This window comes from Streptomyces sp. NPDC053076, from assembly GCF_044546845.1.
Taxonomy (GTDB): domain Bacteria; phylum Actinomycetota; class Actinomycetes; order Streptomycetales; family Streptomycetaceae; genus Streptomyces.
Window position 1 is genome coordinate 171,831 of sequence record NZ_JBITZL010000010.1, and the last position, 83,993, is coordinate 255,823.

Below are 83,993 nucleotides of genomic sequence, written 5' to 3' on the forward strand. Positions count from 1 at the left end.
CGCCGCATCTCAACAGCAAGTTCGCGGCTGGGCGTGATCCAATGCTCAGCACAGGGACAAGGCCGCGCGGAACGTTGCCCTGCTCGTCACTGCCCCGGACATGCCCCGATGAACGCTGCAACGGGCACGGGGTGCCGCTCAGCGCGGCATCACGTGCTCAGCCCGGCTCTCAGGTCGTCGGCCCGTGCTGCCAGCCCCGCATTTTGCCGAGCAGGCGCGCGCCCTCTCGCTTGACGAACTTCATGGCCGCCACCGGATGAGGGCAGGCATGGCAGCGTGGTCAGTGCCTTCCATGGTCACGATGACTTCCCTGCCCGTCACCGTTCCGAGCCAGGTCACGAAGGCGCGGACGGGAGCGAAGGTCGCCTTGTCAACCACGTCGGAGGGATCGAAGGTGTACTCGATCTCTTCAATGTCGAAGAAATAGCAGGTGAACCACACGCCGTCGATGTCGATGGCCAGACTCGCCGATTCCTCCGGGTCCTGCTCAAGTCGGGACCATACGACAGAGGCGTCCAAGGCGCCGCTCTCCGTGGTACCAGAGAGCGTCCATGTAAGGACATGAGTTCCCGGGACCACACGCAGCCCGTCGAACATGCGCCGCCAGTCGTCGATCGTGGTGTCGAGGACACAGACGTCCCGCAGCGCCCCGTCTGCGACGAAGTCCTCTGCTCGGTACGCCGGTTCGGTCTCGTGCTGCCCCGCCATCACAGGAATCCTTCGAAAGTGAGCTGGCCCCCACGCCAACTCCAGCGGGCGCCCCAGCCTCCGGGGACCCTGAAGTCGCGGGTGACGCCGCCGTATTGAGCCGACGCCGAGGTGTTGACCTTCTCAACCACATTCGGGTCGGTAAGTATGTCCTGGATCATCTCATTGGCGATCTCGGTTCGCTCACTATTGGTGAGTTTGCCGAAATTGTACATATCGACATGGGCTTGTCCCCGTTTGGCTAGATTGCCCGGGCTTGGGTCACCGTGTTTCTGCAGTGCCCTGCCGGCCGGCGACAGTTGGCCCTTCTTGATGGTGGTGGCCGCCTGGGACAAGTCATCGAGGCCATAGTTGCAGGGGGAGAGGCCGAGGGGGTCGATCCAGGTGAGCGGGGTGCGCACGTAGCCGTGGTGATTGTCCGCCGGCACCAGCCCCAACGGATCCGCGCTGATGTAGCGAGCTGTCCCGGGGTCGTAGTAGCGGTGCAGGTTGTAGTGCAGTCCGGTCTCGTCGTCGGCGTACTGCCCCGGGAAGCGCAACGGGCAAACGACGGGCCCGGCGCCGTCGTCCGGGGCAGGGAAGCACGTGCCCCACAGGGTGGTGCGGCGCTGCCAGAGCAGGTCTCCGGACGCGGACACCAGTTCCATGGGGGTACCGACGGGGTCGGTGACCACGGCGTGGAAGCGAGCGGTGCGCTCGGGGTTGATCTCCTCGGCCAGCCGCGCCAGGAACGACGCATTCGACTGCGGGGCCGACGGCTCGTGGTCGGTCTGGGCCACTGGGCGGGGGGTGCCCGGCTTGTAGTCCCAGGTCAGCACTCGACCGTCCGCTGTGATCTGCTCGGCCAGGAGGGTGTCGTCCCAGCTGAACTCCGTGCGGTCGCACTCCGAGCCGTCCTTGGCCACCCGGTGCTTGGAGATGCGCCGGCCCAGCGGGTCGTAGACGTAGTACCACCGGTCGCCATCCGGTGTGACCACCTCCGTCAAGCGATCCTCGGCGGTCCAGACGTAAGTCCACGTACGGCTCTGGCCGTTCAAAAGCCGACGGGTTCTGCGGACCAGGCGGCCCTGCGCGTCGTGCTCGTACGCGGTTCCGTTCACCGAGCGGACGAGAGTGCCGTCGAACTCGCGCTCGCCGGGCGCGTCATGGGTGGGCGCAGTGGCGTCCACCAAGTTGCCCGCGACATCGTAGGCGTAGGTCTCGGTCCAGCCGTGGGCACGCACTCCGGTGACACGCCCCATGCCGTCGAGGTTGAAGCGGCGGGTACCCGAGGTCAGCTCCCGGATCTCCGTCAGGTAACCGTCGGCGCGGTGTGTGTAGGTACGGTGCTGAAGGAGGCGGTCCACGCCGTCCGCCGCCGGGCCGAAGGTCAGGCTCTGCCCGGTGAGCAGGTTCCGCGGACTCCAGCTCTGGGTCAGCTTCACCTTCGTACCGACGCGGCGCTCCGTCTCGCGGCCTGCGAGATCGTGAGTGAAGTGCACTTCGCCCACGGGCGAGCGCAGGATGAGCGGGCGGCCCGCCGGATCGTACGTCCATTCCGATACCAGCCCAGACGGCGTCACCCGGCGGATACGGCGGCCGAGAGCGTCGTACGCATTCCTGGTCGTTCGGCCGTTCACCGTCTCCGACAGGACGCGGCCCAAGCTGTCCCGCTCCAGTACGACCTCGGCGTCGGCGTTGGCCGCGTGCGCGAGACCGCCGTCGGGACCGTATGCGAACGTCGCGACGGTGTCCGATCCAGACCGCCGCTCCACCACCCGCCCCACTGCGTCCCGCGTGAGGTGCAGGTTCTCCCCGGCGCCGTTGGTACAAGAGGCCAACTGGCCTGCCGCGTCATGGACGTATGTCAGCGTGCAGCCGTTGAAGTCCGTCTCGGCCACGAGGCGGCCGGCCTCGTCGTAGGTGTACGACCAGGTGCGCCCCTGCGGGTTGGTGACGCCGGTCAGGCGGAGCTCGGTGTCGTAGGCAAACTCGTACCGGGCGCCGTCCGGGTCGGTCCGTGTAGTGGGGACGTCGAATGGGCCAGGAGTGTGGTGCGTTGTGTTACCCGCGGCGTCGGTATGGCTGAGGAGGTTGGCCTCGGCGTCCCAGGTCCAGGACTCGCTTGTGCCATCCGGGTATCGGCGCCATGCCTGTTTACCCTCGGCGGTCCAGCCGAGTCGGGTGGTGTGGCCCAACGGGTCGGTCACCTCGACGATCCGGCCGAAGGGGTCCCGGCGGATCGTAGTGGTGTGGCCCAGCTCGTCGGTCGTCCCGACGGGAAGGCCGGCCGGGTCGTACGCGATCGTGCGGGTGTGGCCGAGGGCGTCGGTGATCGCCGTCGGCCGGCCCGCCGTGTCGTACGTGTACCGGGTCTCGGCCCCCGTGGGGTCGACGGTGGTGAGGAGGTTGCCCCGCTCGTCATAGGTGTGCCGCCAGACCGCCCCGCCCGGCTCGATCACCTCGGTCGGCTGCCCGAATGAGTTGCAGGCGGCCCGCGCGACCGATCCATCCGGCAGGGTGAGTTCCGTCAGGTTGCCTGAGGCGTCGTAGGCGTACCGGGTCGTGCGTCCCAGTGGGTCGGTGACGGCGACAGGCCGGGCTCCGCATTCATCCCATTCGGTGCGGGTGACGTGCCCGAGCGGGTCGATCTCCTCGACCACTTGGCCGTCGGTGTTGTACCGGTGGACGGAGATATGGCCCTGGGAGTCGGTGTAGGTCGTCGTGCGGGTGGTGTCGTCGTAGGCGAGAGTGCCGGAGAGGATGCCGTCGACGCCCTCGGTGCGGACCACCCGGCCGCGCTCGTCGTAGACGTAACCGAACCAGGTTCCGTTCCGGTCGGTCCAGCGGGTGACGCGGCCCTCGGAGTCGTAGGTGAAGCGCAGGGGCTCGCCGCTGGAGTTGATGACCTCGGTGAGGTTGCCGACGGTGTCGTAGCCGTAGCGCATGACGACCGTGCCCTCCTCGGGCGCGGTGCCAGGGCGGTAGCGGGAGGGTGGTTCGTCCAGCAGGCGCAGGGCGGTGATGCGCGGGCCCTCGGTGTCGACGGCGACGTAATAGCCGCCCGAGTGGCGGATACCGACCGGGATGCCTTCGTCGTCGCGTTCGACGTCGATGCGGTTGCCGTTGCGGTCGCTCCAGGAGTCCAGCGCCAGGTGGAACACGCCGAAGGAGGGGGAGGGCACGGGGGCGGCGAAGGTGCGCCTCACGCCGGTGGCCGGGTCGGTGACCGTCATCGCGCCGTCCGGTTTGCCGTCCCACTCCAAAGGCCAGCGCGGGCCCTTCACCGGCATCGTGGGCACGCCCGCCTCCGGTACCGGGTAGACCAGGCGCATGCCGTCCGAGGCGGCGAAGACGACTCCCTCACCGTCGATCTGGAGGCACTCGTCCAGGGTGGAGATCCAGGTCGGGCCGAAACAGACCCCGCCCCGGTAGGAGGACAGGTGGGTGCGCGTGAACTGCAGCGGGAGGCTGCCGGGCAGGGTCAGGTCCGTCTGGGTCATCAGCATGGCGCCGGTCGCCACGTCGATCGGCTCGCCCACGCACGGGGTGCGTTCGGCGTTGCGGGCCGCCGGGCCCAGCTCCACCAGGTCGGGCCGCAGCGAGGGCGGGCGCAGCAGCAGCGGGGTGGTGTCGGCGAGTCCGCCCTCCATGCTCGCCTTCAGCACGCCGCCGCCCGCCCCGAGCGCGCCGCCGAAGATCATGCCGTCCTTGGCGGCCTGGTTGACCTCGTCCAGGCTGAAGCCGTTCTGGAGACCGGTGGCGATCTTCAGCGGCTGGGCCACGGCGAGGTCCACGGCGACCGACTCGACCCCGCCGAACGCGGCGGCGACCAGCGTGCCGCCGGCGATCTCGGCCACCGTCGTGGTGACGGCGACGCCCATCGTGGCGCCGAACTCGATGACCGCGTCCGCCGCCGCGACAGCCGCCCCGGAGGCGAGGCCCGCGGTGAAGAAGGCCAGCGTCACCCCGCCCGCGATCACGGCGGCGTCGATACCGATCTGCGTCCAGAGCTTGTTGATCGCGTCGTCGATGGCGTCGGCGAACTTCTCCAGCGCCTTGGCCATCTCCCGCGACGACTTGGCGAGATCGCTCAGCCAGCCGCCGTCCTGGTCCTTGGCATAGCGGCCCCAGAATTTCTCGAACGCCTCGATCGACTCACCGGTGTTGTTGTGGATGATCGACGACGCGCTGCGGTGCACCGGAGCGCGGACGTCGTCCACCGAGTCGGCGAAGGCACGCCAGGCCTTCGCCGCGTCCCGCAGCTTGCCGGAGTCCGCCTCGGGCCACCACAAGCCCAGCTTCAGAAGAATGTGGCGGGCCGTGTCCTCAACGCTCACCGGCACCGTCGCTCTGCTTGTCGCTCTTCACTTGCGTGAACATCCCGGCGATGAGCTGGTCGTTGTCCACGTGCCCGTCCGACAGGTCCACCATGGCCTCGTGAATGCTCGTCAGACCGAGCACCAGAATGCCCGCTGCGCTCTCGATCTTCTTCTGCTGCGGCTTGTAGGCACCTCCGAACTCGTCACCCTGCTCGTCGTGGCCCCAGGGCTCACCCAGGCCGTCCAGCGTCTGGATCAACGTGGTCAGCGCCTTGCTCAGATCGATGGCGCCCTGATGGAAGGCCGGTGCTGCCGCCTTGATGTCGGCGGTCTTGATGTCCAGTACCTTGCCGGGCACCTTGCCATCGCCCATCCGTGAACTCCCCCGTTGGCAGTCGCGGTTTCCAACCATAGGGCAGACGGGTAATGGAAGTTTCATGTCGACAGCCTGCGCGCGTAATGGTGCCCGTCGAGTGTTCGTCTCCGAATCCTTCTGTTGGTTGGCTGTGATGGTGTTCCCAGGAGCGGGTGGGTGATCGCCTCGTTCACCGGGGAGATGACCAAGGGGGCCGCGGCGATGCGGTTCAGCGCCTCCGCCGGCACTCGGGGTCGAACGGATGGCGCGTAGGCGTACGGGGCCCTTCGGGCGCACGCCCCGGGAGCCATCTGGGAGCCAACTCCCCGAATCCCTTCCAGGCCCCGCGACACCAACCGAGCCCACCCCTCCGACCTGCGGAAACGCGATCGATGCTGGCGGGCTCGCCAACCGAACCTCATTCGGGAGCAAGCGGTCCATAGGCAAAGTGCAGTTCCGTGGCGCAGAGCAGCCGTCTACCGCCATGCTGGACTAATCGTGCCGCCGCGCTCATCAGGGGGAGGCCAGCGTGGAGTGGTGGGCAGCGTGCTTATGGGGGCTCGCGGGGGCCGCTGCGGTCGAGGCTCTGGAGCTATACCGCTCGATTCAGCGTGTGAAGGGCTTCCCGTGGAGGATGCCTAACGAGGTTCCGTTGGCCCCGTATCTAGTCGCCCTGGTCATACGGAACGCTCTGGGCGCCGGCCTAGCCGCAGCTTTCGGAAGCTCAGATCAGGTCGCGGGACCCCTGGGAGCTCTCGCGGTCGGTGTGGCTGCCCCGAGGCTAGTCGAGCAACTCGTACGTCTGGGGCTTTCTCATCCGGTCGTCGAACCTGTACCAAGCCAAGCCGTACCGGATCCCCCAACGCCAGGGGACCCAAGCTCAGCATCTGCTAGCTCCACTGCGCAGCCCGCGCCCCAGATCGAAGGAGAGGCCGGTGTCGTCTAAGACCTTCCTTCGTCAAGTGCTTACCGCGCTTGCTCGCGAGACCGACGCCTTTCGCCCTGACACGCACGGGGTGCGTCCACATGACTCCATCGCCCAAGTCTCCGCTGCGCTTGCTCGCGTTCCAATCGCAATCCTTCCCGTTCCACCACCAACCCATGACGTCGGTGGAACGCCATCTCAGGACACCAAACCGTCCGCTCGCTCGCTGGGCTTTGCCAACTCCTCGAGCAGGCAGGGCACTGCCCACGCGGGCCCCGCCACCAGGCGCACGATGACCTCCTTCAGCCCCGCCGACGAGGAGAGGCACCGGGGCGTACACCGGATAAAGGGCGCGGCAACGGGACTGCTCCTCCTTGTCACGCTCGTGTACGTTCTCGCCCAATGGGCGGGCAACTCCGGCGCGGGCCCCTGGTCCGGATATGTCGCGGCGGCTGCCGAGGCCGGCATGATCGGCGCGCTCGCGGGCTGGTTCGCGGTCACCGCGCTCTTCCGTCACCCCCTTGGCTTGCCCATCCCGCACACCGCCATCATCCCGACGAAGAGGGACCAGCTGGGCGTGTCGCTCGGCGAGTTCATCGGCGAGAACTTCCTGTCCCAGGACGTCATAAGACAGCGGCTACGCACGGTCGGCATCAGCAGCCGGCTCGGTACCTGGCTGGCCGAGCCTGAGCACGCGGAGCGGGTGACGGCGGAACTGGCCACCGCGCTCAGGGGCGCCCTGACCGTACTGAGCGACCCCACAGTGCAGGCCATTACAGGCCAGGCGATCACCCAGCGTGCCGACACGCATGAAATCGGCCCCGGCATCGGAAAGGTGCTGGAGAGGGTCGTGGCCGACGGCGGTCACAAATGGGTGGTCGACCTGGTGGTTTCCCGCGCCCACGACTGGCTGGTGCTGCACCGCGGCGCCGTGATGGTCGCCGCCGAGGGCGGTAGGCCCGGTTGGACCCCACGTTTCGTGGACAAGAAGGTCGGCGAGCGCGTCTATAAGGAACTGCTGCGCTTCTGCGCCGAGATGCGTGACATGCCCTCCCACCCCGCGCGTGATGCCCTCGACCGCTTCCTCACAGACTTCGCCTCCGACCTGCACTCCGACATGGACACCCGGGCCCAGGTGGAGCGACTCAAGAGCGAGGTGCTGCGCTGCGGCGAGGTGCAGGACCTGATCGCTTCCGCTTGGGTCGCCGCACGGCACATGACTGTGGCAGCAGCCAGGGATGAGCGCAGCGAGCTACGACTGCGGGTTCGTGCCTCCCTGCTCTCCCTCGGCGCCCGGATGGCGAGCGAGACGATGCTCCGGAACAAGGTCGACAGCTGGGTCGAGAGCACGGCCGTCCACATCGTGACCACCTACCGCAACGAGATCACCTCCCTGATCACCGAGACCGTCGCTGGCTGGGACGCCAAGCACACTACTCGCAAGATCGAGGCCCATATCGGCCGCGACCTGCAGTTCATCCGGATCAACGGCACGGTGATGGGCTCGTTGGCCGGGTTGCTGATCTACACCGTGTCACGGGCTCTGGGCAGGTGAGGAGCGGCTTCGCGCGGGCACCCCGACCGGGCATCAACAAGTGCCGCCGTGGAAGCGTCCTTGGCTGCAGTGCGCCTCAGACCGGCACGGTCACCATCTCCGATCCCCGCCAGTCTCAATCGTCTGTCATGGTCACGCGGGCACTGGACGTCAATGATCGGCCTCGGACGGTGTGGGTCTCGAAAACCGTCGTCAGCGGGTGGCATGTGAGATGCATCGGCACTCGGACAGGGTGTGATCCATGGCCCAGCCACGTCTGGCCTGGGAAAGAATCGACTCGTGAGGCGCGATATCTGGGGGCCAAACAGGGGTCCAAACGCTGCAGCCGCGCAAGGACGGTCCCGGACGGCACTGGACTGCCCGGGAAACGAACCAGCAGGTCAGTGCCCCCTAGCCAAGGTCACAAAGATGTTTGATCGCGTTCGGGACGAAGAGGTCGTGGGTTCAGATCCCGCCACCCCGACAGTGGAATACCAGGTCAGGCCCGGTGCTGAGGGATCAGCACCGGGTCTGATCTGCTGTGCGGTCTCCTTTTGGGGCGCTTGGGGAGCCGCTCCGGGGAGTGGCTCTCCAACGGCTCCCAGTGCGTGGCGTCTGTCTTCGGTGGCCCCTCGCCCTAGGTCGGACGCCGCTCCCCCCGGGGTGAAGCCGGCCTGAGAGCGTGCCGTGAACCCCACGCCCGTCATCAGCGAAAGCCGCGACGGCACTGATCACCGCGAGTGCAGGACGCGGAAGCCGGACGACTCCGCCCCTGCTCAGGGCCAACACCTCTCCCGATCGTCGCTGGCGCGGTGACGGCCGTTCTCAGCTTGCGTCCGTCCACACCGCCCGCAGGTCCCCGCAGTGGACGGTGATCGTTGCGTCGGTGAGTGCGATCTCGTGTCGGCAACCGCCGTTCTCGGCGGGAAGGATCTCGTCGAGGAGCACGGTGTCGACGCTCATCCAGTCGATGGAGTGCTCGTAGGTGATGGCGAAGTGCGTCACGCCCGAGTAGCTGATGCGCAGGCCGGCGTCGTGCTTGAACCGGTTGGGCGCGAAGTCCAGCACCAGCCCGCCGCTCTTGTCGATGGCGAGGTGGACCCCGGCCAGTGCCAGATCCTTCACGCAGCGGGTGGCGCCCGCGATGTCGTAGTGGCCCGGGTCGGTGGCGAAGGACCGGGCGCCCGGGGGCAGGTCGGCGCGCAGACGCGGCAGCTCGGCCAGATAGGCGCTCGGGTCCACGTAGAACCCGCCATCGTCCCAGACGGCCGTGACGTACTTCATTGGCAACCTTCCGCGGGGAATGGGCCGGCGCCGGGAATCTCTCCGGGGCCGGGCGTAGCGTGAAACCAGCATCGTCTTGGTCCGGAAAACCCGTCGAGTCTGTCGGGCGCTGAGACGAAAGGTCACTCATGCCTCGATCCATGCGCGCGCTCGTAGCCGGAAGGATGGGCGAGCCCACCGATGTCCTGCGGCTGGAATCCCGGCCTGTTCCCACGCCGGGAGCCGGTCAGGCGTTGATCCGTGTGAAGGCGACTCCGGTCCACGCCAGTGATCTGCACGTGCTGCGCGGCCGGTACGGTTTCTCCCCCCGGTTTCCCGCTGTCGGGGGTCACATGGAATGCGTGGGCCGCATCGAGGCCCTGGGTCCGGATACCGAGGGACTGAAGATCGGCGAGCGTGTGGTGGTCGCTGCCGTACCGGCGGTGCCCGGGCCCGAGGTGGCCGGAACCTGGCAGGAATACCTCGTCGCCGACACACGAAGGCTCCTGCCGGTCCCCGACCGTCTGAGCGACTCCAGCGCCTGTCAACTCGCCGTCAACCCCTTGACCGCGCTGCTCCTCGTGACTCGCGAGCTCGACGTACAGCCGGGTGAATGGTTGTTGCAGACGGCCGCGGGCTCCACCGTCGGCCGGCTCGTCATCCAGCTGTCCAGGCATCTGGGTATTCGCACGATCAATGTCGTCCGGCGACGTGGTGCCGTCGAGGAGATCAAGGCGTTCGGTGGTGACGAGGTCATCTGCACCGAGGACGAGGACCTGGTGCAGCGTGTGGCTGAGACAGCAGGGCCGGCCGGTGTGCGCAAGGCCGTCGACTGTGTCGCGGGCCCCGTGGGCGCCCAGGTGTCCCAGGCGCTGGCTCCGGGGGGAGAGCTCGTGGTCTACGGCGCGCTCTCCACCCATCGGCAGACCGATCCGGCAGCGCTGACGATCCCGCTGCAAGCACGCTCGGTGATCTACGAGACCAAAGTGGTCCGCGGCTTCTGGCTGAACCGCTGGTTCGGCACCGCCTCACCCGAGGATGCGCTGCACGCGCTGTCCCAGGTCCGCGGTCTCGTGGCTGACGGAGTGCTGAGCATCCCCCAGGGCCGGCCGTTCCCGCTCGAACGCTTCGCCGAAGCCATCGCGCTCGCCGAGACACCCGCACATGACGCCAAGCCACTCTTCGTCTTCGAGGACGGCCGGGACGAAGACGACCGGTAGGAAGCGGCCCTGCCTGCGCCGGCAGCGGTGCATGCGCGCTGGGGGGGCAGCGTTCCCCGGGGCAGCGTTCCCCGGGGCAGCGTTTCCGGGGCAGCGTTTCCCCTGCGGGGCCCTTCGCCGACGCCGTGGCGCGGGGGGACCGGCTGACGGGTACCCGGCGGCGCGTCGGCTCCAGGGCCGGCGGGAGCTGATGGACGGGTAGTACCCCCGGACCGCTGACCGCGGCTGTCACGCCGCTGACAGGGGCGCCGGCCGCTGCCAGTGGTCTGTCAGTGGCCTGCCAGCGCGCCCCGGCACTGTCTTCCTCATCGAGCAGCGAGAACCGCGTGAGCGGGCGAGCGAAGAGATGGGGAGGGCACAGATGTCGTACGCCATCCGGGCCGAGGGTCTGGTCAAACGCTACGGGGACATGGTCGCGCTGGACGGCGTCGACCTGGAGGCGCCGGCCGGCAAGGTGATCGGCGTGCTCGGGCCGAACGGGGCGGGCAAGACCACCACCGTACGGATCCTGTCGACGCTGATGCGGCCGGACGCCGGCAGGGCCACGGTCGGCGGCCATGACGTGGTGCGCGACCCGGTGCGGGTGCGCCGGCTCATCGGTCTCACCGGGCAGTACGCGTCGGTCGACGAAGGTCTGTCCGGCCCCGAGAACCTGGTCCTGCTGGGGCGGCTGCTCGATCTGTCGAAGCGGGACGCGAAGGCGCGGGCCGCCGAGCTCCTGGAGCAGTTCTCGCTCACCGAGGCGGCGAACCGGCCGATCAGCACCTTCTCCGGTGGGATGCGCCGCCGCCTCGACCTGGCGGCGAGTCTGGTCGGCCGGCCGCAGGTGCTCTACCTGGACGAGCCGACCACCGGCCTCGACCCGCACGCCCGCGGCGAGGTGTGGGACGTGGTCCGGCGCCTGGTCGACGACGGTTCCACGGTGCTGCTGACCACGCAGTACCTGGAGGAGGCGGACCAGCTCGCCGACAGCATCACGGTGTTCGACCGCGGCCGGGTGGTCGCCGAGGGCCGCCCCGGCGAGCTGAAGCGCCGGGTCGGCGGCCAGATCCTCCTGGTCCGTCCGTCGCTGCCGCAGGACGTGCCCCGGGTGACCGCGATGCTGACCGAGCTCACCGGCACCGCTCCCGCCCAGGACGGTACGAACGGGCTGCTGACCGTGCCCGCCGACGACCCGCTGCTGGTGTCCGCCCTGGCCCGCCGCCTGGCCGCGGACGGCATCGGCACCGACGAGATGGGACTGCGCCTGCCCAGCCTCGACGAGGTCTTCCTGGCCCTGACCGGGCGCCCCACCACCGACGACAAGCAGAACGACGCCCGGCAGAACGACGACAAGCAGAACGACGACAAGCAGAACGACGACGCCTTCGCTGAGAGGAGCGCGGCATGAGCGCTCAGACCATCACCCCCGCCCGCACCGCCGGCCAGGCCGCCGCCCCCTTGCGCATCGGCGCGGCCCGGACCGTACGGCACAGCCTCGCCCTCGCCGGGCGCGGTGTCACCAAGTTCCTCAAGTCACCGCTTCAGCTCACCGATGTGGTGCTGACGCCCATCATCTCCCTGCTGATGTTCGTCTACCTCTTCGGCGGTGCCATCTCCGGCGGCCACGACCACGCGTACCTGCAGATGGTCACGCCAGGGGTCATGGTGATGACCGTCTTCCAGGCGAGCATAGGCATCGGCGTCTCACTCAACGCCGATGCGAGCACCGGGATCTTCGACCGGTTCCGATCGATGCCGATCGCCCGCTCGGGTCCGCTCATCGGCGCCGTCCTCGCCGATTTCGTACGCTACGTGATCTGTCTCGGCACCCTGCTGGTCCTCGCCCTGATCATGGGATACCGGATCGGCACGAACCCGCTGTTCACGCTCGCCGCGCTGGTGCTGCTCATCGGTTTCGCGCTGAGCTTCTCCTGGCTGTCGGTGTACATGGGCATGCTGGCCAAGACCCCTGGATCCGTGCAGGGCCTGATGACGGTCGTGGTGCTGCCGCTGACCTTCGCCAGCAACGTCTTCGTACCGGACCAGACCATGCCGGGCTGGCTCAAGACCTGGTCGGACGTCAACCCGGTCAGCCTGATGGCCGACACCGTGCGCGGTCTGCTCAACGGCGGCGCGATCGCGAACCCGCTGCTCGGCAGCCTCGGCTGGATGGCCGGCATGGTCGCGGTCTTCTTCCCGCTGGCGATGCGCGCCTACCGCAAGAACATCGGGTGATCCACCCCTCAGCCATGGGCAAGGGCGCTTCGACGCGACGCGGACACCGGCCGGCCGACTTCCTCGGCCAGCCGGTGCAGCGCGTCCGGTCGCGCCAGCGCGGCGCCCTCGTCGAACGCCGCGCGGTACTCCTGCTCGCCGAGCCGCCCGATCAGCCGCTCGGCGAGTTCGCGCAGCTCCGGCTCACCCGCGTCGAACGCGCCCCGCATCACCTGGCTCATGCCGAGCGAGCGAGCCGCACCACCCGGATCACCCTCCAGGGCGAGCAGCCCGCCGAGCAGCTCCGCCACCCAGGCGAGACCCGCTCCGGCGCCCTGGGCCAGCAGCCCGCCGGCCGCCTCGGGCAGCAGAGCCCGCGCCCCCGCGGCGTCACCCGCGGCGAGCCGGTTCTCCATCCGGGTGGAGACGATCAGGTCCCGGGCCAGCCCCTCGGGGAGGGACCGGCCGCGGACGAACGACTCCAGCTCGTCGAGCACCCGGTCGGCGCCCGCCAGATCGCCTTCCCTGCGGTGCAGATTGGCCATGCCCGCCACGATGTTGGCCTCCAGACGGCGGTGCCCCCGCTCCCGGGCCTGCCCCTGGGCCCACTCCAGGTCGCGCCGCGCCCCGGCCAGGTCGCCGCTGCGCCGCCGCTCGCGGGCCAGACGGACCCGGCCGAGGTCAAGGTAGTCGTCGGTGCCGAGCTCCGAGCTGAGCGCGACGACCCGTTCGAAGGTGGCGATGGCGCGCGCGTACTCGCCGCGCAGCGAGTGGTCGCGACCGACCGGGAGCAGGCTCATCACCAGGCCCCACCGGTCGCCCACCTCCTCGAAGCCGCGCAGCGCCGCCAGCCGGGAGACCTCGCCGGTGCGCAGATCGCCCTGCTCGGTGAGGACGAAGTCGTACGCGAGGTGGGCACTGGCCCGCACCCAGGGGTCGGGCGACCGGAGCGAGCGTGCGAGACGCTCTTCCGGTGACTCCGACTCGACGTCCGCAACGGCGAGTTGGGAGATGCGCAGGAACAGCCCGGCCGGGTGGAACTCGCGGGCACCCGCCGAGTCCACGTCCGCGATCAGCGACCGCGCCCGGGCCGGCGCGTCCCCCAGGGCACGCAACTCCACCAGTGCGGAGTCGAGTTGTGAACTCATACCGCGCACGCCCCAGTACCAGGACAGTGCCCCGACGAACCGGGCGGCCAGGTCCCCGTCCCCGGCGTCCACGGCCGACCGCAGCGCGTGCGTCAGGTTGGGGTGCTCGGCGTCGAACACCGCGATCGCGTCGAGCTGCCGGCCGGTACGCAACCGCGGTTCGTGTTCCTCCGCGAGGGCGAGGAAGTACCGTGCGAACGGGCCTGCGACATCGTCCCCGGAGGCTTCGAGGCGGGTGACGGCGTAGGCGCGCACGGTCTCCAGCATTCCGTACCGCGGCTCGCCGTCACCCGTGTCCGAGGAGTCGACCAGCGACTTCTCGATGAGTCCGTCGAGGGTGTAGAGGATGTCGTCGGCGGGGAGTGCCGCGTCCGCGCAGACCGCTTCGAGGGCGGCGAGTGTCGCCCCGCCGGGGAACGCGGACAGGCGGCGTACGAGGACGCGTTCGGGCTCGTCGAGCAGGTCCCAGCTCCACTCGACGACCGCGAGCAGCGTGCGCTGGCGCGGCAGGGCGGTGCGGCTGCCCGAGGTCAGCAGCCGGAACCGGTCGTCGAGGCGGCGGGCTATCTGGCCCACGCCCATCGAGCGCAGCTTGGCTGCGGCCAGCTCCAGGGCGAGTGGCAGCCCGTCGAGCCGCCGGCAGATCTCTACCACGGCGCCGACCGTGGCGTGGTCGAGCGTGAATCCCGGCCGGACGCTCGCGGCCCGGTCGACGAACAGCCGCACCGCGGCCGACCGTGCGGCCTCGGCGGGATCCGGAGCGCCGGCCGGCACATCGAGCGGGCCGAGATGGCACAGCACCTCGCCGTCGACGGCGAGCGCCTCCCTGCTGCTGGTGAGGATCCTCAACTGCGGCAGCCGCTGGAGCAGTTGCCCGGCGAATGCGGCGGCGGCGTCGACGAGGTGCTCGCAGTTGTCGAGGACGAGGAGGGCGTCCCCGATGTCGAGCAGCTCCGCCAGCCTGTCCACCGGGGTGGCTCCCTGGGTGCGCCCGGCGTCGTAGAGGGCGCCGTCCGTGGAGCCGACCGCGCCGAGTACGGCGTCGGCCAGCTGGCCGGGCGCCCCCACCCCGGCGAGCGGCACGAACCAGACACGGCCACGCTCCTGGGCCCGGTCCCGGCCGACGGCTTCGAGGGAGAGCCGGGTCTTGCCGGCGCCGCCCGGGCCGACGATGGTGACCAGCCGGGACGCGGCCATCAGCGCGGCCAGCTGGGAGAGTTCGCGCTCACGGCCGACGAAGCTGGTCAGCCGGGGCGGCATCCGGTTCACCGCCGTCTGCGACCGGGCCGCCGTCGGACGTGGCAACTCCCCGCGCAGGAGGGCGAGATGGGCCTCCCGGAGTCCGGCCGACGGATCGACGCCCAGTTCGTCGGCGAGCCGCTCGCGGATCTCCTCGTACGCCGCGAGGGCGTCCGACTGGCGGCCCGCCGCCCACAGGGCCCGCATCCGCAGTTCGGCCAGGCGCTCGCTCAGCGGGCTGGCGGCTGCCGCCGTGCTCAGGTCGGGGAGGATCTCCGTGTGCCGGCCCAGACGCAGCTCGGCCTCGAAGAGGTCCTGAGCCGCCGCGGCCCGCAGATCGTCGAGGCGGGTGACGACAGCGGCGGCGAAGGGCGCCTCCCGTACGTCGGCGAGCGCCTCGCCCTGCCACAGCCCCAGCGCCTCGCGCAACACGACCGCCGCCTGGTCGTGATCGCCGTCCGCACACTGTCTGCGGCCCTCGGCGGCCAGCTGCTCGAACCGGGCGGCGTCGACCTCGATCCCCTCGTCCGCGGTGAGCCGATAGCCCCCGGCGGCGGACTCCACACGGGCCGCCCCGCCCAGCGCCCTGCGCAACCGGGACACCAGGGATTGCAGCGCGTTGCCCGCCTCGGCCGGTGGGCCCTCCCCCCACAGGCCGTCGACCAGCGCGCCCACGGACACCGGGCGCCCGGCCTCCAGGGCGAGCCGGGCACACAGCATGCGCAGCCGGGCCCCCGGGACGGAGACCGACGGCACACCGTCCGCGCCATCCCCGTGTCCCCGCACCTGGACAGGGCCCAGCAGAACTATGCGCACGGCGCTCCCCCAATGATCAACCGACGACGCGACACAGCATCCAGCACGGGCCGTGCCCGGTAAAGGCCGAAGGGACGAACGGCAGGAGGGCCGACAGCAGGGGGGCCGACAGCAGGGGGGCCGACAGCAGGGGGGCCGACAGCAGGAGGCGGAAGGAGGCGGAAGGAAGTAAGGAGGGAGGGAAGAAGGCAGCGGCGGGAGGCGGCAGCTGACCGGGGCGGCCCTGCCGGGACACCGACGATGAACCGGGCGACCTTGACCGGGACACCGACGATTAGCCGGACGACCTTGACCGGGACACCGACAGTGAGCCGGACGACCTTGACCGGGACGCCGCTGACGGGCGTGGTGAGCGGGAGGCGGCCAGCCGCCGGAAAGGTGCTGCGAACGGACGTTCAGGCTGTTTGAACGGGGCCGTCCGGGGTCAGATGGACGACGTTCCGAGGAGGATCAGATGTCCGTGCCCCGCCCGTCCGCAGCCCCTCGCGTCCTGGTCGGCGTGAGTGGCTCCCCGGGCAGTCTCACCGCCCTGGCCCGGGCCGCCGAGGAGGCCCGGTGCCGCGGAGCGGAGCTGTGGCCGGTGCTGGCGTGGGAGCCGCCCGGCGGGGATCTCGCCGCGTGCAGGTCCCCGGTCGCCTCCGCCATGGTCGGCGAGTGGGAGGAGGTGGCGCGGGCGCGGCTGCTCACGTCGCTGTGTGCCGTGTTCGGCGGTACCGACACCGGATTGCCGGGAGGGGTCCTCCTGGTCCGGGGCGCCCCCGGACCGGCTCTGGTGCGGACCGCCGACCGGGACGACGACCTGCTCGTGCTCGGTGCCGGGGCGCGTGGCCGGCTGCGCCGGGCGCTGTGGCCGTCGGTCGGCCGCTACTGCCTCGCCCACGCCGGCTGTCCCGTGCTCGCGGTGCCGCCGTCCCCGCTGCGTGCCGCGCTGGCCACCCTGCACCGCCGGAACGCCCTGCGGCTGCGCCTGGACACGCGGCTCCTGGCGCGTGAGTCGGGGACCGCGCCGCCCGACACCTCGGGCCGTCCGCCCACCGTACGGCGAAGGCCGTGGTGAGCGCATCGTCGGCGGCCCCCACGGCTTTGACGGGTCCCTTACGGCCCCGGCGAGAACGGCGGGCCCGAGGTGCCGGCCGACGCCGCCCGGTGAGGACAGCGGGCCCGCGGTGCCGGCCGTGAGGACCGCGGCCCGGGATGTCAGCCGGTGCCGGACAGGGTTGACGTACTCAGGCGGGGGCGAGTACGTGGCCGGGTTCGGGGCGTCGGTCGGCAGGGATCTAGGCTTTCCCCTGGAGGAGATTCGCTTCGTCCGTGCGGTCTGTTGAATCATGAAGGAAGCCCCGTTGAACTTCTGGTCGATCTATCAGCACGGCTTCGCACGCGTCGCCGCGTGCACGGGCCACACCGTCATCGCCGACCCGCATGCCAACGCCGAGGCGGTCCTGCGCCAGGCGCGCCGGTGCGCGGACGAGGGCGTCGCCGTCGCCGTCTTCCCCGAGCTGGGCCTGTGCGGCTACTCCATCGAGGACCTGCTGCTCCAGGACGCGCTGCTCGACCAGGTCGAGACCGCGCTGCGGACGGTCGTGGCCGGCTCGGCCGACCTGCTGCCGGTGCTGGTCGTCGGCGCCCCGCTGCGCCACCGCCACCGGATCTACAACTGCGCGGTGATCGTGCACCGGGGCCGCGTCCTCGGTGTCGTACCGAAGTCGTATCCGCCGAACTACCGGGAGTTCTACGAGCGCCGGCAGATCGCCGACGGCCACGACGAGCGGGGCGGGACCATCCGGGTCGCGGGCACGGAGGTGCCGTTCGGCGTGGACCTGCTGTTCGCGGCCGAGGACGTGCCCGGGCTCGTGCTGCACACCGAGATCTGTGAGGACATGTGGGTGCCGGTGCCGCCGAGCGCGGAGGCCGCACTCGCCGGGGCGACCGTGCTGATCAACCTCTCCGGCAGCCCGATCACGGTCGGCCGCGCCGAGGACCGCAAGCTGCTGTGCCGCTCGGCGTCCTCCCGCTGCCTGGCCGCGTACGTCTACGCGGCGGCCGGACTGGGCGAGTCCACCACGGACCTGTCCTGGGACGGACAGACCATGATCTACGAGAACGGGGTGTTGCTGGCCGAGAGCGACCGCTTCCCGCTCGGTGACCAGTACGCGGTCGCCGACGTCGATCTGGACCTGCTGCGGCAGGAGCGGCACCGGATGGGCACCTTCGACGACAACCGCCGGGCGCACGGGGCGCGTACCGGCGACTTCCGGACGGTCTCCTTCGAGCTGGACCCGCCCCTCACCGACCTCGGGCTGCGGCGGCGCGTCGAGCGGTTCCCGTTCGTGCCCGCCGACCCCGAGCGGCTCGCCCTCGACTGCTACGAGGCGTACAACATCCAGGTCGCCGGGCTCCAGCAGCGGCTGGCCGCGATCGGCGGCCCCAAGGTCGTCATCGGCGTGTCCGGCGGTCTGGACTCCACGCACGCGCTGATCGTCGCCGCCCGGGCGATGGACCGCGCGGGCCGGCCACGCAGCGACATCCTGGCCTTCACCCTGCCGGGCTTCGCCACCAGCGACCACACCAAGGACAACGCCCACAAGCTGATGCGCGCCCTCGGCGTCACGGCCGCCGAACTGGACATCACGCCGACCGCCCGGCTCATGCTCAAGGAGATCGACCACCCGTTCGCCTCCGGCGAGCCGGTCTACGACGTCACCTTCGAGAACGTGCAGGCCGGCCTGCGCACCGATTACCTGTTCCGGCTCGCCAACCAGCGCGGCGGCATCGTCCTCGGCACCGGCGACCTCTCCGAGCTGGCGCTCGGCTGGTCCACGTACGGCGTCGGCGACCAGATGAGCCACTACAACGTCAACTCCGGCGTGCCCAAGACGCTGATCCAGCACCTGATCCGCTGGGTCATCAGCAGCGAGCAGTTCGACGAGGAGACCGGCAAGATCCTGGCCGCGATCCTGGACACCGAGATCAGCCCCGAACTGGTCCCGGGCGAGGAGATGCAGTCCACCGAGTCGAAGATCGGCCCGTACGCGCTGCACGACTTCACCCTCTTCCACGTGCTGCGCTACGGCTTCCGGCCGTCGAAGATCGCCTTCCTGGCCTGGCACGCCTGGCACGACCCGCGGGCCGGGGCCTGGCCGCCCGGCTTCCCCGAGGCCGACCGGGGCTCGTACGACCTGGCCGAGATCCGGCACTGGCTGGAGGTGTTCTGCCGCCGCTTCTTCGCCTTCTCGCAGTTCAAGCGCTCGGCCATGCCGAACGGGCCCAAGGTCTCGGCCGGCGGCTCCCTCTCCCCGCGCAGCGACTGGCGTGCCCCGTCCGACGGCAACGCCGAGGCGTGGCTCAAGGACCTCGGCCGCTTCGACCTGCCGGAGACACAGACCCGGGCGTAGGCGCCCGGTACGGCAGGCCCGCGCTCGGCGCGCTCAGTTGTTCCAGGTCTCGTCGTACGGGTCGTGCGGCACCGGAACCGGCCTCGCGGAGGTGACCTTCAGGTACGGGACCGGGCCGTTGTTGACCGGGTCGCGGGTCAGACCGGGCGCGTAACCGCCCGTCACCTCCAGCCAGGCGTCCGGCCGGAGGACCGGCGGCAGCTGCCCGGTCAGCGCGATCTTCACCGGCTGGGCGTCCGCGGCACAGCAGTTGAGTGCCATGCGGACCAGGTAGGGCGTGCCCGAGTGGTCCAGGGCGAGGAAGCCGGTGACCCGGACGGGCCGGCCGTGCAGGGAGCGGCCGTGGCCGTAGGCCGCGCGGGAGGCGTAGTCGACGACGGAGAGCGGGACCGGGTCGCCGGCGGGCAACGGGCCGTAGCCGTACGGCTTCTGCAGGGCCGTACCGGAGCGCAGGGCGCTGTACGAGCCGAGGGCCGGCGGCGCGACCAGGATGAGGGCGAGGAGCGGCAGCAACAGCAGCCAGGAGACGCGGGGTTCGGGGTGCGCATGCCCCTGGGCCCCGCCCCGCCGACCGCGCCGGCGCTCGTACCAGACCGTCGCCAGGGCCGCCGCGATCAGCACAGCGCCCGATACCAGCAGCAGCGGGCGCAGCCCCGCCTTCACATAGCGCAGGGCGAGATCGGTGGCACCGGCGTGCAGCAGGGCGGCGCCGAGCAGGAACAGGACGGCCGCCTGCGCGTGACGGTTCACAGCAGCACCGCCCCGGTCAGCACGGCACCCAGGGCGGCCAGCGCGAAGGTGGCGGGCGCGAACCGGAGCGCGAAGCCGCGGCCGAAGGTACCGGCCTGCATCGCGAACAGCTTGAGGTCGATCATCGGGCCCACCACCAGGAACACCAGCTTGGCCGTCGGGGAGAACTGGGTGAGGGAGGCCGCGACGAACGCGTCCGCCTCCGAGCAGATGGACAGCAGGACCGCCAGCACGGCGAGGGCGAGCACCGAGACCACGGGAATGCCCGCCGCCGTGCCCAGCCAGCCCGCCGGGACCGCCGCCTTCAGCGTCGCCGCGGCCGCCGCGCCGAGCACCAGGAAACCACCGGCGTGCATGACGTCGTGCCGGACCGAGCCCCAGAACGCCTCCCCCTTGCCTGCGGCCTCGTGCGCGCCGTGGACCGGCGGGCGCAGCCAGTCCGTACGGCCCAGCCGCTGCCACAGCCAGCCCATCGCACAGGCCACCAGCAGGCTCGCCAGGAACCGGGCCAGGACCATCTCCGGGTGCCCGGGGAAGGCGATCGCGGTGGCGGTCAGCACCACCGGGTTGATCGCGGGCGCGGAGAGCAGGAAGGCGAGGGCGGCGGCCGGGGGCACGCCCCGGCGGACCAGCGCGCCCGCCACCGGAACCGACGCGCACTCGCAGCCCGGCAGCACCGCGCCCGCGAACCCCGCCACCGGCACGGCCAGGGCGGGCCGGCGCGGCAGGGCGCGCGCGAAGAAGGACGCCGGGACGAACACCGCGATCGCCGCCGACAGCAGCACCCCGAGCACCAGGAAAGGCAGCGCCTGCACGGTCACCGCCACGAACACCGTCATCCAGCTCTGCATGGCCGGGGAACCGAGCAGCCCGCGGATCGGGGACTGGGCGAGCACCGCCGACATCAGGGTGAGCGTCAGCACCAGCGGGGAGCTGAGCCGCCTGCCCGCACGGCCGGGCGGGGACTCGGGACGTCGTACGTCCGCACCCGGCGGTGCGTCTTCGGTGATGGCCACGGCTGGTTACCTCCGGCTGCTGCTCTCCCTCCCCCTCCGTACGCGGGCCCCGGCACGGGTGTTCAGCCATTGCTGGAACCACGCGACTCCTTGGGCCACTCTTTTCCCTTGTGGCGAGCGTTCCGTATCAAGGGGGGCCGGGGTCCCCGCAGGCGCACATGGTGGTGTGCGGTGACGACGGACTCGCGCACCGGCTGGCCGCCGAGCTGCGCGGGGTCCACGGCGAACAGGTCACCCTCGTCGTACCGCCGAACGGCCGCACCGCCCGGCCCCCCGTGGTCGGACGGGCCCGGGCCGCCTCGGCGGCACTGTTCGACCGCGTGGTCAGCGCCGCGGTGGGCTCCGTCGGCCGGACCGGCATGGCCGGGGCGCCCTCCGGAGTTGCGGACGGCCAACGCGACGACATCGAGGGAACGTTGGAGGCCACCGAACCGACCGAGGCGGTGCTCGCCGAGGCCGGGGTGGCACGGGCCACCGCCCTGGCCCTCGTGTACGACGACGACGAGACCAACATCCGGGCCGCGCTGACCGCCCGCCGGCTCAACCCCCGGCTGCGGCTCGTGCTGCGGCTCTACAACCGGCGGTTGGGCCAGCACATCGAGGAACTCCTCGACCAGGCCGCCACGCTGGCCGCCGGGGACGAGGAGGACGGGCCTGGCACCGGCACCGAGACCTCCACGACCGTGCTGTCCGACGCCGACACGGCCGCGCCCGCGCTGGCCGCCACCGCCGTCGCCGGCACCAGCAAGGTCGTCCAGACCGACGGCCTGCTGCTGCGGGCCGTGGAACGGCCGCTGTCCGCGGACGGGCCCGGCACCGGCGGGCTGTGCACCCTCGCCCTGCTGTCGGGCGGCGATCCGGACGGCGGCGGGGAACAGCAGCCGCGGCTGCTGCCCGACGACGAGGAGGTACGGCAGGCCGCCGGACGGCACGCCGTGGTCCTGGAACAGGTCTCCTCCGCGGCCGGTACGCGGTCCGCCGCGCCCAGCCGCCGGATGACCGGCGTCATGCCGCTCGCCTCCCTCTTCTCCCGGCGGCTGCGCTGGTCCCTGGCCGGCCTGGCCGGCTGCGTGGTCGGCCTCGCCGTCGCCCTGTGGCTGGTGACCGGCATCCACCCGCTGCGCGCCTTCTACGTCACCCTCCTCGACCTCTTCGCGATCGACGACCCGGCTCTCGGGGCATCGCCCGGCCGGCAGCTCCTGCAACTCCTCTCCGCGCTCCTCGGATTGCTGCTCCTGCCGGTGCTGCTGGCCGCCGCCCTGGAGGCGTACGGCACCTTCCGCACCGCCTCCGGCCTGCGCAGGCCGCCACGGGGTCTGAGCGGGCATGTGGTGCTGCTCGGACTGGGCAAGATCGGCACCCGCGTGCTGACCCGGCTGCGGGAGCTGAACATCCCCGTGGTGTGCGTCGAGTCCGACCCGGAGGCCCGGGGTCTCGCCACCGCCCGCCGGCTGCGGGTGCCGGTGGTGCTCGGGGACGTCACCCAGGAAGGTGTCCTGGAGGCCGCCCAGATCCACCGGGCCCGCACGCTGCTCGCGGTGACCAGCGCGGACACCACCAACCTGGAGGCCGTGCTGTACGCGCGGACCGTACGGCCCGATCTGCGCGTGGTGCTGCGGCTGTACGACGACGACTTCGCCACCGCCGTGTACCGCACCCTCCGGGCCGCGTACCCGCACGCGCTGACCCGGAGCCGGAGCGTCACCCACCTGGCCGCGCCCGCGTTCGCCGGGGCGATGCTGGGACGGCAGGTACTGGGGGCGGTCGCCGTGGAGCGCAGGGTGCTGTTGTTCGCCGCGGTCGACGTGGACAGGCATCCCCAGCTGGAGGGGCGGACCGTGGGGGAGGCGTTCCGGGCCGGGGCCTGGCGGGTTCTGGCGCTGGAGGGGCGGACCGACACCCCTGCCGACCATGTGCTGTCGAGAGGGGACAGGGTTGTCGTCGCCGCTACTCGCAGGGGGCTCGCGGAGTTGCGGTGAGCCCCCAGGGAGCTCCGCCCCCTGACCCCCCCGCCCCGCCCACGCACCCGGCTCGGTCAGCTCAAAGGCCACCCGCGAAGGCACCCGGCTCGGGCGGCTGGGAGGGCCGCCCGGGGAGGCAGTCGGCCCGGGTGGCCGGGAGGGCGGGCCGGAGTCAGTGGGTTCGGCCGGCTGGGAGGGTGGGGTGGAGAGGCAGGTGCCGTTCTGCGAAGTCCAGTTCCAGTCTCACCTGCTTGATCCGCTCCTCCACCACCAGTGAGCCGTGCCCCGCGTCGTACCGGTACACCTCGTGGACCGCGCCCCGGGCCTCCAGTCTCTTGACGTAGTTGTCGATCTGGCGGATCGGGCAGCGCGGGTCGTTGACGCCCGCCGAGATGTAGACCGGCGCCTTGACCCGGTCGACGTACGTCAGCGGGGAGGACGCCTCGAAGCGCTCCGGGACCTCCTCCGGGGTGCCGCCCAGCAGGGTGCGGTCCATGGCCTTCAGCGCCTCCATCTCGTCGTGGTACGCGGTGACGTAGTCCGCGACCGGCACCACCGCGATGCCCAGCGCCCAGGCGTCCGGCTGGGTGCCGACGCCGAGCAGGGTGAGGTACCCGCCCCAGGAGGCGCCCGTGAGGATCAGGCGGGCCGGGTCGGCGAGTCCGGAGGAGACCGCCCAGTCGCGCACCGCGGCCACGTCCTCCAGCTCGATCAGCCCCACCCGGTGCTTGAGGGCGTCGGTCCAGGCGCGCCCGTAACCGGTGGAGCCGCGGTAGTTGACGCGGACCACCGCGTAGCCGTGGTCGACCCAGGCGGACGGGCCCGCCGCGAAGGAGTCGCTGTCGTGCCACGTCGGGCCGCCATGCAGGTCGAAGACGGTGGGGAGGGGGCCCGTGGCGCCCGCCGGCTTCTGGATCAGAGCGTGGATGCGACCGCCGGGGCCCTCCACCCAGACGTCCTCCACCGGCACCGAGGGCGGGCACGTCATGCCCGGAGGATCCAGCACCACACCGCCGGTCGTGGAACGCACCACCGGGGGCTCGGCGGCCGACGACCACAGGTACTCCACGCTGCCGTCGGGGCGGGCCGTCGCGCCGGACACCGTGCCCGGCGGGGTGGGGACGCGGGTCCGCTCACCGGCCGCCAGGTCGTACCGGAACAGCTCGCTGCGGCCCTCGAAGCTGTGGGCGATGAGCAGGGCCGAGCCGTCCGGACACCACTCGGCGCTGACGTCACCCGGCAGGTCCAGGGCCAGATCCTTCTCCTCGCCGGTCGCCAGGTCCCACACCAGCGGCTCCCAGCGGCCCCGGCGCTGGTGCCCGATGAGCAGCCGGGTGTCGCCGTCGACCGGAGCGAAGCCCAGCACCTCCAGGCCCAGCTCCTCGGTGCCGCCCTTGGTGTCGTCCAGCTCGGCGACCGTCGTGCCGTCCGGGCGGAGCACGCGCAGGGCGGCGTGCATGGCGTCGCCGTGCTCGGTGTGCTCGACGGCGATCAGGGAGCCGTCGTGCGAGAGGTCACCGACGCCCGCCGACTCGCGGTGCCGGTAGATCTCCACCGGGTCCGCGCCCGCACGCGCCAGGTGGATGGTCGTGCCGTCCTCGTCCGTGGAGCGGCCGACGACCGCCGTGCGGCCGTCGCGCGACAGGGCGAGACCGGCCGGATAGGACGGGGCGAGACCGGGCACGGCCGGCTCGTCCGCGCCGCCCGCGAAGGGCTGGCGGCGCCAGATCCCGAACTCGTCCCCGTCCTTGTCGTCGAACCACCAGATCCACGCGCCGTCCGGGGAGAGCACGCCGTCCGTCGTGCCGTTCGGCCGGTCCGTCGCCTGCCGCTGCTCGCCCGTCGCGCGGTCCCAGGCGTACAGCTCGTACGTCCCCGTCGCGTTCGACACGAACAGGGAGCGGTCCGGCGCGTCCTCCGCCCAGTCGGGCAGCGACACCCGCGGCGCCCGGAAGCGCTTCTCCCAGTTCGGCATGTCCGATGTGTCCGGCATCCTGCTCTCACTCATGGCCCCAGTCATGCGCCCATATTGCCTGGCCGCGCCGGCAATCGGGGTGCCGCTGTACGCAGGCTGTGGATAACTTCCGGATCACCGGGTTCCCGCACGAGCACGACGTGTCGTTCTTCCCGCGCTCCGCGCACTTCGAGGTGCGCGACGGCCACCACCGCTCACCGGGGGACCATCCGCGCGTCCCGCTGACCTGCCAGCGCCCGGTGAGCACGGCGGGCAAGGACTGACCCGCGGCCGATCCGCCGGTGCGGGCGCCGTACCGTGGAGGGCGTGTACCGCTTTCTGCTGACACCCCGCTGGTGGGGCATCAACGTCTTCGTGCTGCTCGCCATCCCGTTCTGCATCTTCATGGGGTCATGGCAGCTGAGCCGGTTCGAGGGCCGGGTGCAGGACCATCGTGCCGCGAGCGAGCAGGCCGCGTCCGGTCAGGACGAGGCCGCGCGTCCACTGCGGAGCATGCTGCCCGTCGACAAGAACACCTCGGGGCGGCGGGTCACCGCCAGCGGGCGGTACGGCGAGCAGCTGCTCGTGCCCGGACGGGAGCTGGACGGCAAGCGCGGCTTCTACGTCCTCACCCTGCTGCGCACCGACTCCGGCAAGGCGCTGCCCGTGGTGCGCGGCTGGCTGCCGGGTACGGCCGACTCCGCCAGGGCTCCCGCCGCACCGACCGGTGAGGTCACCGTCACCGGCGCGCTGCAGGCGTCCGAGACGCCGGGGGACAACGGGGTCAGCGCCGCGGGCGGGCTGCCCGCCGGACAGACGGCGGCGATCAGCTCGGCGTCACTGGTCAACCTGGTGCCGTACCGGCTGTACGACGCGTGGGTGACGCTGGACAAGGGCGACGCCGGGATGAAGGCCGTACCCGCGAGTGCGCCGGAGGGTTCGGGGCTGGACCTGAAGGCGTTCCAGAACCTCGGCTACACCGGGGAGTGGTTCGTGTTCGCGGGCTTCGTGGTGTTCATGTGGTTCCGGCTGCTGCGCCGGGAGGTGGAGTTCCAGCGGGACGCCGCGCTGGGCCTGGTGCCGGAGGGCTCGGAACAGACACCGGTCCCGAGCGGCTGACCCCGCACCGGCAGCATCCCGGAAAGGGCCGCGCCCGGTCGGCCGTACCCCCGCGGAGCGCTACACCCCCGCCAGCACCCCGGTGTAGTAGACCGTCCCCGCGCATGCCCCCGGTACCACCGCCGTCGCCGCCGGGGCGCCGCCCTGGGCCGTGTGGGTGACCGCGATGCTGCCGTCGGCCGTGCCGTCCTCGGTGACCAGCTGGGTCGTGGTGCCCGCCGCGCCGGTGGTGTCGGCCGTACCGCCGGAGTCACTCGCTTCCTGGGTCGGCGTCGGGTCCGGCGAAGGGGCGCCCGTGCCGGTGTCGCCCGTGCTGCCGCCGCCGGTGGTGGGACAGGTCTCCGAGGGCACGAAGGCGAACCTCTCCTCGTACGCCGCGCCGGGCTGGAGGACCAGCGTGGAGACCTCGAGGGACGGGTCGGGCAGGGAGGCCGCCGCGTCCCCGGCCACGTGCCGGACGGCGGTGACCTTGGACTGGTCGGCGGCGCCCTGGGCCGTGGGCGTGACACTGCCCGGGCCGCCGACCGTGCAGGCCGCCTCGGAGATGTTGGTGACGCGGAAGCTGCCGTAGACGACCCCCGCGGAGTCGGGGGCGTTCACGGTGCCGGTGGCGGAGCCCAGCTCGATCGCCGTGCACAGCGGGGCACCCGCGGCCAGGGTCGCGGAGGGGTTGACGCTGCCGGGGGCGGTGCCGCTGTGGCCGCCCTTGTCGATCTTCTCGTCGTGCTTGCCGGGATCCTTGCCGGGCGGGACCGTCGCACCCCCGGGGTCCTGCCGGCCGCCCTTGTCGGTGCCCTGGTCCTTGGTCTGGCCGGTGCCGCCCTGCGCCTCGGAGGACTGGCCGGCCATCGCGGTGTTGGGGTCGGTACCGCCGGCCTGGGAGACATGCACGAGGGCGGGGATCGCGGTGCCGATGAACAGGGCCGCCGCGGCCATGCCGACCACCGCCTGCCGCTTGCGGGCACGGCGCGCGGGAACGGCCCGGCGCAGATGCTCCAGCGTGCCGGAGCGCGGTTCGATGCCGTCTACCGCCGAGTGCAGCAGGCTGCGCAGACCCAGCTCGTCCGAGCCGAGTCCGTCGATACCCGGGCCGAGCGCCTCAGGGCCCTTGTCGTCGGGGCCGTGGTTCACAGTTCCGTTCCCAGCGTGCGATTGCGTGTGCTCTTGCCCGTGACGCCCCGTCGGCTCGTGCCGGGCGCGGGACGGGCGACGTTCAGGGGAGTGGTGCTCAGGGGAGTGACCGTCATGGGAATCGCCCCCTTCGGCGTTGCCGCTCATACCGTCTGCTCCATGGCCACCCGCAGCGCGGCGATGCCCCGCGAGCCGTACGCCTTCACCGAGCCCAGGGATATGCCGAGCGTCTCGGCGACCTGAGCCTCGGTCATGTCCGCGAAGTAGCGCAGCACGAGGACCTCGCGCTGGCGGCGCTGCAGGCCCTTCATCGCCTTGATGAGGTCCCGGCGTTCCAGCTGGTCGTAGGCGCCCTCTTCCGCGCTCGCCATGTCGGGCATCGGCTTGGAGAGCAGCTTCAGGCCGAGGATGCGCCGACGCAGCGTGGACCGGGAGAGGTTGACGACCGTCTGCCGCAGGTAGGCGAGGGTCTTCTCGGGGTCACGGACGCGCTTGCGGGCCGAGTGGACGCGGATGAACGCCTCCTGGACGACGTCCTCGCAGGAGGCGGTGTCGTCGAGGAGGAGCGCGGCGAGACCGAGCAACGAGCGGTAGTGCGCCCGGTAGGTCTCGGTGAGGTGGTCGACGGTGGTCCCGACGGCCTCGGTCGCCACGGCACCCGCGGGTTCCTCGACGCCGTCGCGCTGACTGGGTATGCGGGCGGGCCGCGCTGCGGGCATGGGCGCGATCACCGGCATGCCGCCGGCCGTGCGGGGCCGGAGCCCTGCGCGGGGCCGCAGTGCCGTGCCGCCACGGGCCACACTGAGTTCGAGTACCTCTGCCACGCCAGTTGGACACGCTTCCCCCCTTGAGGGTTGTACGTGCCGGACGTCACATGTGCGACGATCGACGGTGCCTCAAGTGCCGACATGCGCCCCGCTCTTCCCTTATGTCCCATTTGAACGGGCGTCCCCACGCCCCGATCACGGCGTCCCCACGCCAGGATCATCACGTCCCCAGGTCCCGCAAGGGTGACCGCAAAGACGCTCCCCGCCCTCCGTACGGTTGCGGAAGGCGGGGAGTGAAATCCTCTGCTGCCAAGAGGGACGGTTCAAGTGGTGTGGACCATGCTCCCGGCCACACTTCTTACACGGATCCTACAAAGCCGTCATGTGCGGCCGGGCGGCTCCGCCGTCTCCGCCGCGATCAGTTCGGCGATCTGGGCGCAGTTCAGCGCGGCGCCCTTGCGCAGGTTGTCGCCGCACACGAAGAGTTCGAGCGCGGTCGGGTCGTCCAGCGTCCGGCGCAGGCGGCCGACCCAGGTCGGATCGGTGCCCACCACGTCGGCGGGGGTGGGGAATTCGCCGGCGGCCGGATCGTCGCAGAGCACCACGCCCGGCGCGGTGGCGAGGATCTCGCGGGCGCCGTCGACGCCCACCTCGCGCTGGAAGCGGGCGTGGACGGTCAGCGAGTGCGTGGTGACCACCGGAACTTGCACGCAGGTCACGGCGACCGGCAGCTTCGGCAGGCCGAGGATCTTCCGGGACTCGTCGCGGACCTTCATCTCCTCCGACGACCAGCCGTCCTCCCTGAGCGACCCGGCCCACGGCACGACGTTGAGCGCGACCGGCTCCGGGAACGGCCCGGTGTCGTCCCCGACGGCCCGCCGTACGTCCCCGGGCTTGGTGCCCAGCTCGGTCCCGGCCACCAGCGACAGCTGGGCCCGGAGCGTCTCCACACCGGCCTGTCCGGCCCCGCTCACCGCCTGGTACGACGACACCACCAGCTCACGCAGGCCGAACTCGGCGTGCAGCGCGCCCAGGGCGACGATCATCGTCATGGTCGTGCAGTTGGGGCTGGCGACGATCCCGCGCGGACGGGACCGTATCGCGTGCGGATTGACCTCGGGCACGACGAGCGGCACGTCCGGGTCCATCCGGAAGGCAGCGGAGTGGTCGACGACGACCGCGCCGCTCGCGGCGGCGACCGGCGCCCACTCGGCGGCGACCTCGTCCGGGACGTCGAACAGCGCGATGTCGACCCCGGCGAAGGCGTCCTCCGTCAGGGCCACCACCTCGACCTCCTCCCCGCGTACGGCCAGCTTGCGGCCGGCCGAGCGGGGAGAGGCGATCAGACGGATCTCACCCCAGATGTCCGCGCGCTGGGACAGGATCTGGAGCATGACCGTGCCGACGGCCCCGGTCGCTCCCACGACCGCGAGCGTCGGCTTGCCGGTCGGTGCCATCAGCGGCCCGTGCCTCCGTAGACGACGGCCTCGTCGGTGTCGGAGTCGAGCCCGAAGGCGGTGTGCACGGCGCGGACGGCCTCCGGCACGTCGTCCTTGCGGGTCACGACCGAGATCCGGATCTCGGAGGTCGAGATCAGCTCGATGTTCACGCCCGCGTCGCTCAGCGCCTCGAAGAAGGCGGCCGTGACCCCCGGGTTGGTCTTCATGCCGGCGCCGACCAGGGAGATCTTGCCGATCTGGTCGTCGTAGCGCAGCGAGTCGAAGCCGATGCCCGGCTTGTTGCGCTCCAGCGCGTCGATGGCCTTGCGGCCCTCGGTCTTCGGCAGCGTGAAGGAGATGTCCGTCAAACCCGTGGAGGCGGCGGACACGTTCTGCACGACCATGTCGATGTTGATCTCGGCATCGGCGATGGTCCGGAAGATCGCGGCGGCCTCACCCGGCTTGTCCGGCACACCGACGACCGTGACCTTGGCCTCGGAGGTGTCGTGCGCGACACCGGAGATGATGGCCTGCTCCACCTTCTGGTCCCCAATCGGCTCACTGCTGACCCACGTGCCCTGAAGTCCGCTGAAGCTGGACCGGACGTGGATCGGGATGTTGTAGCGGCGGGCGTACTCCACACAGCGGTGGAGCAGCACCTTGGAGCCGGAGGCGGCGAGCTCCAGCATGTCCTCGAAGGAGATCCAGTCGATCTTCTTCGCCTTCTTCACCACGCGCGGGTCGGCGGTGAACACGCCGTCGACGTCGGTGTAGATCTCGCAGACCTCGGCGTCGAGGGCGGCGGCCAGGGCCACGGCCGTCGTGTCGGACCCGCCGCGCCCCAGCGTGGTGATGTCCTTCTTGTCCTGGCTGACGCCCTGGAACCCGGCGACGATCGCGATGTTGCCCCGGTCCAGGGACTCCCGGATCCGGCCCGGCGTGACGTCGATGATCCGGGCTTTGTTGTGGACCGAGTCGGTGATGACGCCTGCCTGGCTGCCGGTGAACGACTGGGCCTCGTGGCCCAGGTTTTTGATCGCCATCGCCAGCAGAGCCATGGAGATACGCTCTCCGGCGGTCAGCAGCATGTCGAACTCCCGACCGGCAGGCATCGGAGAAACCTGCTCGGCGAGATCGATCAGCTCGTCCGTCGTGTCGCCCATCGCGGAAACGACGACGACAACTTGGTTGCCGTTCTTCTTCGCTTCCACGATCCGCTTGGCGACGCGCTTGATGCCCTCGGCATCGGCTACGGAGGAGCCTCCGTACTTCTGCACGACAAGGCCCACGTGCGCTCCTCGCTCGGTTCGTTTATGTCGGCTCAGTCTATCGAGCGTCCGAATTCCACCACCCTGCTCCCGCATGGTGAGACATCGGACGCCCGCGTCCGGCACCTGCCCAGCCTTCGGCGGACCACGCGACAAAGTGCCCCGGCTCACACCAGGCGGAGCCCGGTGCTCACACCAGGCGGAGCCCGGTGCTACTCCCCGCGCCGGATGCCCAGCGGAGCGCCGATCTCCTGCGCCATCACCCGGCCCGCCTCGAACTCCAGGGTCTCGTCCCCGATGTCCGCCTGATCGGTGTCCAGACCGTCCAGCTCCTCCAGGGGCTGGTTCAGGCGGACGTGGATGAGGACGGACTGGAGGGCGCGCAGCACCGCGGAGGCCGTCGAGCCCCAGTTGGAGAAGTAGGAGAACTGCCACCACCACAGCGCCTCGGTGGTGCGGCCCGCGCGGTAGTGCACCATGCCGTGCCGGAGGTCGGTGATGATGTCGGCGAGGTCGTCGGAGATCCGGGCCGGCACGGGGGCCTTGCGCGGCTCGTACGGGTCGAAGACCTCGGAGTAGACGTCGACGGGTTCCAGCAGCCGGGCGAAGTTCTCGCGCAGCCCGTCCACGTCCGGCTCGGGGCCCGGGTCGGGCTCGTAGCGATCGTCGGGGACGATGTCCTCGTGGGCACCCAGCCGGCCGCCGGCCAGCAGGAGCTGGGAGACCTCCAGGAGGAGGAAGGGGACCGTCGATCCGGGTTCGTCGCCCCTCGCCACCTCCGTGACGGCCACCAGGAAGCTCTCGACCTGGTCCGCGATCTGGACCACGAAATCGTCCGGATTCTGCGTCGAGTCGTGCAGCGTGGCGTCAGACATCTAGCAGTCGTCTCCCCTCGAAGGCGCGGCCGAGGGTCACCTCGTCCGCGTATTCCAGGTCGCCACCCACCGGGAGGCCGCTGGCCAGGCGGGTGACCTTCAGGCCCATGGGCTTGATCATGCGAGCGAGGTACGTCGCCGTCGCCTCGCCTTCCAGATTCGGGTCCGTGGCCAGGATCAGTTCCGTGACCGTCCCGTCGGCCAACCGCGCGAGAAGTTCTCGTATACGCAGGTCGTCGGGTCCGACACCCTCGATCGGGCTGATCGCGCCGCCGAGCACGTGATAGCGGCCCCGGAACTCGCGGGTGCGCTCGATCGCCACGACGTCCTTCGGCTCCTCCACCACACAGATGACGGAGGCATCGCGGCGCGGGTCGCGGCAGATGCCGCACAGCTCCTCCTGCGCGACGTTGCCGCAGGTGGCACAGAAGCGGACCTTCGCCTTCACTTCCAGGAGGGCCTGCGCGAGCCGCTTCACGTCAGTCGGCTCGGCCTGAAGGATGTGGAAGGCGATCCGCTGCGCGCTCTTGGGACCGACGCCGGGCAGCCGTCCCAGCTCGTCGATGAGGTCCTGGACCACGCCTTCGTACAACGGACTGCCTTTCCTGGAGACCTGTCGGTACGTACCGTAGTCGGCGCCCGGCTCCGCGTGGAAGCCGGAGGCGTCAGAACGGCAGGCCGGGGATCCCGCTGCCGCCGCCCAGCCCCTGGGCCAGCGGGCCGAGCTTCTGCTGCTGGAGCGTCTGCGCGTTCTCGTTGGCCGCCTGTACGGCTGCCACGATCAGGTCGGCGAGGGTCTCGGTGTCCTCCGGGTCCACCGCCTCGGGGTCGATCTTCAGCGCGCGCAGCTCACCGGCACCGGTGACGGTGGCCTGCACCAGACCGCCGCCGGCGTGCCCGTCGACCTCCGTGTTCGCCAGTTCCTCCTGCGCCCGCTGCAGGTCCTGCTGCATCTTCTGCGCCTGCTGGAGCAACTGCTGCATGTTGGGCTGGCCACCGGGGATCACGATCAGCTCCTCGCCGTCTTCCGCGTCGTCGTCTCCGACGTTTTCTCCGTCGTCACTGAGCCTACGTGGTCCACGCGGTCACTGCCCCGCCACTCTTTCGAGTGAGAACGACGGCAGTCGTATTCCTGATCAAGGCCCTCTTCCGAGCGGAAAAGTCGGGAAAGCTCCCTCTGTGCCACCCGTTGGGCGGTAGGAAGGTGACCGCGCGTCGGCATGGAATGTCACGCAACGTGACCGGTCGTGAGCAGTAGGGAGTGCCGGGTGGGTCAGCCGGAGATGCAGCCCGAGGGTCCGCCTCAGGACGGGCGGGGCGAGGGTGCGGCCGGGCTGCGGCCTGCCGATCTGACCGGACGCGCCTTCCCGCTCGGAGACTGGGGCGAGCCCGCCGAGCGACTGGACGAGCTGTACCGATGGGTGGAGCGCCGGGCGCTGGAGACCGCCGCCTGGTATCTGCGGGACCGCCTCTGGAAGCGGCGCGGGGCGCGCGTGCTGCGGGTCGGGGCGGCGTCCGGAGCCGTGGCCGGGGCGGCACTGCCCCTGCTGGACCTCACCGGTGCGGCCGGCGGGGTGGCGCCCTTGGGCTGTCTGGCGCTGCTGCTCGGGGTCACCTGCGTCGGCATCGACCGCTATTTCGGGGTCACCTCCGGCTGGATAAGGGACGTGGCCACCGCGCAGGCGGTGCAGCGGCGGCTTCAGGTGTTGCAGTTCGACTGGGCGTCGGAGAGCGTGCGGGAGGTGCTGGGACCGGCGGAGGGCACGGCGAGCGAGGCGGCCGAGCGGTGCCTGTCGGTACTGCGGCGCTTCTCGGAGGACATCACGGAGCTGGTGCGCACGGAGACGACCGACTGGATGGTGGAGTTCCGCACGGGTTCGGCACCGCTGGGCATCCAGACGGCGGTGGCGTCGGTGCCACGGCAGGAGGCGGGCGGTCCGGGGGGCCGTTTCCCGCTGCCGCCGGCGAACGGGAGCCGCCCGAACATGCCCCGGCAAAGGCCACCGGAGCCGCGCTAGGAACCGGCGGTGCCGCGACGGCCGCCGGCACCAGCGCGTGGGCTCGCCGGAGCCGGACGGCGGCCCCCGATGCCCGGCACCGCGGTCCCGATGGCGACGGCGTTCTCCGTGCTCAGCCACTGAATGTGGGTGCCCCGCCGCCACTCCCCGCAGTCGGATGACGGGAGTCACGGCACGCGCGCGGACGGACCCCGGCGGGACCCGTCCGCGGCCGTTCGCTTGCCGTTCAACCAGCCCGACGATGACGGGAGTCGGTCACCGCCCCGGTCACCTCCTGCTGTACGTCAAGCTCTCCCCGCCGTTCGCCTTCGCCCGCTTCAGCCGCCCGTCCGGCAGCAGGGTGACCTCGGTGGCCTCGCCCGGGGTGCAGGAGGAGGCGGGTTCACCGGTGGTCACGGTGGAGGGGCCGATCTTCAGCGGCCCGTCACCGCTGGGCTGTTCGGCGAGCTCCGCCTCGAACACACAGTGGTACGAGCCACCGCCCTCGGTCGGCCCGTCCGCGACCAGCGTCAGGACGCTGTCCCCCACCTCGCCCTGCCGGATGGTCAGTTCGCGGGCGTTGGATCCGCCCGCGTTGTCGATGGTCGTCCGCCAGGTGCCCAGATAGGCGTCCGGTACCGCTCCGGCGCCGGTGGTGGAGGCGGACGGGGACGGCGCCGAGCCGGTCGGCGTGGGCTCGCCGGAGCCGGACGGCGGCCCGGAGACGGCGGTGGGCGCCGGACCGCCCTTGCCCGCGCCCTTGTCGTCGGTGCCGCTGCCGTTCTTCATCAGCGCGTACACGGAGCCGCCCGCGCCCAGCGCCACGACCAGCGCGATCACCACGAGCAGCACGGTGGACCGGTCACCGCGCCGCTCCGGCTCCGCCGGCATCCCCACGCCCGGCGGGCCGTACGGCGGCGTGGAACCGAGCCCGCCGCCATAGGGGTTGTACGTCTGCGGCCCCGCTCCCCAGCCCCCGACACCGGCCTGCTGCGGATACGCGTAGGCGGCGGCATGTGAGGGCTGCGCTTGCTGCGGAGAGGAGTGCTGATGCGACTGGGAGAACTGCGGGGACTGCTGTGGGGCTTGAGAGAAGGGGGGCTGGTGCGGGACCTGAGAGAAGGGGGGCTGCTGTGGAGGCGGAGAGAAGTGCGGGGGCTGCTGTGCAGGTCGCGCGTGCTGCTGAGAGGGCTGCTGATAAGGCTGCGGGAGCTGGGAAGGCTGCTGTGGGAGCTGCGGAAGCTGCTGGGGATGCGGTGTCCCGTACGCCTGCCCCGGACCGGCCCCGAGCCGGGGAGGCGCCGGGGGCATGCTGGGCGGCGGAGGCTGAGCGGAAGCGACGGTGGGCAGACGATCGACCCCCACCGACCCCCCGTCGGAAACAGCGGTGTGTTCAGGGGACACACCGTCACCACGGGAAGAGCCCCCACCGCCGACACCCTGACCATCACCGACACCACCGGCCGGCGAACCGCCCCCGGCACCACCTGAGAACGCCCCAGCCTCAACGAAGGGCGCCCCGACCCCGGCACCACCGAAGGGCGCCCTGGCTCCGGCTCCGGCTCCGGCACCACCGGACGGCACCCCGGCTCCGGCTCCGGCTCCGGCACCACCGGACGGCACCCCGGCTCCGGCTCCGGCTCCGGCACCACCGGACGGCACTCCCCCGGCACCACCGGACGGCACTCCCGCCAGGGCACCACCGGACGGCACTCCCGCCAGGGCACCACCCGCATCCGCCGACGGCGCTTGCCCCCCACTGGGGCCACCCGCACCCGACGACGATGGCGGCACGGGCGGTGCGGGTGGGAAACCCTCCCCGGACGCACCCGCACCCGACGAATCCACCGCACCGTCCCCCGCCACGTCAGCACCAACACCGCCACCGGCACCCGCACCGGCACCCGACGCCCCGCCACCGGCACCGGCACCGGCCCCCGACGCCCCGGCCCCCGCACCCCGCTCCGGATTCTCCACCTCCAGCAGCTGCACGGCATGCCGCCCCAACTGCGCGACCAGCGAACTCGGCAGCCACGGATCCCGGGACCGCCCCCCGACCACGGTGTCCTCCACCCCGGTCCGTTCCAGGATCACGTCCAGCGAGGGCCGTGCTCCCGGATCCTTGCGCAGACAATGCCGCACCAGGTCGGCGATCCCCTCCGGCACCCCCGTCAGATTTGGCTCCTCCTGGGCGATCCGGAACATCAGCGCGTGCGCCCCGCTGTTGGCGGCCCCGAACGGCAGCGCCCCGGTCGCCGCATAGGCGAGCACGGACCCGAGGCAGAACACGTCACACGCCGGCGTGATCCGGTCCCCCCGCACCTGCTCGGGCGCCATGAACCCGGGCGACCCGACGAGCGACCCGGTCCGTGTGAGCCCTTCCCCGCCGCCGGTCGCCGTCTCCAGTGCCCGCGCGATCCCGAAGTCGATCACGCGCGGCCCGTCGATGGTCACCAGCACGTTGGACGGCTTGAGATCCCGGTGCACGATCCCGGCCGCGTGGATGTCCTTCAGCGCCTGCGCGAGCCCCGCCGCCAGGATCCGTACCGACCGCTCGGGCAGCGCCCCGTGATCATGCCCGACGACCTGTTGCAGGCTCGGCCCGGCCACGTACCCGGTCGCCACCCACGGCACGGCCGCCTCGGTGTCGGCGTCCAGCACGGGCGCGGTCCAGTGCCCGCCGACCCGGCGCGCGGCCTGCACCTCCTGCCGGAAGCGTGCCCGGAACTCCTCCTGCTCGGCCAGTTCCTCGCGGACGAGTTTCACGGCGACGGTGCGCCCCCGGTCCGACCGGGCCAGGTACACATGCCCCATGCCACCCGCGCCGAGCCGCGCCAGCAGCCGGTAGGCACCGATCTTCCCCCAGCCTCCGGCCGGGAGTGCCCTTTGATCCCCCGGTCCCAGCTTCTCCATCCCCGCGCCGCCTTCCCCCCATAGTTCCGCAACGACCGACAATAGTGCGCCGGTACGGCGGCGGCCCCGGACCGCTGTCTACGGTTCCGTAACAGGCTCGCCCAGGTCGTCGGCGCCGCCGCACGAGCGGGCTCCCGCCCGCGGCCGTGGACAACCTGTCGCGGATTGCCCCCGTCCAGGGAACAAGACGCCGATGTCGCTTCCGCATCGCGGACATTTACCCTCGCGGGCATGACCCCTCAGCCCAGCCCCGAAGCCGGCGCCGCAGTGAAGGCCGCGGACCGTGCACACGTGTTCCACTCCTGGTCCGCCCAGGACCTCATCGACCCGCTCGCCGTCGCCGGCGCCGAGGGGTCGTACTTCTGGGACTACGACGGCACGCGGTACCTGGACTTCACCAGCGGGCTCGTCTATACGAACATCGGCTACCAGCACCCCAAGGTCGTCGCGGCGATCCAGGAGCAGGCCGCGAAGATGACGACCTTCGCGCCCGCGTTCGCGATCGAGGCGCGCTCGGAGGCGGCCCGGCTGATCGCCGAGCGGACCCCCGGCGACCTGGACAAGATCTTCTTCACCAACGGCGGCGCGGACGCCGTCGAGCACGCGGTGCGCATGGCCCGGCTGCACACGGGCCGCCCGAAGGTGCTCTCGGCGTACCGCTCGTACCACGGCGGTACCCAGCAGGCGATCAACCTCACCGGCGACCCGCGCCGCTGGGCCTCCGACAGCGGCGGCGCCGGAGTCGTCCGCTTCTGGGCGCCGTTCCTCTACCGCTCGCGCTTCTACGCCGAGACCGAGGAGCAGGAGTGCGCCCGGGCGCTGGAGCACCTGGAGACGACGATCGCCTTCGAGGGCCCGGCGACGATCGCCGCGATCATCCTGGAGACCGTCCCCGGCACCGCCGGGATCATGGTGCCGCCGCCCGGCTACCTGGCCGGCGTGCGTGAGCTGTGCGACAAGTACGGCATCGTCTTCGTCCTGGACGAGGTGATGGCCGGCTTCGGCCGGACCGGCGAGTGGTTCGCGGCCGACCTGTTCGGCGTGGTCCCCGACCTGATGACCTTCGCCAAGGGCGTGAACTCGGGGTACGTCCCGCTCGGTGGTGTCGCGATCTCCGGGAAGATCGCGGAGACCTTCGGCAAGCGCCCGTACCCCGGCGGCCTGACGTACTCCGGCCACCCGCTGGCCTGCGCCGCCGCCGTCGCCACGCTCGAGGTGATGGCGCAGGAGGGCGTGGTCGAGAACGCCAGGCGGCTGGGCGAGACGGTCGTCGGCCCCGGCCTCGCCGAGCTGGCCGAGCGGCACCCGAGTGTGGGCGAGGTGCGCGGTGTCGGCATGTTCTGGGCGCTGGACCTGGTGAAGAACCGGGAGACCCGGGAGCCGCTGGTGCCGTACAACGCGGCCGGCGAGGCCAACGCCCCCATGGCCGCGTTCGCGGCTGCCGCCAAGAAGCACGGCGTGTGGCCCTTCGTGAACATGAACCGCACGCACGTCGTCCCGCCGTGCAACGTCACCGAGTCCGAGCTGAAGGAGGGCCTGGCCGCGCTCGACGCCGCGCTGACCGTGGCGGACGAGTACACCGTGTGACGACCCCCGCGCGGGGTGACGCGGTGTGACCGAACCATGGCTGCCGCCGGGCCCGTCCGAACGCGTAAGGTGACGTGCTCGTAAGCAAGAGGGACCCGCGTAGATCGCGAGTCTGTACGAGTACGTCACCCGGACGTGTGAAGAGAGGCACCGATCATGCCCGGCAATGGCACCGTGACGCGCAGCACCCTGCGCCAGCAGATCGCGGACGCGCTCCGTGACGAGGTGCTCGCGGGGCGACTGCGCCCGGGCCGGGCGTTCACCGTCAAGGAGATCGCCGACCAGTACGGCGTCTCCGCCACCCCCGTCCGCGAAGCCCTGGTCGACCTGTCCGCCCAGGGCATCCTGGAGGCCGACCAGCACCGCGGCTTCCGCGTGCCCGAGTACTCGGTCACCGACTACCGGAACATGATCGAGGCCCGCAGCCTGGTCACCGACGGCATGTTCCAGGCCCTCTCCGCCGGCCACCCCGCCTTCCGGACCCCGCCGGAGGACCCGCGCACGGCCGCGGCCCTGGCCACCGTGCGCCGCCGCGGCGAGGAGGCCCAGCGGGCCGCGACCGCCGGCGACCTCACCGTTCTCGTCGGCTACGACCTCCGGTTCTGGCGCGAGTTGAGCGCCCTGTTCGGCAACCCCTACCTCGGCGACTTCCTGCACCGCCTGCGCGTGCAGTCCTGGGTCTGCGCGGTGCAGTACCTGCTGCGCCTGCCCGACCTGCGCGGCCGGCTGTGGGCCGGGCACACCGAGTTGGTCGACGCGCTGGGCCGGCGTGAGGCCGAGACCGCCCGTACGCTCGTCGCCGCCTCCAACGCCCACTCGCTGGCACTGCTGGAACACCTGACCAACGGGTAGATGACCGGTACGGCCCGTACGGGGGGAGCCGCCCCACGGACGTACCGACTACCCTGCCCTGACCACCTGCTGCCGTGCGTGACCGCGCGCCCGCCGATGCGAGGAGCCCTCTTTTGGCCTGTGACCTGTGGCTGGTACCGCTCGTGGACGTGTTGTGCCACACCCCGGACAATCCCTTCGCCGAGGAACTCGCGCAGTACAACAAGGCGCTGGCCGAGGCCGGCCTGCCGCCGGTGCCGGTGTATCAGTACATGCCGGGCCTGTCCGGCGACGTCGCCCCGGTCGCCGGCTTCGACTACGACGCCCTGCACTTCCTGCGCCGGGCGTACCTGCTCCAGGTCTGCGGGCTGCCGGTGACGCCGGTGGACGAGTTGGGCGGCGACTACGAGCAACTCCTGGAGATGTTCGAGTCCACCGCCCAGCAGTCCCACCTGGTCTGGCACTACGACCACGCGGGCGCGTACGTCCCCGTGGACTTCCCGCACCCGCTGTCGAACGACGAACTCCTCGCGGGCGGCGGCCCGTTGGGATCCGCGCAGACGCTGCTCAGGGAACTCCAGTACGTCGCTGCGACCATCGGCATCGACCCGGCGAACCCGCCGGCGGCCCCGACCCCGCCGGCGGCCCCCACCGAACTGGAGGAGCCGGCCGTCCCGGCCCCCTACGACCCCAGCCCCTTCGCCCGCGAGCGCCACGTCTGGCTGGGCCTGCACGCGGCGGCGACCCGCTCCCTGGCCCAGGGATCGATGATCGTCTTCAGCTGAGGGCCGGGGTAGCGCGTGCGGAAAGGGCGGAGAGTGGGGATGCCGGCCGAGGTGCTCAGGTCGTGAGCCCCGCCGGGACCCGGAGGAGCGGGCGGTCCTACGGCGGCCCGGGAACGCCCTCGGCTCAGTCGGCCTGCGGCAGGGGCCAGCCCAGCTGCATGAACAGCCCCAGCCGGTCGCTCACCGCGCGGATCTCCGTGATCTTCCCGTCGGCCAGGGTGAAGATCCAGATCGCCTCGATCTCGAAGGACCGGCCGGTCGGCTCGGGCATGCGCGGATGCGCCGCGCTGTGCACACCCCGCTGGGTCACCCGGGCCACGACCCGGTCCCCTTCCCCGATCAGCTCGTCCACCTGCACGGTGAGCGGAGCAAGCGCCTCCGCCTGCTGGCGCAGCCCCTCGAAGGCCGCCCCCGGCTCGTCCGCCTCACCGTGGATGATCTTGTTGTGGTCCACCACGTCGGCCGCCATGAACCGGGGCAGATCCGCCGGCCGGTTCTCACTCACAGCCTCGAAGAAGCCCTGAACGACCTTCTTGGCCTCGTCTGTTCCGCTCATCCCGGCTCTCCCCCTGTGCTGTCGGACATCGCTCGCGGCACTGTAGACGACGGGCGTGGGTGGCCGCACGGTCGACGGTCCTGCTCCCGGCACGGCGCGACGAACAGGCGCTGCCCGGCACCCCGGGGGGCTCCAGGCGGTGGGTGACAGCGGATCGGCGCCGGACCATGCCGTCGAGCAGCGACTGGAGGCCGCTACGGCCGCAGGTCGGGTATGCGGCCGATGAGATGGATCACCGGGGGCCACAGCACCCCGCTCGCCATCAGCAGGGACGGGCCGAGGTGCACCGGGCACACGAGCAGGGGCGGTTTGTCGTGCCGCGTCACCTCGAAGACGGCCGGGTCGCGGCAGTCCGTGCCGCCGGCCTGGTGGCCCTCACCGCCGTACGGTCCCCGGCATGGCGCGTTCCGGTGGTCGCTCATGTACCGATTGTCACCGGGCAGGACACGATGACGCCCGCCGATCATGCCCGGGGGCCGATCGACGGGCGCTTCGGTGAGGTGCCTACAGGAACGAGTTGATCTCGATCGTCTCGTCCCGGCCCGGGCCCACGCCGATCGCGGAGATCGGGGCGCCGGACATCTCCTCCAGCGCCTTGACGTAGTTCTGGGCGTTCTTCGGGAGGTCGGAGAAGGACTTGGCCTTCGTGATGTCCTCCGACCAGCCAGGCAGGGTCTCGTAGACCGGCTTCGCGTGGTGGAAGTCGGTCTGGGAGTACGGCAGCTCCTCGACGCGCTTGCCGTCGATCTCGTACGCCACGCAGACCGGGATCTGCTCCCAGCCGGTCAGCACGTCCAGCTTGGTGAGGAAGAAGTCGGTCAGGCCGTTGACGCGGGTCGCGTAGCGGGCGATGACCGCGTCGAACCAGCCGCAGCGGCGGTCACGGCCGGTGGTCACGCCCCGCTCGCCGCCGATGCGGCGCAGTGCCTCGCCGTCCTCGTCGAAGAGCTCCGTCGGGAACGGACCGGCGCCGACCCGGGTCGTGTACGCCTTGAGGATGCCGATGACCCGGCTGATCTTCGTCGGACCCACGCCGGCGCCGGTGCACGCGCCGCCCGCGGTGGGGTTCGAGGAGGTCACGAAGGGGTACGTGCCGTGGTCGATGTCCAGCAGCGTGCCCTGGCCACCCTCGAACAGGACGACCTTGTTCTCCTCCAGGGCCTGGTTGAGGACCAGGACCGTGTCGGCGACGTACGGCTTGATCTGCTCGGCGTAGCCCAGCAGCTCCTCGACCACCTGGTCCACGGCGATCGCGCGCCGGTTGTACAGCTTGGTGAGGATCTGGTTCTTGGCGTCGAGCGCCGCCTCGACCTTCTGGGTCAGGATCGACTCGTCGTAGAGGTCCTGGACCCGGATGCCCACGCGGTTGATCTTGTCCGCGTAGGTCGGGCCGATGCCGCGGCCGGTCGTGCCGATCTTGCGCTTGCCGAGGAAGCGTTCCGTCACCTTGTCGACCGTCACGTTGTACGGCGTGATGACGTGCGCGTTACCGCTGATCAGGAGCTTGGACGTGTCGACGCCACGCTCGTTCAGACCGCTCAGCTCGGAGAGCAGGACCGACGGGTCGACGACGACGCCGTTACCGATGACCGGCGTGCAACTGGGAGACAGGATTCCGGAAGGGAGAAGGTGAAGGGCGTACTTCTGATCGCCCACGACCACCGTGTGGCCGGCGTTGTTACCGCCTTGGTAACGGACCACATAGTCGACGGAGCCACCGAGTAGGTCCGTCGCCTTTCCCTTGCCTTCGTCACCCCACTGAGCACCGAGCAGCACAAGTGCGGGCACGCGCGTACACCCCTTCCGGGCGGGGCATGTCCAAGGTCGGGGGCGTGGGCGTAAGGTTCACCGCCGCGTACCACCGCGACCGTCGTCGGTCGCACAACCGTCGGACCGGATGCCCCGGAATAGACGAAGCCCCTGGCGCAATAGCGCAAGGGGCTCTTGCACAAAGATGCTACCCGAGGAAGCGAGGCAGGACCGAGGTGGCGACTTTCGCGACGTCCGATCAGCTGCTGGTGATCATCGATCCGGGGGCCCGGCAGGCGGACGGAGAGTCCGTACGAATCGCGAAAGACGTGCTCAGCGCGGGTGCGGCGGCCAAACTGTGTCTGCCGGAGGGACCGGAGGAGTTCGCCCGCGCACTGGGCCGGAGGGGATCCCGGCGGCCGGTCGTGGTCGGCGACGGCCGGGCCCTGGCCCGCGCGGTCACCCTGCTGCACCGGCAGCGGGAGCTGTCCGGATGCGCGCTGTCGGTGGTACCGGTGGGGGACACCGCGCTCGCCGAGTCGCTCGGGGTGCCCAGAGGCACGGTGGCGGCGGCGCGGGCGGTCCTGGACGGCGTCGAGCGGCGCCTGGACCTCCTGGTCGACGACAGCGACGGCGTGGTGCTGGGCGCGCTGGGCATCCCGCCGGCGCCGGTGCGGGCGGCTGCCGCCGAGCCGCTGCCGCTCGCCTCGGGCCGGCCCTGGTACCGCTCCCTGGTCCGCACCCTGGCGCCCCGGCCCGCCCGGCTGTCCGCCGTGCCGTCCCCCTGCGCGGCCCGGGTGCGGGTGGAGGTCGACGGGGAGACGGTGGTCGACCTGGACCAGCCGGTGGAGGCGGTGTCGGTGGCGCCGGGCACGCACGGGGCGGCTTCGGTGGAGGTACGGCCGCTGTCGGTGGGCGCGGCGGCGACGCCCCTGCTGGCCTCCGGCCGCACGGTGACGGTCACCGGGGCGGACTTCCGCTACCGGGCGGACGCGACCGTGTCGGGACCGGTGCGCAGACGGACGTGGCGGGTGGCGGAGGGGGCCTGGGGGCTCGTCCTGCCCGCCGACCGGTGATCCGCCCGGCCCCCCTAAAGGTCTGGTGACAAATATTTAACCGCGCCGACCCCTTCCCGTGCACACCCTTCGTCCACCATCCTGCTCCATCAGTACGCATGGACCGGACACGGAGGGGGCCACCCGATGGCTGTGGACGAGGGCGTCGCCCCGGCGACCGAGAGCGGCGACGACACAACGCTCCACCGGCTGAAACCCAACGCCGTCGGGCTGCTGGGCGTGGTGTTCATGGCCGTGGCCACGGCCGCGCCGATCACCGCCATGACCGGCAACGTGCCCTTCATGGTGGCGTCCGGCAACGGCGTCGGGGCACCCGCGAGCTATCTCGTCGCAATGGTCGTCCTGGCAATCTTTTCCGTGGGTTTCACGTCGATGGCGAAGCACATCACGTCCACGGGCGCCTTCTACGGATTTATTTCGTACGGCCTCGGCCGCACCGTCGGTCTCGCCTCAGGTCTGCTCGCGACCTTCGCGTACGTCGTCTTCGAACCGGCCCTGATCGGCATCTTCTCCACCTTCGCCACCACCACCCTCAAGGACCAGACGGGCCTGCACGTGCCCTGGTGGGCCTTCGCCGTCCTGATGCTGGCGATCAACGCCACCGGCACCTGGTTCGGCGTCAGCGTGGCCGAGAAGCTGCTGGTGGTGCTGCTGGCGACCGAGGTCACCGTGCTGGCGGCCATGGCCGTGTCCGTCGCGCTCCACGGGGGCGGGCCGCACGGCTTCACCTTCGCCCCGGTCGACCCGGTCAACGCCTTCAAGGGCACGTCCGCCGGACTCGGACTCTTCTTCGCGTTCTGGTCCTGGGTCGGCTTCGAGTCGACCGCGATGTACGGCGAGGAGTCCCGCGACCCGAAGAAGATCATCCCGAAGGCGACGATGATCAGCGTGCTCGGCGTCGGCGTCTTCTACGTCCTCGTCTCCTGGATGGCCATCACCGGCAACGGCGAGGCGGAGGCCGTGAAGGCCGCGTCCTCCGCCAACCCGCTCGCCATGTTCTTCCACCCCACCGAGCGCTACGTCGGCCACTGGGCGGTCGACGTCATGCAGTGGCTGATGATCACCGGCTCGCTGGCCTGCGGCATGGCCTTCCACAACTGTGCCGCCCGCTACCTGTACGCCCTGGGCCGGGAGGGCGTCCTGCCGTCGCTCCGGCGCACCGTCGGGCGGACCCACGCCCGGCACGGCTCCCCGCACATCGCCGGCCTGGTGCAGACAGCCGTCAGCGCGGTGCTGATCGGCGCCTTCTGGGCCGCGGGCAAGGATCCCTACACCGGTACGTACGTCCTGCTCGCGATCCTCGGCACCATGGCGATCCTCGTCGTCCAGGCCGTGTGCTCCTTCGCGGTGCTGGCGTACTTCCGCTCCCACCACCCCGAGAGCCGGCACTGGTTCCGCACCTTCACCGCGCCGCTCGTCGGCGGCATCGCGATGCTCGCGGTCGTCGTGCTGCTGGTGTCCAACATGGGTGTGGCGGCCGGGCCGGAGTCGGGGTCGCTGGTGCTGAAGGCGACCCCGTGGCTGGTGGCGCTGGTCGCGGCCACCGGCGTCGGTTGTGCCCAGTACCTCAAGCGCCGTGCGCCCGAGCGGTACGCGCTGCTGGGGCGGACGGTGCTGGAGGAGACCAAGGAGCGGTGAGCCTCCGCTCGGCCGGCAGCGCGATGCGCTGAACGCCGTCGTCTGGCAGCCGCACCGCCGTGGCCGGTCGCGCAGTCCCCCGCGCCCCTCCGGGGGCGCGGATCACCGCACTTCGACGCTCAGCCCCGCCAACCCCCGGATCACGAAGTTCGGCTTCCGCTCCGGCTCCGCCGCCAGGGCCAGGGTGGGAGCCTGCCGGAGGAGGGCCGTCATCGAGGCGGCCAGCTCGATACGGGCCAGCGGGGCGCCGATGCAGTAGTGGATGCCCGCGCTGAAGGAGATGTGCGGGTTGTCGGCGCGGGCGAGGTCCAGGCGGCCGGGTTCGGCGAAGACGTCCGGATCACGGTTGGCGGAGCCGAAGAGCATGGCGATCTCCGCGCCCCGGGGGATGGTGGCGCCGTCGATCTCGATGTCGTCCAGGACCCAGCGTTCGAAGAGTTGCAGCGGGGTGTCGTAGCGCATCAGCTCCTCGATCGCGGACGGGACCAGAAAGTGGTCGGCGCGCAGGGCGGCGAGCGGACCGGGGTTGCGGAACAGCGCGTACCAGCCGTTGACCGTGGCGTTGACCGTCGCCTCGTGACCGGCGTTGAGCAGCAGGACGGCAGTGGAGATCATCTCCTGCTCGGTGAGGCGGTCGTCCTCGTCGTGCGCCGCGATCAGCCCGGAGATCAGGTCCTCGGCCGGCTCCTTGCGGCGGGCCGCGATCAGCTCGCGCAGGTACTCCGAGAACTCCACCGACGCCCGCACCGCACGCGCCGCCGTCTCCTCGGACGGGTTCAGCTCGTACATCCCGCAGATGTCCGCCGACCAGGGCCGCAGCTGCGCCCGGTCCGCCTCGGGGATGCCCAGCATCTCGGCGATCACGGCCACCGGCAGCGGCTCCGCCACGTCCCTGAGCAGGTCCCCGCCGCCGTTGTGGACGAGGCCGGCGACCAGCTCGCTCGCCAGCCCGTGCACATACGGCTTGAGCCGTTCCACCGTGCGCGGGGTGAACGCCTTCGACACCAGACGCCGGATACGGGTGTGGTCCGGCGGTTCCAGGTCGAGCATCCCGTGGTCGTTGAGGATGTGGAACGGCTCGTGCTCCGGCGGGGGCGCACCCCGGCCGAAGTCCTCGTGCGTGAACCGGTGCTGGTAGGTGCGGCCCAGACGCCGGTCCCGCAGCAGCGCCGAGACGTCCGCGTGGTGCGGGACCAGCCACTGATCGGTCGGCTCGTACCGGATCACCCGTCCGCGCGCCCGCAGCTCGGCGTAGGCGGGATACGGGTCCGCGAGGAACTCCGGGTCCCAGGGGTCGAAAGCGAGATCGATGGGGCCTGCCATGCGGGGACGCTAGCGCGCCGGACCGACGTCTGAACAGGGGTACCGGACGCCGGCCGCCGCACCGCTCAGATCCCGTCCGCCACCAGGACGTGGCCGTGGTGGCGAGGGCGGCCCGCCCCCACCGGCGGCGGTGTGATCTCGAAGTCCAGCCTGGATCCTTCTTCCGCTCGCCGCCGGCGGAACAGGCTCGGCCTGTCGCCGCCCCTGGCCCTCGGTCCGGTCGGCGAGTTCGGGCCCGGCCACCACCATGCCGAGCCGTCAGCCCGGTGTCACCAGGCGGGCCTCGTAGGCGAAGACCGCTGCCTGGGTGCGGTCGCGCAGGCCCAGTTTCACCAGGACCCGGCTCACATGGGTTTTGATCGTCGACTCCGCCACCACCAGGCGTCCGGCGATCTCCGCGTTGGACAGGCCCTGCGCGATGAGGATCAGTACCTCCGTCTCGCGTTCCGTCAGTTCTCCGTACGCCGCCTGGGCCGCCGGCATCAGGCGGGGCGTGTCCGCCAGCCGGGAGAACTCCGTGATCAGGCGTTTGGTGACCGAGGGAGCGAGGAGGGCCTCGCCCGCCGCCACCACCCGGACCCCGTCGGCCAGTTGACGGGCCGAGGCGTCCTTGAGGAGGAAGCCGGACGCTCCCGCGCGCAGGGCCTGATAGACGTACTCGTCCAGGTCGAACGTGGTCAGTACCAGCACCTTCGCCGTCCCGTCCGCGGCGACGATCTCCCGGGTCGCCTCGATGCCGTTCAGCTCCGGCATGCGGATGTCCATCAGGACGACGTCCGGGGCCAGTTCCCGCACCCGCTCGACCGCCTGCCGGCCGTTGACGGCCTCGCCGACGACCTCGATGCCCGGCATCGCATTCAGCAGCACCGAGAAGCCCTCGCGGACCATCATCTGGTCGTCCGCGATCAGTACGCGGATCGTCATGCCCGGTCCTCGATCGCCGCGGCCGCCGGCACCGGCAGGAACACCGTCACCTCATAGCCCCCTCCGGCCGTCGGAGCCGCCGTCATCTCGCCGTTCAGCATCGAGACGCGCTCCCGCATACCCGTGATGCCGTGCCCGGCGCCGGGCGACGCCTTCACCAGGTGCGGGGCCGGCGGGGGGCCGTTGACCACGCGCAGGCCCAGGCCGCCGAGGACGTAGCCGATCTCGACTCGGGCGCTCGCGCCGGGAGCGTGCCGCAGGCTGTTGCTCAGCGCCTCCTGCACGATCCGGTACGCCGACAGCTCCACCCCCGGTGGCAGCTCCCGCACCGCGCCGGTCACCACCTTCTCCGCCTCCAGGCCGGCCTCGCGCACGTTGGCGAGCAGGCCGTCCAGATCGGCCAGGGTGGGCTGCGGGGCGTCCGGGGCCTCGTAGTCCTCCGCGCGGACCACCCCGAGGACCCGGCGCAGCTCGGTCAGGGCCGCCACCGCGTTCTCCCGGATGGTGGCGAACGCCTTCTCCAGCTCCGGCGGCGGATTGTCCACCCGGTACGGTGCGGCCTCCGCCTGGATCGCGACCACCGACATGTGGTGGGCGACCACATCGTGCAGCTCACGGGCGATGGTCGTGCGCTCCTCCAGCAGGGTGCGCCGTGAACGCTCGTGCTCGGTCACCGTCTGCTGGGCGGTCACCTCCTGACGGGCTTCCCGGCGGGTGTGCCGGACGGTGACGGCCAGCAGTATCAGCGCGGAGAGGATGACCATCGGGGCCACATTGTCGCCGTAGTGGCCGTCACCGAAGACGCTCACGCACCACATGCCGTACAGCGTGGTCAGCAGCCACATCCAGGCCGCGGTGCGCGGGCGGGTGCGTATCGCCACGACCGTGAGCACCACCAGGTGGGAGACGAAGCTGCCCGGCAGCCACGGCCAGGTGTCCCAGGCGTCAGCGACCGCCGAGGTCACCGCGGTGGCCGCGAGCGACAGCCAGAACGAGCCGACCGGCCGCGCCAGGGTCAGCAGCACCGGGACCAGTGCGAGGAACGCGCACGCCAGCTGCGTCACCCTGCCCTCGCCGAAGCTCGCCGCGTTGGCGAGCAGCGCCACCAGGCCGGCGCCGGCCACCAGCAGGTGCGGGGTCCAGGACGCGTACTCCCGGGCGCGGCCGGACAGGTGGCGGGTGAGCGGGCCGTCGACGGCCATACGGGGCATCGGGCGGTAGGCGAAGGCCCCGTGGAACAGGTCCTGCCGCAGCCCTCGCAGGGCGTCGACGGCCAGCCGGAACTCCGGGCTGCGCGGCCTGCCGGCCGCCTCCAGCGGTGTCGTCTGCGTGTGCGTCGTCTCGGTCACAGGGGAAACGGTAGGCGCGGGCGGGAGCGCGGTCGTCCCCTTGGAGGGGGGTCCTGCGGGATCCCTCTCAGGTACTACGGGCGGGACAGGGGCCCGGCCCCGGGCGGGGCCGGGGTCAGCGTGCCCCGGGGCGGACCAGACCCGACTCGTAGGCGAAGACCGCCGCCTGGGTGCGGTCGCGCAGGCCCAGCTTCACCAGGATCCGGCCCACGTGCGTCTTCACCGTCTGTTCGGCCACCACCAGCCGCTCGGCGATCTCCGCGTTCGACAGGCCCTGCGCGATCAGCGCCAGCACCTCCGTCTCCCGCTCCGTGAGATCGCCGACACGCCGCTTGAGCGGGGCCCGGCCGCTGCCGTCCAGGCGGGAGAACTCCGCGATGAGGCGCCGGGTGATGCCGGGGGCCAGCAGGGCGTCGCCCGCGGCAACGACCCGCACCGCCTCGGCCAGTTTGTCCGCGGAGGCGTCCTTGAGCAGGAAACCGGAGGCCCCCGCCCGCAGCGCGTCGTACACGTACTCGTCCAGGTCGAACGTGGTCAGCACCAGCACCTTGACAGCGGGGTGGTCCTCGGTGATCCGGCGGGTCGCCTCGATGCCGCCCAGCTCCGGCATCCGGATGTCCATCAGCACCACGTCCGGGGCCAGTTCCGCGGTCCGGGTGATCGCGTCCCGGCCGTCCACCGCCTGCCCGACCACCTTGATGCCGGGCTGGGTGTCGAGCAGCACGGTGAAGCCCTGCCGGACCATCTGCTGGTCGTCGGCGATGAGTACGCGGATGCTGCCGGTGCCGCTCGTCATGGGGTGTGTTCTCCTGTCGGGGGCTGATCGGGCGGGGCCGGGGCGATGCCCCCGGGGAGGAAGGCCGTCACGCTGAAGCCGCCGCCCGTGGTGCTGTTCGCGACGAGACGGCCGCCGAGCATCGCCGCGCGCTCGCGCATGCCGAGCAGCCCGTGTCCGGCCCCCGGGGAGGGCGGAACGGGGTGCCGCGGCGGGGAGTTCTCCACCGCCAGGTGCAGTCCGTTCGGGAAGTGTCCGACCTCGACGCGCACCCGGGATCCCGGGGCGTGCCGCAGGGCGTTGCTCAGCGCCTCCTGCACGATCCGGTACGCCGACAGCTCCACGCCCGGAGCGTACGGCCGCACCTCGCCCACGACCTCGGCGGTCACGTGCAGGCCCGCCGCGCGGGTGTTCTCGATCAGCGTGCCGAGCCGGTCGAGCGTGGGCTGGGGGGCGTCCGGGGCGGCTCCGGTGCCGGGGGCACCGAGCCCGTAGGGGTCCTCGGGGTTCTCGGAACGCAGCACGCCGAGCACCCGGCGCAGTTCGGTGAGCGCCTCCAGCGCGTTGTTGCGGATGCCGGTGAGGTTCTCCAGCAGTTCCTCGGAGGGGTTCCGCACCAGATGGGGGGCCACCTGGGCCTGGATGGAGATCACCGACATGTGGTGGGCGACCACGTCGTGCAACTCGCGGGCGATCCGGCTGCGTTCCTCCAGCAGCGTGCGGCGGGCCCGCTCCTCGGCGGTGATCGTCGTCTGCTGGACCAGTTCGGTGCGGGCCTCGCTGCGGCTGCGCAGGGCGGCGCCGATGACGGCGAAGATGGCGAACAGGGCCGCGGCCATCGTGCCGGTGCCGGAGTAGTGCCCCACCGCCGTTCCCGCCTGCACGACATAGGTCACCAGGGTGGTCGCGGTGAGCGCGACGACCGTGCCGCGCAGGCGGACGCGCAGGGCGAGGAGCAGGAAGACGGCCATGTGGGCCACCAGTGTGGGCGTGCTCCAGGGCCAGTTGGCACCGGGATGCCGGGCCGTGGCCAGGTGGGGGCGGGCGAGCATGGCGGTGGCGGTGGCGGCGGCCAGGGACACCGCCCAGGCGGGGACGGGATGCCGGAGGGCCAGGACGACGGCGCCGCCCTGGAGGGACGTGATGAGGAGGGCGACGGGCATGGCGAGGCCGTAGGAATCGGAGACCTCGGCGCCGCCGCCCAGCGCGATGATCAGGGCCGTCCAGGTGAGGACGAAATAGGTGACGAGGCGGACCCAGCGGTATCTGGACAGGGGCGGCGAGTTGCGGGCGGGGGCCTCGCCCAGCCAGGTGAGCAACCGGTGGCGCAGGCGGGTGTCGCGGGGCGGGGTGTGACGGCGGTCCGCGGAAGTGGGCGTGGGGGTGGGGTGGTCCGCGGGCTTCACAAGGTCAACATTAGGCATGGTGCGGTGACTTCGTCGGTGGGAGATGGCGGCGGACCACGCGGGAAGGGCGGTCGCGTCGTCGGCGCGGGCCCTGTTCGTGGTGGCGGAAGGCCGCCCAGCACAGGGTCAGTGCCAGGGCGAACAGCGGGAGCCAGGCGAGGCGGTACGCCACCCAGACCGGGGAGTCGGGGGAGGTGTGCAGGCCGGGCAGGCGGCCGGCCAGGAGCGCGGTGGCCGTGGTGGCCGCCATGGCCGTCTGGTGCCAGAGATAGACCGTCATCGCGGAGAGGTTGACCAGGGCCACCGGCGCCCAGACGAGCGGGCGGGCCGTCGCACGGCGCAGCCGGTCGCGCAGCAGGAGTGCCAGGCCGCACTGGGCGAGGCCGAACGTGACGGCCGCCAGGGTCGGCGGACTCAGGTTGGAGACCGCGCTGCCGGGGACGCCGACCATGGACGCGGGGTAGCCGGCGCAGCCGACGAGGACCGCCGTGGCCGCCGTACCGCCCAGGAGCAGGGCCAGGGCCGAGCGGCGGCTGTGCAGCTCGCCGCGGGCCCAGGCCGCGCCCAGGGTGTAGGGGACCAGCCAGCCGGCGGCCAGGTTGGTCCAGCCGAGCCAGGACGGGCCGAGGTGCAGGCCGAAGCGGAACAGGTCCACGTGGAGGACGACGGCGAGCGGCCACAGCGGGTTGAGCCGGGCGACGAGCGGTGTGGCGGCCGTGAGCGCGACGAGGACCAGCAGGAACCACAGGGGGGACAGCGCGAGTTTCAACAGGGTGTGGATGGTGGGCGGAGGCGCCCCGGTGAGGAGCAGGGCGGTGGCGGTCACCGACCACAGGGCCAGCAGGGCGGCTACCGGGCGGAGCAGGCGGGTCAGGCGGGCGCGCAGCCAACGGGCGCAGGAGTCGCCCCTCGCGCGGGCCGTGGCCAGGCCGCGGGCCGCCCCATAGCCGCCGACCAGGAAAACCACGGCCAGGGTCTGGAACAGCCAGGAGACCGGGGCCAGCCAGGGCATGTGCTGCAAGGGGCTCGCCGTGTGCAGCGCGCCGTCCTGCGCGACCAGGGCGGTGACCAGCCAGTGGCCGAGGACGACACCGAGGATCGCGAGGGCCCGCAGGGCGTCGACGGTCCGGTCCCGGGAGGCGGGGGTGGCGGCGTCCACGCGGTCGGCACCGTGCCGGATCACGTGGAGTACGCGGCGCGGGGCACGGGTGATCTGGGCCGGCTCAGGCACGGCTTACCTCCGAGGGCTCGTCGAGGGTGATCCGGGCGAGGTTGGCGAGGGAGTCCGAGCCCGGGGTGAAGTAGCCGCTGTGATCGGTGCCGGCCGCGTCGAAGACCCGGGCGCCGAAGGCGGCGGAGACGGGGTCGGCGCCGAAACCGACGGTGGTGCCGAAGAGGCCGGCGCGGACGTGCGGGACGTGCCCGATCCAGTCGTCGCTGCCGCGGGCCGCCCATATGCGGGCGCGGGTGTGCAGGTCGGCGGCGGAGTCCGCGCCGGTGCCGGGGCTGCCGATCAGGGCGATGTCGTCCGCGGCCAGGCCGGGGGCGGCGCGACCGCAGACCACGGAGCCGTAGGAGTGGCAGAGCAGGGAGAGGTGGACTCCGGCGGGAGCCGAGGCGCGCAGGTCGCGTACGACGGCGCGCAGGCGCGGGGCGGCTTCGTCGGCCCGGGTGGTGGTGGTCACCGTGGTGCTGACCGTGGCCGGTGTCTCGTAGCCGAGCCAGGCGATGACGGCGACACGGGTGCCGGGGACGGCGCGGAGGGTGAGGTCCGCGTACAGGGCCGCGGCGGTCCGGTGGAAGCGGGGGTAGGTGTCCAGGGAGGTGTCCGAGCCGGGGACGAGGACCGCGATGTGCTGGGCGTGGGCGAGGTCGCCGAGGACCTCCGTGACCTGGCCCGCTCCTCGGCCGTCGAAGGCGAGGAGGTGGCGGGCCGGGGTGGCGAGGGCACGGTCCGCGGCGGCCCGGTGCGGGTCGCCGTGGGCGGCGGCCGTGCGGCCGGCCTCCGCGGCGTTGGCGCGGTTCGCCGCGTAGGCGGCGGGCAGGGCGGAGGAACTGAGCGGGGGGAGGGCGGCGGGCGGCGGGGCGGGGACCTCTGGGCGGGCCGCGCCGGCGAGGGGGATGACCACGGCGGCGGCGACGAGAGCCGCGAGGAGGACTCGGAGTGGGCGGCGGAGCGTGGTGCGGTGCGGGCGGGATTGTGGCGACGGGGGTACGTGCTGCGTGGCGCCGGTGCACTGCGGGGGTGTGTGCTGCGTGGCGCCGGAGTGCGGCAGCGGGGGTGTGTGCTGCGTGGCGCCGGTGCACTGCGGGGGTGTGTGCTGCGTGGCGCCGGTGCACTGCGGGGGTGTGTGCTGCGTGGCGCCGGAGTGCGGCAGCGGGGCGTGCCGCTTGACGCCGGTGCACGGCGGGGGTGTGTGCTGCGTGACGCCGGAGTGCGGCAACGGCGCGTGCCGCGCGACGCCGGTGCACGACGGGGGTGTGCGCTGCGTGACGCCGGATCGCGGCAACGGCGCGTGCTGCGTGGCGTCCGTGGGTGGCGGGACGTGCCCCATGATGGCTTCCTTTCGGTGGGCCCGGTCATCGGGCTTGTCCGAGAAGGAAGTTAGGAACGGACGTCTGTCGTCGGCGTCCCGCCAGGGAGCTGTCCTGTCGCGTAGCTCTCAGGTACTACGGGTATCACCGGGTCCGGCTCCACCGCCGGATCCGGGCGCTCACCAGGCCAGTTGGGCGATCTCCTCGGCCACCACGGCACAGGCGTCCGCCGCCGGGTCGATCAGCGGGAAGTGGCCCACGTCCTCCAGGAGCGTCAGCCCGACCATCTCCCCGGCCTTCGCCGCCGCCTCCGCGTACGACTCGGCCACCTGGTGCGGCACGTCCAGGTCGGCTCGGCCCTGGACGATGGTCGTGGCGATGCCCGTCGGCAGCAGGAGCACCGGGTCCGAGTAGGGGCGCCGCTCGGCGAAGAGGTCCTGTCCGCCGAGGAGTTGCAGGGACGCGTTCCCGCAGACGTTCAGCTTCTCCGCCACCGCGAAGTCCGCGATCGGGGCGAGCCCGACGACACCGCGCAACGGCGTCGGGCGTTCTGTGCGCCAGGGGGCGTCCGCGGGGAGGACATGACGGGCCGCCGCCCACAACGCCAGGTGGGCGCCCGCCGAGTGGCCGGTCAGCACCGTACGGCGGGAATCCGCCTGCGGGAGCGCCTCGCGGACCAGCGCGGGGAGGGCGTCCAGCGCCGCCGCGACGTCGTCGAAGGTGTCGGGCCAGCGGCCGGCGGGCGGAGTGTCACCGGATTCGGCGGACCCACCTGCCCCGGCCCCGGCCGGCTGCCCCTCTCCCCTCTGCTGGCCCGGGATCAGCGGCTCGCCACCTCGTCGGTACTCGACGTTGGCCACCGCGAAGCCCCGGCGGGCGAGGTAGTGGGCGAAAGGGGTGATGTGCCGGCGGTCGTAGCGGGCGCGCCACGCGCCTCCGTGCAGGACGACGATCAGCGGGGCGGGGGCGGCGGGGGCGGCGGAATCCGGGCCGGGGCGGGGCGCGTAGAAGTCGATCACCTGGTCGGGGTGGTCACCGTACGCGGCAGTGACGTCGGGGTCGACCGGGGAGTGCGAGAAGACCGACTCCTCTTCAGCGGCAGCGCGGGCAGCTGCGGCGTCGTCCGGCATGCTCCAACCTCTCAGCGACGGGGTACCTCCCAGGCTTTCGGCACTGGGGGAGGGTTTGGCGGACCAGGTGACGATTCGGCCGTTGGCGGGGACGGTATCAGGCCCGTGACGTGCGGGGATACGGGGATGTCACGCACGGTGAGGGTTAAACGGTTCTGTGGGCCACCGGAGCCGGCCGAGGGCCAAGGCGCACGGGTGCAGGGGCTCGGCCCCCGGCCCGCACCCCCACACCCCCGCCGCACCCCGCGCCTCGCCGCACCCCGCACCCCGCACCCCGCACCCCGCACCCCGCACCCGCGTTACACCAGCTCGTCCCCCAGTACCCGCGCCGCCCGTTCCACGTCACGGAAGCCCACGTACAACGGGGTGAAACCGAAGCGGAGGACGTCGGGATGGCGGAAGTCGCCGACCACGCCCCGGGCGATCAGCCGCTTCATCACCTCGCCCGCGTCCGGGCAGCGCATGGCGATCTGGCTGCCCCGCTCCTCATGCCGTTCGGGGGTCACGCACTCCACCCGGCCCGGCTCGGTGTACGCCCTGACGCACTCCAGGAAGAAGTCCGTCAGGGCGAGGGACTTGGCCCGTACGGCGGCGATGGACACCCCGTCCCAGACCTCGAGTGCCGCCTCCAGAGCCAGCAGGGAGAGGATGTCCGGCGTGCCCACCCGGCCGCGCAGGGCGCCCGGTGCCGCGGTGTAGACGGGGCTCATGCCGAAGGGCTCGGCGTGGGAGTTCCAGCCCGGCAACGGGGAGTCGAAGCGGTCCTGCAACGCGCTGCGCACGTACAGGTACGCCGGCGAACCCGGGCCACCGTTCAGGTACTTGTACGTACAGCCGACCGCGAGGTCGACGCCGTGTTCGTCCAGGCCCACCGGCAGGGCGCCCGCGCTGTGGCACAGGTCCCAGACCGCGAGGGCACCGCGGGCGTGGATCGCGGCGGTGAGCGCCGGGAGATCGTGCAGCCGGCCGGTGCGGTAGTCGACGTGGTTGAGCAGCACCGCGGCCGTGCGCTCGCTGAGCGCCTCCGGCACCTCGGCCGGGGTCACCGCCCGCAGCGCCCGGCCGGTCAGCCGGGCCGCCGACTCGGCGATGTAGCCGTCCGTGGGGAACGTCGTCGCGTCCACCAGGAGTTCGTCGCGGCTGTCGCCCGCCATGCGGACCGCCGCCACGAGCGCCTTGAAGACGTTGACGCTCGTCGAGTCACCGACGACGATCTGGCCGGGCGCCGCGCCCACCAGCGGCGCGATCCGGTCGCCGATCCGCTCGGGCGCCGTCCACCAGCCGCTCTCGTCCCAGGAGCGGATGCGCAGTTCGCCCCACTGGCGACGGACGACGTCCGCCACCCGGTCGGGGACGTTCGCGGGGAGGGCGCCCAAGGAGTTGCCGTCCAGGTAGACCCCGGCGACATCAGTGCCGCGATCGGCCTCGGTGTCGAGGACGAAGCGGTCCCGCAGGGCCGCCAGCTCGTCCGCCGCGTCCAGCTTCTCGGCTCGCAGGGCCGGCTCAGACATGGGACCTCGCCGTCCACAGCTCCGGGAACACGTTCTTGCGGGCACGCTTCTCCAGCCAGGCCACACCGGCGGAGCCGCCCGTGCCGGCCTTGGCGCCCATCGCGCGCCGGGTGGCGACCAGGTGGTCGTTGCGCCAGCGCCACACCAGCTCGGCCACATCGGTCAACGCCTCGCCCAGCCGGGCCAGTTCATCGCTCTCGTCGCCCGCGTACACGGCGGCCCAGGCGGCTTCCACCGCCTCCGCCGGCTCGTACCGCCGGGTGGTGTCCCGGCGCAGCACGGACGCGGGGATCTCGTGGCCGCGGCGCGCGAGGAGCCGTAGCACCTCGTCGTACAGGCTCGGCTCGTGCAGCGCCTTCTCCAGTTCCGCGTGGACGCGCGGGGCACCGCGGTGCGGGACGAGCATGGACGCGGACTTCTCGCCGAGCAGGAACTCCAGGCGCCGGTACATCGCCGACTGGAAGCCGGAGCCCTCGCCGAGCGCGCTCCGGTAGGCGTTGAACTGTGCCGGGGTGAGCTGGCCGAGCGGCTTCCAGGAGGCGTTCAGGGCCTCCAGTTCGCGCACGGAACGCTTCAGCGCGGCGATGGCGGTCGGCACGTCGTCCGAGCGGAGCGCCTGGGCGGCCGTCTCCCACTCGTGCACGATCACCGTGAACCACAGCTCCATGACCTGGGTGGTCACCAGGAAGACCATCTCTCCGGGGTCGTCGGAGAGGGTGTGCTGGAGATGGGTGAGTACGTCCGCCTTGACGTAGTCCTCGTACGGCGTCGTCCCCGCGAAATCCAGGTTCGGGGTCTCGGGCTCAGCGGCCTCGGCAGGGGGGTGAGCCTGTTGGGACATCGCTGTCTCCTGATGTTGCTCCGGGTAGCGGTCCGCCCCTGCCGATGCCGGCACGGGGGCCCCGGTCCCCACCCCGCATCCTCCGCAATGCCCCCGGATACGGCAAGGGCCGCCTGCCGGCGTTCGGGCCGTTCCGGTGAAAAAGGGGCATATCCGGTTCACATGACGGGGGCGGGGCCGTGTATTCGGTTCGCGTGACCGGGGCGGGGCCGTCTATTCGGTTCGCGTGACCGGGGCGGGGCCGCCGCCGAGGGGTGCGCGGCCCACGCCCACCAGCAGGGCGCCCAGGGCGAGCAGCAGCGCCGCGGTGAGAAGGGCCGTGTACAGACCGAGGGCGGAGGCCAGCGCACCGCCCAGGAGGCCGCCGAGCGGCATGCTGCCCCAGGCCAGGACCCGGTACGCCGCTGTCACCCGGCCGGTGAGCGCGTCCGGGACGCGGGCCTGCCGTTCGGAGACGGTGACCACGTTCCACACCACGACCATCAGACCGTTGACGGCCAGCAGGGCCGCGGCGAACGCGGCCGAGCGGGAGACCGTGAGCAGGCCGAAGACCGTCGCCGAACCGGCGGCGGAGCCGACCAGCAGCAGCCGCTGGGGCAGCCTGCGGGCCAGTGGGGCGGCGGCCAGGGAGCCGGCGACACTGCCCACGGCGCTCGCCGTCAGCAGCAGTCCGTAGCCGGCGCCCTTGAGGTGCCACTGGTGCTGGGCGAACAGGACCATGACACCCCAGCCGGCGGCGCTGCCCATGCCCAGCAGTACCGTCGCCGCGGACAGCACGCGGATCACCGGGTCGTCGCGCAGCCAGCGCAGCCCCTCGGCGACGCTGTGCCGCAGGGGCGGGGTCTTCTCCGGCGCGGAGGGCCGCGCGGGGCGGAAGCGGCCTCGGACACCGGCCAGCAGGGCGACCCCGAGCAGGTAACTGACCGCGTCGATGCCGGCGGGCAGCCAGTGGGCGACCGCGAACAGGGCAGCGCCCGCGGCCGGCCCCAGGAACTGGACGAGCACGGTCGAGCTGCCCTGCAGAAGGCTGTTGGCCCGCACCAGCGAGCCGGTTCCGGCCACGGCGGGGATCACCGCCTGCACGGAGGTGTCGAAGAAGATCTGAGCCGAGCCCAGGGCGAAGAGCACGACCAGCAGCAGCCAGATGTTCCCCGCGTCGAGCGCCACCGCCGCCGCCAGGGCCGCCACGAGCAGTGCGCGGCAGCTGTCGGCGGTCAGCAGCACGGTCCTGCGGTCCCAGCGGTCGACCAGCCCGCCCACCAGCAGCCCGAGGAACAGCCAGGGTGCCTCTGCCGCGGCGGCGGCCGCGGAGACGAGCACCGGGTCATCGGTCCAGTGCGTGGCCAGCAGGGGAAAGGCGCTCAGTTCCAGTCCGTCACCGAGCCCGGAGACCGCCGCCGCGCTCCACAGCAGCCAGAAGTCCCGTGACAGCCCCCGCAGCCTTGGCGCGCTCGCCCCGCGGCGGGTACCACTTCGCGGCGCCAGGACGGATCCCCCTTCTCCTGCGTGGCGACTACTTCCGGGCGATGACTTCCGCGCGATGACTTCCGGCAAAGCGCGTGACACCGGCGGGCCCGTCCACTGCCGGACGGGCCGCACCGGTGACGGCGGGTTCCCCCCTGGGGTCAGCCCAGGGTCTGGGCGGCCGCCGGAGAGGAGTCCTTCAGGAACTGAGAGCAGCGCTCGTACTCCTCCTGCTCGCCGATCGCCTGCGCCGCGCGGGCGAGGGCGTGCAGGGCGCGGAGGAAACCGCGGTTCGGCTCGTGCTCCCACGGCACCGGGCCGTGGCCCTTCCAGCCGTTGCGGCGCAGGGCGTCCAGGCCCCGGTGGTAGCCCGTACGGGCATAGGCGTACGACTCCACGACCGAGCCCCGCTCGAACGCCGCATCGGCCAGCTGGGCCCAGGCGAGGGAGGAGGTGGGGTACTTGGCGGCGACGTCCGCCGGCGCGGTGCCCTGGGCGAGCAGCTCGCGGGGCTCCGGTTCGTCGGGGAGGTGGGTCGGGGGCGGACCGCCGAGGAGGTTCTCGTGAATCGTCATGGGTTCAGTCTTACGCACCGGGAGTTGGATGACCGAAGCGCGGGGTGGGCTCGCCCGTCCACGCCTGCGGGGCGCCGCCGCGCTGCACGGCCGAGGGGACCGCGACGCCCCGGCAGCGCGGGAAACCACGCGACCACCCGCCTCGCACCCGCACCCACACCCGCACCCGCACCCGCACCCGCAGCCACCCCCGGCCGCCTCGCAACCGCACCCGCACCCGTGAGCCACCCCCGGCCGCCTCGTGACCGCACCCGGACCCGCAAGCCCTACCCCCCCCGGCCAGCCCCGACACCCACCCCAAGACACCCCGGCTCCCCCGACACCCACCCCAAGGCACCCCGGCTACGCCCGACGCCCGCCCTCCAGCGGCGGAGTGGTCATGTTGCCGTGGGTTCGGCACTGCGGGCGGCAGCGCTCCACCTCCGGACGGCGCACCAGCGTGAAAGCCAGTACCGAACCCAGCACCAGCACCCCGGAACAGATCGGCATGGCCCGGTCGAACGCCGCGTCGAACGCCGTGGGTGACCGGTACGCCTCCGGTCCCATCCCCGCCAGCAGGGGCAGCGCCGCCACGGCCACCAGGCCCGCGGCACGTGCCGCCGCGTTGTTGATGCCGCTGGCCAGGCCCGCCCGGGCGGTGTCGACGGACGCGAGCACCGTGGCGGTCAGGGGGGCGACCAGGGTGACCATGCCGGCACCCATCACGAGCAGCGCGGGGAGGACGTCGGTGAGGTAGTTCGCGTCCTCCCCCACCCGCAGCATCAGCAGCATCGCCGCCGCGCACAGCAGCGGGCCCACCGTCAGCGGCAGGCGCGGGCCCGTGCGGTCCGCCAGGGCGCCCGAGCGGGCCGAGAACAGCAGCATCAGGGCCGTGGTGGGGAGCAGGGCCGTACCGGCGGCGAGCGGCGAGTAGCCCGCCACCACCTGGAGCTGGAGCGCGGTGAGGAAGAAGAAGCCGCCGAACGCGGCGTACACGCACAGGGTGACGAGGTTGACCGCCGTGAACTGGCGGGAGGCGAAGATGTCCGGCGGGAGCATCGGCTCGGCGCGGTGCCGCTCGACGTACCCGAAGCCCACCGCGGCCGCGAGGCCCGCCACCGCGCTCAGCGTGACCGCCAGGGAACCGTTCCTGGCCTCGATGAGCGCGTACGTCACGAGGGCGAGGGCCAGGGCGCCCAGTCCGGCGCCGAGGATGTCGAAGCGGCCGTGGGCCCGGCCGTCCCCCGACTCCGGTACGTGCCGGAGCGCGACCGGCACGCACAGCAGCGCCAGCGGCACGTTGAGCAGGAAGACCCAGCGCCAGCCGGGCCCGGTCACCAGCCAGCCGCCCAGGAACGGGCCGACGGCGGCGCCGATCCCGCCGAATCCGGACCACAGGCCGACCGCCCGGCTGCGGTCGTCGGGGTGGAAGGACGCCTGGATCAGCGCGAGCGAGCCGGGGGTGAGGAGGGCGCCGCCGATGCCCTGCAAGGCCCGGGCGGCGATCAGTACGGGCGGGTTCGGCGAGAGGCCGCACAGCAGGGAGGCGGCGGCGAACCACACCACCCCCACCACGAAGACCTTCCGGCGGCCGTAGCGGTCCCCGAGCGAGCCGCCCAGCAGGATGAGACCGGCCAGCGTGACCATGTACGCGTTGACCGTCCACTGGAGGGCGGCGAGGTTCGCGTCCAGGTCACGGCCGATGCGTGGCAGGGCGACGTTGACGACGGTGGAGTCCAGCAGGGCCATGCTGGAGCCGAGGATCGTGGTGAGCAGGATCCACTTGCCCTGGGACGAGGCCAGCCGGACATCGGGCATGTCCCCAGATATACAGCGGGCCCGGCGGCATGGACAGCCGCCGGGCCCACCGAGGGGTCCCGCTTACTTGATCTTGTTGCCCGCCGAGCGCAGGTGCTGCGTGGCCTCGACGACACGCGCGGCCATGCTCGCCTCGGCCAGCTTGCCCCAGGTCCGCGGGTCGTATGCCTTCTTGTTGCCGACCTCGCCGTCGATCTTCAGGACGCCGTCGTAGTTCGCGAACATGTGACCGGCGACCGGACGGGTGAAGGCGTACTGGGTGTCGGTGTCGAGGTTCATCTTCACGACGCCGTTCTCCAGCGCGGTCTGGATCTCCTGCTCGGTGGAGCCGGAGCCGCCGTGGAAGACGAAGTCGAACGGGGACTCCTTGCCGAACCGGGCGGCGACGCCCTCGTTCAGCTCCTTCAGCAGCTCGGGACGGAGCACGACGTTGCCCGGCTTGTACACGCCGTGCACGTTGCCGAAGGAGGCGGCCAGCAGATAGCGGCCCTTCTCGCCCAGGCCGAGGGCCTCGGCGGTGCGGATCGCGTCCTCGACCGTGGTGTAGAGGGAGTCGTTGATCTCGTGCGAGACGCCGTCCTCCTCGCCGCCGGTCGGGGTGATCTCGACCTCGAGGATGATCTTCGCGGCGCGGGCCTGCTCCAGCAGCTCCTGCGCGATCTCCAGGTTGTCCGCGAGGGTCTCGGCCGAGCCGTCCCACATGTGCGACTGGAACAGCGGGCCGAGGCCGGCCTCGACGCGCTTCTTGGAGAGCGCGAGCAGCGGACGTACGTACCCGTCGAGCTTGTCCTTGGGGCAGTGGTCCGTGTGCAGCGCGATGTTGACCGGGTACTTCTCGGCGATGATGTGCGCGAACTCGGCGAGCGCGACCGCGCCGGTCACCATGTCCTTGCTGTACTGGCCGCCGAGGAACTCGGCACCACCCGTCGAGATCTGGACGATGCCGTCGCTCTCCGCCTCCGCGAAACCGCGCAGGGCCGCGTTCAGGGTCTGCGAGGACGTGACGTTGATGGCCGGGTAGGCGAACTTGCCTGCCTTCGCCCGGTCGAGCATCTCGTTGTAGACCTCGGGGGTTGCGATGGGCATCTGTCCGCTCCTTGAGTTGCGGGTTGGCGTTCTGCGTTACGGCCCTGACCTAGACCTGGGGGTTCGACGTCGTCGTCGGCCCCATCTTTCCAGACCTGACGCCATGCTCGGCGTCCCGGTCAAGTCCAGGTCAAAGGCGCGCGTCAGTCCAGACCCAGTTCATCCTTCGAGAAGGCGAAGACGTAAGGAACGTTCGCCTGCTCGGCGATCGCCTCGGCCGCGCCCGTCGCCCGGTCCACGATCGTGGCGACCGCCACGACCTCGGCGCCGGCCTCGCGCAGCGCCTCCACGGCGGTCAGCACGGAGCCCCCGGTGGTGGAGGTGTCCTCGACGGCCAGCACCCTGCGGCCCTTGACCTCGGCACCCTCGATGCGGCGCTGCAGGCCGTGCGCCTTGCCCGCCTTGCGCACCACGAAGGCGTCCAGCGTCTTCCCGCGGGCGTGGGAGGCGTGCAGCATCGCGGTGGCCACCGGGTCGGCGCCCAGGGTGAGCCCGCCGACGGCCTCGTAGTCCAGCTCGGCGGTCAGGTCGAGCATGACCTGACCGACCAGCGGCGCGGCCGTCCCGTCCAGCGTGATCCGACGAAGGTCGATGTAGTAGTCGGCTTCCTTGCCCGACGACAGGGTCACCTTGCCGTGCACCACGGCCTTGTCCTTGATCTGCTGAAGCAGGTCAGCGCGTACGTCCGTCATGGCAGCCAGCTTAGAGCCGCCGCCAGCTCCAGGTGGTCGTGGCCTCCAGCGGTTCCAGCGGGGTGACCATGCGCGGGAGGGTGTTCAGGCCGTTGGGCGGTCCGGTCTGCGGCTCCACGCAGACGGCCTCCGCCTGCTCGTCGTAGACGACCACCCACTCCTCCCGGCTGGTCACCTTCAGCTCCAGCTGTCCGGGCCAGGTGAGGGTGACGTCGACGCCGCCGGGCATGCCGAAACAGTCGTCCCAGGGGCCCGGCTTCGGGTCGATGCGGTTCCCGGTGGGCAGGTGGTCGTCGCCGCGCTCCTCCTGCCAGGCGGGCTCGAACTCCAGTTGTGCGGCCGTGCCGTCGAGGTCGCGGTTGAACCACGGGTGCCAGCCGAGCTGCGCCGGGAAGGAGTCGTCGTACGTCTCCACGGACATCGTCAGCGTCAGGGCGTCCTCGGCGAGCGCGACGACCTGGGTGACCCGGCCGGGGTGCGGCCAGGGGTCGGCCAGCTCGTGCGTGATCACCGCCTCGTTCGCCGAGACGCGCGCGGTGCGCCAGGCGCCGTCGCGTGCGGTGCCGTGGATGGCGTGCGGCGCGGCGTTGAGCGGCATCTGCCGGACGGTGCCGCCGTCCAGGAAACGGCCGTCCCGGATCCGGCCGCACCAGGGCACCATCGGGAAACAGCCGAAGCGGTCCCCCTGCCTCAGCAGTTCCAGGGAGTCGACCTTCAGGCCGCTGATACGGCCGCCGTTGCCGGGGCTGACGCGCACCTGCGCGCCGCCTGCTGTCAGCGTGATGTCTTCGTTACTCACGGGATGACAGTACTGGGGGGACCGGCCGGCACTCCCGCCCCGGACGCCTCGTGGTCGCTCGCGCGGTTCCCCACAGCCCGAAGGGGTGCCTCCGCTCAGCGGCGTCTGCGCAGTGCCCTGCTCACGACGATCGCCGATGCCACGGCCAGCGCCGCCGCCGGTGCCGCCCAGCGCAGCGCCGACGTCGCCGACACCGTCTGGGGTGCGGGCACAGGGGCGTAGCGGCCACGCGGCGGGGCGTGGTCGACCTCCTCGGCGCTGCGGCCGATCATCGTGCGGCGCGCGTGCGCGGCCTCGGCGGGCGGTTCACCGGTGTCGGTGAAGTCCCCGGTGAACCGGTCGGGGTACTCGGCGTCGGCGTCGGCGTCCGCGTCCAGGGAGGGCGGGGGGACGTCGGTGTCGAAGACGGAAGGGCGGCCGACGGGCTCGGTGCCCCCGGCCCCCGGCGCCTTCTCGCCCGACTCGGCGCCCGCGGACTCCGGCTGCTCGTCGTCCGACTCGGTGTCCCCGGACTCCGGCTCCCCTTCGCCCGGCTCGGGCTGCCGCTCGCCCCGCTCCGTCACCAGGCCCTCCACGCACCGGTTCAGCAGCCTTGTCGCCGCCGAGGTCACCACCTCCGCCGGCAGTTCGGTGATGCGGCCGTCCGCGTCGGCCGTGCCCTCGACCGTGACCGTGCAGCCGCCGTCGGTGTCCGCGAGGCGCAGGGTCAGCGCGAGCTTGACCGAGCCGGTGCCGCGGGCCTCGGTGGCGTCGCCCTCCACGGCGTACGTGCCGTCCTTCCGGGCCGTCACCCGCAGGGTGCCCCGGTAGGTGACGGAGTGTCCGCCGACGCGCAGCTTCAGCCGTCCGGCGATCGGTTCGGCACCGGCGTCCTGTTGCAGACCGGGGACCGCCCGGGCGACGCGTGCGGGGTCGGCCAGCGCGGCGCCGAGCCTCTCGGCGGGGACCGGGACGAAGACCTGGTGCTCCATGTCCGCTGAGCCTACCCAGTCGTCACCGGAACTCACCCTGCCGTGCAGGCGACAAGCGTTCAGTAGCGCGGATGCACCAGCGTCGACGCCGGCAGCCCGGCGATCCGGGTCCGCCGCGCCGCCTGCCCGTCCGCCGTCAGCCCGGCCTGCGTCAGGGTGCGCGGGCGCTCGGCGCCGAGCCGCAGGGACGGCGGGGTGCGGCCCGGTGCCGCCAGCAGGAAGCCCCAGTCGTGCGGTGCCCGGGAGGCGCCCGTCGGGCGGCCGGGACCGGCCGTGAAGCCGGGGTCGTGGCCGAGCACCCGGTAGGGGGAGACGGCGAAGCCGGCCGTGCGCAGGGTCGCGGCGACGGTCCAGAAGGCACGGGGGCAGGTGGTGACGGGGCCGGCGTGGACCACCAGGCGGCCGTCCGCGGTCAGCGACCGGCGGGCCAGACCGTAGAACTCCTGGGAGTACAGCTTGGTACTGGCGGTGATCCCGGGGTCGGGGAGGTCGGCGATCACGACGTCGTACGCCGGCCCGCGCGCCGCCCGCAGCCAGGCGAGCGCGTCGGCGGTGTCGACGTGGACCCGCCGGTCGGCGAAGGCGTGCCCGTTGGCGGCGGCCAGACCGGGGTCCCGGCGGGCGAGGCCGACCAGGCCCGGGTCGAGATCGACGACATCGACGCGGCGCACCCCGCGGTGGCGCAGCACCTCACGGGCGGCCAGGCCGTCGCCGCCGCCGAGGATCAGGACGCGCGCGTGCGGGCCGGTCAGGGCCGGGGCGACCAGGGCCTCGTGGTAGCGGTGTTCGTCCCGGCCGCCGACGCGGAGACGGCCGTCGAGGAAGATGTCCAGGGGCCGCCCGTGGGTGCCGCCGGACAGCACGACCTCCTGGACGCCGGTCCGCACCGCCACCCGGACGTCCTTGCCGTACACGGCGTGCCGGGCGGCGCGTTCGAAGTCGTCGGCGAGGGCGGCGGCGGAACCGAGGACGCCCAGGACGACGAGCCCGGCGAGCAGGAGCGTCCAGCGGGCGCGGCGGGTGAGGTCGCGGCGGAAGAGACCGAGGACCAGGGCGCCGCCCGCGACCACGTTGACCGTCCCGGTCAGCAGCGCTCCGGTCAACTGGCCCAGGAACGGCAGGAGGAGGAAGGGAAAGGCGAGGCCGCCGACCAGGGCGCCCACGTAGTCCGCGGCGAACAGGTCGGCCACCGCGCCGCCCGCGTCCTGTCGGCGGATGCGCTGGATCAGCTCCATCAGCAGGGGCACCTCGGCGCCGATGAGCAGGCCGATGGCGAGGGAGAACGCGACCAGGAGGCAGCGCGGCCCGTCGGCCCACATCCCGCCCCAGCCGGCGGTCCAGGCGAACACGGCGTACAGCGCCATCGCACTGCATCCGCCGACCAGCGCGAGGACCGACTCGACCGCGCCGAAGCCGGCCGCGGCGTGCCAGCGCAGCCGCTTGGCGCCGAGGGAGCCGATGCCCATCGCGAACACCATCACGGACAGCACCACGGACGCCTGGGTGACCGAGTCGCCGATCAAGTACGAGGCGAACGCGACGAGTTCCAGTTCGTACACGAGTCCGCAGGCCGCGCAGACGAAGACGCACACGAGGACCAGGAACCGCCCGGTGCCGGGCCGGACGGGCAGCCGTGCGGGGCCTGTCCAGGCGGGCGGGGCGCCCGGGGGCGCGGGGGCGTGCGGTTCGATCACGCTGCGACGTTACGTCACACACACGCGACGCTTCGTCACCCACACGTGTGGAACTGAGGGCGGTTGACGCCTGGCGGGTTTGAGCCGCCGCACAGTGATCAGCCGGGCTGGGCCATCTTCACCCGCACCCCGACCCGGGTCCGGGTGGCCACCAACTGCCCGTCCTGCGGGTAGGCGTGCCAGGTCCGCCAGTGCACCTGCCCCTCGTGCCGCTGGGCCAGCATCGCGGTGAAGGCGTGCGGGCTGCCGGGGAAGACGCCGGCGAGGCCGTGCGGATGGTCGGAGACGAGGGCCAGCAACTCCTGGGCGCGGCCGGCGAACGATCCGGGGGTGAGCACCTCCACGCGGGCGGCGAACTCGTACTCCCAGTCGCCGACCCGTTTGGCGACACCCAGCGGCAGCGGCGTACTGGAGCCGGGGATGCACGCGACCGTCTCCGAACAGCGGCCCCGCTCCTCGTCCAGGAGCACCTGATGGGAGGCGCCCAGCAGTCGCAGCTGGAGCTTCGAGCCCATGAGCTCGAGATCGAGGGTGGCCAGGGCGGGCAGCGGTTCGCGTCCCAGGGCCCAGGCGAGGTCGGCAGCGCGCGTATCGCTGTAGGAGGTGTTCAGGGTCGTGAGCATGGATCGGCTCCGCTAACACGCGATGAGGGGGAGTTCGGCCATGTCAGCCCAGCCGGCCCGGCCGGGGTGGCGAGTCAGTGGGGACGTCCGAGGGGCTGCGTTGGCGGTTTAGAGGGAATCACGAACAGTGGCGACACCACAGCGTTTTTACCCAACTTCGTGCGGTTTCCATCCCTCAGAGGGCCCCACAGTTCAACTGTTCAACCATGGCGTGCGCCGGGAGCGGGACGCGACGCGGCGAGCGCCCGCCGGATGTCCTGCCCGGCGGGCGCTCGCCTCTGTGCGGCCCGGATGCGGTTCCCCCTGTTCCGGAAGCTCAGCTGCCCCGTGTCAGCTGCCTCCGCCGCATCCGCCCCCGCCGCCGCACGAAGAACCCCCGCCGCACGACGATCCCCCACCGCACGACGAGGAGCCACCGCAGGACGAGGAGCCGCCGCAGGAGTGTCCCCCGTGGTGCCCGCCGTGTCCCCCCGACGAGCCGGAGTCACCGCCGCCGACCCACCAGCTGCTCGCACCCGCGTCGCTCGCGTAGGACGAGGACGACGAGGACGACGACCGGCGGTACGTCCCCCTTCGCCCGCCCCTCTTGCCGAGCGACACCCTGGACCGCCGGTTCCGGCGGGCCTGGCTCGCCGCGATGATCACAACTACGGCCAGGGCCAGGATGATGCCTTCGATCGCGCTGTCGCTCATGGCGTCACCCTCCTTCCGTTCCCCCGAAGCGGCCCCCCGTGGGCGCCTCGCCTGTCACCGCGTCTCGCGCGGTGCCGGGGGGATGCCCGGCCGGTACGGCGCGCAAAGCAGAGTTGAGGAACTCCAGAGCTTGAGCGCAGGATGACCGGCATGACCTCCAGCGCACGACCCCACCTCAACCGCCGGCTCGCCGCGTTCGGGACGACGATCTTCGCCGAGATGTCGGCGCTCGCCGTGGCGACCGGGGCGATCAATCTGGGCCAGGGCTTCCCCGACACCGACGGCCCCGAGGAGATCCGGGAGGCCGCCGTCCGGGCGCTGCGCGACGGCCGCGGCAACCAGTACCCGCCGGGCCCCGGCATCCCCGAGCTGCGCACCGCGATCGCCGCGCACCAGCGGCGCCGCTACGGCCTGGCCTACGACCCCGACACCGAGGTGCTGGTCACGGCGGGCGCGACGGAGGCGATCGCGGCCTCCCTGCTGGCCCTGGTCGAGCCGGGGGACGAGGTGGTGGCGCTGGAGCCGTACTACGACTCGTACGCGGCGAGCATCGCGATGGCGGGCGGCAGGCGGGTCCCGGTGACCCTCAGGCCGCACGAGGGAAGCTTCCGCCTGGACCTGGACGAGCTGCGCGGGGCGGTCACGGACCGCACCCGGCTGCTGCTGATCAACACTCCGCACAATCCGACCGGTACGGTCCTCACCCGCCCGGAGCTGGCCGCGATCGCCGAGCTGGCGGTGGAGCGGGATCTGCTGGTGGTGACCGACGAGGTCTACGAGCACCTCGTCTTCGACGGCGCCGAGCACCTGCCGCTGGCCTCGTTCCCGGGGATGCGCGAGCGCACGGTGAGCATCGGTTCAGCGGGGAAGACGTACTCGTTCACGGGCTGGAAGGTGGGCTGGGTGACCGGGTCGCCGGAGCTGGTCGGCGCGGTCCGCGCGGTGAAGCAGTTCCTGACGTACGTCTCCTCGGGCCCGTTCCAGTACGCGGTGGCCGAGGCCCTCGCCCTGCCCGACTCCTACTTCGAGGAGTTCCGCCGGAGCATGCAAGACCGCCGGGACATCCTGGCGGAGGGGCTGACGGCGGCGGGCTTCGAGGTGTTCCGGCCGGCCGGCACGTACTTCATCACCACCGACATCCGCCCTCTGGGGGAGAAGGACGGCTTCGCCTTCTGCCGCGCCCTGCCCGAGCGGGCGGGTGTGGTGGCCATCCCCAACGCGGTCTTCTACGACGACCGGGAGGCGGGGGCGCCGTTCGTGCGGTTCGCCTTCTGCAAGCGGGAAGAGGTGCTCCGCCAGGCCGCGGAGCGGCTGCGGGGCATGTGAGAACCGCACACGTGGGAGCGGCACCCGTGGGCCACCACACGCGGCAGCCGCACCCGTGGGAGCAGCAGGCGCGGAAGCCCCACCCGTGGGAGCAGCAGACGTGGGAACGGTCCGGGGGCTCGCCGCCCCCGGACCGGCCAGGATCGCCTACTCGGCGTCGCCCTCGGGCTCCTCGGAGTCGGTGACCTCCTCCTCCAGGCCGAGCTGCTCGACCAGCCACTTGTCGAACTCGATCGCGGCCCGCACCCAGCTGACCGTGGAGGAGACGAAGTGGTTGATGTCGACGCCCGTGCCGATCAGCATCTGGGCCTCGCCGATCAGGCGGACGGTGCCGTCGTCGTGGGTGTGGGTGTACACCTTGGGCCACAGGGTGCGGCGGTTCCAGTCGTCGAGGGACTCCAGCAGCTGCGGCTTCTCGTCGATCTTGTGGGGGCGGTCGTAGAACGTCCGCACCGAGAAGATCGCCTGCTCCTCCTCACCGCGGAACATGAAGTAGGTGCGGAACTGCTCCCACGGCGCGGCGAGGTCACCCTCCTCGTCGACGACGTACTTCAGCTCCATCTGGTCGAGAAGCTGCTTCACCAGGTCCTGATCCGGAAGGACGGGGCCCGCCGGTCCTTGAGGCTGCGGTTCGGGCTGGCCCCCGAAATTCGGAATCGAGGACGGGTCGATGCTCACCGTGTTTTTCCCTTCATGCGGATGTCGCCATCCTCCCCCATGCGGGGAGGGGGGTGGCAAGCCCCGGCGTGGCCCTGTCGGTCAAGACCTGATCTGACCTGGCCGGCCGTGGTCGCGGCCAGGACCGCGACCACGGCACCGGGCGGGGCCCAGGACAGCTCTCGTACGGATCCCGGCGTTCACCACCTGAGCAGGGCAGCGTCTCCCTGGCTGAGCGTCACAGCCTCTTCCCGACCGGGCGTCACAGTGTCTTCCCGGCCGGGCGTCACAGTGTCTTTCCGGTCGCCGGGCCGACCAGCAGGCCCTCGCCGGAGCGGTCCACCCGGACCGTGTCGCCGTCCTTGATCTCGCCGGACAGGATCTCCTTGGCGAGCCGGTCGCCGATGGCGGTCTGGACGAGGCGGCGCAGCGGCCGGGCGCCGTACGCCGGGTCCAGGCCTTCCTCCGCCAGCCAGGCCAGCGCCTCGGGAGTGATCTCCAGGGAGAGCCGGCGCTCGGCCAGGCGCCTGCCCAGGCGGTCGATCTGGAGCTGCGCGATCCGCTCCAGCTCGGGCTTGGTCAGCGCGGAGAACACCACCAGGTCGTCGAGCCGGTTGAGGAACTCCGGCTTGAAGGAGGACCGGACGGCCTCCAGCACCTGTTCCTTCTTCTCCGTCTCGCTGGTGATCGGGTCGACCAGGAACTGGCTGCCCAGGTTGGAGGTGAGCACCAGGATGGTGTTGCGGAAGTCGACCGTGCGGCCCTGACCGTCCGTCAGGCGGCCGTCGTCCAGCACCTGGAGCAGGATGTCGAAGACCTCGGGATGCGCCTTCTCCACCTCGTCCAGCAGGACGACGCTGTACGGGCGGCGCCGCACCGCCTCGGTCAGCTGGCCGCCCTCCTCGTAACCGATGTAGCCGGGAGGCGCGCCGACCAGCCGGGCCACACTGTGCTTCTCGCCGTACTCCGACATGTCGATGCGGACCATGGCCCGCTCGTCGTCGAACAGGAAGTCGGCGAGCGCCTTGGCGAGTTCCGTCTTGCCGACACCGGTCGGGCCGAGGAAGAGGAAGGATCCGGTGGGCCGGTCGGGGTCGGCGATCCCGGCCCGTGACCGCCGTACGGCATCGCTGACGGCCCGCACGGCCTCGCCCTGCCCGATGAGCCGCCGGCCGATCTCGTCCTCCATCCGCAGCAGCTTCTGCGTCTCGCCCTCCATCAGGCGGCCGGCCGGGATGCCGGTCCAGGCGGCGACGACGTCGGCGATGTCGTCGGAGCCGACCTCCTCCTTGACCATGGTGTCGCTGGCGGCCTCCTCCTCGGCCTCGGAGGCGGCCTCCAGCTCCTTCTCCAGCTGCGGGATCTCGCCGTAGAGCAGCTTGGCCGCGGTGTCGAAATCACCGTCGCGCTGGGCGCGTTCGGCCTGCCCGCGCAGGTCGTCCAGCCGTTCCTTCAGCTCGCCGACCCGGTTCAGGGACTGCTTCTCCTTCTCCCAGCGGGCGGTCAGGCCACGCAGTTCCTCCTCCTTGTCGGCGAGGTCGCGGCGCAGCTTCTCCAGGCGTTCGCGGGAGGCCGGATCGGTCTCCTTGGCGATCGCCAGCTCCTCCATCTTCAGCCGGTCGACCGCACGCTGGAGTTCGTCGATCTCGACCGGGGACGAGTCGATCTCCATGCGCAGCCGGGAGGCCGCCTCGTCGACCAGGTCGATGGCCTTGTCGGGCAGGAAGCGGGAGGTGATGTACCGGTCGGAGAGAGTGGCGGCGGCCACCAGCGCGCTGTCGGCGATCTGCACCTTGTGGTGCGCCTCGTACCGCCCCTTCAGGCCGCGCAGGATGGCGATGGTGTCCTCGACGCTCGGCTCGGCGACCAGCACCTGCTGGAAGCGGCGCTCCAGGGCCGGGTCCTTCTCGATCCGCTCCCGGTACTCGTCCAGGGTGGTGGCGCCGACCATGCGCAGCTCACCGCGGGCGAGCATGGGCTTGAGCATGTTCCCGGCGTCCATGGCGGAATCACCACCGGCGCCCGCGCCCACCACGGTGTGCAGCTCGTCGATGAAGGTGATGATCTGCCCGTCGGAGCCCTTGATCTCGGCGAGGACGGCCTTCAGCCGCTCCTCGAACTCACCGCGGTACTTGGCACCGGCGACCATCGCGCCGAGGTCGAGCGCGACGAGCCGCTTGTCCTTCAGCGACTCGGGCACGTCCCCCTTGACGATCCGCTGGGCCAGCCCCTCCACGACGGCGGTCTTGCCGACGCCGGGCTCACCGATGAGCACGGGGTTGTTCTTGGTACGGCGGCTCAGCACCTGCACGACCCGCCGGATCTCCTGGTCCCGTCCGATGACCGGATCCAGCCGGCCCTCGCGGGCGGCGGCGGTGAAGTCGGTGCCGAACTTCTCCAGGGCCTTGTACTGGCCCTCGGGGTCGGCGGTGGTCACGCGGCGTCCTCCCCTGGCCTTCCTGAAGGCCTCCAGCAGCTTCTTCGCCTCGGCGCCCTGCCCCTTGAGCAGGTCACCGGTCGCGCCGCCCTTCGCGGCGACACCGATCAGCAGGTGCTCGGTGGACAGGTACTCATCACCGAGGTCCTTCGCGCGCTCGCCGGCGTCCGCGATCACGGCCAGCAGCTCACGGTTGGGCTGCGGGGGCGCCACGGTGGACCCGGTCACGCTGGGCAGCGAGGCCAGGATCCGCTCGGTGCCCGCGCGCACGGCCGCCTGGTCGGCGTCGACGGCGGCGAGCAGATCGGTGATGTTCTCGTTGTCCTGCCCCTGGAGCAGAGCCAGCAGCAGGTGAGCAGGGGTGAGGTCCGGGTGCCCCTCGGTCACGGCACGACTGCTCGCCGCGTTGATCGCGTCCCGGCTCCTGTTGGTCAGCTCGGCGTCCACGTTGTCCGTTCTCCTCCTCGACCGCTTCCACTGCTGACTAAACCAGCGTACACAAAGTTGAGTCCATTCCGCTCAAGGTTCGGGCGGGAGTGCTTCCGGGCTAGGTTGCGCGCATGACGAGGCACTCCGTGGACCCGTTTTCCCCCGACGAGCCGTACCTCGCCTTCTGGCGCGAACGGCATCTGTGCACGCTGACGACCCTGCGTCCCGACGGCAGCCCGCACGTGGTGCCGGTGGGGGTGACGTACGACGCCGAGGCCCGGCTGGCCCGGGTGATCACCAGCGGAACGAGCGCGAAGGCCGGGCATGTGCGCGCGGCCGGCGCCGAGGGCGCCCGGGTCGCGGTGTGCCAGGTGGACGGCCGGCGCTGGGCGACGCTGGAGGGGCGGGCGAGGGTACGGGCGGAGCCGGAGCGGGTGGCGGAGGCGGAGCGGCGCTACGCCGAGCGCTACGAACGGACGCCCCGGCCGAATCCGGCACGCGTGGTGATCGAGATCGAGGTCGAACGGGCGCTGGGGCATGGGTGAAGAGTTCCAGCCACCGTGGCAGCGCGCCCATGCCGGGAGATGTCCCCGCAAAACTGCAGCGGCGTCACCGTGTTCAGGTCACGGTGACGCCGCTGCGGGGGGAAGCACCTGAGCGATGTGTTACGACGGGGGAATCGCGTCAGGCACTGCGGGGGGTGGCCGAGATGGTCGTCAGGTCGGACTCCGTCGGCTCGCACAGCCGATGGTCCCGCTGGTCAAGGTTCACAAAGATCATTCCGTACCGGATGGCGCATCGCACCGGCTGCGGCGCGCCACGCGGCTTGCGCAGGCAGCGGTACGCCCGCACGTCGCCGTCCTCGTCCCGCGTGACGACGACCGGCTCACCGAACACGGTCACCATCAGCGAGTCACCGCTGTGGGGGATGGCGGTGACCAGGTCGATGAAGTGCCAGCCGGAGCGGTACGCGGTGGCCATTTCGCGACGGAAGGAGCGGTCGTCGGGTGGAGTAGTCATCAGTCAGCCCCAAGTGGTGTCATCCGCACCATCGGAATGAGCCGATCCGGTGCTGTCTGCACTCACAGCGACCACCCGCGGAGCCACTCCCCAGGTGGTGTCGCCCGCGGCGTCACGCTTCGCACCGGAGAGGCCACTCAGCGCGCCAATGGCCACAACGGTGGAGAAGGTGACGGCAAGCGTCGACCGAAGCAATCTGTTGCGCATTTTCGGCTTCGTCCTCACTTGAAGGTCCCCTCTTCCCCCGTCGAACAAGACGATGTCTCATTTGGGCACGTCATGGCCACACGATCGGTGCATCATGTTCCTGCACGTTCAGGACCCTGGGGGGTGGAGATTTGACGTCAAATCAGGCCAAAGTGTCACATCCCCATGTGATGACCGAACTTTGCGAGGAGGGTAGCGGCGTCTACGCCAAGGCACTACGCATGGGGCGGGTAGCCCGTGCCGAGGCGGAAGCCGCTCCCTGCCTCATGGAGTTCGCCCTGCTCCAGCCGGACCCCGACGACGCGAACTGGCTGCGCCCCACCCCTCCCTCGGTCGCCCTCGCCCAGCGGCTCAACCCGATCGAGCGGGAGATCTCCGAACGCAGACGGCTGTCGATCGAACTGACCGAAGCCTTCGAACCGTTCATGACGCTCAGCGCCCAGGACACCACGGCCACGCACGCCATCTCGGTGCTGGAGGGCCTGGACCGTATCAACGCGGCACTCGACGTGGCCACGGCCGAATGCCGGTCCGAGGTGCTCACCGTGCAGCCGACCAGCCGCCGTCTGGAACACACCCTCCTCCAGGGACTGGAGCGCGACCGCCCGCTGCTCGAACGTGGCGTGCGCATCAGGACCCTGTACCAGCACACGGCCCGCTACAGCCCCGAGACCATCGGGTACGTCGCTCAGTTCTCGGTCGGCAAGGTGGAGTACCGCACCATTGACGAACTGGTGGAGCGGCTCATCATCTGTGACGAGACCGTCGCCTTCATACCCGTCCGCGACGACCGCCAGGTCGCTCTCGAGCTCCGACACCCCGGCCTGGTGCGATACCTGATCAAGGTGTTCGAGTTCATGTGGGCCCGCGCGGTCCCGCTGAGCACCGGTGCCCCGTACGAGACCGCTCCGGACGGCATCACCGAGATCCAGCACTCCATCGCCAAGCTCCTGGTCGAGGGCCACGTGGACGAGGCCATAGCCCGGCGCCTCGGTATGAACGTCCGCACCTGCCGTGCTCACATCGCCAAGCTCGCCCAGGCCCTCGGCAGCGGGAGCCGCGCTCAGCTCGGCTACCTCATCGCCCAGTCCGGCATCCTGGACCGGGACCAGTGACGCGACGAGCGGATGAGGACGGACGGACACATCTGGCACACCGCGTCGAGGACCTGTGCGCGGCCGGACGCGAACTCTGCGAACGTGCGCCGCGGGAAGGGCAGGTACCCGCCGCCGACACGATCGACGCGCCTCGTCTCATCGACTCAGATGAACGTCCGTACCGCGCGGCTGCACATCCCCGAGCTCGCCGCCACTGCCGGCAGTGAGCCGGGCGCAGCCCGGTTGTCTCATCGGGCGCTCGGGGGTTCTTGATCCGGGCCGGTGAGCGCGGTGCCCGGCAGGGACGGGCGGTGGCCGTCCAGGCCGACCTGGGCGATGCGAACGCCCAGTTGGGTCCGGCTGGCCGCGCCCAGCGTCTCCGACAGGCGGGCGATGTGTGCCCGGCAGGTGCGCACGCTGATGCCCAGCCGTTCGGCGATCACCGCGTCCTGGTGGCCCTCGGCCAGCAGCGCGGCGATGGACTGCTCGCGGTGCGAGATGCCTTCGATGCCCGTGTCGGGGAGGGGTGCCGTCAGCGGGATGGCGAGACGCCAGAGGCGTTCGAAGACGGTCACCAGGTATTCGACCAGCGCCGGGTGGCGCAGCTCCAGGGCCATCGTGCGGTCGGTGTTCGCGGGGATGAAGGCCACCGTGCGGTCGAAGAGGATGAGCCGGTCGATGACCTCGTCCAGGGTGCGGGCCTCCACCGTGTCGCCCATCAGCTCCAGGTAGTTCAGGAGTCCCTGTCCGTGCCGGGCCACATGCGTGTACAGGTCGCGCATGCGTACGCCCCGGCCGCGCAGCGCGAGGGCCCGGTGCAGGCCCTCGGTCAGCTCGGCCTCCCGGCGGATGCCGCCGGGCTGCACGGTGAGCACCTCGGTGGTGCACGCCTCGGTCGCCTCGTCCATCGCGGCCTGGATGCGGGAGAGCCCGTCCAGGACCCGGATGGCGCTGCCCTCCGCCGGTGCCGCCAGCGCGTTCAGCTGCCGGCCCAGGCCCGCGTACCACTCGAAGGCGGCCACCGCCGAGTCCACCCGACGCTGACTGGCGCTGACCTCGTCGTGGACCCCACGCAGCAGCCGGGTCATGACCTCCTGCGGGGAGGTCGGGACCAGCCAGTCCATGTCATCGGGGTCCGGGTGCAGCAGGGCCAGTTCCAGCAGGCAGGGCACGAGCTCGGCGTCCCTGCGCGGCACTCGTCCCCGGCGCACGGCACGGGAGTACACCCGGTCCCCGGCCGCACACAGCCGGTCGGCACCGTGAGGATGCTCCTCCGCCCCGCGCCCGGCCATCGCCCATTCCACCCCCGGTGTGCTGCCACTTCCGCAGCGCAACTATGCGCGGCGCCGACCGGGTCCGCAACACGGCTCTCTCGACGAGGGCACCCGAAAGGCACCGCTGTGCCCGGGTTTCGCAAGGCTCCGCCCCGCGCATTGCACCAAGCTGAAGGTGGTGGTGCCGATGTCGCCTCGGCACCGCCGGTGTCACTTCCCCGGGTGCCACCGGCACCCGGAGCGGCCCCGGCCGGGGTTCCCCCGCCCCGGCCCGGGCCGTGTGATCACGCCAGGGGGCGCGGTGCCGTGCCTACTTGAGACCGATCGCCGCGCAGGCCGCCTTGTACTTGGCGGTGCAGATGTCGTCGACCGAGTAGATGCCGTCGGCGACGACCGTGTCCTTGACGGTGTTCTTGGTGAGCGCGCTCACCTGGACCAGCTTGGACGGGATGTCCTTGAGGGTGGGGCTGTCCACCCGGTCCTGGGTGAGGGCGTCGAACTGGATGTCCTTGCCCTGGATCTTGGTGACGGCCATCTGCGCGGCGGCCTCGGCCTCGTCCGGGTAGGACTTGTAGACGCTCATGTACTGCTCGCCGTCCACGACCCGCTGCACCGCGTCCAGTTCGGCGTCCTGGCCGGTGATCGGGGGCAGCTGGGTGACGCCGGCCGCCTTCAGGGCCTTGATGATGCCGCCGGCCATGCCGTCGTTGGCGGAGTAGACGCCGGCGATGTTGCTCTTGCCGATCTCCGCGATCGCCTCGGCCATGTGGGCCTCGGCGTTCTCCGGCTTCCAGCCCGTGGTGTCGTAGCTCTTGGCGATCGTCACCTTGCCGTTCAGTTCGGAGAGCGCGCCCTCCTTGAACTGCTTGGCGTTCGGGTCGGTGGGCGAGCCGTTCACCATGACGATCTTGTCGGAGGTGTCGACGCCCGGCCCGAGGGCGTCCAGCAGGGTGCGGCCCTGCACCTCCCCGACGAGTTCGTTGTCGAAGGAGATGTAGGCGTCGATCGGCCCCTCGGCGAGACGGTCGTAGGCGATGACCGGAATGCCCGCGTCCTTGGCCTTCTGCACCCCGTCGGCGACGGCGCGCGCGTCCACCGCGTCGAGCAGGATGACGTCGACCTTGCTGTCGATCATGTTCTGCAGCTGCTCGGCCTGCCGGGCGGCGCTCGCGTCGGCGTTGGCGTACTCGACCTTGCCCTGCTTCTTGGTGAGTTCGGCCACCTTGCGCTTGATGATGGGGTAGTCGAACTTGTCGTAGCGGGAGTTCGCCTTCTCGGGCAGCAACAGGCCCACGGTGACGTCGTTGCCCTTGGTCGGGCTCGCGCTCGCGCCGTCCCCCGTCGCGTTCAGCACGCCGCAGCCGGCGAGCGAGAGGGTCATCGTGGACACGGCCACGGATATGGCGATACGACGCATTCGAGGGCTCACTTCAGGTGCGTTCCGGACGTGGGTGCTGCAATACGACCCAGGTGTCTGAAAAGACAACGCGGGTGCCGCACCCGGCGTCAAGAAGAATCACTTAACGAGTGCGCAACACCACGCTCAGCTGCATCTGTGGAGGTCACGCGAAACCACCTTCAAAGGCCCTTTACGGTCTGTACATCCAAAGGGAGTTCACGGGTCGGCAAAGATCCGTACAACCCACGCGGTTCCCCACGAGTCGTGATCACCGGCGGCCCCGAGCCGCACTCCGACTCGATCAGGGGAACGAATGAACCCAGCCAGACGTACGACCGCCACGGCCGTCGTGCTCGCCGCCTCCGGCGCCCTGCTGAGCGTGGTCGCCCCGCCCGCTTCCGCCGCCGCGAACTGCGCCTCACCCGTCTATAAGCGGGAGTTCTTCGCGAACACCTCTTTCTCGGGCACACCGAAGAGGACGGACTGCGACAGCGCGGTCAGCGAGCAGTGGGGTACCGGCGCCCCGGCCACGGGCCTGCGGTACTACACGGTCCACCGGGGCGAGCTGGTCGGCGACGAGGACGAGCAGGTCTGCTACGGCACCGCCACGGAGTACGTCTCCCCCTCGCAGACCTCCTACGCCTACACCACGCTCCCCGACGGCGGCCACGTCTGCTTCTTCGTCGACGCCGTCGACGAAGAGGGGAACTCCGCGATCAGGTGGAACGGCCCCGCCGAAGCCGTGACCGCGACCGAGCTGGACATGACGCCGGCCGTGGCCACACCGGAGGGTTCGCCGCTCGCACTGGAGGCGACCCCCGCGGCGGGGACCGAGGGGAACCGGCTGACCTGGACCGGACTCGGCGCGGGCGACGGGGAGTCCGCGGAGCCGGCCCAGGGCTTCCGCCTCTACCGGTGGAACCCGGCCGCCTCCGCGTACGAGAAGATCGCCGAGCTGGACGCCGGAGCCTTCGAGTACCTGGACACCGGTGCCGGGCGTGGCACGACGTCCTACTACTGGGTGACCGGTGTGAAGGCGGACGGCAGCGAGACGCTGCCCGCGGGCGACTGGGCGGTCACCGCGCCGTGACACACCAAGGGGCCGGAAGACTCTCCGTCTCCCGGCCCCTGGCATACGCGGGTGCGCGTCACCCCTGCGGCATGCGCGCGGGTGCGCGTCAGTCCTGCTGCTGCCGCTTGGGCCGCCACACCACCAGCGCGCTGGTCTGCTGGACCTCCTGGTACGGGACCAGGTCGCGCCGGTAGGAGGCGTGCACCGCGGCCTCGCGCTGCCGGATCGCCGCCGCGGCGCCGTCCAGGGCCGCCTCCATCTCCGCGACCCGGGACTGGAGCGCGGCGACCTGGTTCTCCAGTTCGATGATTCGCTTGATGCCGGCCAGGTTGATGCCCTCGTCCTGCGACAACTGCTGCACCTGGCGGAGCAGTTCGATGTCACGGGCCGAGTAGCGGCGGCCCCGGCCCGCGGTGCGGTCCGGGGAGACCAGGCCCAGGCGGTCGTACTGGCGCAGCGTCTGCGGGTGGAGTCCGGAGAGCTGGGCAGCCACCGAGATGACGTAGACCGGGGTCTCCTCGGTCAGTTCATACGGATTACGCCGACGGCCGTCCATCACTCTCAGGCTCCCTTCGCGGCCTCGAACAGCTCCGCCCGCGGGTCCTCGCCCGCGGTCGCCTCGCGATACGCCTCCAGCGCGTCACGAGCCTTCCCCGACAGGTCCGCGGGAACACGCACCTCGACGGTGACCAGCAGATCGCCGCGGGTGCCGTCCTTGCGGACCGCGCCCTTGCCCCGCGCCCGCATCGTACGGCCGTTCGGGGTACCGGGCGGCAGCTTGAGGGTGACGGCCGGGCCGCCGAGGGTCGGCACCCGCACCTCGCCGCCGAGGGCCGCCTCGGCGAACGTCACCGGCACGGTGACGGTGAGGTTGTCGTCCTTGCGCCCGAACACCGGGTGCTCCCCGACGTGGACGACCACGTACAGGTCTCCCGCCGGGCCGCCCCGCTCGCCGGGCGCGCCCTTGCCACGCAGCCGGATGCGCTGGCCGTCGGTCACCCCCGCGGGGATGCGGACCTGCATGGTCCGCGACGACTTGGCGCGCCCGCTGCCCTTGCAGTCCGGGCAGGGCTGCTCGGCGATCAGACCGCGGCCCTTGCAGTCGGGGCAGGGGTCGGTGAGCGAGAAACCGCCGCCGGAGCCCCGCGCGACCTGTCCGGTGCCGACGCAGGTCGGGCACACGCGTGGCGTGCCGTTCTTGTCGCCGGTGCCCGAACATGCCTTGCAGGGCGCCTGGGAGGACATCCTGAGGGGCACCGTGGCGCCCTCGATGGCCTCCGTGAAGCTCAGCGTGACCTCGGACTCGATGTCCTGGCCGCGCCGGGGCTGGGTACGCGGGCCCGTGGCGCCGCCGCGGTTGAACAGGCCCCCGAAGACGTCACCGAGGCCGCCGCCGAAGCCGCCGCCCTGGGCACCGCCGCCGGCTCCTCCGAAGAGGTCGCCCAGGTCGAAGTTGAAGGAGCCGCCGGCCGCGCCCGGTCCGGGGCGGAAGCCGCCGTTGCCGAACAGCGCGCGCGCCTCGTCGTACTCCTTGCGCTTCTTGGGGTCGCCGAGGATGTCGTTGGCCTCGGAGATCTCCTTGAAGCGCTCCTCGGCCTTGACGTTGCCCTTGTTGGCGTCCGGGTGGAACTCGCGGGCGAGTTTCCGGTACGCCTTCTTGATCTCGGCCTCGGTGGCGTCCTTGGGGACGCCGAGGACCTTGTAGTAGTCCTTCTCGATGAAGTCCTTGGTGCTCATCCTCGACGCCCCTCCTTCCGCTCCGTGTCTACGTCAGCCCTCCTCAGGGCCGTTGTCCTTCTCGTCGCCGGCCTCGGAGTCCTCCTCGGCCTTGACCGCCTGCGCACCGGGCTGCGGCTCGGCGACGGCCACCCGCGCGGGGCGGATGGTGCGCTCGCCGATTCGATACCCGGGCTGAAGGATCGCCACGCAGGTCGTCTCGGTGACGTCCGGCGCGTAACTGTGCATCAGGGCCTCGTGGATGGTCGGGTCGAAGGGCTCGCCCTCCTTGCCGAACTGCTGCAGGCCCATCTTGGCCGCGACCGTCTCCAGCGACTCGGCCACCGACTTGAAGCCGCCGACCAGTTCGCCGTGTTCCCGTGCGCGGCCGATGTCGTCGAGCGTGGGGAGGAGTTCGGTCAGGAGGTTCGCGATGGCGATCTCCCGGACCGCTACCCGGTCCCGCTCGACGCGGCGGCGGTAGTTCTGGTACTCGGCCTGGAGGCGCTGGAGGTCCGCCGTGCGCTCACCGAGCGCCGTGCGCACCTGGTCCAGCTGGGCGACCAGCCCGGCACTTTCGTTCGCGTCCCCGGCCGGGGCCGCCGCCTCCTCGGAGGAGGCGGCCTTCGGCTCGGCGTCGTCGGAGGTGGCGCCGGAGGGGACGTCGGGCTTCTCCTCGAAGCCCGGGGTCTCCTCCGTCACGCGGCACCGTCCTTGCGCTCGTCGTCCACGATCTCGGCGTCGACGACGTCGTCGTCGGCCTTGGCCTCGCCGGCACCGGCGTCACCGGCACCGCCCGCGGCCTGCGCGCCCTGGGCGTCGGCGTACATGGCCTGGCCCAGCTTCTGCGAGACGGCGGCGACCTTCTCGGTGGCGGTGCGGATCTCGGCGGTGTCCTCGCCCTTGAGGGCTTCCTTCAGCTCGCCGACCGCGGCCTCGACCTCGGTCTTGATCTCGCCGGGGACCTTGTCCTCGTTGTCCTTGAGGAACTTCTCGGTCTGGTAGACGAGCTGCTCGCCCTGGTTGCGGGTCTCGGCGGCCTCGCGGCGGGCGTGGTCCTCCTCCGCGTACTTCTCGGCCTCCTGGCGCATCCGGTCGACCTCGTCCTTCGGCAGCGAGGAGCCGCCGGTGACGGTCATCTTCTGCTCCTTGCCCGTGCCCAGGTCCTTGGCGGTCACGTGCATGATGCCGTTGGCGTCGATGTCGAAGGCGACCTCGATCTGCGGGACGCCACGCGGGGCCGGCGGCAGACCGGTCAGCTCGAACATACCGAGCTTCTTGTTGTACGCCGCGATCTCGCGCTCGCCCTGGTAGACCTGGATCTGCACCGACGGCTGGTTGTCCTCGGCCGTCGTGAAGATCTCGGACCGCTTGGTCGGGATCGTGGTGTTGCGCTCGATCAGCTTGGTCATGATGCCGCCCTTGGTCTCGATACCGAGGGACAGCGGGGTGACGTCGAGCAGCAGGACGTCCTTGACCTCACCCTTGAGGACACCGGCCTGGAGCGCGGCGCCGATGGCGACGACCTCGTCCGGGTTGACGCCCTTGTTGGCCTCGTTGCCGCCGGTCAGCTCCTTGACGAGCTCGGCGACGGCGGGCATGCGGGTGGAGCCGCCGACGAGGACGACGTGGTCGATCTCGCTGAGGGCGATACCGGCGTCCTTGATGACGTTGTGGAACGGCGTCTTGCAGCGCTCCAGCAGGTCGGCCGTCAGCTGCTGGAACTGAGCCCGGGTGAGCTTCTCGTCCAGGTGCAGCGGGCCCTCGGCGGACGCGGTGATGTAGGGCAGGTTGATCGAGGTCTCCGTGGAGGAGGACAGCTCGATCTTGGCCTTCTCGGCGGCCTCGCGCAGGCGCTGGAGGGCCATCTTGTCCTTGGACAGGTCCACGCCGTGACCGGACTGGAACTGCTTGACCAGGTAGTCGACGACGCGCTGGTCCCAGTCGTCACCACCGAGGTGGTTGTCGCCGTTGGTGGCCTTCACCTCGACGACGCCGTCGCCGATCTCCAGGAGGGACACGTCGAAGGTGCCGCCACCGAGGTCGAAGACGAGGATCGTCTGGTCGTCCTTGTCGAGGCCGTACGCCAGCGCGGCGGCGGTGGGCTCGTTGACGATGCGCAGGACGTTCAGGCCCGCGATCTCGCCGGCCTCCTTGGTCGCCTGACGCTCGGAGTCGTTGAAGTAGGCCGGGACGGTGATGACCGCGTCGGTCACCTTCTCACCCAGGTATGCCTCGGCGTCCCGCTTCAGCTTCTGAAGGATGAACGCGGAGATCTGCTGCGGGTTGAAGTCCTTGCCGTCCAGGTTGATCTTCCAGTCGGTGCCCATGTGGCGCTTGACCGACCGGATGGTCCTGTCGACGTTCGTGACCGCCTGGCGCTTCGCGACCTCGCCGACGAGCACCTCACCGTTCTTGGCGAAGGCGACGACGGACGGCGTGGTCCTGGCGCCCTCGGCGTTGGTGATGACGGTGGGCTCGCCGCCCTCCAGAACGCTGACGACGGAGTTAGTCGTGCCCAGGTCGATGCCGACCGCACGTGCCATGGTTGATTCCTCCAGCTGACTTGAGTGGAACAGGCTCAAGTGTGCCCGACGAGAGCGGACGGGTCAACAGACCTGAGCCAGCCGGACTCAACTCTTATCCGTTCCTTACACGCAACCGCCCGCTGACCTGCGTCGATTCCGTGGGCCGGGGCCGCTGAGCAGGACCCCGAAGGAGTACGAGCACCCCCACCGCGACGACCACACCGCCGGCCACCCAGAGCGCGGCACCCTCCCCCGTCCACCCCGCGTGCACCAGTACCCCCACCAGCACCGAGGAAAAGGAAGCGGCCCCCAGCAGCACGACCGCCCCCTGCGAGGTGAGCCCGAGCCGCCGCAGCCGGTGCGCGAGATGGTCGGGGCCGCGCCGGAGCAGCGGACGCCGGGCCACCCCCCGGGCGAGGACCACGAGCAGGGCGTCGGCCACGGCGACGGCACTGAGGCAGAACACCACCGCCACGCTCGGCCCGAGCTCGTACCCCGCGCGCGTGAAGACGACGGCGGAGGACAGCACGAACCCGGTGAACAGCGAGCCGCACGCGCCGAGGCCGACCCGCGCCGGATGCCAGTTGTGCATCAGGAAACCGGTGAGGGCGGCGGCGACCACGCTCAGCAGCACGGCCAGCCCGTCCATCACCTCGGCGGCGGCACAGGCACCCACGCCGAACGCGGTGACCACCCCGACCGTCCCGGCGAGCCCGTCGGCGTGGTCGAGCCCCTTGAAGGCGAGGGAGGCGAGGACGATCCAGCCGACGGCCAGCACCCCGCCCGGCAGGCCCGTCTCGTCGTACGGCACCACCCAGACCGCCGCCACGACCGTGCCGGCGACGAGCACGCGCGCGCGAAGCCGCCACACGTCGGCCACCAGGCCCAGTCCGGCGACCCCGGCGGCGGCCGTCAGCAGCTCCCCGACCCCGTCCCCGAGCGGGGCGACCCGGCTCCATTCCCCCACTCCGGCGACCAGACAGGTGACGGCCACGACGGCGAGGCCGCCGAGGAGCGGGAGGGGGCGTTGCCGGCGCCGGTCGAGGATCCCGGCCCGCAGGGCGGGCGCCCGGAACGCCGCCGCGAGAACGGCGGCGAGGAGGAGGGCGGCGGTGGCGGCGGCAATCCCGTAGAGCACGGCTCTAAGGTAGGGGCGAAAGTAGCAATTCGGTACGAATAACACGATCTGATTGCCTAGCGGCGACCCATATCACCCCACGCTCTGCTGCATCCCGGCGGAAGATGGGGGTAGTCTCGAACAGACTGCCTAAGTTACCGCTTAGTAACGTCCGTCACTCCATACAGCTCGTCCAGACCGAGGCCGCCTCAGGAGCCCCAATGCAACTCGCCGCGATCATCGCGTCGCTGGTCCTGATCGTGGTCGGCGTGGCACTGTTCGGCCGCGCCCTCCTGCAGATCTACAACTTCATGCGGCTGGGCCAGCCGGTGCCGGCCGGTACGCGGACCGACGATCCCACACAGCGCACCATCACGGTGGCCAGGGAGTTCCTCGGTCACACCCGGATGAACCGCTGGGGCGTCGTCGGTGTGGCGCACTGGTTCGTCGCGGTGGGCTTCTACTCCCTGCTGCTGACGATCGTCAACGCCCTCGGGCAGCTGTTCCAGGCGGACTGGCTCCTGCCGATCATCGGCGACTGGGCACCGTACAACGTCTTCGTCGAGTTCCTCGGCACGATGACGACGCTCGGCATCCTCACCCTGATCGTCATCCGCCAGCTGAGCAAGCCGAACAAGCCGGGCCGCAAGTCCCGCTTCGCCGGCTCCAACTTCGGCCAGGCGTACTTCGTCGAGGCCGTCATCCTCATCGTCGGCGTCTGCATCTTCACGCTGCACGCCCTCGAAGGCGCCCAGCACCACGTCGACGGCTACGAGGCGTCGTTCTTCGTCTCGTACCCGGTCGTCGCCTGGTTCCGGGACATGGACCTCTCCACGCTCCAGAACCTCACCTACTTCTTCGCCGGCCTGAAGATCGCCACGTCCTTCATCTGGATGATCACGGTCGCCCTGAAGACCGACATGGGTGTGGCCTGGCACCGTTTCCTGGGTTTCCCGAACATCTGGTTCAAGCGCAACGCGGACGGTTCCACCGCCCTCGGCCCCCTGCTGCCGA

General features: G+C 71.5%; 67 protein-coding genes and 1 pseudogene. 20 read left to right on the forward strand and 48 right to left on the reverse strand.

Annotation, left to right across the window (positions count from 1 at the left end; all coding sequences use genetic code 11):
• Nucleotides 1-240 precede the first annotated feature (240 nt).
• Genes ACIGYR_RS33180 through ACIGYR_RS33190 form a run of 3 tightly spaced genes read right to left on the reverse strand, consistent with a single transcriptional unit; the run spans nucleotide 241 to nucleotide 5,382 of the window.
• Nucleotides 241-708, reverse strand: a complete 468-nt coding sequence (locus tag ACIGYR_RS33180) for a hypothetical protein (RefSeq protein WP_399606495.1) — start codon at nucleotides 706-708, stop codon at nucleotides 241-243.
• Complete coding sequence (locus ACIGYR_RS33185; RefSeq protein WP_399606492.1) at nucleotides 708-5,027, reverse strand: DUF6531 domain-containing protein; 4,320 nt, start codon at nucleotides 5,025-5,027, stop codon at nucleotides 708-710. The genes ACIGYR_RS33180 and ACIGYR_RS33185 overlap by 1 nt, the downstream gene beginning before the upstream one ends.
• Entirely contained in the window at nucleotides 5,017-5,382 is a 366-nt protein-coding gene (locus ACIGYR_RS33190; protein WP_399606490.1) for a hypothetical protein, read from the reverse strand. The genes ACIGYR_RS33185 and ACIGYR_RS33190 overlap by 11 nt, the downstream gene beginning before the upstream one ends.
• Before the next feature lie 1,199 nt (nucleotides 5,383-6,581).
• On the opposite strand from ACIGYR_RS33190, the gene ACIGYR_RS33195 reads away from it, so the two are divergent.
• Nucleotides 6,582-7,844 (forward strand): DUF445 domain-containing protein, encoded by a 1,263-nt coding sequence (locus ACIGYR_RS33195; RefSeq protein WP_399606487.1) that lies wholly within the window; start codon nucleotides 6,582-6,584, stop codon nucleotides 7,842-7,844.
• Between the two features lie 804 nt (nucleotides 7,845-8,648).
• On the opposite strand, the gene ACIGYR_RS33200 is transcribed toward ACIGYR_RS33195, so the two are convergent.
• The gene (locus ACIGYR_RS33200) at nucleotides 8,649-9,107 is read right to left on the reverse strand and encodes a hypothetical protein (protein WP_399606486.1); all 459 of its coding nucleotides are present in this window, start codon (nucleotides 9,105-9,107) and stop codon (nucleotides 8,649-8,651) included.
• 164 nt (nucleotides 9,108-9,271) lie between these two features.
• On the opposite strand from ACIGYR_RS33200, the gene ACIGYR_RS33205 reads away from it, so the two are divergent.
• From ACIGYR_RS33205 to ACIGYR_RS33215, 3 genes are all read left to right on the forward strand, one after another.
• A complete protein-coding gene (locus ACIGYR_RS33205) occupies nucleotides 9,272-10,306 on the forward strand; it encodes a zinc-dependent alcohol dehydrogenase family protein (protein WP_400014378.1) in 1,035 nt (344 codons plus the stop codon).
• Between the two features lie 361 nt (nucleotides 10,307-10,667).
• Entirely contained in the window at nucleotides 10,668-11,696 is a 1,029-nt protein-coding gene (locus ACIGYR_RS33210) for an ATP-binding cassette domain-containing protein (RefSeq protein WP_399606481.1), read from the forward strand.
• Nucleotides 11,693-12,523 (forward strand): ABC transporter permease, encoded by an 831-nt coding sequence (locus tag ACIGYR_RS33215; RefSeq protein ID WP_391847649.1) that lies wholly within the window; start codon nucleotides 11,693-11,695, stop codon nucleotides 12,521-12,523. Before ACIGYR_RS33210 ends, ACIGYR_RS33215 begins: the two co-directional genes overlap by 4 nt.
• Before the next feature lie 8 nt (nucleotides 12,524-12,531).
• Here ACIGYR_RS33215 and ACIGYR_RS33220 read toward each other — a convergent pair whose 3' ends face one another.
• On the reverse strand, nucleotides 12,532-15,705 hold the full coding sequence (locus tag ACIGYR_RS33220; RefSeq protein WP_399606479.1) for a BTAD domain-containing putative transcriptional regulator: 3,174 nt from the start codon (nucleotides 15,703-15,705) through the stop codon (nucleotides 12,532-12,534).
• Between the two features lie 454 nt (nucleotides 15,706-16,159).
• Here ACIGYR_RS33220 and ACIGYR_RS33225 point away from each other — a divergent pair, with 454 nt between their 5' ends.
• Both ACIGYR_RS33225 and ACIGYR_RS33230 read left to right on the forward strand, forming a co-directional pair.
• Nucleotides 16,160-16,762, forward strand: coding sequence for a universal stress protein (locus ACIGYR_RS33225; protein ID WP_399606477.1), 603 nt, complete (start codon nucleotides 16,160-16,162; stop codon nucleotides 16,760-16,762).
• 271 nt (nucleotides 16,763-17,033) lie between these two features.
• Entirely contained in the window at nucleotides 17,034-19,100 is a 2,067-nt protein-coding gene (locus tag ACIGYR_RS33230; protein ID WP_399606475.1) for an NAD(+) synthase, read from the forward strand.
• A gap of 33 nt (nucleotides 19,101-19,133) precedes the next feature.
• On the opposite strand, the gene ACIGYR_RS33235 is transcribed toward ACIGYR_RS33230, so the two are convergent.
• Nucleotides 19,134-19,850: a TIGR03943 family putative permease subunit gene (locus tag ACIGYR_RS33235; protein ID WP_399606473.1), complete on the reverse strand. Its 717-nt coding sequence runs from the start codon at nucleotides 19,848-19,850 to the stop codon at nucleotides 19,134-19,136.
• The gene (locus ACIGYR_RS33240) at nucleotides 19,847-20,866 is read right to left on the reverse strand and encodes a permease (RefSeq protein WP_391847644.1); all 1,020 of its coding nucleotides are present in this window, start codon (nucleotides 20,864-20,866) and stop codon (nucleotides 19,847-19,849) included. The genes ACIGYR_RS33235 and ACIGYR_RS33240 overlap by 4 nt, the downstream gene beginning before the upstream one ends.
• Before the next feature lie 158 nt (nucleotides 20,867-21,024).
• On the opposite strand from ACIGYR_RS33240, the gene ACIGYR_RS33245 reads away from it, so the two are divergent.
• The gene (locus ACIGYR_RS33245; RefSeq protein ID WP_399606470.1) at nucleotides 21,025-22,845 is read left to right on the forward strand and encodes an NAD-binding protein; all 1,821 of its coding nucleotides are present in this window, start codon (nucleotides 21,025-21,027) and stop codon (nucleotides 22,843-22,845) included.
• A gap of 154 nt (nucleotides 22,846-22,999) precedes the next feature.
• On the opposite strand, the gene ACIGYR_RS33250 is transcribed toward ACIGYR_RS33245, so the two are convergent.
• Nucleotides 23,000-24,835, reverse strand: coding sequence for a S9 family peptidase (locus tag ACIGYR_RS33250; RefSeq protein ID WP_399606467.1), 1,836 nt, complete (start codon nucleotides 24,833-24,835; stop codon nucleotides 23,000-23,002).
• 65 nt (nucleotides 24,836-24,900) lie between these two features.
• Here ACIGYR_RS33250 and ACIGYR_RS33255 point away from each other — a divergent pair, with 65 nt between their 5' ends.
• Together ACIGYR_RS33255 and ACIGYR_RS33260 are read left to right on the forward strand one after the other, a co-directional pair.
• Nucleotides 24,901-25,065 (forward strand): hypothetical protein, encoded by a 165-nt coding sequence (locus ACIGYR_RS33255; RefSeq protein WP_399606465.1) that lies wholly within the window; start codon nucleotides 24,901-24,903, stop codon nucleotides 25,063-25,065.
• A 43-nt stretch (nucleotides 25,066-25,108) separates the two neighbouring features.
• Nucleotides 25,109-25,900: an SURF1 family protein gene (locus tag ACIGYR_RS33260; protein WP_399606463.1), complete on the forward strand. Its 792-nt coding sequence runs from the start codon at nucleotides 25,109-25,111 to the stop codon at nucleotides 25,898-25,900.
• A 60-nt stretch (nucleotides 25,901-25,960) separates the two neighbouring features.
• Here the strand turns inward: ACIGYR_RS33260 and ACIGYR_RS33265 are convergent, their stop codons facing one another.
• From ACIGYR_RS33265 to ACIGYR_RS33295, 7 genes are all read right to left on the reverse strand, one after another.
• On the reverse strand, nucleotides 25,961-27,031 hold the full coding sequence (locus ACIGYR_RS33265; protein WP_399606461.1) for a hypothetical protein: 1,071 nt from the start codon (nucleotides 27,029-27,031) through the stop codon (nucleotides 25,961-25,963).
• Nucleotides 27,032-27,174: 143 nt separating this feature from the next.
• Nucleotides 27,175-27,855, reverse strand: coding sequence for a SigE family RNA polymerase sigma factor (locus ACIGYR_RS33270; protein ID WP_399606459.1), 681 nt, complete (start codon nucleotides 27,853-27,855; stop codon nucleotides 27,175-27,177).
• Nucleotides 27,856-28,178: 323 nt separating this feature from the next.
• Nucleotides 28,179-29,255, reverse strand: a complete 1,077-nt coding sequence (locus ACIGYR_RS33275; RefSeq protein WP_399606456.1) for an aspartate-semialdehyde dehydrogenase — start codon at nucleotides 29,253-29,255, stop codon at nucleotides 28,179-28,181.
• Nucleotides 29,255-30,526 (reverse strand): aspartate kinase, encoded by a 1,272-nt coding sequence (locus ACIGYR_RS33280; protein WP_391847638.1) that lies wholly within the window; start codon nucleotides 30,524-30,526, stop codon nucleotides 29,255-29,257. The genes ACIGYR_RS33275 and ACIGYR_RS33280 overlap by 1 nt, the downstream gene beginning before the upstream one ends.
• 191 nt (nucleotides 30,527-30,717) lie before the next feature.
• Nucleotides 30,718-31,380, reverse strand: a complete 663-nt coding sequence (locus ACIGYR_RS33285; protein WP_391847637.1) for a DUF5063 domain-containing protein — start codon at nucleotides 31,378-31,380, stop codon at nucleotides 30,718-30,720.
• Entirely contained in the window at nucleotides 31,373-31,972 is a 600-nt protein-coding gene (gene recR, locus ACIGYR_RS33290; protein ID WP_225824805.1) for a recombination mediator RecR, read from the reverse strand. Before recR ends, ACIGYR_RS33285 begins: the two co-directional genes overlap by 8 nt.
• Nucleotides 31,973-32,045: 73 nt before the next feature.
• Nucleotides 32,046-32,387 (reverse strand): YbaB/EbfC family nucleoid-associated protein, encoded by a 342-nt coding sequence (locus ACIGYR_RS33295; RefSeq protein ID WP_391847636.1) that lies wholly within the window; start codon nucleotides 32,385-32,387, stop codon nucleotides 32,046-32,048.
• A 261-nt stretch (nucleotides 32,388-32,648) separates the two neighbouring features.
• Here ACIGYR_RS33295 and ACIGYR_RS33300 point away from each other — a divergent pair, with 261 nt between their 5' ends.
• Entirely contained in the window at nucleotides 32,649-33,398 is a 750-nt protein-coding gene (locus ACIGYR_RS33300) for an SLATT domain-containing protein (protein ID WP_399606453.1), read from the forward strand.
• A 267-nt stretch (nucleotides 33,399-33,665) separates the two neighbouring features.
• Here ACIGYR_RS33300 and ACIGYR_RS33305 read toward each other — a convergent pair whose 3' ends face one another.
• The gene (locus tag ACIGYR_RS33305) at nucleotides 33,666-36,290 is read right to left on the reverse strand and encodes a serine/threonine-protein kinase (protein ID WP_399606452.1); all 2,625 of its coding nucleotides are present in this window, start codon (nucleotides 36,288-36,290) and stop codon (nucleotides 33,666-33,668) included.
• Nucleotides 36,291-36,521: 231 nt separating this feature from the next.
• Here ACIGYR_RS33305 and ACIGYR_RS33310 point away from each other — a divergent pair, with 231 nt between their 5' ends.
• From ACIGYR_RS33310 to ACIGYR_RS33320, 3 genes are all read left to right on the forward strand, one after another.
• Nucleotides 36,522-37,877 carry an aspartate aminotransferase family protein gene (locus tag ACIGYR_RS33310; protein WP_399606450.1) on the forward strand — a complete coding sequence of 452 codons (1,356 nt, stop codon included), beginning with the start codon at nucleotides 36,522-36,524 and terminating at the stop codon, nucleotides 37,875-37,877.
• 156 nt (nucleotides 37,878-38,033) lie between these two features.
• Complete coding sequence (locus tag ACIGYR_RS33315; protein ID WP_399606448.1) at nucleotides 38,034-38,729, forward strand: GntR family transcriptional regulator; 696 nt, start codon at nucleotides 38,034-38,036, stop codon at nucleotides 38,727-38,729.
• A 113-nt stretch (nucleotides 38,730-38,842) separates the two neighbouring features.
• On the forward strand, nucleotides 38,843-39,493 hold the full coding sequence (locus tag ACIGYR_RS33320) for a hypothetical protein (protein ID WP_391847631.1): 651 nt from the start codon (nucleotides 38,843-38,845) through the stop codon (nucleotides 39,491-39,493).
• A 124-nt stretch (nucleotides 39,494-39,617) separates the two neighbouring features.
• Here the strand turns inward: ACIGYR_RS33320 and ACIGYR_RS33325 are convergent, their stop codons facing one another.
• The 3 genes from ACIGYR_RS33325 to ACIGYR_RS33335 form a co-directional block, all read right to left on the reverse strand.
• Nucleotides 39,618-40,049, reverse strand: a complete 432-nt coding sequence (locus ACIGYR_RS33325) for an ester cyclase (RefSeq protein ID WP_391847630.1) — start codon at nucleotides 40,047-40,049, stop codon at nucleotides 39,618-39,620.
• 194 nt (nucleotides 40,050-40,243) lie between these two features.
• Nucleotides 40,244-40,471, reverse strand: coding sequence for a hypothetical protein (locus ACIGYR_RS33330; protein WP_399606444.1), 228 nt, complete (start codon nucleotides 40,469-40,471; stop codon nucleotides 40,244-40,246).
• Nucleotides 40,472-40,553: 82 nt separating this feature from the next.
• Nucleotides 40,554-41,837 carry an adenylosuccinate synthase gene (locus tag ACIGYR_RS33335; protein WP_399606441.1) on the reverse strand — a complete coding sequence of 428 codons (1,284 nt, stop codon included), beginning with the start codon at nucleotides 41,835-41,837 and terminating at the stop codon, nucleotides 40,554-40,556.
• 197 nt (nucleotides 41,838-42,034) lie between these two features.
• On the opposite strand from ACIGYR_RS33335, the gene ACIGYR_RS33340 reads away from it, so the two are divergent.
• A complete protein-coding gene (locus ACIGYR_RS33340; protein ID WP_399606439.1) occupies nucleotides 42,035-42,874 on the forward strand; it encodes a diacylglycerol kinase in 840 nt (279 codons plus the stop codon).
• Nucleotides 42,875-43,000: 126 nt separating this feature from the next.
• Nucleotides 43,001-44,512 carry an APC family permease gene (locus tag ACIGYR_RS33345; protein ID WP_399606436.1) on the forward strand — a complete coding sequence of 504 codons (1,512 nt, stop codon included), beginning with the start codon at nucleotides 43,001-43,003 and terminating at the stop codon, nucleotides 44,510-44,512.
• Between the two features lie 102 nt (nucleotides 44,513-44,614).
• Here ACIGYR_RS33345 and ACIGYR_RS33350 read toward each other — a convergent pair whose 3' ends face one another.
• From ACIGYR_RS33350 to ACIGYR_RS33440, 19 genes are all read right to left on the reverse strand, one after another.
• Nucleotides 44,615-45,835, reverse strand: coding sequence for a cytochrome P450 (locus tag ACIGYR_RS33350; RefSeq protein ID WP_399606434.1), 1,221 nt, complete (start codon nucleotides 45,833-45,835; stop codon nucleotides 44,615-44,617).
• 258 nt (nucleotides 45,836-46,093) lie between these two features.
• Nucleotides 46,094-46,759 (reverse strand): response regulator, encoded by a 666-nt coding sequence (locus ACIGYR_RS33355; protein WP_391847624.1) that lies wholly within the window; start codon nucleotides 46,757-46,759, stop codon nucleotides 46,094-46,096.
• Nucleotides 46,756-48,108 (reverse strand): sensor histidine kinase, encoded by a 1,353-nt coding sequence (locus ACIGYR_RS33360; RefSeq protein WP_399606430.1) that lies wholly within the window; start codon nucleotides 48,106-48,108, stop codon nucleotides 46,756-46,758. Before ACIGYR_RS33360 ends, ACIGYR_RS33355 begins: the two co-directional genes overlap by 4 nt.
• Nucleotides 48,109-48,223: 115 nt before the next feature.
• A complete protein-coding gene (locus ACIGYR_RS33365; protein ID WP_391847622.1) occupies nucleotides 48,224-48,904 on the reverse strand; it encodes a response regulator in 681 nt (226 codons plus the stop codon).
• Nucleotides 48,901-50,289, reverse strand: coding sequence for a sensor histidine kinase (locus tag ACIGYR_RS33370; RefSeq protein ID WP_399606428.1), 1,389 nt, complete (start codon nucleotides 50,287-50,289; stop codon nucleotides 48,901-48,903). The genes ACIGYR_RS33365 and ACIGYR_RS33370 overlap by 4 nt, the downstream gene beginning before the upstream one ends.
• 10 nt (nucleotides 50,290-50,299) lie before the next feature.
• Entirely contained in the window at nucleotides 50,300-51,520 is a 1,221-nt protein-coding gene (locus ACIGYR_RS33375; RefSeq protein ID WP_399606425.1) for an acyltransferase, read from the reverse strand.
• The gene (locus ACIGYR_RS33380) at nucleotides 51,513-52,565 is read right to left on the reverse strand and encodes an alpha/beta hydrolase (protein ID WP_399606741.1); all 1,053 of its coding nucleotides are present in this window, start codon (nucleotides 52,563-52,565) and stop codon (nucleotides 51,513-51,515) included. Before ACIGYR_RS33380 ends, ACIGYR_RS33375 begins: the two co-directional genes overlap by 8 nt.
• Before the next feature lie 438 nt (nucleotides 52,566-53,003).
• A complete protein-coding gene (locus tag ACIGYR_RS33385; RefSeq protein WP_399606424.1) occupies nucleotides 53,004-53,954 on the reverse strand; it encodes an alpha/beta hydrolase in 951 nt (316 codons plus the stop codon).
• A 299-nt stretch (nucleotides 53,955-54,253) separates the two neighbouring features.
• Nucleotides 54,254-55,465: a kynureninase gene (gene kynU, locus ACIGYR_RS33390; protein ID WP_399606422.1), complete on the reverse strand. Its 1,212-nt coding sequence runs from the start codon at nucleotides 55,463-55,465 to the stop codon at nucleotides 54,254-54,256.
• Nucleotides 55,458-56,306 (reverse strand): tryptophan 2,3-dioxygenase family protein, encoded by an 849-nt coding sequence (locus ACIGYR_RS33395; RefSeq protein WP_391847617.1) that lies wholly within the window; start codon nucleotides 56,304-56,306, stop codon nucleotides 55,458-55,460. The genes kynU and ACIGYR_RS33395 overlap by 8 nt, the downstream gene beginning before the upstream one ends.
• A gap of 213 nt (nucleotides 56,307-56,519) precedes the next feature.
• Nucleotides 56,520-57,860 (reverse strand): MFS transporter, encoded by a 1,341-nt coding sequence (locus tag ACIGYR_RS33400; protein WP_399606419.1) that lies wholly within the window; start codon nucleotides 57,858-57,860, stop codon nucleotides 56,520-56,522.
• 71 nt (nucleotides 57,861-57,931) lie between these two features.
• Nucleotides 57,932-58,345 carry a DUF3151 domain-containing protein gene (locus ACIGYR_RS33405; protein WP_399606417.1) on the reverse strand — a complete coding sequence of 138 codons (414 nt, stop codon included), beginning with the start codon at nucleotides 58,343-58,345 and terminating at the stop codon, nucleotides 57,932-57,934.
• 342 nt (nucleotides 58,346-58,687) lie between these two features.
• On the reverse strand, nucleotides 58,688-60,142 hold the full coding sequence (locus tag ACIGYR_RS33410) for an MFS transporter (protein WP_399606414.1): 1,455 nt from the start codon (nucleotides 60,140-60,142) through the stop codon (nucleotides 58,688-58,690).
• A 63-nt stretch (nucleotides 60,143-60,205) separates the two neighbouring features.
• A complete protein-coding gene (gene fbaA, locus ACIGYR_RS33415; protein ID WP_391847614.1) occupies nucleotides 60,206-61,228 on the reverse strand; it encodes a class II fructose-bisphosphate aldolase in 1,023 nt (340 codons plus the stop codon).
• Between the two features lie 143 nt (nucleotides 61,229-61,371).
• Nucleotides 61,372-61,920: an orotate phosphoribosyltransferase gene (pyrE, locus tag ACIGYR_RS33420; RefSeq protein WP_391847613.1), complete on the reverse strand. Its 549-nt coding sequence runs from the start codon at nucleotides 61,918-61,920 to the stop codon at nucleotides 61,372-61,374.
• Nucleotides 61,921-61,930: 10 nt separating this feature from the next.
• A complete protein-coding gene (locus tag ACIGYR_RS33425) occupies nucleotides 61,931-62,719 on the reverse strand; it encodes an aldose 1-epimerase (RefSeq protein WP_391847612.1) in 789 nt (262 codons plus the stop codon).
• A 95-nt stretch (nucleotides 62,720-62,814) separates the two neighbouring features.
• Entirely contained in the window at nucleotides 62,815-63,690 is an 876-nt protein-coding gene (locus ACIGYR_RS33430) for an SRPBCC family protein (protein ID WP_399606411.1), read from the reverse strand.
• 59 nt (nucleotides 63,691-63,749) lie between these two features.
• Complete coding sequence (locus ACIGYR_RS33435) at nucleotides 63,750-65,384, reverse strand: polyamine aminopropyltransferase (RefSeq protein WP_399606409.1); 1,635 nt, start codon at nucleotides 65,382-65,384, stop codon at nucleotides 63,750-63,752.
• Between the two features lie 98 nt (nucleotides 65,385-65,482).
• Entirely contained in the window at nucleotides 65,483-66,007 is a 525-nt protein-coding gene (locus ACIGYR_RS33440) for a DUF2617 family protein (RefSeq protein ID WP_399606407.1), read from the reverse strand.
• An 834-nt stretch (nucleotides 66,008-66,841) separates the two neighbouring features.
• Here ACIGYR_RS33440 and ACIGYR_RS33445 point away from each other — a divergent pair.
• Entirely contained in the window at nucleotides 66,842-68,026 is a 1,185-nt protein-coding gene (locus ACIGYR_RS33445; RefSeq protein WP_399606405.1) for a pyridoxal phosphate-dependent aminotransferase, read from the forward strand.
• Nucleotides 68,027-68,173: 147 nt separating this feature from the next.
• Here the strand turns inward: ACIGYR_RS33445 and ACIGYR_RS33450 are convergent, their stop codons facing one another.
• Both ACIGYR_RS33450 and clpB read right to left on the reverse strand, forming a co-directional pair.
• Nucleotides 68,174-68,704 carry a YbjN domain-containing protein gene (locus ACIGYR_RS33450; protein WP_391847607.1) on the reverse strand — a complete coding sequence of 177 codons (531 nt, stop codon included), beginning with the start codon at nucleotides 68,702-68,704 and terminating at the stop codon, nucleotides 68,174-68,176.
• Between the two features lie 265 nt (nucleotides 68,705-68,969).
• Complete coding sequence (clpB, locus tag ACIGYR_RS33455) at nucleotides 68,970-71,567, reverse strand: ATP-dependent chaperone ClpB (protein WP_399606402.1); 2,598 nt, start codon at nucleotides 71,565-71,567, stop codon at nucleotides 68,970-68,972.
• Between the two features lie 113 nt (nucleotides 71,568-71,680).
• Between clpB and ACIGYR_RS33460 the strand changes: the two genes are divergently transcribed.
• Nucleotides 71,681-72,094, forward strand: a complete 414-nt coding sequence (locus ACIGYR_RS33460) for a pyridoxamine 5'-phosphate oxidase family protein (protein ID WP_391847605.1) — start codon at nucleotides 71,681-71,683, stop codon at nucleotides 72,092-72,094.
• 139 nt (nucleotides 72,095-72,233) lie between these two features.
• On the opposite strand, the gene ACIGYR_RS33465 is transcribed toward ACIGYR_RS33460, so the two are convergent.
• A complete protein-coding gene (locus ACIGYR_RS33465) occupies nucleotides 72,234-72,569 on the reverse strand; it encodes a hypothetical protein (RefSeq protein ID WP_391847604.1) in 336 nt (111 codons plus the stop codon).
• 377 nt (nucleotides 72,570-72,946) lie between these two features.
• On the opposite strand from ACIGYR_RS33465, the gene ACIGYR_RS33470 reads away from it, so the two are divergent.
• Complete coding sequence (locus ACIGYR_RS33470) at nucleotides 72,947-73,891, forward strand: helix-turn-helix transcriptional regulator (protein WP_391847603.1); 945 nt, start codon at nucleotides 72,947-72,949, stop codon at nucleotides 73,889-73,891.
• Nucleotides 73,892-74,121: 230 nt separating this feature from the next.
• Here the strand turns inward: ACIGYR_RS33470 and ACIGYR_RS33475 are convergent, their stop codons facing one another.
• Together ACIGYR_RS33475 and ACIGYR_RS33480 are read right to left on the reverse strand one after the other, a co-directional pair.
• Nucleotides 74,122-75,165, reverse strand: coding sequence for a LuxR C-terminal-related transcriptional regulator (locus ACIGYR_RS33475; protein ID WP_399606397.1), 1,044 nt, complete (start codon nucleotides 75,163-75,165; stop codon nucleotides 74,122-74,124).
• Nucleotides 75,166-75,457: 292 nt separating this feature from the next.
• Nucleotides 75,458-76,564, reverse strand: coding sequence for a sugar ABC transporter substrate-binding protein (locus ACIGYR_RS33480; RefSeq protein ID WP_399606396.1), 1,107 nt, complete (start codon nucleotides 76,562-76,564; stop codon nucleotides 75,458-75,460).
• A 295-nt stretch (nucleotides 76,565-76,859) separates the two neighbouring features.
• Between ACIGYR_RS33480 and ACIGYR_RS33485 the strand changes: the two genes are divergently transcribed.
• A complete protein-coding gene (locus tag ACIGYR_RS33485) occupies nucleotides 76,860-77,636 on the forward strand; it encodes a hypothetical protein (protein WP_399606393.1) in 777 nt (258 codons plus the stop codon).
• A gap of 88 nt (nucleotides 77,637-77,724) precedes the next feature.
• Here the strand turns inward: ACIGYR_RS33485 and ACIGYR_RS33490 are convergent, their stop codons facing one another.
• From ACIGYR_RS33490 to ACIGYR_RS33510, 5 genes are all read right to left on the reverse strand, one after another.
• Nucleotides 77,725-78,174 (reverse strand): heat shock protein transcriptional repressor HspR, encoded by a 450-nt coding sequence (locus ACIGYR_RS33490; protein WP_399606391.1) that lies wholly within the window; start codon nucleotides 78,172-78,174, stop codon nucleotides 77,725-77,727.
• 5 nt (nucleotides 78,175-78,179) lie between these two features.
• A complete protein-coding gene (dnaJ, locus tag ACIGYR_RS33495) occupies nucleotides 78,180-79,355 on the reverse strand; it encodes a molecular chaperone DnaJ (protein ID WP_391847598.1) in 1,176 nt (391 codons plus the stop codon).
• Between the two features lie 33 nt (nucleotides 79,356-79,388).
• On the reverse strand, nucleotides 79,389-80,036 hold the full coding sequence (gene grpE / locus ACIGYR_RS33500) for a nucleotide exchange factor GrpE (protein WP_391847597.1): 648 nt from the start codon (nucleotides 80,034-80,036) through the stop codon (nucleotides 79,389-79,391).
• Nucleotides 80,033-81,880: a molecular chaperone DnaK gene (gene dnaK / locus ACIGYR_RS33505; RefSeq protein WP_391847596.1), complete on the reverse strand. Its 1,848-nt coding sequence runs from the start codon at nucleotides 81,878-81,880 to the stop codon at nucleotides 80,033-80,035. Before dnaK ends, grpE begins: the two co-directional genes overlap by 4 nt.
• Before the next feature lie 94 nt (nucleotides 81,881-81,974).
• The gene (locus tag ACIGYR_RS33510; protein ID WP_399606386.1) at nucleotides 81,975-83,000 is read right to left on the reverse strand and encodes an MraY family glycosyltransferase; all 1,026 of its coding nucleotides are present in this window, start codon (nucleotides 82,998-83,000) and stop codon (nucleotides 81,975-81,977) included.
• 200 nt (nucleotides 83,001-83,200) lie between these two features.
• Between ACIGYR_RS33510 and ACIGYR_RS33515 the strand changes: the two are divergent.
• Nucleotides 83,201-83,993, forward strand: a pseudogene (locus ACIGYR_RS33515) (Fe-S oxidoreductase); the annotation flags it as partial.

Bases quoted from the DNA above. Each gene is read 5' to 3' on its own strand.
- ACIGYR_RS33215 (WP_391847649.1), top strand. From the start codon at position 11,693: ATGAGCGCTCAGACCATCACCCCCGCCCGCACCGCCGGCCAGGCCGCC.
- dnaJ (WP_391847598.1), bottom strand. From the start codon at position 79,355: ATGAGCACCAAGGACTTCATCGAGAAGGACTACTACAAGGTCCTCGGC.
- ACIGYR_RS33325 (WP_391847630.1), bottom strand. From the start codon at position 40,049: ATGAGCGGAACAGACGAGGCCAAGAAGGTCGTTCAGGGCTTCTTCGAG.
- kynU (WP_399606422.1), bottom strand. From the start codon at position 55,465: ATGTCTGAGCCGGCCCTGCGAGCCGAGAAGCTGGACGCGGCGGACGAG.
- ACIGYR_RS33465 (WP_391847604.1), bottom strand. From the start codon at position 72,569: ATGACTACTCCACCCGACGACCGCTCCTTCCGTCGCGAAATGGCCACC.
- ACIGYR_RS33345 (WP_399606436.1), top strand. From the start codon at position 43,001: ATGGCTGTGGACGAGGGCGTCGCCCCGGCGACCGAGAGCGGCGACGAC.
- pyrE (WP_391847613.1), bottom strand. From the start codon at position 61,920: ATGACGGACGTACGCGCTGACCTGCTTCAGCAGATCAAGGACAAGGCC.
- ACIGYR_RS33445 (WP_399606405.1), top strand. From the start codon at position 66,842: ATGACCGGCATGACCTCCAGCGCACGACCCCACCTCAACCGCCGGCTC.
- ACIGYR_RS33470 (WP_391847603.1), top strand. From the start codon at position 72,947: ATGACCGAACTTTGCGAGGAGGGTAGCGGCGTCTACGCCAAGGCACTA.
- ACIGYR_RS33250 (WP_399606467.1), bottom strand. From the start codon at position 24,835: ATGAGTGAGAGCAGGATGCCGGACACATCGGACATGCCGAACTGGGAG.
- ACIGYR_RS33440 (WP_399606407.1), bottom strand. From the start codon at position 66,007: ATGCTCACGACCCTGAACACCTCCTACAGCGATACGCGCGCTGCCGAC.
- ACIGYR_RS33395 (WP_391847617.1), bottom strand. From the start codon at position 56,306: ATGTCCCAACAGGCTCACCCCCCTGCCGAGGCCGCTGAGCCCGAGACC.
- ACIGYR_RS33405 (WP_399606417.1), bottom strand. From the start codon at position 58,345: ATGACGATTCACGAGAACCTCCTCGGCGGTCCGCCCCCGACCCACCTC.
- ACIGYR_RS33385 (WP_399606424.1), bottom strand. From the start codon at position 53,954: ATGCCGGACGACGCCGCAGCTGCCCGCGCTGCCGCTGAAGAGGAGTCG.
- ACIGYR_RS33315 (WP_399606448.1), top strand. From the start codon at position 38,034: ATGCCCGGCAATGGCACCGTGACGCGCAGCACCCTGCGCCAGCAGATC.
- ACIGYR_RS33205 (WP_400014378.1), top strand. From the start codon at position 9,272: ATGGGCGAGCCCACCGATGTCCTGCGGCTGGAATCCCGGCCTGTTCCC.
- ACIGYR_RS33230 (WP_399606475.1), top strand. From the start codon at position 17,034: ATGAAGGAAGCCCCGTTGAACTTCTGGTCGATCTATCAGCACGGCTTC.
- ACIGYR_RS33210 (WP_399606481.1), top strand. From the start codon at position 10,668: ATGTCGTACGCCATCCGGGCCGAGGGTCTGGTCAAACGCTACGGGGAC.
- ACIGYR_RS33475 (WP_399606397.1), bottom strand. From the start codon at position 75,165: ATGGCCGGGCGCGGGGCGGAGGAGCATCCTCACGGTGCCGACCGGCTG.
- ACIGYR_RS33310 (WP_399606450.1), top strand. From the start codon at position 36,522: ATGACCCCTCAGCCCAGCCCCGAAGCCGGCGCCGCAGTGAAGGCCGCG.
- ACIGYR_RS33490 (WP_399606391.1), bottom strand. From the start codon at position 78,174: ATGGACGGCCGTCGGCGTAATCCGTATGAACTGACCGAGGAGACCCCG.
- ACIGYR_RS33430 (WP_399606411.1), bottom strand. From the start codon at position 63,690: ATGGAGCACCAGGTCTTCGTCCCGGTCCCCGCCGAGAGGCTCGGCGCC.
- ACIGYR_RS33200 (WP_399606486.1), bottom strand. From the start codon at position 9,107: ATGAAGTACGTCACGGCCGTCTGGGACGATGGCGGGTTCTACGTGGAC.
- ACIGYR_RS33190 (WP_399606490.1), bottom strand. From the start codon at position 5,382: ATGGGCGATGGCAAGGTGCCCGGCAAGGTACTGGACATCAAGACCGCC.
- ACIGYR_RS33275 (WP_399606456.1), bottom strand. From the start codon at position 29,255: ATGGCACCGACCGGCAAGCCGACGCTCGCGGTCGTGGGAGCGACCGGG.
- ACIGYR_RS33365 (WP_391847622.1), bottom strand. From the start codon at position 48,904: ATGACGAGCGGCACCGGCAGCATCCGCGTACTCATCGCCGACGACCAG.
- fbaA (WP_391847614.1), bottom strand. From the start codon at position 61,228: ATGCCCATCGCAACCCCCGAGGTCTACAACGAGATGCTCGACCGGGCG.
- ACIGYR_RS33245 (WP_399606470.1), top strand. From the start codon at position 21,025: ATGGTGGTGTGCGGTGACGACGGACTCGCGCACCGGCTGGCCGCCGAG.
- ACIGYR_RS33225 (WP_399606477.1), top strand. From the start codon at position 16,160: ATGTCCGTGCCCCGCCCGTCCGCAGCCCCTCGCGTCCTGGTCGGCGTG.
- ACIGYR_RS33305 (WP_399606452.1), bottom strand. From the start codon at position 36,290: ATGGAGAAGCTGGGACCGGGGGATCAAAGGGCACTCCCGGCCGGAGGC.
- ACIGYR_RS33330 (WP_399606444.1), bottom strand. From the start codon at position 40,471: ATGAGCGACCACCGGAACGCGCCATGCCGGGGACCGTACGGCGGTGAG.
- ACIGYR_RS33285 (WP_391847637.1), bottom strand. From the start codon at position 31,380: ATGTCTGACGCCACGCTGCACGACTCGACGCAGAATCCGGACGATTTC.
- ACIGYR_RS33195 (WP_399606487.1), top strand. From the start codon at position 6,582: ATGACCTCCTTCAGCCCCGCCGACGAGGAGAGGCACCGGGGCGTACAC.
- ACIGYR_RS33350 (WP_399606434.1), bottom strand. From the start codon at position 45,835: ATGGCAGGCCCCATCGATCTCGCTTTCGACCCCTGGGACCCGGAGTTC.
- ACIGYR_RS33485 (WP_399606393.1), top strand. From the start codon at position 76,860: ATGAACCCAGCCAGACGTACGACCGCCACGGCCGTCGTGCTCGCCGCC.
- ACIGYR_RS33480 (WP_399606396.1), bottom strand. From the start codon at position 76,564: ATGCGTCGTATCGCCATATCCGTGGCCGTGTCCACGATGACCCTCTCG.
- dnaK (WP_391847596.1), bottom strand. From the start codon at position 81,880: ATGGCACGTGCGGTCGGCATCGACCTGGGCACGACTAACTCCGTCGTC.
- ACIGYR_RS33180 (WP_399606495.1), bottom strand. From the start codon at position 708: ATGGCGGGGCAGCACGAGACCGAACCGGCGTACCGAGCAGAGGACTTC.
- ACIGYR_RS33460 (WP_391847605.1), top strand. From the start codon at position 71,681: ATGACGAGGCACTCCGTGGACCCGTTTTCCCCCGACGAGCCGTACCTC.
- ACIGYR_RS33355 (WP_391847624.1), bottom strand. From the start codon at position 46,759: ATGACGATCCGCGTACTGATCGCGGACGACCAGATGATGGTCCGCGAG.
- ACIGYR_RS33410 (WP_399606414.1), bottom strand. From the start codon at position 60,142: ATGCCCGATGTCCGGCTGGCCTCGTCCCAGGGCAAGTGGATCCTGCTC.